General features: G+C 71.4%; 107 protein-coding genes and 5 pseudogenes (1 of these 112 running past the window's edge). 75 read left to right on the forward strand and 37 right to left on the reverse strand.

Annotated features, from left to right (window positions below; genetic code table 11):
* The first annotated feature begins 186 nt into the window (after nucleotides 1-186).
* The 11 genes from IEY73_RS09495 (at nucleotide 187) to IEY73_RS09545 (ending at nucleotide 15519) form a co-directional block, all read left to right on the forward strand.
* Complete coding sequence (locus tag IEY73_RS09495; protein WP_229715718.1) at nucleotides 187-879, forward strand: EcsC family protein; 693 nt, start codon at nucleotides 187-189, stop codon at nucleotides 877-879.
* A gap of 96 nt (nucleotides 880-975) precedes the next feature.
* Entirely contained in the window at nucleotides 976-1608 is a 633-nt protein-coding gene (locus IEY73_RS09500; RefSeq protein ID WP_189078750.1) for a hypothetical protein, read from the forward strand.
* A gap of 85 nt (nucleotides 1609-1693) precedes the next feature.
* Entirely contained in the window at nucleotides 1694-3265 is a 1572-nt protein-coding gene (locus IEY73_RS09505; RefSeq protein WP_189078751.1) for a Na+/H+ antiporter, read from the forward strand.
* Complete coding sequence (locus IEY73_RS09510) at nucleotides 3262-3525, forward strand: UBP-type zinc finger domain-containing protein (RefSeq protein ID WP_189078752.1); 264 nt, start codon at nucleotides 3262-3264, stop codon at nucleotides 3523-3525. Before IEY73_RS09505 ends, IEY73_RS09510 begins: the two co-directional genes overlap by 4 nt.
* A gap of 217 nt (nucleotides 3526-3742) precedes the next feature.
* Complete coding sequence (glgX, locus tag IEY73_RS09515) at nucleotides 3743-5854, forward strand: glycogen debranching protein GlgX (protein WP_189078753.1); 2112 nt, start codon at nucleotides 3743-3745, stop codon at nucleotides 5852-5854.
* Nucleotides 5854-8145 carry a malto-oligosyltrehalose synthase gene (gene treY / locus IEY73_RS09520; RefSeq protein WP_189078754.1) on the forward strand — a complete coding sequence of 764 codons (2292 nt, stop codon included), beginning with the start codon at nucleotides 5854-5856 and terminating at the stop codon, nucleotides 8143-8145. The genes glgX and treY overlap by 1 nt, the downstream gene beginning before the upstream one ends.
* On the forward strand, nucleotides 8142-9872 hold the full coding sequence (gene treZ, locus IEY73_RS09525; RefSeq protein WP_189078755.1) for a malto-oligosyltrehalose trehalohydrolase: 1731 nt from the start codon (nucleotides 8142-8144) through the stop codon (nucleotides 9870-9872). Before treY ends, treZ begins: the two co-directional genes overlap by 4 nt.
* Before the next feature lie 191 nt (nucleotides 9873-10063).
* A complete protein-coding gene (locus IEY73_RS09530; RefSeq protein ID WP_189078756.1) occupies nucleotides 10064-11254 on the forward strand; it encodes a transporter substrate-binding domain-containing protein in 1191 nt (396 codons plus the stop codon).
* The gene (locus IEY73_RS09535) at nucleotides 11251-12273 is read left to right on the forward strand and encodes a hypothetical protein (protein ID WP_189078757.1); all 1023 of its coding nucleotides are present in this window, start codon (nucleotides 11251-11253) and stop codon (nucleotides 12271-12273) included. Before IEY73_RS09530 ends, IEY73_RS09535 begins: the two co-directional genes overlap by 4 nt.
* A gap of 103 nt (nucleotides 12274-12376) precedes the next feature.
* The gene (locus IEY73_RS09540; protein ID WP_189078758.1) at nucleotides 12377-13096 is read left to right on the forward strand and encodes a PP2C family protein-serine/threonine phosphatase; all 720 of its coding nucleotides are present in this window, start codon (nucleotides 12377-12379) and stop codon (nucleotides 13094-13096) included.
* 104 nt (nucleotides 13097-13200) lie between these two features.
* The gene (locus tag IEY73_RS09545) at nucleotides 13201-15519 is read left to right on the forward strand and encodes a putative bifunctional diguanylate cyclase/phosphodiesterase (RefSeq protein ID WP_229715700.1); all 2319 of its coding nucleotides are present in this window, start codon (nucleotides 13201-13203) and stop codon (nucleotides 15517-15519) included.
* Nucleotides 15520-15565: 46 nt separating this feature from the next.
* On the opposite strand, the gene hrpB is transcribed toward IEY73_RS09545, so the two are convergent.
* Nucleotides 15566-18058, reverse strand: coding sequence for an ATP-dependent helicase HrpB (hrpB, locus tag IEY73_RS09550; RefSeq protein WP_189078760.1), 2493 nt, complete (start codon nucleotides 18056-18058; stop codon nucleotides 15566-15568).
* Nucleotides 18059-18212: 154 nt separating this feature from the next.
* Here hrpB and uraD point away from each other — a divergent pair, with 154 nt between their 5' ends.
* The 4 genes from uraD to IEY73_RS09570 are packed head-to-tail and all read left to right on the forward strand — an operon-like array spanning nucleotide 18213 to nucleotide 21282.
* Nucleotides 18213-18719, forward strand: a complete 507-nt coding sequence (uraD, locus tag IEY73_RS09555; protein ID WP_189078854.1) for a 2-oxo-4-hydroxy-4-carboxy-5-ureidoimidazoline decarboxylase — start codon at nucleotides 18213-18215, stop codon at nucleotides 18717-18719.
* Complete coding sequence (uraH, locus tag IEY73_RS09560; RefSeq protein ID WP_189078761.1) at nucleotides 18706-19068, forward strand: hydroxyisourate hydrolase; 363 nt, start codon at nucleotides 18706-18708, stop codon at nucleotides 19066-19068. Before uraD ends, uraH begins: the two co-directional genes overlap by 14 nt.
* 1 nt (nucleotide 19069) lies before the next feature.
* Nucleotides 19070-19930: a factor-independent urate hydroxylase gene (pucL, locus tag IEY73_RS09565; protein ID WP_189078762.1), complete on the forward strand. Its 861-nt coding sequence runs from the start codon at nucleotides 19070-19072 to the stop codon at nucleotides 19928-19930.
* Complete coding sequence (locus IEY73_RS09570; protein ID WP_189078763.1) at nucleotides 19927-21282, forward strand: 8-oxoguanine deaminase; 1356 nt, start codon at nucleotides 19927-19929, stop codon at nucleotides 21280-21282. The genes pucL and IEY73_RS09570 overlap by 4 nt, the downstream gene beginning before the upstream one ends.
* A 329-nt stretch (nucleotides 21283-21611) precedes the next feature.
* Here the strand turns inward: IEY73_RS09570 and fabG are convergent, their stop codons facing one another.
* Nucleotides 21612-22355: a 3-oxoacyl-ACP reductase FabG gene (gene fabG, locus IEY73_RS09575; protein ID WP_189078764.1), complete on the reverse strand. Its 744-nt coding sequence runs from the start codon at nucleotides 22353-22355 to the stop codon at nucleotides 21612-21614.
* A gap of 354 nt (nucleotides 22356-22709) precedes the next feature.
* On the opposite strand from fabG, the gene IEY73_RS09580 reads away from it, so the two are divergent.
* From IEY73_RS09580 to IEY73_RS09640, 13 genes are all read left to right on the forward strand, one after another.
* Entirely contained in the window at nucleotides 22710-24122 is a 1413-nt protein-coding gene (locus IEY73_RS09580; RefSeq protein WP_189078765.1) for an NAD(P)/FAD-dependent oxidoreductase, read from the forward strand.
* A gap of 32 nt (nucleotides 24123-24154) precedes the next feature.
* A complete protein-coding gene (locus tag IEY73_RS09585) occupies nucleotides 24155-24433 on the forward strand; it encodes an acyl carrier protein (protein WP_189078766.1) in 279 nt (92 codons plus the stop codon).
* Complete coding sequence (locus tag IEY73_RS09590) at nucleotides 24420-25247, forward strand: alpha/beta fold hydrolase (protein WP_189078767.1); 828 nt, start codon at nucleotides 24420-24422, stop codon at nucleotides 25245-25247. The genes IEY73_RS09585 and IEY73_RS09590 overlap by 14 nt, the downstream gene beginning before the upstream one ends.
* Entirely contained in the window at nucleotides 25244-26227 is a 984-nt protein-coding gene (locus IEY73_RS09595) for a zinc-binding dehydrogenase (RefSeq protein WP_189078768.1), read from the forward strand. Before IEY73_RS09590 ends, IEY73_RS09595 begins: the two co-directional genes overlap by 4 nt.
* Before the next feature lie 75 nt (nucleotides 26228-26302).
* Nucleotides 26303-26776, forward strand: a complete 474-nt coding sequence (locus tag IEY73_RS09600; protein WP_189078769.1) for a MaoC family dehydratase — start codon at nucleotides 26303-26305, stop codon at nucleotides 26774-26776.
* 25 nt (nucleotides 26777-26801) lie between these two features.
* Entirely contained in the window at nucleotides 26802-27809 is a 1008-nt protein-coding gene (locus IEY73_RS09605) for a 3-oxoacyl-ACP synthase III family protein (protein WP_189078770.1), read from the forward strand.
* Nucleotides 27810-27813: 4 nt separating this feature from the next.
* Nucleotides 27814-29112, forward strand: coding sequence for a cation:proton antiporter domain-containing protein (locus tag IEY73_RS09610; RefSeq protein ID WP_189078771.1), 1299 nt, complete (start codon nucleotides 27814-27816; stop codon nucleotides 29110-29112).
* Between the two features lie 203 nt (nucleotides 29113-29315).
* On the forward strand, nucleotides 29316-30863 hold the full coding sequence (aceB, locus tag IEY73_RS09615; protein ID WP_189078772.1) for a malate synthase A: 1548 nt from the start codon (nucleotides 29316-29318) through the stop codon (nucleotides 30861-30863).
* Nucleotides 30863-32020 carry a DUF6986 family protein gene (locus IEY73_RS09620; protein ID WP_189078773.1) on the forward strand — a complete coding sequence of 386 codons (1158 nt, stop codon included), beginning with the start codon at nucleotides 30863-30865 and terminating at the stop codon, nucleotides 32018-32020. The genes aceB and IEY73_RS09620 overlap by 1 nt, the downstream gene beginning before the upstream one ends.
* 73 nt (nucleotides 32021-32093) lie before the next feature.
* Nucleotides 32094-33416 carry an allantoinase AllB gene (gene allB, locus IEY73_RS09625; protein ID WP_189078774.1) on the forward strand — a complete coding sequence of 441 codons (1323 nt, stop codon included), beginning with the start codon at nucleotides 32094-32096 and terminating at the stop codon, nucleotides 33414-33416.
* A 41-nt stretch (nucleotides 33417-33457) separates the two neighbouring features.
* On the forward strand, nucleotides 33458-34480 hold the full coding sequence (alc, locus tag IEY73_RS09630; protein ID WP_189078775.1) for an allantoicase: 1023 nt from the start codon (nucleotides 33458-33460) through the stop codon (nucleotides 34478-34480).
* Nucleotides 34481-34501: 21 nt separating this feature from the next.
* Nucleotides 34502-35578: a protein-L-isoaspartate O-methyltransferase family protein gene (locus IEY73_RS09635; protein ID WP_189078776.1), complete on the forward strand. Its 1077-nt coding sequence runs from the start codon at nucleotides 34502-34504 to the stop codon at nucleotides 35576-35578.
* 71 nt (nucleotides 35579-35649) lie between these two features.
* Nucleotides 35650-36213, forward strand: a complete 564-nt coding sequence (locus tag IEY73_RS09640; RefSeq protein WP_229715701.1) for a DUF6817 domain-containing protein — start codon at nucleotides 35650-35652, stop codon at nucleotides 36211-36213.
* Nucleotides 36214-36246: 33 nt separating this feature from the next.
* On the opposite strand, the gene IEY73_RS09645 is transcribed toward IEY73_RS09640, so the two are convergent.
* Nucleotides 36247-37827: a phospholipase D family protein gene (locus IEY73_RS09645; RefSeq protein WP_189078777.1), complete on the reverse strand. Its 1581-nt coding sequence runs from the start codon at nucleotides 37825-37827 to the stop codon at nucleotides 36247-36249.
* 101 nt (nucleotides 37828-37928) lie between these two features.
* On the opposite strand from IEY73_RS09645, the gene IEY73_RS34080 reads away from it, so the two are divergent.
* Nucleotides 37929-38057, forward strand: a complete 129-nt coding sequence (locus tag IEY73_RS34080; protein ID WP_268240431.1) for a hypothetical protein — start codon at nucleotides 37929-37931, stop codon at nucleotides 38055-38057.
* Nucleotides 38058-38070: 13 nt separating this feature from the next.
* On the opposite strand, the pseudogene IEY73_RS09650 reads toward IEY73_RS34080, so the two are convergent.
* Together IEY73_RS09650 and IEY73_RS09655 are read right to left on the reverse strand one after the other, a co-directional pair.
* Nucleotides 38071-38901, reverse strand: a pseudogene (locus IEY73_RS09650) (pirin family protein).
* A 1-nt stretch (nucleotide 38902) separates the two neighbouring features.
* Nucleotides 38903-39343 (reverse strand): MarR family winged helix-turn-helix transcriptional regulator, encoded by a 441-nt coding sequence (locus IEY73_RS09655; protein ID WP_189078779.1) that lies wholly within the window; start codon nucleotides 39341-39343, stop codon nucleotides 38903-38905.
* A 70-nt stretch (nucleotides 39344-39413) separates the two neighbouring features.
* Between IEY73_RS09655 and IEY73_RS09660 the strand changes: the two genes are divergently transcribed.
* Nucleotides 39414-39974, forward strand: coding sequence for a GNAT family N-acetyltransferase (locus tag IEY73_RS09660; protein WP_189078780.1), 561 nt, complete (start codon nucleotides 39414-39416; stop codon nucleotides 39972-39974).
* On the forward strand, nucleotides 39971-40831 hold the full coding sequence (locus tag IEY73_RS09665; protein ID WP_229715702.1) for an NAD-dependent epimerase/dehydratase family protein: 861 nt from the start codon (nucleotides 39971-39973) through the stop codon (nucleotides 40829-40831). Before IEY73_RS09660 ends, IEY73_RS09665 begins: the two co-directional genes overlap by 4 nt.
* A 13-nt stretch (nucleotides 40832-40844) precedes the next feature.
* Here IEY73_RS09665 and IEY73_RS34510 read toward each other — a convergent pair.
* From IEY73_RS34510 to IEY73_RS09700, 8 genes and pseudogenes are all read right to left on the reverse strand, one after another.
* Nucleotides 40845-41066: pseudogene (locus IEY73_RS34510) on the reverse strand (Clp protease N-terminal domain-containing protein); the annotation flags it as partial.
* 207 nt (nucleotides 41067-41273) lie between these two features.
* Nucleotides 41274-41453, reverse strand: a pseudogene (locus IEY73_RS34515) (Clp protease N-terminal domain-containing protein); the annotation flags it as partial.
* 1 nt (nucleotide 41454) lies between these two features.
* Nucleotides 41455-41691, reverse strand: a complete 237-nt coding sequence (locus IEY73_RS09675) for a helix-turn-helix domain-containing protein (protein ID WP_189078782.1) — start codon at nucleotides 41689-41691, stop codon at nucleotides 41455-41457.
* A 114-nt stretch (nucleotides 41692-41805) separates the two neighbouring features.
* Entirely contained in the window at nucleotides 41806-42027 is a 222-nt protein-coding gene (locus IEY73_RS09680) for a DUF3072 domain-containing protein (RefSeq protein WP_189078783.1), read from the reverse strand.
* A 62-nt stretch (nucleotides 42028-42089) separates the two neighbouring features.
* On the reverse strand, nucleotides 42090-42872 hold the full coding sequence (locus IEY73_RS09685) for a VOC family protein (RefSeq protein WP_229715703.1): 783 nt from the start codon (nucleotides 42870-42872) through the stop codon (nucleotides 42090-42092).
* A gap of 89 nt (nucleotides 42873-42961) precedes the next feature.
* Nucleotides 42962-44242 carry a cation:proton antiporter gene (locus tag IEY73_RS09690; RefSeq protein ID WP_229715704.1) on the reverse strand — a complete coding sequence of 427 codons (1281 nt, stop codon included), beginning with the start codon at nucleotides 44240-44242 and terminating at the stop codon, nucleotides 42962-42964.
* Between the two features lie 34 nt (nucleotides 44243-44276).
* The gene (locus tag IEY73_RS09695) at nucleotides 44277-44951 is read right to left on the reverse strand and encodes an HAD family hydrolase (RefSeq protein WP_189078785.1); all 675 of its coding nucleotides are present in this window, start codon (nucleotides 44949-44951) and stop codon (nucleotides 44277-44279) included.
* Nucleotides 44948-47104 (reverse strand): ATP-binding SpoIIE family protein phosphatase, encoded by a 2157-nt coding sequence (locus tag IEY73_RS09700; RefSeq protein WP_189078786.1) that lies wholly within the window; start codon nucleotides 47102-47104, stop codon nucleotides 44948-44950. Before IEY73_RS09700 ends, IEY73_RS09695 begins: the two co-directional genes overlap by 4 nt.
* A gap of 225 nt (nucleotides 47105-47329) precedes the next feature.
* On the opposite strand from IEY73_RS09700, the gene IEY73_RS09705 reads away from it, so the two are divergent.
* The gene (locus tag IEY73_RS09705; protein ID WP_189078787.1) at nucleotides 47330-48925 is read left to right on the forward strand and encodes a mechanosensitive ion channel family protein; all 1596 of its coding nucleotides are present in this window, start codon (nucleotides 47330-47332) and stop codon (nucleotides 48923-48925) included.
* A 21-nt stretch (nucleotides 48926-48946) separates the two neighbouring features.
* On the opposite strand, the gene IEY73_RS09710 is transcribed toward IEY73_RS09705, so the two are convergent.
* Complete coding sequence (locus IEY73_RS09710; protein ID WP_189078788.1) at nucleotides 48947-49288, reverse strand: DUF6401 family natural product biosynthesis protein; 342 nt, start codon at nucleotides 49286-49288, stop codon at nucleotides 48947-48949.
* Nucleotides 49289-49353: 65 nt separating this feature from the next.
* Nucleotides 49354-49569, reverse strand: a complete 216-nt coding sequence (locus tag IEY73_RS09715; protein ID WP_229715705.1) for a hypothetical protein — start codon at nucleotides 49567-49569, stop codon at nucleotides 49354-49356.
* A gap of 97 nt (nucleotides 49570-49666) precedes the next feature.
* On the opposite strand from IEY73_RS09715, the gene IEY73_RS09720 reads away from it, so the two are divergent.
* Nucleotides 49667-50344, forward strand: a complete 678-nt coding sequence (locus IEY73_RS09720; RefSeq protein WP_229715706.1) for a hypothetical protein — start codon at nucleotides 49667-49669, stop codon at nucleotides 50342-50344.
* Nucleotides 50345-50419: 75 nt separating this feature from the next.
* On the opposite strand, the gene IEY73_RS09725 is transcribed toward IEY73_RS09720, so the two are convergent.
* Nucleotides 50420-50884 (reverse strand): SRPBCC family protein, encoded by a 465-nt coding sequence (locus tag IEY73_RS09725; protein WP_189078789.1) that lies wholly within the window; start codon nucleotides 50882-50884, stop codon nucleotides 50420-50422.
* Nucleotides 50885-50939: 55 nt separating this feature from the next.
* On the reverse strand, nucleotides 50940-51950 hold the full coding sequence (locus IEY73_RS09730; RefSeq protein WP_306661480.1) for a YihY/virulence factor BrkB family protein: 1011 nt from the start codon (nucleotides 51948-51950) through the stop codon (nucleotides 50940-50942).
* Nucleotides 51951-52025: 75 nt separating this feature from the next.
* Between IEY73_RS09730 and IEY73_RS09735 the strand changes: the two genes are divergently transcribed.
* Nucleotides 52026-53618 carry a phytoene desaturase family protein gene (locus tag IEY73_RS09735; protein ID WP_189078790.1) on the forward strand — a complete coding sequence of 531 codons (1593 nt, stop codon included), beginning with the start codon at nucleotides 52026-52028 and terminating at the stop codon, nucleotides 53616-53618.
* Here the strand turns inward: IEY73_RS09735 and IEY73_RS09740 are convergent.
* Nucleotides 53606-53992: a hypothetical protein gene (locus IEY73_RS09740; protein ID WP_189078791.1), complete on the reverse strand. Its 387-nt coding sequence runs from the start codon at nucleotides 53990-53992 to the stop codon at nucleotides 53606-53608. The genes IEY73_RS09735 and IEY73_RS09740 overlap by 13 nt on opposite strands.
* A gap of 542 nt (nucleotides 53993-54534) precedes the next feature.
* On the opposite strand from IEY73_RS09740, the gene IEY73_RS09745 reads away from it, so the two are divergent.
* The 3 genes from IEY73_RS09745 (at nucleotide 54535) to IEY73_RS09755 (ending at nucleotide 57210) form a co-directional block, all read left to right on the forward strand.
* Entirely contained in the window at nucleotides 54535-54777 is a 243-nt protein-coding gene (locus tag IEY73_RS09745) for a hypothetical protein (RefSeq protein WP_229715719.1), read from the forward strand.
* A gap of 77 nt (nucleotides 54778-54854) precedes the next feature.
* Nucleotides 54855-55766 carry a helix-turn-helix domain-containing protein gene (locus IEY73_RS09750; RefSeq protein ID WP_189078792.1) on the forward strand — a complete coding sequence of 304 codons (912 nt, stop codon included), beginning with the start codon at nucleotides 54855-54857 and terminating at the stop codon, nucleotides 55764-55766.
* Between the two features lie 232 nt (nucleotides 55767-55998).
* Nucleotides 55999-57210, forward strand: a complete 1212-nt coding sequence (locus tag IEY73_RS09755) for a glycosyltransferase (RefSeq protein ID WP_189078793.1) — start codon at nucleotides 55999-56001, stop codon at nucleotides 57208-57210.
* A 14-nt stretch (nucleotides 57211-57224) separates the two neighbouring features.
* On the opposite strand, the gene IEY73_RS09760 is transcribed toward IEY73_RS09755, so the two are convergent.
* From IEY73_RS09760 to IEY73_RS34085, 5 genes are read right to left on the reverse strand one after another with little or no spacing between them, the layout of a single operon-like run.
* Entirely contained in the window at nucleotides 57225-57656 is a 432-nt protein-coding gene (locus tag IEY73_RS09760; protein WP_189078794.1) for a VOC family protein, read from the reverse strand.
* Nucleotide 57657: 1 nt separating this feature from the next.
* Complete coding sequence (locus IEY73_RS09765) at nucleotides 57658-58497, reverse strand: AraC family transcriptional regulator (protein WP_189078795.1); 840 nt, start codon at nucleotides 58495-58497, stop codon at nucleotides 57658-57660.
* A gap of 20 nt (nucleotides 58498-58517) precedes the next feature.
* Entirely contained in the window at nucleotides 58518-59018 is a 501-nt protein-coding gene (locus IEY73_RS09770) for a hypothetical protein (protein WP_189078796.1), read from the reverse strand.
* Nucleotides 59015-60673 (reverse strand): RecQ family ATP-dependent DNA helicase, encoded by a 1659-nt coding sequence (locus tag IEY73_RS09775; RefSeq protein ID WP_189078797.1) that lies wholly within the window; start codon nucleotides 60671-60673, stop codon nucleotides 59015-59017. Before IEY73_RS09775 ends, IEY73_RS09770 begins: the two co-directional genes overlap by 4 nt.
* Nucleotides 60674-60730: 57 nt before the next feature.
* Nucleotides 60731-60862 (reverse strand): hypothetical protein, encoded by a 132-nt coding sequence (locus IEY73_RS34085; protein ID WP_268240432.1) that lies wholly within the window; start codon nucleotides 60860-60862, stop codon nucleotides 60731-60733.
* A 145-nt stretch (nucleotides 60863-61007) separates the two neighbouring features.
* On the opposite strand from IEY73_RS34085, the gene IEY73_RS09780 reads away from it, so the two are divergent.
* The 7 genes from IEY73_RS09780 (at nucleotide 61008) to IEY73_RS09810 (ending at nucleotide 66601) form a co-directional block, all read left to right on the forward strand.
* A complete protein-coding gene (locus IEY73_RS09780) occupies nucleotides 61008-62585 on the forward strand; it encodes a glycoside hydrolase family 3 protein (protein WP_189078798.1) in 1578 nt (525 codons plus the stop codon).
* Nucleotides 62586-62635: 50 nt separating this feature from the next.
* Entirely contained in the window at nucleotides 62636-63457 is an 822-nt protein-coding gene (locus tag IEY73_RS09785) for a DUF1206 domain-containing protein (RefSeq protein WP_189078799.1), read from the forward strand.
* A gap of 129 nt (nucleotides 63458-63586) precedes the next feature.
* Nucleotides 63587-64873 carry a mechanosensitive ion channel family protein gene (locus tag IEY73_RS09790; protein ID WP_189078800.1) on the forward strand — a complete coding sequence of 429 codons (1287 nt, stop codon included), beginning with the start codon at nucleotides 63587-63589 and terminating at the stop codon, nucleotides 64871-64873.
* 82 nt (nucleotides 64874-64955) lie between these two features.
* Entirely contained in the window at nucleotides 64956-65390 is a 435-nt protein-coding gene (locus IEY73_RS09795) for a phage holin family protein (RefSeq protein ID WP_189078801.1), read from the forward strand.
* Nucleotides 65387-65809 (forward strand): DUF3618 domain-containing protein, encoded by a 423-nt coding sequence (locus tag IEY73_RS34380; protein ID WP_189078802.1) that lies wholly within the window; start codon nucleotides 65387-65389, stop codon nucleotides 65807-65809. The genes IEY73_RS09795 and IEY73_RS34380 overlap by 4 nt, the downstream gene beginning before the upstream one ends.
* Nucleotides 65806-66078 carry a DUF4235 domain-containing protein gene (locus IEY73_RS09805; RefSeq protein ID WP_189078803.1) on the forward strand — a complete coding sequence of 91 codons (273 nt, stop codon included), beginning with the start codon at nucleotides 65806-65808 and terminating at the stop codon, nucleotides 66076-66078. The genes IEY73_RS34380 and IEY73_RS09805 overlap by 4 nt, the downstream gene beginning before the upstream one ends.
* Nucleotides 66079-66397: 319 nt before the next feature.
* Nucleotides 66398-66601, forward strand: a complete 204-nt coding sequence (locus IEY73_RS09810) for a cold-shock protein (protein WP_011905669.1) — start codon at nucleotides 66398-66400, stop codon at nucleotides 66599-66601.
* Nucleotides 66602-66770: 169 nt separating this feature from the next.
* Here the strand turns inward: IEY73_RS09810 and IEY73_RS09815 are convergent, their stop codons facing one another.
* The gene (locus IEY73_RS09815) at nucleotides 66771-66998 is read right to left on the reverse strand and encodes a hypothetical protein (protein ID WP_189078804.1); all 228 of its coding nucleotides are present in this window, start codon (nucleotides 66996-66998) and stop codon (nucleotides 66771-66773) included.
* Nucleotides 66985-67962 (reverse strand): aldo/keto reductase, encoded by a 978-nt coding sequence (locus IEY73_RS09820; RefSeq protein ID WP_189078805.1) that lies wholly within the window; start codon nucleotides 67960-67962, stop codon nucleotides 66985-66987. Before IEY73_RS09820 ends, IEY73_RS09815 begins: the two co-directional genes overlap by 14 nt.
* A gap of 79 nt (nucleotides 67963-68041) precedes the next feature.
* Between IEY73_RS09820 and IEY73_RS09825 the strand changes: the two genes are divergently transcribed.
* Together IEY73_RS09825 and IEY73_RS09830 are read left to right on the forward strand one after the other, a co-directional pair.
* Nucleotides 68042-68848, forward strand: coding sequence for a trans-aconitate 2-methyltransferase (locus IEY73_RS09825; protein ID WP_189078806.1), 807 nt, complete (start codon nucleotides 68042-68044; stop codon nucleotides 68846-68848).
* Entirely contained in the window at nucleotides 68845-69861 is a 1017-nt protein-coding gene (locus IEY73_RS09830) for an adenosine deaminase (protein WP_189078807.1), read from the forward strand. Before IEY73_RS09825 ends, IEY73_RS09830 begins: the two co-directional genes overlap by 4 nt.
* On the opposite strand, the gene IEY73_RS09835 is transcribed toward IEY73_RS09830, so the two are convergent.
* From IEY73_RS09835 to IEY73_RS09850, 4 genes are all read right to left on the reverse strand, one after another.
* On the reverse strand, nucleotides 69846-70001 hold the full coding sequence (locus IEY73_RS09835; RefSeq protein ID WP_189078808.1) for a hypothetical protein: 156 nt from the start codon (nucleotides 69999-70001) through the stop codon (nucleotides 69846-69848). The genes IEY73_RS09830 and IEY73_RS09835 overlap by 16 nt on opposite strands.
* A 38-nt stretch (nucleotides 70002-70039) precedes the next feature.
* Nucleotides 70040-72244, reverse strand: coding sequence for an RICIN domain-containing protein (locus IEY73_RS09840; RefSeq protein WP_229715707.1), 2205 nt, complete (start codon nucleotides 72242-72244; stop codon nucleotides 70040-70042).
* 330 nt (nucleotides 72245-72574) lie between these two features.
* A complete protein-coding gene (locus tag IEY73_RS09845) occupies nucleotides 72575-73915 on the reverse strand; it encodes an ATP-binding protein (RefSeq protein WP_189078810.1) in 1341 nt (446 codons plus the stop codon).
* A 77-nt stretch (nucleotides 73916-73992) separates the two neighbouring features.
* On the reverse strand, nucleotides 73993-74682 hold the full coding sequence (locus IEY73_RS09850; RefSeq protein WP_189078811.1) for a response regulator transcription factor: 690 nt from the start codon (nucleotides 74680-74682) through the stop codon (nucleotides 73993-73995).
* A 211-nt stretch (nucleotides 74683-74893) separates the two neighbouring features.
* On the opposite strand from IEY73_RS09850, the gene thrS reads away from it, so the two are divergent.
* Nucleotides 74894-76894, forward strand: coding sequence for a threonine--tRNA ligase (gene thrS, locus IEY73_RS09855; protein ID WP_189078812.1), 2001 nt, complete (start codon nucleotides 74894-74896; stop codon nucleotides 76892-76894).
* 33 nt (nucleotides 76895-76927) lie between these two features.
* Here thrS and IEY73_RS09860 read toward each other — a convergent pair whose 3' ends face one another.
* Nucleotides 76928-78202 carry an ABC transporter substrate-binding protein gene (locus tag IEY73_RS09860; RefSeq protein WP_229715720.1) on the reverse strand — a complete coding sequence of 425 codons (1275 nt, stop codon included), beginning with the start codon at nucleotides 78200-78202 and terminating at the stop codon, nucleotides 76928-76930.
* A 2-nt stretch (nucleotides 78203-78204) separates the two neighbouring features.
* The gene (locus tag IEY73_RS09865) at nucleotides 78205-79374 is read right to left on the reverse strand and encodes a GGDEF domain-containing protein (RefSeq protein ID WP_189078814.1); all 1170 of its coding nucleotides are present in this window, start codon (nucleotides 79372-79374) and stop codon (nucleotides 78205-78207) included.
* Nucleotides 79375-79537: 163 nt separating this feature from the next.
* On the opposite strand from IEY73_RS09865, the gene IEY73_RS09870 reads away from it, so the two are divergent.
* On the forward strand, nucleotides 79538-79996 hold the full coding sequence (locus IEY73_RS09870; protein WP_189078862.1) for an HIT family protein: 459 nt from the start codon (nucleotides 79538-79540) through the stop codon (nucleotides 79994-79996).
* Nucleotides 79997-80017: 21 nt separating this feature from the next.
* On the opposite strand, the gene IEY73_RS09875 is transcribed toward IEY73_RS09870, so the two are convergent.
* Nucleotides 80018-82189 (reverse strand): elongation factor G-like protein EF-G2, encoded by a 2172-nt coding sequence (locus IEY73_RS09875; protein ID WP_189078815.1) that lies wholly within the window; start codon nucleotides 82187-82189, stop codon nucleotides 80018-80020.
* 175 nt (nucleotides 82190-82364) lie between these two features.
* Between IEY73_RS09875 and pgsA the strand changes: the two genes are divergently transcribed.
* The 7 genes and pseudogenes from pgsA to IEY73_RS09910 all read left to right on the forward strand — a co-directional run bounded on the left by pgsA (nucleotide 82365) and on the right by IEY73_RS09910 (nucleotide 88071).
* Nucleotides 82365-82985: a phosphatidylinositol phosphate synthase gene (gene pgsA / locus IEY73_RS09880; RefSeq protein WP_189078816.1), complete on the forward strand. Its 621-nt coding sequence runs from the start codon at nucleotides 82365-82367 to the stop codon at nucleotides 82983-82985.
* The gene (locus tag IEY73_RS09885; RefSeq protein ID WP_189078817.1) at nucleotides 82982-83857 is read left to right on the forward strand and encodes a phosphatidylinositol mannoside acyltransferase; all 876 of its coding nucleotides are present in this window, start codon (nucleotides 82982-82984) and stop codon (nucleotides 83855-83857) included. The genes pgsA and IEY73_RS09885 overlap by 4 nt, the downstream gene beginning before the upstream one ends.
* Before the next feature lie 10 nt (nucleotides 83858-83867).
* The gene (locus IEY73_RS09890) at nucleotides 83868-85022 is read left to right on the forward strand and encodes a glycosyltransferase family 4 protein (protein WP_189078818.1); all 1155 of its coding nucleotides are present in this window, start codon (nucleotides 83868-83870) and stop codon (nucleotides 85020-85022) included.
* Nucleotides 85023-85047: 25 nt separating this feature from the next.
* A pseudogene (locus IEY73_RS09895) lies at nucleotides 85048-85539 on the forward strand (hypothetical protein); the annotation flags it as partial.
* 216 nt (nucleotides 85540-85755) lie between these two features.
* Complete coding sequence (pdxS, locus tag IEY73_RS09900) at nucleotides 85756-86661, forward strand: pyridoxal 5'-phosphate synthase lyase subunit PdxS (RefSeq protein WP_189078819.1); 906 nt, start codon at nucleotides 85756-85758, stop codon at nucleotides 86659-86661.
* Between the two features lie 33 nt (nucleotides 86662-86694).
* Nucleotides 86695-87300, forward strand: coding sequence for a pyridoxal 5'-phosphate synthase glutaminase subunit PdxT (gene pdxT, locus IEY73_RS09905; RefSeq protein ID WP_189078820.1), 606 nt, complete (start codon nucleotides 86695-86697; stop codon nucleotides 87298-87300).
* Between the two features lie 18 nt (nucleotides 87301-87318).
* Nucleotides 87319-88071 carry a YebC/PmpR family DNA-binding transcriptional regulator gene (locus IEY73_RS09910; RefSeq protein WP_189078821.1) on the forward strand — a complete coding sequence of 251 codons (753 nt, stop codon included), beginning with the start codon at nucleotides 87319-87321 and terminating at the stop codon, nucleotides 88069-88071.
* 33 nt (nucleotides 88072-88104) lie between these two features.
* On the opposite strand, the gene IEY73_RS09915 is transcribed toward IEY73_RS09910, so the two are convergent.
* Nucleotides 88105-88665: a hypothetical protein gene (locus IEY73_RS09915; RefSeq protein WP_189078822.1), complete on the reverse strand. Its 561-nt coding sequence runs from the start codon at nucleotides 88663-88665 to the stop codon at nucleotides 88105-88107.
* Between the two features lie 99 nt (nucleotides 88666-88764).
* Here IEY73_RS09915 and ruvC point away from each other — a divergent pair.
* The 8 genes and pseudogenes from ruvC to IEY73_RS09955 form a co-directional block, all read left to right on the forward strand.
* Nucleotides 88765-89289, forward strand: a pseudogene (gene ruvC, locus IEY73_RS09920) (crossover junction endodeoxyribonuclease RuvC); the annotation flags it as partial.
* A 125-nt stretch (nucleotides 89290-89414) separates the two neighbouring features.
* On the forward strand, nucleotides 89415-90020 hold the full coding sequence (gene ruvA / locus IEY73_RS09925; protein ID WP_189078824.1) for a Holliday junction branch migration protein RuvA: 606 nt from the start codon (nucleotides 89415-89417) through the stop codon (nucleotides 90018-90020).
* Nucleotides 90017-91063, forward strand: coding sequence for a Holliday junction branch migration DNA helicase RuvB (gene ruvB / locus IEY73_RS09930; RefSeq protein WP_189078825.1), 1047 nt, complete (start codon nucleotides 90017-90019; stop codon nucleotides 91061-91063). Before ruvA ends, ruvB begins: the two co-directional genes overlap by 4 nt.
* 172 nt (nucleotides 91064-91235) lie before the next feature.
* On the forward strand, nucleotides 91236-91622 hold the full coding sequence (gene yajC / locus IEY73_RS09935; protein WP_189078826.1) for a preprotein translocase subunit YajC: 387 nt from the start codon (nucleotides 91236-91238) through the stop codon (nucleotides 91620-91622).
* Between the two features lie 213 nt (nucleotides 91623-91835).
* On the forward strand, nucleotides 91836-93758 hold the full coding sequence (secD, locus tag IEY73_RS09940; protein WP_189078863.1) for a protein translocase subunit SecD: 1923 nt from the start codon (nucleotides 91836-91838) through the stop codon (nucleotides 93756-93758).
* Between the two features lies 1 nt (nucleotide 93759).
* Complete coding sequence (gene secF, locus IEY73_RS09945; RefSeq protein WP_189078827.1) at nucleotides 93760-94965, forward strand: protein translocase subunit SecF; 1206 nt, start codon at nucleotides 93760-93762, stop codon at nucleotides 94963-94965.
* A gap of 130 nt (nucleotides 94966-95095) precedes the next feature.
* Nucleotides 95096-95614 carry an adenine phosphoribosyltransferase gene (locus IEY73_RS09950; protein ID WP_189078864.1) on the forward strand — a complete coding sequence of 173 codons (519 nt, stop codon included), beginning with the start codon at nucleotides 95096-95098 and terminating at the stop codon, nucleotides 95612-95614.
* A 212-nt stretch (nucleotides 95615-95826) separates the two neighbouring features.
* Nucleotides 95827-98253: a RelA/SpoT family protein gene (locus IEY73_RS09955; protein ID WP_189078828.1), complete on the forward strand. Its 2427-nt coding sequence runs from the start codon at nucleotides 95827-95829 to the stop codon at nucleotides 98251-98253.
* 428 nt (nucleotides 98254-98681) lie between these two features.
* On the opposite strand, the gene IEY73_RS09960 is transcribed toward IEY73_RS09955, so the two are convergent.
* Both IEY73_RS09960 and IEY73_RS09965 read right to left on the reverse strand, forming a co-directional pair.
* The gene (locus tag IEY73_RS09960; RefSeq protein ID WP_229715708.1) at nucleotides 98682-99509 is read right to left on the reverse strand and encodes a peptidylprolyl isomerase; all 828 of its coding nucleotides are present in this window, start codon (nucleotides 99507-99509) and stop codon (nucleotides 98682-98684) included.
* A 31-nt stretch (nucleotides 99510-99540) separates the two neighbouring features.
* A complete protein-coding gene (locus tag IEY73_RS09965) occupies nucleotides 99541-100380 on the reverse strand; it encodes a peptidylprolyl isomerase (RefSeq protein WP_189078829.1) in 840 nt (279 codons plus the stop codon).
* Nucleotides 100381-100546: 166 nt separating this feature from the next.
* Here IEY73_RS09965 and IEY73_RS09970 point away from each other — a divergent pair, with 166 nt between their 5' ends.
* Both IEY73_RS09970 and hisS read left to right on the forward strand, forming a co-directional pair.
* Complete coding sequence (locus IEY73_RS09970) at nucleotides 100547-101230, forward strand: MBL fold metallo-hydrolase (RefSeq protein WP_189078830.1); 684 nt, start codon at nucleotides 100547-100549, stop codon at nucleotides 101228-101230.
* A gap of 56 nt (nucleotides 101231-101286) precedes the next feature.
* Nucleotides 101287-102600 carry a histidine--tRNA ligase gene (gene hisS, locus IEY73_RS09975; protein ID WP_189078831.1) on the forward strand — a complete coding sequence of 438 codons (1314 nt, stop codon included), beginning with the start codon at nucleotides 101287-101289 and terminating at the stop codon, nucleotides 102598-102600.
* 34 nt (nucleotides 102601-102634) lie between these two features.
* On the opposite strand, the gene IEY73_RS09980 is transcribed toward hisS, so the two are convergent.
* A complete protein-coding gene (locus IEY73_RS09980) occupies nucleotides 102635-103882 on the reverse strand; it encodes a serine hydrolase domain-containing protein (RefSeq protein WP_373292765.1) in 1248 nt (415 codons plus the stop codon).
* 287 nt (nucleotides 103883-104169) lie between these two features.
* Between IEY73_RS09980 and urtA the strand changes: the two genes are divergently transcribed.
* Genes urtA through urtE form a run of 5 tightly spaced genes read left to right on the forward strand, consistent with a single transcriptional unit; the run spans nucleotide 104170 to nucleotide 108755 of the window.
* Complete coding sequence (urtA, locus tag IEY73_RS09985) at nucleotides 104170-105351, forward strand: urea ABC transporter substrate-binding protein (protein ID WP_229715710.1); 1182 nt, start codon at nucleotides 104170-104172, stop codon at nucleotides 105349-105351.
* Nucleotides 105330-106232, forward strand: coding sequence for an urea ABC transporter permease subunit UrtB (urtB, locus tag IEY73_RS09990; protein ID WP_229715711.1), 903 nt, complete (start codon nucleotides 105330-105332; stop codon nucleotides 106230-106232). Before urtA ends, urtB begins: the two co-directional genes overlap by 22 nt.
* Nucleotides 106229-107320, forward strand: a complete 1092-nt coding sequence (urtC, locus tag IEY73_RS09995) for an urea ABC transporter permease subunit UrtC (protein ID WP_189078833.1) — start codon at nucleotides 106229-106231, stop codon at nucleotides 107318-107320. Before urtB ends, urtC begins: the two co-directional genes overlap by 4 nt.
* Nucleotides 107317-108063: an urea ABC transporter ATP-binding protein UrtD gene (gene urtD / locus IEY73_RS10000; RefSeq protein WP_189078834.1), complete on the forward strand. Its 747-nt coding sequence runs from the start codon at nucleotides 107317-107319 to the stop codon at nucleotides 108061-108063. The genes urtC and urtD overlap by 4 nt, the downstream gene beginning before the upstream one ends.
* Nucleotides 108063-108755, forward strand: coding sequence for an urea ABC transporter ATP-binding subunit UrtE (urtE, locus tag IEY73_RS10005; RefSeq protein ID WP_189078835.1), 693 nt, complete (start codon nucleotides 108063-108065; stop codon nucleotides 108753-108755). The genes urtD and urtE overlap by 1 nt, the downstream gene beginning before the upstream one ends.
* A 13-nt stretch (nucleotides 108756-108768) precedes the next feature.
* On the opposite strand, the gene IEY73_RS10010 is transcribed toward urtE, so the two are convergent.
* Nucleotides 108769-109287 carry a PaaI family thioesterase gene (locus tag IEY73_RS10010; protein WP_189078836.1) on the reverse strand — a complete coding sequence of 173 codons (519 nt, stop codon included), beginning with the start codon at nucleotides 109285-109287 and terminating at the stop codon, nucleotides 108769-108771.
* 56 nt (nucleotides 109288-109343) lie between these two features.
* On the opposite strand from IEY73_RS10010, the gene IEY73_RS10015 reads away from it, so the two are divergent.
* The 5 genes from IEY73_RS10015 to IEY73_RS10035 form a co-directional block, all read left to right on the forward strand.
* Nucleotides 109344-109856: a winged helix-turn-helix transcriptional regulator gene (locus IEY73_RS10015; protein ID WP_189078837.1), complete on the forward strand. Its 513-nt coding sequence runs from the start codon at nucleotides 109344-109346 to the stop codon at nucleotides 109854-109856.
* Nucleotides 109857-109923: 67 nt separating this feature from the next.
* Entirely contained in the window at nucleotides 109924-110715 is a 792-nt protein-coding gene (locus tag IEY73_RS10020) for a cyanophycinase (protein ID WP_189078838.1), read from the forward strand.
* A complete protein-coding gene (cphA, locus tag IEY73_RS10025) occupies nucleotides 110697-113405 on the forward strand; it encodes a cyanophycin synthetase (RefSeq protein WP_229715712.1) in 2709 nt (902 codons plus the stop codon). The genes IEY73_RS10020 and cphA overlap by 19 nt, the downstream gene beginning before the upstream one ends.
* A 90-nt stretch (nucleotides 113406-113495) precedes the next feature.
* Nucleotides 113496-113705 (forward strand): hypothetical protein, encoded by a 210-nt coding sequence (locus tag IEY73_RS10030; protein WP_189078839.1) that lies wholly within the window; start codon nucleotides 113496-113498, stop codon nucleotides 113703-113705.
* 200 nt (nucleotides 113706-113905) lie between these two features.
* Nucleotides 113906-114162, forward strand: the 5' end (the start) of a protein-coding gene (locus tag IEY73_RS10035; RefSeq protein ID WP_229715713.1) for a serine/threonine-protein kinase. Its footprint extends 2116 nt past the window's final position; 257 of the gene's 2373 nt are visible here — the first part of the coding sequence; it begins with the start codon at nucleotides 113906-113908; its stop codon lies beyond the right edge, outside the window.

The raw sequence follows: 114162 nt of genomic DNA on the forward strand, positions 1-114162 counted from the left end.
GCCGCCGGAGGCCCGGCCGCCGCGGCGCGGCACGCCGGGCGGCACGTGCATGTGCGTTCGGTTCGCCTGCACGTGCATCGGCACGGCACAATGGTGTGAAGATCCGCTTGATGCTTTCGGGGTGATCGCGTGAACGAACCCGTCGACCCGGCTGCCGGGGACGCGGCCGCGGGGGACCGGGCCGCCGTGGGACCGGCAGCTCCGGCCGCCGACGAGCCGGGCACCGAGGCCACCGGCCCGCCGGGCTCGCTGTGGGCCAGGATGAAGGCCGACCCGCAGTACGCACCGGAGCATCTCGCGCTGGAGGCCGCGCGCCGTCTCGGCCCCGAGGCGCACCAGTGGGCGGAGCGGATGCGGTCCGCGCAGCCCGGCGCGGACCCCGAGGCGCTGGCCCAGATGGCGGTCCGCCGCTTCACCAACCTGGCCCGGCTGTCCGGCGCCGTCTCCGGTGCTACCGGCCTGCCCGGAGCGGTGGCCGACGTCGGCGTGCTGGCCTGGACCCAGTCCCGGATGGTGCTGCACATCGCCGCGGCGTACGGGCGCGATCCGTCCGCCCCGGAACGCGCCACCGAGCTGCTCGTGCTGATGAGGGTGCACAAGGGCGCCGAGACGGCGCGCGTGGCGCTGGGCGTGGCCGCCGGCCGCGAGCGAGCCGCGCGGCTGTTCGACGGTGCGGCCGGGCGCCCGCTCAGCGGTGTGGTGATGCGACTGGGCGTCAAGCTGGCACAGATGGCCGGTGTCCGCGCGGCGAAACGGGTGTTCGCCAAGATCATTCCGGGTGCCGCGGTGATCCTCGGCACCTGGGTCAACTCGGCGGCCACCAAGGACCTCGCCCGCCGGGCCCGGGAGACCTATCGCACCGCGGCGCCGGAAGGCTAGCCGTGCCGGCCGGGGCTCCGGCCGATTCCGCTCAGATGCGCCGCCCGGCTACCGATGTGGTCCCGGTGGCGACACGACCGGCGGGAGGTGAGGCGGGTGCGGCGCGGAAACTGGGTGATGCTGCTGGCGGCGCCGCTCCTGCTGAGCGGCTGCAACGTGGTCGACACGCTCACCGGCACACCCGCCGCCGGCCCCGTGAGCAGCGGTTCCGCGGCCGGTGACGCCGCGCCGACCGGCAACAGCGGCGACAACTGGCTGGTGTACGCCGAGGGCAGCCCCACGCCGTCGCCGCGCCCCAGCTACCCGGCCGTCGAGCCGGATCCCGTGGAGACCGGGTTCCTGCCGCTGGAGACGGCGTCGCCCACCCCGGAGACCACCCCGACCGCCACCTGTTCGCCGAACATGTTCGCGTTCGACAAGATCCAGACGGCGTACGTCGATCCGGGCCCGACCAGTGCCGTGGTCACCTGGTACAACGTCGGTGGCGCCAACCTGATCGAGTTCCGGCTGACCGCGATCAGCCAGGACCTGACCGGCGGGCGGCAGCGCGACGTCGGCTGGGTGACGGTGCAGCCGAGCACGTCGTGCGGCTGGATGAGCGCCACGGTGCCCGGCCTGGACCGGCAGACCCGCTACGTGTTCTCGGTGGACGCGGTGGCGACCCGGCACAGCGGGGCCGGCACCCGCGCCTCGACGGTGGCGCGTTCCCTGGTGACGAGCACCACCTGAGGAACCTCCCCGTCCGGTTCGGTCGCGCCGGGACGGGAGGTTTCGCCCGGCCGGGGCCCGTGGAGCAGGCTCTAAGCTTCCGGTCATGGAAGGCATCGTCGACACGGTCGTGCTGGTGGCGATCGCCGTGCTCGGGGCGGCGCTGGCGCGCCGGCTCGGCTTCATCGCGCCGCTCGTGCTGCTGGTCGCCGGACTCGCGTTGTCCGTGCTGCCGGGCATGCCGGACGTGCACGTCGAACCGGACCTGGTGCTGGTCGGCATCCTGCCGCCGTTGCTCTACGTGGCCGCGCTGCAGACCTCGGTGCCGGCCTTCCGGCGGGCGCTGCGGCCGATTCTGCTGCTGGCGGTCGGGCTGGTGGTGTTCACCGCGCTGGTGGTGGGCTTCGTGGTGCACGCGGTGCTGCCGCAGGTGCCGCTCTCCGGCTGCATCGCGCTCGGCGCGGTGGTGGCCCCGCCGGATGCGGTGTCGGCCACCGCGATCGCCCGGCGCATCGGCCTGCCCCGCCGCGTGGTGACCATTCTGGAGGGGGAGAGCCTGCTCAACGACGCGACCGCCCTGGTGCTGCTGCGCGTCTCGGCGGGCGCGTTGACCGGCCTCGCGGTGGGCTTCTGGGACATCACCGGCCGGGTGGTGCTCACCGCCGGCGGCGGCCTGCTGATCGGCATGGCCGCCGCGGTGGGCGCCGCCTGGCTGCACCGCCGGATCTCGGATGCCTTGCTGGACGACGCCGTATCGCTGCTCACGCCGTTCGTGGTGGTGATCGTCGCGGAGGAGGCCCAGGCGTCCAGCGTGGTGGCGGTGGTGGTGGCCGGGTTGTACCTGGGGCACCGCATCCCGTACCTGCTGTCGCCGACCTCCCGGCTGCAGATGGAAGCGGTCTGGCGGCTGATCATCTTCTTGCTGGAGGGCGTGGTCTTCCTGCTGGTCGGCCTGCAACTGCGGGAACTCGTGGGCGACCTGGAGACCGGTGCGGTGACCACCGTGGCGGTCACCGGCCTGGTGTTCGCGACGGTGGTGGCGGCCCGGTTCGCCTGGATGTACCCGGCCACGTACCTGGCCCGCCTGATCCCGCGGATCCGGGCCCGCGAGGACCGCCCGCCACCGTCGGTGCCCACCGTCATCGCCTGGGCCGGCATGCGCGGCGTGGTGACGCTGGCCGCGGTGCTGTCGCTGCCGGCCGGCACGCAGGTGGCCGGCGGCTACCCGCGAGACCTGTTCGTGTTCGTCGCCTTCGCGATCATCGTGCTCACCCTGCTGGTGCAGGGCACCACGTTGCCGATTCTGGCCCGCCGGACGGGGGTGCGCGAGGACTCCAGCGCCGAGGACGCCCTCGCCGAGGCGAGCGTGCAGTACGCGGCGACCCAGGCGGCGCTGCGGCGGCTGGAGGAGCACGCGGACGGCGCGCCGGCCTCGGTCGTGGAGCGGCTGCGCGGGCTGGCGGACAACCGGGCCAACGGCGCCTGGGAACGGCTCGGCAGCCAGGAACGGGAAACGCCGTCCGCGGCGTACGGTCGGTTGCGCCGAGAGATGATCAAAGCGGAGCGTCACGTGTTCAAACTCGCGCGCAACGAGGGCCGGATCCCGGAGGAGGTGCTGACCCGCGCCCAACGCGATCTCGACCTGGAAGAATCCCAGTTGCAACGGAGCGAAGATTGACCTGCGAGCACCTCAAGGACGCCGCCGAGCCGGCTCCGCAGACCCCGTACGGGCAGGGCTGCCCGGCCTGCGAACGCGACGGCCACACCGACTGGGTGCACCTGCGCCTGTGCCTGACCTGCGGCCTGGTCGCCTGCTGCGATTCCTCCCCGCGCCGGCACATGTCCGGGCACCACGCGGACACCGGGCATCCGGTGATGCGTTCCTTCGAACCCGGCGAGGACTGGCGCTGGTGTTTCGACGACCACCTGCTCGGATGACACCGGCCCGGGGCGTCCGCACCGGCCCCTCATCGAGGGAAGTATCTGCGGGTAACCGGACAGTCGCGCAGACGGCCGTCGGGGCCATCGGTGACAATGACCGCTGACGCGGCCACGCGGGATTGAACCGGCCGCAGGTGGGGCAGTGATGCCCCCACTGCGCTACGGCCCCGGGCGTGGACGCGGCGAGGATCTGTCGAGGGAGTGGGAGCACAACATGCAGGTGTGGCCTGGCCATCGGTATCCGCTGGGCGCCACGTACGACGGGACGGGCACGAATTTCGCGATCTTCTCCGAGGTGGCGGAGGCCGTCGAGCTTTGTCTCTTCGATCCCTCGGGCAACGAGCGCAAGGTTCAGCTGCACGAGCAGGACGCCTTCGTGTGGCATGCCTACCTGCCGGGCGTGGAGCCGGGCCAGCGGTACGGGTACCGGGTCTACGGCCCGTACGACCCCTCACGCGGCCTGCGGTGCAATCCGCACAAGCTGCTGCTGGACCCGTACGCTCGCGCGGTCGACGCGGACATCGACTGGCATCCGTCGCTGTACTCGTACCATTTCGACAATCCGGATGAGATGTCGGACCTGGACTCCGCGCCGCACATGGCCAAGGGTGTGGTGATCAACCCGTACTTCGATTGGGGCAACGACCGCCGCCCGGACATCCCGTACCACCATTCGGTGATCTACGAGGCGCACGTCAAGGGGCTCACCGAACAGCACCCGGACGTGCCGCGGGACATGCGGGGGACGTACGCGGCCATCGGTCACCCGGCGATCATCGAGCACCTCAAGAGCCTCGGTGTGACCGCTCTGGAGCTCATGCCGGTGCACCAGTTCGTGCACGACAACCGGCTGGCCGACCTGGGTCTGCACAACTACTGGGGGTACAACACCCTGGGCTTCTTCGCGCCGTACCACGGCTACTCGGCTACCGGCTCGCTGGGCCAGCAGACCCAGGAGTTCCGCGGCATGGTCAAGGCGCTGCACGCCGCGGGCATGGAAGTCATCCTCGACGTGGTCTACAACCACACCGCGGAGGGCAACCACCTCGGGCCCACGATGAGCCTCAAGGGCATCGACAACCGCACCTACTACCGCCTGGTGGACGACCAGCCGCAGTTCTACATGGACTACACCGGCACGGGTAACAGCCTGAACGTGCGCAGCCCGCACAGCCTTCAGTTGATCATGGACTCGTTGCGGTACTGGGTGTCCGAGATGCACGTCGACGGCTTCCGCTTCGACCTGGCCTCCACCCTGGCCCGCGAGTTCTACGACGTGGACCGGCTGTCCACGTTCTTCGAGGTGGTGCAGCAGGACCCGGTGGTCGGGCAGGTCAAGCTCATCGCCGAGCCGTGGGACGTGGGACCGGGCGGATACCAGGTGGGCAACTTCCCGCCGAACTGGACCGAGTGGAACGGCAAGTACCGGGACACGGTCCGTGACTTCTGGCGTGGCGAGCCGGCCACCCTGGCCGAGTTCGCCAGCCGGATCACCGGCTCCGCCGACCTCTATCAGGACGACGGGCGCAAGCCGTTCCACTCGATCAACTTCGTCACCGCGCACGACGGCTTCACGCTGCACGACCTGGTGTCGTACAACGACAAGCACAACGAGGCCAACGGCGAGGAGAACCGGGACGGGGAGAGCCACAACCGCTCCTGGAACTGCGGCGTCGAGGGCCCCACCGACGACCGCAGCGTGCAGGCGTTGCGCTCCCGGCAGCGGCGCAACTTCCTGGCCACGCTGCTGCTCAGCCAGGGCGTCCCGATGATCTCCCACGGCGACGAGATGGCCCGCACCCAGCGCGGCAACAACAACGCGTACTGCCAGGACAACGAGATCGCGTGGGTCGACTGGGAGCACGCCGACGAAGATCTGCTGGAGTTCACCCGCAAGCTGACCGCGTTCCGGCACCGGCACCAGGTGTTCCAGCGCCGGCGTTTCTTCACCGGTCTGCCGGTGACCGCCCGTGGTGGCGGCGACCCGCTACCCGACCTGGAATGGTTCACCCCGGACGGGCGTCAGATGACCGGCGACGACTGGGGCAACGACTTCGGCCGGGCGGTCGCCTTGTTCGTCAACGGCGAGGGCATCCGGGAACGCGGCCGGTACGGCCAGCGTCACGTGGACAGCTCCTTCTTCCTGTGTTTCAACGCGCACGACGCGCCCATCGAGTTCGCCACGCCCCCGGCCGAGTACGGGGAGAAGTGGGAGAAGGTCATCGAGACCGCCGAACCGTCGCCGGACCGTCCGTCGGTGGTCGAGGCGAACTCGATGATCATCGTTCCGGATCGCTCGCTCATCGTCTTGGACAGGACGGTCTAATGCCCCATCCCCCTGCCCTGCCCGCTCCACCGTCGGCGACCTATCGCATCCAGGTCCGCCCCGATTTCGCCCTCAGAGCCACCGCGGAGATCGCCGACTACCTGGCCGAACTGGGGGTGTCGCACCTCTACACCGCCCCGCTGCTCACCGCCGCGCCCGGCTCGCAGCACGGCTACGACGTTGCCGACCACGGCGCGGTCGGCGAAGCGCTCGGCGGTGAGCAGGCCCGGCAGGAGCTGGTCGCCGCCCTGCGGGCGTGCGATCTCGGCCTGGTGGTGGACATCGTGCCCAACCATGCCGGGATCGCCGCGCCGACCGCCAACCCGACCTGGTGGGACGTGCTCAAGCACGGCGAGCAGTCGCGGTTCGCCGCGTTCTACGACATCGACTGGTCCCGCGGCCGGGTGCTGCTGCCGGTGCTGGCCGACGACCCGGACGCGCTCGACGAACTGCGCATCGACGGCGACGAACTGCGCTATTACGACAAGCGCTACCCGATCGCCGACGGCACACTGGGCGGCACGCCGCGCGAGGTGCACGACCGCCAGCATTACGAACTGGTGAACTGGACGCGCGGCGACGCCGAACTGAACTACCGGCGTTTCTTCGCCATCACCGACCTGGCCGGGCTGCGGGTCGAGGACCCCGAGGTGTTCGACGCCACGCACGCGGAGATCCTGCGCTGGTACGCCGAGGGCACCGTGCAGGGCATCCGGGTGGACCATCCGGACGGCCTGCGCGACCCCGGCGGATACCTGCGCCGGTTGCACAAGGCCGCGCCGGACGCGTGGCTGGTGGTGGAGAAGGTCCTGGAGCCGGGGGAGGAACTGCCCGACTGGCCGGTCGCCGGCACCACCGGATACGACGCCATGTCGGAGATCTGCGGCGCGTTCGTCGACCCCGGTACCGAGGCGTTCTTCGACACGCTGGACCACCACCTCACCGGCCGTGAGACCTCGTGGCAGGACCTGGTGCACGAGACCAAGTTGATGGTCGCGACGACCATGCTCGCGGCCGAACTGGACCGGATGGCCCGGCTGGTCCCGGACGTGGAGCGGGCACCGCGCGCGCTGGCCGAGCTGGCCGCCTGCTTCCCGGTCTACCGGTCCTACCTGCCGCACGGGCTGCGGAACCTGGCCCAGGCACGCGCCGAGGCGGGCCGGCGCCGACCCTCGCTGATCCCGGTACTGGATCGGCTGCTGATCCGGCTGCGCGACCCGGGAGACGAGCTGGCGCAGCGGTTCCAGCAGTTCACCGGCGCGGTGATGGCCAAGGGCGTGGAGGACACCGCGTTCTATCGCTGGACCCGGTTCACCGCCCGCAACGAAGTGGGCAACGATCCGGGCAAGTTCGGCGTGACACCGGACGAGTTCCACGAGGCCGCCGCGCATCAGCAGCGCCACTGGCCGAACGGGATGACGTCGCTGTCCACCCATGACACCAAGCGCAGCGAGGACGTGCGGGCCCGGCTCGCCGTGCTGTCCGAGCTGCCCGGCGACTGGACCGAGGTGGTGCGCCGCTGGGTGCGTACCGATCCGCTGGCCGACCCGTCGCTGGCCCACCTGGTGTGGCAGGCGGCGGTCGGCGCCTGGCCGATCGAACGGGAGCGTCTGCAGGCGTACGCCCTGAAGGCGGCCAAGGAGGCCGGCGTCTCGACCTCGTGGACCAAGCCGGACGAGGACTTCGAGGCCGCGCTGCGGCAGATGGTCGACCGGATCTACGACGATCCGGCGCTGAACGCGGAACTGGCCGGGTTCGCCGCGTCGATCACCTCACCCGGGTGGTCCAACGCGCTGGGGCAGAAGCTCGTGCAGTTGACCATGCCCGGCGTGCCGGACACCTATCAGGGCACCGAGCTGTGGGACTTCTCGCTGGTGGACCCGGACAACCGGCGGCCGGTCGACTTCCCGGCGCGCCGCGAGATGCTCTGCCGCATCGACGACGGATGGCTGCCGCCGGTGGACGACACCGGCGCGGTCAAGTTGCTGGTGACCAGCCGTTGCCTGCGGTTGCGCCGGCAGCGGCCGGATCTGTTCCGGTCGTACACGCCGGCGTACGCGGACGGTCGCCTCGGCCCGCATGTGCTCGCGTACGACCGCGGTGGCGTGGTCGCGGTCGCCACCCGGCTGCCGGTGGGATTGTCACGCCACGGAGGCTGGCACGACACCACCCTGTCGCTCGACGGCCATAGCTGGACGGAAGTCTTCACGAACACCAGCTACGGCGGGAGTCGTCTCGCGGTCGCCGATCTGCTCCGTACGTACCCTGTCGCGCTGCTGGTGAAGGAATGACGCTCTTCGAAGTGTGGGCGCCGGAGAAGACCGTCCGGTTGCGCATCGACGGTCAGGACCGGGACATGGAACGTGGCACGGACGGATGGTGGCGCCTCGACGTGCCGCAGGCCGCCGCCGGCACGGACTACGCCTATCTGCTGTCCGGGCACGACACTGCGCTGCCCGACCCGCGCTCGCCCCGGCAGCCGGACGGGGTGCACGGGCCGAGCCGGGTCTACGACCACGGCGCCTTCGCCTGGAGCGACGGTGACTGGACCGGGCGGCAACTGCCCGGCGCGGTGCTGTACGAGATGCACATCGGCACGTTCACCCCGCAGGGCACCTTCGACGCCGCCATCGAACGGCTCGACCACCTCGTCGACCTGGGCGTGGACATGGTCGAACTGCTGCCGGTCAACGCGTTCAACGGGCGCTGGAACTGGGGGTACGACGGCGTCTGCTGGTACGCGCCGCATGAGCCGTACGGCGGACCCGACGGCCTCAAGCGGTTCGTCGACGCGGCGCACGGCAAGGGCCTCGGGGTGCTGCTGGACGTGGTCTACAACCACTTCGGGCCGTCCGGGGCGTACGCCCCGATGTTCGCGCCGTACCTGAGCGCCTCCGGCAGCAACCCGTGGGGGGCGTCGGTCAACCTGGACGGTCCGGGCGCCGACCAGGTGCGCCGCTACATCATCGACAGCATGCTGTCGTGGCTACGCGACTACCACGTCGACGGGCTGCGCCTGGACGCCGTGCACGCCCTGGTCGACCACACCGCGATCCATCTGCTGGAGCAGGCGGCCGTCGAGGTGGAGAGCCTGTCCACCCATCTGGGCCGGCCGCTGTCGCTGATCGCCGAGTCGGACCTCAACGACCCGCGGCTGATCACCTCGCGGGAGGCCGGCGGCTACGGGCTGCACGGGCAGTGGGACGACGACGTGCACCACGTGCTGCACGCCATGCTCACCGGCGAACGGCAGGGTTACTACGGCGACTTCGGCTCGCTGGAGAGCCTGGAGCAGGTGCTCACCGGCGCGTTCTTCCACGCCGGCACGTGGTCCAGCTTCCGCGCTCGGCGGCACGGGCGCCCCATCGACCGGCACACCATGCCGGGGTACCGGTTCGTCGCGTACCTGCAGAACCACGACCAGATCGGCAACCGAGCGGTGGGTGACCGGCTCGCCGCGACCTGTTCGCCGGGGCGGCTGCGGGTGGGTGCCACCCTGCTGCTCACCGCGCCGTTCACGCCCATGCTGTTCATGGGGGAGGAGTGGGCGGCCGGCACACCGTGGCAGTTCTTCACCAGCCATCCGGAGCCGGAACTGGCCGACGCGGTCCGCACCGGGCGGCGGCGGGAGTTCGCCTCGCACGGGTGGGCCGAGGCGGAGGTGCCGGACCCGCAGGACCCGGACACCTTCGAACGATCCAAGCTGGACTGGTCCGAGAGGGGCAAGCCGGGACATGCCGAGATGCTGGAGCTGTACAAGCGGCTGATCGCGTTGCGCCGCGCGCACCCGGACCTGTCCGATCCGCGGATGGACCGGGTCGAGGTGTGGCACGGCGACGGTCACGTGGTGGTGCGGCGCGGCGACTGCTTGGTGGCCGCCAATCTGTCCGCCACCACGCAGACGATCAACCTGCGTGCGGTGCCGCGCTCGGTGCTGCTGGCGACCGAGCCCGGCGCGGTGCTGCACCGCGACCGGGTGGAGTTGCCCGCGGAGTCGGCGGTGGTCGTCACCCGCTAGGGGGCGTCCGGCGAGGCGGGCCCGGCAGGTGCCGGGCCCGCCTTCGCGTGTCTGCGGCACCGCGCCCCCCGGTCGGCGGAGACTGTCCTGACTCGTCGGACACGGCCGGTTGGTCGGTCATCGGACACCACATTCGCCGATTGCCGGGCACCATGGGGGCCGTACGCGCAAGGGGAGGGATGTTGTCCGGCATGAACCCGAACGCGGGCTCGGACGGTTTGACGCGGCGCCGGCCCTGGCCGGTGCGCCGCCGCTCGGCGTCGTCGCCCGAGGACATCGCTGACCGGGACATCCATGACCGGGACATCCGGGAGCGGGAGGTCGCCGATCGGGAGACCGCGGACACCACACCGTCGCGCCCGGAACCGCCCCGTCTGGAACCGCCCCGTCTGGAGCCGTCGCATCTGGAGCCGTCGCGTCTGGACCCGGAACCGCCGCGTCGGCTGGACATCGCCGCGGTGCGCCTCGGCGCGCTGGGCCTGGCACTGGTGCTCGCGCTGTCCCTGGCGACGGTCCGGCTGCTGGTCGGCGGTCCGCCCTCGGTGGCCGAGCTGCGCGCCCAGTCCGGCGTGGACACCTGGCCGGTGCTCCCCATCGGAGTGAAGGACGACCAGCCGGGCGTCGCCTATCGCTACCCCGACGGCCACTGGGCCGGTTTCGACATTCAGATCGCCTACATGATCGCCGAGGATCTCGGCTTCCGGCGGGACGAGATCCGCTTCTACGGCATGGAGAGCGAGGACCGCGCCCGGATGCAGGCCACCGACGCGGACGGCAACCGGGTGCCGGTGAAACTGGTGATCGCCAGCTACAGCATCACCACCGACCGGGAGGACATGGCCGGCGTGACGTTCTCCGCGCCGTACCTCTACACCGAGCAGTCGGTGCTGACCCGCCCGGACCACACGGCGGTGTCCGCCCTGGAGGACCTGCGCGGCCAGGACGTGTGCACGCTGTCCACGGCGACCAGCGAGACGGCCCCGATGCGGGCCGGCGCCATCGTGCACCGCCGGAACCTGATGCACGAGTGCATCGACGACCTGCGGGCGAAGCGGGTCGACGCGGTGTCCACCGACGCCGCCATCCTGGCCGGATACAAGGCGCGGGATCCGGACGCCTTCGCGCACTGGGATCTGGGCCTGGACACCACCGAGGCGTGGGGGGTGAACGTGGGCGAGAACGAGGCGCTGAAGACGCTCGTCGACCTCACCCTGTACCGCTCGTTGGTGGACCCCGCGGACGACCGGTGGGAGCAGGCGTACCAGGAGAACCTGCAGTCCGAGGCGCCGGCCAACAAGGGCACCCCGATCGCGGTCGCGCAGCAGCCGGACGTGGCCAAGCCGAAGGTGCGCGAGCAGCCCTGGGAGGACAACCTCCCGTGACCGAGCTGATCATCAAGGGCGGTGGCATCGCGCCGCGGCGCCGCCGGGCGCAGTTGAACTGGCTGCTGACCGTGCTGCCGGCCTTCCCGCTGGCGCTGCTGGTGCTGCGGCTGTGGTACCTGAGCCGGCAGGATCTGCCGACCATGCTGTTGCTGGTGCGCTACATCAGCCCGCTCGGCATGATCAGCGCGTTGTTCATCACCCTGCTGTCCGCCGCCCCGGCCTTCATCCTGGTGCTGCGGGTGCTCGGCGGCATCCTGCTGGTCAGCGCGCCGGAGCAGGCGGGCCGGTCGATGCTGGCGGTGACCGCGCTGCGGATGCCGGACTGGGTGGTGCTGCTGGCCGTCATGCTGGCCGGCTTCACCTGGCAGTTGCGGCTGCTGCCGACCCTGATGATGCTGCTCGTGTCGATCATGGGATTGACCGCGGTGCAGCGCTTCCACACCGCCCGTTGGCTGATGCTCTGGATCACCGTGGTGGTGCCGGTGCTGGTCGGCCTGCTTGTGCTGATCTTCGTCGGGCCGGGCATCGTGGCGGCGGTGTCCGCCGGTGAGACGAGCACCGCGCTGCTGCTGGGGGTGCCGCCGCTGCTGGGCCCGCTGCTCACCGGCCCGGTTCCGGCCTGGGCGGCCCGGTTCGCCACCCATTGGCCGGCCGTGGGCGCGGCGTTCATCGCGCCGTTCGCCATCGGCGTGGTCTTCCTGCGTGCGCCGGTGCTGCCGGACAGCGCCATCGAGACCGGGCCGCCGGACGGTCCGGTCGAGGTGGTCCGCGGGCAGTTGATCGCCGTGGACGACACCGCGACCACGGTGCTGCTGGCCGGCGGCGAGGTCACGTTCCTGGACAACGACGACGTCCGGTCCAAGACACTGTGCCCGGAGCCGGAACCCCCGCTGGAGAGCATGGTGTCCGTGCGAGGTTGGCACGTTGAGGAATCCGCCCTCGGCTGGGTGGCCCCGACGCGGCACGCGGGTCCGGTGGATCCGCGCTGCTTGGGGCGGCCTTTGCGGCCCGAATGAGCGCCCGGCGCGGCGGGCGCGGGCCGTCGATACCACCGCGCATTTGCGGCGCGCCGCCCACCGCGTGCAGACATGCTGGACGCGACCTGGCAGGCTGCACGCCATGACCTTGCATCTTCGGTGGGCGGCCGTCACCGACACCGGACACGTCCGCAGCAACAATCAGGACGCCTACTATGCGGGTGAGCGGCTGCTCGTCGTCGCCGACGGGATGGGCGGAATGGCGGCCGGGGACGTGGCGAGCCGCCTCGCCGTCGACGCCATCACCTCGCTGGACATGGCGATCGACAACGAGCACCAGATGGACGCCCTGCACAAGGCTCTCGAAGCGGCCAACGGGCGGATCGCCGAGACGGTGGCCGGCGACGCGGCGCTGCAGGGCATGGGCACCACGCTGACCGCGGTGATCTTCTCCGCCGACCGTGCGGCGCTGGCCCACGTGGGTGACTCCCGGGCCTATCTGCTGCGGGCCGGCCGGCTGAACCAGTTGACCAAGGACGACACGTATGTGCAGATGCTGGTGGATCAGGGACTGATCCGGCCGGAGGAGGCGGGCAACCACCCCCGCCGCGCGGTGGTGACCCAGGCATTGCAGGGTGAGCCGGTCAGCCCGGCGTACGTGATCGTGGAGCCCGAGCCGGGGGACCGCTGGCTGCTGTGCAGCGACGGCCTGACCACGGTGGTGCCGACCGAGACCATCGAGGCGGAGATGCTCGCCGTCCAGGATCCGCAGGCGTGCGCCGAGCGGTTGCTGGAACTGGCGCTGCAAGCGGGCGGCCCGGACAACGTCACGGTCATCGTCGCGGATCTGACAACGGACTGAGCAACCACGTGCCGTGACCGACGGCTGCGGTACGTTACTCCGGTTCGCGGCTGGCGGGCCGCGCTCGGTTGCAGGTGGTGATGACGACGGCACGACTGTTCACAGTGCGTTTACCGGTCGTGGCGGTGCTCACCGTCGCGACGGTGTCGATCCTGCAGACCGCGGTGCCGGCGGGTGCGGCTCGGCAGACCGCCGCCGACGCGGCACAGGCCGTGTGCGGGCTGGCCGCCGCGGGTGTCTGCGCGGCCCGGGCCCGGCGGCGCACCGGGCCGCCCCGGCGCTGGCGACTGGCGCTGGCCGTCGGCCTGGCTGGCTGGTCGCTGATCCGCGTCTGGTGGCTCGTGCGGGACGCCGTCGATCCGGGTCGTCCGGCCGCGGCGGCGGTCCCCGACGTCGGGTTTCTGGTGCTGCCGGCCTGCGTGCTGTTCGCGCTGCTGATCACGGCTGCGGCGGTGCCCCGGCACGGCGTCCTCGCCACCCGTCGCGATGATGTGGTGCTGCCGATCGACAGTGTGCTGGTGGCCGGTTCGCTGCTGGCCGTGGCCTGGACGGCGTTGCCGCGTGGATGGTTCGACCGCATCGGCGCCGACCCGGTGGCATCGGTGATCGTGGCCGTGTACCCGCTTGCCGACCTGTTCCTGGCCACCATGGCCGCGCTGCTGCTGGCCACCCGGCCGGCCGTGCGCCACGGCGGTGCGCCGGTGTGGCTGGCCGCCGCCGGGATGATCGCGTTCGGGGTGTCCGACGTGTTGCGGGCGGTGCACTCCGGCGGGCAGGTCCTGCCCCCGGCGGCCGTCGCCGGCTGGTTGCTCGGCCCCCTGCTGCTGGCCCTGGCAGCCCTGCAACCGCCGCCGGACTCCGACGCGACGCACATCGTGCGGGAGGGCCCGGCGTGGCCGCATCTGCTCCTGCCGTACGTGCCGGTGATCGCCTCGGGTGTGGTGATCGCCGCGCGTACCGCCACCGGCGGTCAGCTCACCCCGTTCGAGGTCTATCTGGGCTGGCTGGGCCTGGGCCTGGTGGTGGCCCGGCAGATGTTCACCATTGTGGACAACACGATGCTGCTCGGTCGGGTCTCGGAGGGGCAGCGGCGACTGCAGCATCAGGCGTACCACGACCCGCTCACCGGGCTGGCCAACCGCACGCTGTTCCGGGAACGGCTGATCCGCGCGCTGGACGCTCCGGCGCCCCGGCCGACGGCGCTGCTGTTCGCCGATCTGGACGACTTCAAGCTGATCAACGACAGCTTCGGGCATGCCACCGGCGACCGGCTGCTGCGGGAGGTGGCGCGGCGGCTGCTGGACTGCGTGCCGCCGGAGGATCTGGTCGCCCGGCTCAGCGGCGACGAGTTCGCGGTGCTGATCGAGGACCGGACCGCGGACGCCGAGCGGATCGGGCGGTGCATCCTGGCCGCGCTGCGCGAACCGGTCCAGTTGGACGGGCACGCCGTCGCGGCCGGTGCCAGCATCGGGATGGTCACCACCGGTTCGGCCGGCGCGCCCGCGACCACCGATGCGGTCGCGGCGGCGGACGCGCTGCTGCGCCGGGCGGACGCGGCGATGTATGCCGGCAAGCGCCGCGGCAAGGGGACCCTCGTCGCGTACGCCGGTGGCGCGGACGGCGGTCCGCATGCGGACCTTCCGCATCTGCTGGCACGGGCGCTGTCCGGTGCGCCGGCCGACGCCGGATTCGAGGTGGTCTACCAGCCGATCGTGCGGTTCTCCGACGGTGGCACGGTGGCGGTGGAGGCGCTGGCGCGCTGGACCGATCCGGTGCACGGGCCGATCGATCCGGATGTGTTCGTGACGGTGGCCGAACGCATCGGGCTGGTCACCGCGATCGACGACTTCGTGCTGGACCGTGCGTGCGCCGACGCGGCCACGCTGGCCGACGCGTACGGGCGGCCGATCGACGTGCACGTCAACGTGTCGGCCTCCCGGCTCGGCCCGCAGGGGCTGGAGGGGTCGATCAGCCGGGCGCTGCACCGGCACGGGGTCCGGCCGTCCCGGCTGGTCATCGAGATCACCGAGACGCGGCGCATCCCCGACCTGGCACGCGCGGCGCAGGCGGCGAACCGGTTGCGCGCGTCCGGCGTGCGGATGGCGCTGGACGACTTCGGCAGCGGCTTCAACGCGCTGGCCCAGTTGCATTCGCTGCCGGTGGACATCGTGAAGCTGGACGCGACGCTGACCGACGTGGACGTGGCGCCGCATCAGGCCGCCGCGCTGTGCCGTTCGGTGCTGGCGATCTGCCGGGATCTGAACGTGGCGGTGGTGGCCGAGGGGATCGAGACGCCGGAACGCGCGGATGCGCTGGCCGATCTGGGGTGCCGGCTGGGACAGGGATATCTCTTCGGGCCGCCGATGCGGCTGGCGGCGCTGCCGGTGACCCCGGCGCAACGCCGTCGCCGGGTGTCCACCTAGCCCGCTGTCCACCTAGCCTCCTAGGAGGCTGAGGGGGCGTGCCCGATCACCGCGCCCGGGGATTGGCCCGCCGGGTGGGCGCCGCAGCCGTCGGATCCTCCGGCCAGGGATGCCGCGGATAGCGCCCCCGCATCTCGGCGCGGACCTGCGCGTACCCGCCGGACCAGAAGGACGCCAGATCCCGGGTGACCGCCACCGGCCGCCCGGCCGGAGACAGCAGGTGCAGCAGCACCGGCACCGTGCCGTCCGCCACCCGGGGCGCATCCGTCCAGCCGAACACCTCCTGCAGCTTCACGGCCAGCACGGGCGCCTGCGGATCGGCGTACGACACGCGGATCCGGGAACCGCTGGGCACCCGCATGCGCTCCGGCGCCACCTCGTCCAGCCGGGCTGCGGCCTGCCACGGGAGCAGGCCGCGCAGGGCCGCCGCCATGTCGATGCGGGCCAGGTCGGCGCGTCGCCGTGCCCGGCCGAGCCACTGGTCGGCGGCGGCCAGCAGGGCCGCGTCGTCGACGGGCGGCCAGGGATCGCCGAGCGCGGCGTGCGCGAACGCCAGCCGCTCACGCAGCTCGGACGCCTCCCGCGACCACGCCAGCAGGCCGAGCCCGGCACGCCGCAGCCCGTCCTGCAACGCCGCGGTCACCGCGGCCGGATCCGGATCGTCCAGCCGCTGCTGCGCGAGGTCGAGGGCGCCGAGGCGCTGCACCGTGCGGGCCACCACGTCACCGTCGATCCAGCCGACCTGAGTCTCGCTGGTCAGCAACGCTCCGGCGGCCTCGCGCGCGGTGCCCTCGTCCAGCGGGGCGGCCCAGCGGATCCGGGCGGTACGCGCTCCGGGCGCCCGGTCGGCGTCGGCGATGGCCAGCCACGCGGACCCGGTCAGCGCGCTGCCACCGGACAGCTCGGCGGCGGTCCCGCCGGCCATCAGGTAGGTGCGTCCGCCGCCGTCGCGCACCCGGGCGACCCGTTCCGGGTACGCGAGAGCCACCACCAGCCCGGTGACCCGGTCGTCGCTCAAGTCCGGTGCGGCTCCATCCGGCTGGTGCGTCGCGGCGTCCGCGGCGTGACCGGTCAGCCGGCGCACCTCGGCGCGCCAGGCCGGCGGGTTCTCCCGGCGGGCCGCCCGCAACGCCGCCACCAGGTCGTCGCCGCCCCCGCCCGGGTCGTCGAGCAGGGCGACGATCTCGGCGGCACGCCGGGCGCCCACCACCCCTGCCGCGTCGGAGAGCGCGCGTGCCAGGCGGGGGTGCAGGCCGGCGCCGGCCAGCGCGCGCCCCCGCGCGGTCACCGCACCGTCGGCCCGCAACGCGCCCAGATCGCGCAGGATCTCCCGGGCGGCGCGCAACGGCCCCTCGGGCGGCGCGTCCGGCAGCCGCAGACCGGCGCCGTCCGGGTGCCCCCACAACGCCAGGTCCAGCGCGAAGCCGGTCAGATCGGCCACCGCGATCTCCGGTTCCGGCTGTGCGGGCAGGCGGGCGTGCTGCGCCGCGGACCAGCACCGGTACACCCGGCCGGGTGCCTCCCGGCCCGCCCGGCCGGCGCGCTGGCGTGCGGCGGCCCGCGACACCGGCACGGTGACCAGGGCGCCGAGGCCGCGGGCATGGTCGCGGCGGGGGACCCGGCTCAGCCCGGCGTCCACCACCGCGCGGACGCCGGGCACGGTCAGGCTGCTCTCGGCCACCGCGGTCGCCAGCACCACCCGTCGTCGCGGGCCGGCTCGCAGCGCCGCGTCCTGAGCGGAGGCGGACTGACGGCCGTGCAGGCGCACCACGTCCGCGTCCGCGTCCCGCAGCCGCCCGGCCACGGTCTCGATCTCCCGGGCGCCGGGCAGGAACGCCAGCACGTCGCCGGGACCGTCGGCCAACGCCCGCCGGATGGTGACCGCCACATGATCGAGGAGCCGGGGATCCACCCGCAGGCCGTGCGGCGGCGCGACGGCTCCGGCCGGTGGCGTCCACCGTACGTCGATCGGGTACGTCTCGGCCTCCGCTCGCAGCACCGGGGCGGCCTTGCCGTCCTCGCCGAGCACCTGCGCGAGCCGGGGTGTGTCCGCGGTGGCCGACGTGGCCAGCACCCGCAGATCCGGTCGCAGCGTGGCGCGCACCTCGACCAGGAAGGCGAGCGTCAGGTCCGAGTCCAGATGACGTTCGTGACATTCGTCGAGAATCACCGCGGACGTACCGGCGAGTTCCGGGTCTCGTTGCAGCCGCCGCACGAGCACGCCGGTGGTCACCACCTCGACGAGCGTGTCCCGCCCGACCCGGCGGTCGCCGCGCACGGTGTACCCGATCCGGCCGCCGACCGCCTCGCCGAGCAGATCGGCCATCCGGCGGGCGGCGGCCCGCGCCGCGACCCGGCGTGGCTCGGCGACCACCACGCGGGTGCCGTCGGCGGCCAGAGCGAGCGGCACGAGGGTGGTCTTGCCCGTGCCGGGCGGTGCCACGAGCACGGCGGCGCCGGCGTCGCGCAGGGCGGCGTCCACGTCGGCGAGCGCGGCGCGCACGGGCAGCCTGGGCAGGTCGTCGGGCGCGAGCAACATGCGCACAGTGTGGCGCAACACCCGGATGCGTCATCCGGGGCGGGCCGGTGATGATCGGGGTGTTAATTCCCCGCCGGGGGACTGCACGGTGCGGCCGTCGCCTGCTTGACTGATCACGACCCGACGACCGATCGCGCGGGAGGTGGTGGTGACCATGAGTGCGGTGGAGGCGTTCAACGCTCTGCCCGCCGACCGGCTCGCGGCCGATCTGCGGGCCTGCTGCGCCGCGCCCGCGTGGGGCGCCGCCGTGGCCGCCCGCCGCCCGTACCCGGACGTGGCCGCCGTGCTGTCCGCCGGCGATGCCGCCTCGGCCGCCTTGAACTGGGACGACGTGCGCACCGCGATGTCCGCGCATCCGCGCATCGGGGAGCGACCCGGCGGCGCGGGCGCCGAGGCCGCCTGGTCGCGGCGGGAGCAGGAGGCCGCCCGCACCGGGGACGAGGCGCTGACCACCGCGCTGGTGCGGGCCAACTGGGCGTACGAGGAACGCTTCGGGCACGTCTTTCTGATCTTCGCCACCGGAAAGGGGCCCGAGGAGATTCTGGGCGAGGCCCGGCGCCGGCTGGGCAACGACGAGCAGACCGAGCGCGCGGAAGTCGCGGAGGAGCTCCGCAAGATCGCGCGGCTGCGGTTGGAGAGGCTGCTGGATGCCCTCGGATGACGGCACCGATCCGGACTTCTACACCCGGATCTCCACACACATCCTGGACACCGCGCTCGGCGAGCCCGCCCGGGACGTGTATGTGCGGCTGGAGCGGCACGACACCGACGGCTGGCGGACGCTCGCGGAGGGGCACACGGACGCCGACGGCCGGTTGCGGCACCGGGTGCCGGTCCGCGATTGGCAGGCGGGCGGATACCGGCTGGTGTTCTACGTGGAGCCCTATCTGGGCGGTGACGCGTTCTTCCCGGAGATCACCATCGCCTTCCATGTGCACGACGCGGAGCGGCACTATCACGTGCCGTTGTTGTTGAGCCGGTACGGCTACACCACCTATCGAGGGAGCTGACGTGGCGATCGTGCTCGGGCCGAACCGGTACGGCAAGGCGGAGACCCGCCTGGTGCGTGTGGTGCGCGACGGCGACACGCACACGCTGGCCGACCTGAACGTCAGCGTGGCGCTCTCCGGTGACCTGGCGGCCACGCACCTGACCGGGGACAACGCGGGTGTGCTGCCGACCGACACGATGAAGAACACGGTCTACGCGTTCGCCAAGGAGCACGGCGTGGCGGAGCCGGAGGAGTTCGGGCTGCTGCTGGCGCGCCACTTCGTGACCACGCAGCCGCAGGTGTCCGCCGCGCGGGTGGCCCTGGAGTCGTACGGGTGGAGCCGCCTGGGCCCGCACTCGTTCCGGCGGGACGGGGCGTGCACGCGTACCGCGACGGTGACGGTGACCGCGAACGCGGCGCAGGTGGTCTCCGGGGTGTCCGGCCTGGTGCTGTTGAACACCACGGCGTCGGAGTTTCACGGCTTCCCGCGCGACAGGTACACGACGCTGCCGGAGACCACCGACCGGATCCTGGCCACCGCGGTGGACGCCCGCTGGCGGCACCGATCCGCGGACGCCGGCTGGGCGGCGTCGTTCGCCGGCGCGGTGGAGGCCATGACGACGGCGTTCGTGCGTACGTACAGCCACTCGCTGCAGCAGACGCTGTTCTCCATGGGCAGCCGGGTGCTGGAGACCCGCCCGGAGATCGCGGAGATCCGGCTGGCGTTGCCGAACAAGCATCACTACCTGGTGGACCTGAGCCCGTTCGGGCTGGCCAACGACAACGAGGTGTTCATCGCCGGTGATCGCCCGTACGGGCTGATCGAAGGAACCGTGACCCGCGACGACGTGCCGCCGGCGGACGCGGAGTGGTACCGGTGATCGTCGTCGAGAACGTCGCGATCGCCTGCGTGGACGCGGCCGGCACCGAACACGCCGACGGGCACGTGGTGGTCGGCGACGACGGCCGGATTGTCTCGGTCGGGGCGGGCCGCGCCGACGAGCCCGCGGGCGAGGTGCGCCGCGTCGACGGCACCGGTTGCCTGGTCACGCCGGGGCTGGTGAACACTCATCACCATCTCTATCAGTGGGCCACCCGGGGGTTGGCGCTGGACGAGACGCTGTTCGGCTGGCTCACCACGCTGTACCCGATCTGGGCCCGGCTGGATGCCGAGACGGTCGGGGCGGCGGCCGGTGCCGGGCTGGGCTGGCTGGCGCTGTCCGGGTGCACCACCACGATGGACCATCACTACGTGTTCCCGCGCGACGGCGGTGACGTGCTGGAGGCGGAGATCGCCGCGGCCCGGCGGCTGGGCCTGCGTTTCCATCCGACCCGCGGGTCGATGGACCTGGGCCAGGCGGACGGTGGCCTGCCGCCGGACAGCGTGGTGGAGGACACCGACGCGGCGCTGGCCGCCACCGAGGCGGCCATCGACCGCTGGCACGACCCGTCGCCGGAGTCGATGCTGCAGATCGCGGTGGCGCCCTGCTCGCCGTTCTCGGTGACCGGCCGGCTGATGAGCGAGGCGGCCGAGCTGGCCCGCCGCAAGGGCGTGCGGCTGCACACGCACCTGGCGGAGACCGACGACGAGGACGATTTCTGCGCGCAGCGCTTCGGGTGCACTCCGGTCGAGTACGCCGAACGGCTCGGCTGGCTCGGCGCGGACGTGTGGCTGGCGCACGGCGTGCACCTGGACGACGCGGCCATCGCGCGGCTGGGCGCCACCGGTACGGGCGTGGCGCACTGCCCGAGCTCGAACGCCCGCCTGGGCGCGGGCGCGGCCCGGGTGCCGGAACTGTTGCGCGCGGGCGTGCCGGTGGGGCTGGGCGTGGACGGCGCCGCCTCGCAGGAGGCGTCGCACCTGGGCGCGGAGTTGCGGCAGGCGCTCTACACCGCGCGCACCCGCGGTGGCCCCGGCGCGATGGACGCCCGGACCGCGCTGCGGCTGGGCACCATGGGCGGGGCGCGCTGCCTGGGCCGCGCGGACCACATCGGTTCCCTGGAACCGGGCAAACTGGCGGACCTGGTGATGTGGCGGCTCGACGGGCTGGGCCACGACGGGATCGACGATCCGGTGGCGGCGTTGGTGTTCGGCCCGCCGGCGCCGGTGGAGCTGGCGCTGGTCGGCGGCCGGCCGGTGGTCGAGGGCGGGGCGCTGGTGCATGCGGACGCGGCGGAACTGACGCGGGCGGCGGGGCGCGCACACCGCCGGCTGATGGCGGCGACACGCTGAGGACCCGCCGTCATCCGCCGAGCCGGCCGACGGTGGGTGACGCTGAGCGTGTGTGGCGGTACGGTCCGCAGTCTTTTGGCCTCTCTATTCCGGCCATGACGTCAACGGGCTCGGCGATGTGCCTCGCCACGGTGAAAAGGTTCAGCGATCCGGACCGTTGAAGGCCGCGAACTGACATCCCGAAAATTCCTGATAACCGGCTCTATTTCGGCGGAGGAGGATCCGGGGACGGCGACCATCCGACCGCGTCCGTGAGATCGAAAAAGGCCGGCGGCGATCTCGCCGATACGGTGACCGGGCGGCGGCACCCAGCGCCTCGGCGTAGAGGTTCAGAGCGTGCCTCCGCCGTCGACCCTCAGCACCTGGCCGGTGATCCAGCCGGCACGGTCGGACAGGAGGAAGGCCGCCGCCTCTGCGATGTCCTCCGGGGTGCCGAATCGTCCCAAGGGGATGCGGGTCAGGCGCTCCGCCCGCTTGGAAGCCGGAATTTCCTCCATCATGTTCGTTGAAGTAATACCGGGTGCGACGACGTTCACGCGAATTCCGTATCGGGCTAATTCGATGGCCAGCGACCTGCTCATTCCGATGATTCCGGCTTTGCTGGCCGCGTAGTTACTCATCGTCAAAAAGCCGTCGATGCCGACGATTGACGAGATGTTGACGATGGCACCGCGGCGGCGCCGCATCATTGCGAATGTAGCGGATTGGCAAACGTTGAAGGATCCCGTGAGGTTTGTTTCGATAACCGCCGACCAGGATTCGGGGGACATCATCGCGGCCGGTCCGTTACGGGTGAGGGCGGCGTTGTTGACCACTGCGATGATCGGCCCGAGTTCGTCTTCGGTGCGCTGAACCCACTGCTCGACGGCCGTTCGATCGCGTACGTCGCATTGGCTGAGCTGGTACTTTACGCCCTGGTCGGCTAGCCTGCTCGCGAGTTCGTCGGCTTCCGCCGAGTCGCTGCGAGAGCAGCCGGCGATCGAGTATCCCTCGCGGGCCAGGCGGAGTGCCAACGCACGGCCAATGCCGCGAGAAGCTCCTGTGACGAGCGCAACTCCGGGTTCATCTGGCATTCTCGTACACCCCCATGGTTGATCTTCCTGCTTACTCGTCGACCCTGATCACCATCGATTTATACCGGCGTCGAGGTCAAATTCCAACAGCGCGGCACAAATTCGCAGGTCATGACAGAAATTGATGATCATGATTTTTGAGGCTAGACATTGCGGACAGCTCGGAGCTAGCATTACCGTCGTCACGAAGATCCGTAGTCATTGTTGATCTCGGATTCTCCCACGGTGATCCGCCTCTCTTGCGGTGCACCGTTTCCCATTTGCCGCGCCGCCCGAAGGCGGTTTTCCGTGCTGCCTTGAGGGCGGCGCGCATCGTGCCCGCAGAGTCGGAGATCGCAAGAGACGGAGGCTTACATGGCCAAACGAGTGCTGGTGATCGGCGGGGGCCCGGGGGGTTCCACCGCGGCGGCGTTGCTCGCGAAACACGGGCAACAGGTGCAACTTCTCGAGCGGGAGACCTTCCCCCGGTACAAGGTCGGAGAGTCGCTCGCCTCGGCTTGCCGCGTAGTGCTGGAGTTGAGCGGAGCGGTAGCCAAGGTCGACGCCCAGGGCTTCCCGGACAAGACCGGCGCGCTGCTGCGCTGGGGCCAGGAAGAGGACTGGGCCATCGACTGGCAGGCCCTGTTCGGGTCCAATGTGGCCTCGTGGCAGGTGGAAAGGGAGGACTTCGACGCCATCCTGCTCGACCATGCCGCGGAGACCGGTGTCGACGTCCGCCAGAACGCGACGGTCCGCGAGGTGCATTTCGGCGACGACGGGCGGCCGTACGCCGCGACATGGGTCGACGGCGCCAGCGGCGAGACCCATCGCAGCGAGTTCGACGTCGTCATCGACGCGTCCGGGCGGGCCGGCGTGCTTTCGCAGCAGCACTTCGGTCTGCGCCGACATCACGAGATCTTCCGGAACGTGGCTTTGTGGGGCTACTGGCAGGGCGGTTCTCTGTTGCCGGGCACACCGTCGGGTGGTCTCGACGTCATCTCGCATCCCGACGGGTGGTACTGGGTCATTCCCCTGCGCAAGGACCGCTACAGCGTCGGTTTCGTCACCCATAAGACAAACCTCGTCGAGCGCCGTCCGGCGCACTCCTCCCTGGAGGAGATGTTGCTGTCGATCGTGAACGAGTCGGAGTCGGTCCGCGGCCTGCTGTCGGAGGGCAGCTTCTGCGGGAAGGCCCGCGTCGACCAGGACTACTCGTACGTCGCGGACCGGTTCTGCGGTGACGGCTACTACTTCGTCGGTGACGCGGCCTGCTTCCTCGACCCGTTGCTGGCCACCGGGGTACACCTGGCTTTGTACAGCGGAATGTTGGCCGCCACCGCCATCCTGGCCGAGGACCGCGGCGAGGTGGAACCGGCCGAAGCGACCGCGTTCTACGAGACGCTCTACCGCAACGCCTACGCCCGGCTACTCGTCCTGGTCTCCGGTGTCTACGAGCAATACAAGGGCAAGGACAGCTACTTCTGGCTGGCGCAGCGGATGGTTCGCGAACAGTCCGACTCGGCGGATCCGTCGAAGGCCGCGTTCGTCGAGATCGTGGCCGGCTTCAGCGATCTGAGGGATGCGTCCAGTCCCGGTGGTACCACGCCGATGACCGGGCTGCTCGCCGAGGCGCAGCGCGCGGTCGACCGGGTCAACGCCACCGCTCCGCGCGGGGCGTCGAGCCTGGCCTCCCTGCGCATCGATCCGAGCGATCTGCACGACAAGGCGACCGGTCTCTATCTCGTCACCAAACCCGAACTCGGCATCAGGCGCGGACGTCCGGCGTGACTTCCCGTACAACAACCGGAAAGGAGAACCCCATGAGTGGCGGAGTTCAAGAGATCGCGGACTGGCTTCTGGTGCAGAGCGGCGCTCCGAAAGGCGCCGCGCCGATCGACCGCGACCAGGACCTGTTCGAAAGCGGCGTGCTGAGCTCATTGCAGGTGATGGAACTCATCGTCATGATCGAGCAGGCCAGCGGCAAGCGGGTCGATCGGTTGAGCATCGGTCCCGGCGATCTGAACACCATCGACCAGATCGAGCAGCGGTTCTTCGACCCGGCGCCCACGGAGAGCGAACAGGCGCGTGCCGCGGGCTGAGTTCGGGTCCACTCGGGTCGAGAGCAACGGAGCGCGGCTCGCCTACAAACGCAACGGTAGCGGGCCGCCCGTCCTGCTCATCGCGCCCGCGGGTTCCCGGGCGACGATCTGGTACCGCTACCAGGTGCCGGCTCTGGTCGGTGCCGGCTACCAGGTAGTGACGTACGACCAGCGCGGCATGCCACCAACGACGGGTTCCGGTGAGCCCTGCGACGTGGCCACGCTGAGCGCCGACGCGGCCGTGCTCATCGAGACCCTGGACCTGCGGGGGTGCCGGGTTGTCGGTGCGTCGCTGGGTGCACTGGTGGCCCAGGAACTCGCCGCCACCCGGCCGGAACTGGTGGCCACGCTGGCGTTGCTCGGCACGCGGGGGGCGCCGGACGCCTTCCGTACCGCTCTCGCACGGGGCCAAGCCGAGGACCTACGGCACGGCCCGGGTGGCCGGCTCTTCCCGGCCGTGATGTCGCTGCCGCTGCTGTTCGCTCCGGGAAGCCTTACCGACGCCACCTTTGTGGAGGAGTGGCTCATGGGATTGCGACACCTCGCGCCACAGGGAGAGGGCCCGGCCGCTCAGTTCGAGGCCACTGCCGACTACGGCGGTCTCAAGGATCCGAGCGCCGTGGTCTGCCCGACGCTGGTCGTCTCCTTCGCCCATGACGTGATCATGCCGCCGGACGGTGGTGCGGACGTCGCCGCCGCGGTGCGGCACGGGGTCCATCACGTGATCGCCGATCGCGGGCACTTCGGATTCGTCGAGCCACCCGATCTGGTCAGCCCACTGCTGATCGGCTTCTTCGCGGGCGGCGCTCGGTGAACCCCGGCACCGCTCTTCAGGTCGGCACCCCCGGGGAGCTGCGCACCCTCGGCCTGGTTCCGCAGGTCCGACGCGATCCGGGTGCCGGCGAGGTCGAGGTACGCGTGGCCGCCGCAGGCCTCAATTTTGCCGACGTGCTGGTGGCGTTTGGCCTCTACCCGGTCGAGTCGGGTGCGCCGCCTGCCCTCGGGATGGACTGCGCCGGCGTTGTCGAACGGGTCGGTGAGGCGGTGGACGGACTGCGGCCCGGCGACCGGGTCGCCGTGGTCGGCGACGGCTGCCTCGCCGGGCACGTCACGGTCGCGGCGGAGCTGACGATGCGGATCCCCGACGCGATGGGGTTCACCGAGGCAGCGACGCTGCCGGTCGCGTTTCTCACCGCCTGGTATTCCCTGGTCCGCTGCGCCCACCTGTCGCCCGGCGAGAGTGTATTGATCCATTCAGCGACCGGTGGCGTCGGCGGCGCGGCGGTGCAGGTAGCACGCCTTCGCGGGGCCCGCGTTTTCGCCACCGCCGGCACCGAGGAGAAGCGGCGGCATCTGCACGAGCAGGGCGTCGCCGCGGTGTGGAACTCTCGCGCACTGGACTTCGGCGACGGGGTCCGAACGGCGACCGACGGCCACGGCGTGGACGTCGTGCTCAACTCGCTGCCTGGCCAGGCGTGGCGTGCCGGGCTGGAGGCGCTGGCCATACAGGGGCGGTTCCTGGAGCTGGGCAAGCGCGACATCTACGCGGATGCCGCGCTCGGGCTGTTCCCCTTCCGCCGGAACATCAGCCTGCACAGCATCGACATGATGCTGCTCGTACGGGTCTGCCGTTCCATGATCCGGGACCTCAACGACGAACTCGCGGTTCTGCTGGCCGATGGGAAGCTGGTGCCGCTGCCGTTCGTAACCATTCCGGTAAACCAAGCACAGGCCGCCTTCCGTTCGATGGCGAGCGGACGCCTCATGGGAAAGGTCGTTTTGACGCCAGAATAGACATGACGTGCGATTTTTTGTCATCGTGTACCATCCCTACCGTTTGCGGTATCCGATGGCAAAAGGAGTAGTGCGGTGACGTTCAACCACCCCATCGACGATCGGTATTTCGAGGATTACCAGGTCGGCGACGTGCACGATTTCGGCATTGCCGAGGTGACCGAGGAACGCATCGTCTCCTTCGCTCAGGAATTCGACCCGCAACCATTTCACGTCGACCCCGGCGCCGCGGCCGACGGTCCTTTCGGAGGCATTGTCGCGAGTGGCTGGCACACCTGCGGCCTGATGATGCGTATGTACGCCGATCACTACCTGTCCCGGGTGGCGAGCCTGGGCGGCCCCGGAATCGATGAGCTGCGCTGGCTCGCTCCGGTCCGTCCCGGCGACAAGCTCTCCGTGCGAGCCACGGTGGAACAGGCCCGGCCCTCCCGGTCCAAACCCGACCGCGGCTTGGTGCACACGCGCGTCGAGGTTCTCAACCAGCACGGCGACGTCGTCATGCGCGCCGTCATCCTCAACTTCCTGCGTATACGTCACGCCGCCGGTTGATCAGCCGGCAGATCGGAGTGCTCTGGTGGGAATTGGCGTCCTCGGTATCGGCAGCTACCTGCCGTCCCGCGTGGTCAGCAACGACGAGATAGCCGGACACACCAGCGTCTCCCCGGAGTGGATCGTCGACCGCACCGGGATACGGGAACGCAGGTACGGCGAACCCCACCAGAGCACCTCCGACCTTGCCGTGGCCGCATCCCGGGAGAGCCTACGGGCCGTAGCAGGCGATCCCGCCGTCATCGTGGTCGCCACCTCCACCCCGGACCAGCCGCAGCCGGCGACCGCGGCCGTCCTGCAGGCCAAGCTGGGTCTCAGCGGAATCCCGGCGTTCGACATCAACGCCGTGTGCTCAGGCTTCCTCTACGCTCTCAGCGTCGGCGACGCCCTGTTGCGGACCTCGATGGCCGGCCAGATCGCCCTCGTCGTCGGCGCCGACAAATACTCCACCATCATCGATCCAACCGAGCGGCGTACGGCCAGTCTGTTCGGCGACGGCGCGGGAGCCGTCGTCCTGGGGTCCGTCCCCGACGGTTACGGCATCGTCGGCAGCCGTCTGGTTACCGACGGCGAATACGCCCACCTCATTGAGGTCGTGGCCGGCGGCACCCGACGACCGCTCGACGACCGTGCCCGGGCAGACGGGGACCATTACTTCAGGATGAACGGGTTCGCGGTGCGCGAATACGCGATGCAGGTCCTGCCCGATATCGTCGAACCGTTGCTCAAGGAGAACGGCATCACCGTGGCCGACCTCGAACGCGTGGTCTTCCACCAGGCCAATGATCGCATGATCGAAGGCTGCGCCGCCCGGCTCGCCATTCCCATGGATAAGGTTCCGCTGTCCTCAACTCATTTCGGCAATACCGCGTCCGCCTCCATTCCGATCACCCTCGCGGAGACGGCCGAAAACCGCCCGCTCCGGCGAGGCGATTGGGTTCTACTGGTGAGCGTCGGAGGCGGGATGACCGCCGGCGCGGTGCTTATGCGCTGGTTCGACAATGAGGCCGTGGCCGAGCCGGTGGGGGAGTAGCGCCGTGACCGCCAATGTCGACCTCGCGGTCAAGGTGATGCTCGCCCTCGTGGTGATCGTCGTCGCCACCACCGTCTGCGGGCGCCTGGCCCGGCGCGTGGGCCAACCCCGGGTCGTCGGCGAGATGGTCGCCGGCGTCCTGCTCGGGCCGTCGCTGCTCGGCGCGTTCGCACCCGGCGTGCAGACCTATCTGTTCGCGCCATCGGTCAAGAGCGTGCTCTACGTGCTCAGCACGATCGGCCTGACGTTTTACATGTTCCTGGTCGGTGTGGCCCTCGACCACGGGTTCTTCACGCGTGGCGCGATGCGCCGCGCGGGCCTGCTGGCCACGTCCGGGATAGTGCCGACGCTGCTGCTCGGCGGGGCGGTCGCGGCCCTGGTGTACGACCGCCTGGCCGTTCCCGGGACCGGCCGCTGGCTGTTCCTGCTGTTCGTGGGCGGTGCCCTGTCGATCACCGCATTCCCGATGCTGGCCCGGATCCTGCAGGAGCGCGGCATCGAGAACACCTCGCTAGGCCTGCTGACGTTGGTGGCCGCGTCCATCGATGACGCTGCGGCGTGGATCCTGCTCGCACTGATCGGGGCGTTCGCGACCGGCGCGGGCTCCGGGCACGCGCTGCTCACGATGGCGGGCACGGTCGTGTTCGCGGTTCTCATGCTGACAGTGGGGCGGCGGTTGCTGCGGGTGCTGGGTGACCGGGCCGACCGGGAGGGGGCGGTCGGGCGGGACGGCATCGCGCTGGTCATCGGGCTGGTGACCGCGGCGGGCTGCTTCACCGACGCGATCGGCATCTATTCGGTGTTCGGCGGGTTCATCGCGGGGCTGGCGATTCCGCAGTCGCCGGTGCTGCGGCGGGTGCTGACCGAGAAGCTGATGGACTTCAACGCGATCCTGCTGCTGCCGGTGTTCTTCGCCTACTCGGGGCTGAACACCAAGCTGGGCGGGATCGGCCACTGGGCGCTGGTGCCACCGCTGGTCCTGATCCTTCTCGCGGGCACCGGGGGCAAGTACCTCGGCTGTGCCCTGACCGCCCGCGTCCAGGGGCTGTCCTGGCGGTACGCGTCGGCGGCGGGCGGGCTCATGAACGCCCGCGGCCTGATGATCCTGATCTTCATCAACGTCGGGCTCGGCTACGGGATCGTCTCCGAGGAACTGTTCTCGATGCTGGTGATCGTCGCGATCGTGACCACGGCCGCCGCCATGCCGATCTACCGGATGTCGATCTCCCCGGCGATCGAGGAGGCGGAACGGGCGATCGCCGCGGCCGGATCGGTGCCAGACGCGACCGTTTCCACGCGTTGAACATCTTATGACCGATTCCGTGGTGTTCCATTTGACACCGGCGCGGGCACCAGCTTCCACCTCCCCGCCCCTGGTGAGAAGGCGGCCGTGGCCCGCCGCATCCCCCGCATGGCGGCGGCCACGGCCGTCTGACGTCCCGTGCGCGCGCGCCGGATCGCGCCGGTCGATACGGTGAGGGCAGTGCCCGCGTGGAGGGAGCCGCCGTGACCGAGATCCTGTCCGAGCAAGCCGTCGCCTTCGTCACCGACCTGAACCGCCGGTTCCGGCCGCGACGCAATGAGTTGCTCGCGCAGCGTGCCGCCCGGCGTGCCGAGATCGCCGCCGGTGCGTCGCTGGGCTTCCGGCCGGAGACCGCACACATCCGCGACGGGGACTGGACGGTGCCGCCCGCGCCCGCCGACCTGACCGACCGCCGGGTCGAGATCACCGGTCCCACCGAGCGGAAGATGACCATCAACGCGCTGAACTCCGGCGCCAAGGTGTGGCTGGCCGACCTGGAGGACGCGAACACCCCGCACTGGGCGAACGTGGTGGACGGGCAGCAGAACCTGCACGACGCGATCCGGCGTACGGTGCGCCTGGAAACCCCGGCCAAGACGTACGAGCTGGGCGGCGGCCCCTATCCGACGATCGTGATGCGGCCCCGCGGCTGGCACCTGGACGAGCGGCACCTGCCGGTGGACGGCGAACCGGCCGTCGGCGCGCTCGTCGACTTCGGACTGTATTTCTTCCACAACGCCGCCGAGTTGCTGGCCCGCGGCAGCGGCCCGTACTTCTACCTGCCGAAGATGGAGTCGTACCGGGAAGCGGAGTTGTGGAACGACGTCTTCACGTACGCGCAGGAGACGCTGGGCATCCCGGTCGGCACGATCCGGGCCACCGTGCTCATCGAGACCATCCCGGCCGCGTTCGAGATGGACGAGATCCTGTACGCGCTGCGCCCGCACATGTCCGGGCTGAACGCCGGGCGGTGGGACTACCTGTTCAGCATCATCAAGTACTTCCGCGACAACCCGGGCATGGTGCTGCCCGACCGTGCCGCGGTGACGATGACCGCGCCGTTCATGCGGGCCTACACCGAACTGCTGGTGTCCACCTGCCACCGCCGCGGCGCCTTCGCCATGGGCGGCATGGCCGCGTTCATCCCTAGCCGACGGGATCCGCAGGTCAACGAGGTGGCGCTGGCCAAGGTGCGGGAGGACAAGGAACGCGAGGCCGGCGACGGCTTCGACGGCTCCTGGGTGGCTCACCCCGACCTGGTGCCGGTCTGCCGGGAGATCTTCGACCGGGTGCTCGGTGAGCGGCCCAACCAGGTGGACGTGACCCGCGACGAGGTGTCGGTCACCGCCGAGCAGTTGCTGGACGTGGCGGCCACCGGCGGCGCGGTCACCGAGGCCGGGCTGCGGTCCAACGTCTCGGTGGGACTGCAGTACCTGGAGGCGTGGCTGCGCGGCAACGGCGCGGTGGCCATCTTCAACCTGATGGAGGACGCGGCCACCGCGGAGATCTCCCGTTCCCAGGTGTGGCAGTGGCTGCACAACGACGTGCGCCTGGACGACGGCACGCCGATCACCGCCGACCTGGTGACCCGCATCGAGGACGAGGAACTGGCCAAGATCCGGGAGACCGCCGGCGAGCAGGCCTGGGCGGAGGCGCGGTTCGACGACGCACGCAAACTCTTCGAGCGGGTGGCGCTCGCCGACGACTTTGCCGACTTCCTCACCACGGCCGCGTACGACGCGATCGACTGATGCGTCTCACCCCGGACGACTACGACCGGCTGGACGGCCTGCTGGCCGGGCACGACGCGTTCCTGGCCGCCCGGTACCCGGGCGAACGCCCCGGCCGGCAGCCGGTGCACACCGTCTATGTGCCGGCGGACCGGATCGGTGGCTTTCGCGCGTACGGGGAGGAGGCGCTGGCGGCGATGGACGCCCGGCCGTGGCCGTTCGGGCATGAGCAGCGGGTGCGCGACAAGCTGGCCCGCGAGCCGATCGAGGATCTGCGCATCGACCTGGAGGACGGGTACGGCGTGCGTGACGACGCCGAGGAGGACCGTGCGGTCCGGGCCGCCGCGGCCACGCTCGCCGAGGGACCGCGCCCGCCGTTCGCCGGGCTGCGGATCAAGTCGCTGGAGCGGGCCACCCGCCGCCGTGCGCTGCGCACCCTGGACCTGTTCCTGTCGGCCTACCAGGACCCCTTCCTGATCACCCTGCCCAAGGTCAGCGGCGCCGACCAGGTCACCGCGATGGTCACGCTGTGCGAGCGGCTGGAGAGCGGGTACGGGCTGGCGGCCGGCACGCTGCGCTTCGAGATCCAGGTGGAGCTGCCCGCGGCGGTGCTCGGCGCGGACGGCGCGGCCACCCCGGCCCGGCTGATCACCGCCGCGCAGGGACGATGCGCCGGCCTGCATTACGGCACCTACGACTACAGCGCCGCGGCCGGCATCGCGGCGGCGTACCAGTCGATGGAGCACCCGGTGGCCGACTACGCCAAGGCGGTGATGCAGGCCGCCGCGGCGCAGACCGGCGTGCGGCTGTCCGACGGCTCCACCAACGTGCTGCCGGTCGGCGACGACGAGCAGGTCGCCGGCGCCTGGCGGCTGCACCACCGGCTGGTCCGCCGCTCCCTGGAACGCGGCTTCTACCAGGGCTGGGATCTGCACCCGGCGCAGTTGCCGACCCGGTACGCCGCGACGTACGGGTTCTTCACCGACGGTTGCCCGGCGGCGCTCACCCGGCTGCGGGCCTACCTGGACCGGAGTTCCGGCGGGGTGCTGGACGAGCCGGCGACCGCCCGCGCCCTGGCCGGATTCCTGCTGCGCGGCCTGGACTGCGGCGCGCTGGACGCGGCGGACCTGGCCGGGGCGGGCTTCCCCCGGGACACGTTGGTGTCGCTGACGCTCTGACGCCCCCTCGGCCGTGGCACCGGCGGGCGGCGACGTAGCCGGACGGCAACCCGCGCCGGATAGGCTCGCCGTCATGGTGGATCTCGTGGTGCGGTCCCGTCGCGCCGTCACCCCGGACGGGGAGCAGCCCGCGGCGGTCTCGGTGCGGGGCGAGGTGATCGTCGCGGTGGACGCCTACGACGCCCCGGTGAACGCCGCCGAGGACGTCGACCTGGGCGACGTGGCCCTGCTGCCCGGCCTGGTCGACACACACGTGCACGTCAACGAGCCGGGCCGCACCCAGTGGGAGGGCTTCGCCACCGCCACCCGCGCCGCCGCGGCCGGTGGCGTCACCGCCATCATCGACATGCCGCTGAACAGCCTGCCGCCCACCACCAGCGCGGAGGCGCTGCGGATCAAGCAGCACGCCGCGGCCGGGCAGTGCCACGTCGACGTGGGTTTCTGGGGCGGGGCCGTGCCCGGCAACGCCGCCGACCTGTCCGCCCTGCACCACGCCGGGGTGTTCGGCTTCAAGGCGTTCCTGGCCGACTCGGGCGTGCCGGAGTTCCCGCCGGTCGACGCCGAGCAACTGGCCGGCGCGCTGGCCGCGGTCGAGGCGCTGTTCGTGGTGCACGCCGAGGACCCGTACCACCTGCACGAGGCGGCGCACTCCCCGGCGTACGCGGATTTCCTCGCCTCCCGCCCGGCGGACGCCGAGCACGCCGCGGTGGCCACCGCGATCGGCGCGGCACGCTCGGCCGGGGCGCGGGTGCACATCCTGCACCTGTCCGCGGCGAGCGCGCTGCCGCTGATCGCCGCGGCGCGCGCGGACGGGTTGCGCATCACCGCGGAGACCTGCCCGCACTACCTCACCCTGGACGCGGAGCAGATCCCGTCCGGGGCCACCGAATTCAAGTGCTGCCCGCCGATCCGCGACGCGGCCAACGCCGACCGGCTGTGGGCGGCCCTGGCCGACGGGCTGATCACCTGCGTGGTCAGCGACCACTCGCCGTGCACGCCGGAGCTCAAACGTGCCGACACCGGGGACTTCGCGGCGGCCTGGGGCGGGATCGCGTCGGTGCAGTTGGGCCTGCCGGTGATCTGGAGCGCGGCGCGGGCTCGCGGCCACACCCTGGCCGACGTGGTGACCTGGATGGCCCGCCGGCCCGCCGACCTGGTCGGGCTGACCGGCAAGGGACGCCTCGCGGTGGGCGCGGACGCGGACCTGGTGGCCTTCGCCCCGGACGCCCGGTTCGTCGTCGACCCGGGCCGGTTGCACCATCGGCACCCGGTCACCCCGTACGCCGGGCGGGAACTCGCCGGGGTGGTGCGTACGACCTGGCTGCGCGGCCGGACGGTGACCGGTGACCGGCCCGGCGGGGTGTTCCTGAGCCGGGACGGCGCGGCACCGTCGTGACGGTCCACCCGCACCACACGGCCACGGCGAGAGGAACCCCGATGGAGGAATTCACCAGCCTGCCCGACCTGGCGTCGCGCACCTTCGGTGGCGGCATCGTGCACGCCAACGACGAGTTCTTCGCCGCCGCCGACCACCTGCTCGCGCCGGACCCGCCGGTGTTCAGCCCGCGCACCTTCGACCACCGCGGTCAGGTGTACGACGGCTGGGAGACCCGCCGCCGCCGCGGCGAGCCCGGCCACGACCACGTGATCGTCCGGCTGGGCGCGCCCGGCGTGATCCGCGGGGTGGACGTCGACACCTCGTTCTTCACCGGCAACTACCCGCCGCACGCGGCGGTGGACGGTCTGGTGGTCACCGGGTACCCGGACGCCGCGGCGCTGCGTGCGGCGACGTGGACGCCGCTGGTGCCCCGGTCACCGCTGTCCGGTGACAGTCGCAACCTGTTCACTGTGGACAGTCCGCACCGGTTCACCCACGTACGGCTGAGCATCTTCCCGGACGGCGGCGTCGCCCGCCTGCGGGTGCACGGTGAGGTGGTGCCCGACCCGGACCTGCTGCCCGCGGTGTTCGACGTGGCCGCGGCCGAGCACGGCGCCCGGATCACCGGATGCAGCGACATGTTCTACGGGCATCCGCAGAACATGCTGATGCCCGGACTGGCGGGGTGCATGGGTGACGGCTGGGAGACGTCGCGGCGCCGCGACGACGGCAACGACTGGGTGCTGGTGAAGCTGGCCGCGCCGGCCGTGATCGACCTGGCCGACCTGGACACCCGGCACTTCAAGGGCAACGCCCCCGGACGCGCCGGTCTGCGGGGCGTGGACGCGCGCACCGGCTCGCCGGACGACCCCGCCGGCTGGGTCACCCTGCTGCCGCCCACCCCGCTCACCGCGGACACGCCGCATCGGTTCCCGCTCGCGTCCACGCCGGCCGTCACGCACGTACGGCTGGACATCTACCCGGACGGCGGGATGGCCCGGCTGCGGCTGCACGGCCGCCCCGACGAGGCCGGCGCGGCGGCGCTGCGCGCCCGCTTCGCGGAGGTATCCCGGCCGGGCTGACCGCGACCTACCGTGGAGGGCATGACTGATCTGCGCGCACGCTACGTCGAGCAGATCCGCCCGGACGGCGCTCCGCTGACCGGCGCGCTGGCCGACGCGTTCGCTGCCGTGCCGCGGGAGGTCTTCGTCCCCGACGGTTTCCGGCGCCGCGACGGCGGCTGGGCGGTCCCCGGCGACGCCGACTTCCTGGACCTGGTCTATCGCGATGACGTGCTGGTCACCAAGGTGGACGGCCGGGTGCCGATCAGCTCCTCCAGCCAGCCGTCGCTGATGGCGGCGATGTTGCAGGCACTGGACGTGCGCCCGGGTGTGCGGATCCTGGAGATCGGTGCCGGCACCGGATACAACGCCGCGTTGATGTCCGCCCTCGGCGCCACCGTGACAAGCGTGGACGTGCAGCCCGACGTGGCCGCGCGGGCGGATGCCGCGGTGCAGGCGGCGGGCTGCTCCGGCGTACGGGTGCAGACCGGTGACGGCTACCGGGGGGCTCCGGGGCAGTTCGACCGGGTGATCGTCACCGTCGGCGTGTCCGGGGTGTCCCCGTTCTGGTTCGCGCGGCTGACCGGGGCCGGCCCGGTGGTCGCGCCGGTGGCGCACGCCGGCACCCATCCGGTGCTGGCCCTGCCCGACATGACCACGGCCTCGGTGGTCTGTGCCGCGGCGTTCATGAGCGCGGCCGGGCCGCTGATGGCGTCGCACCCGCTCGGCCATCCCGCACCGGCTCCGCCCGGCGCGCTGCGCGGCTTCACCCCGGCCGCGCCCGCACGATGGAACCCACCGCTGGACGCGGTGGCCTATCACGACCTCTGGTACGCCGCGGGTGTCTGGCACCGGCGCGCCACTCAGGCCGCGTTGCCCGACTACGGCGACGGCGTGCTGGCGCTGCTGGGCCGCGGCGGCGCGGGTGCCGCGGTGCTGACCGACGGTGCGGTCCTCGCCGGTGGCCGGCAGGCGGCGGACCTCACCGCGGACGCCGTGCAGGTGATGGACCGGTGGGAGACGGCGGGCCGCCCGGCGATGCGTGCGTGGCAGATCGAGCTGGCCCGCGCCGGCTTTCCGAAGGCCCCGATCTGGGTGCCCACGCGCTGGCGGCTGTAGCCCCGCCCACCGGAGGCTCGTCGCACCGGGTGCCGTCTGGTGCGCCCCGGGCGGGACTAGGCTCATGTGGCATGAGCGAGCCCGGCAGGAGCGAGCCCGGCATGGACGTGGCGGAGGCGGCGCGGCAGTGGCTGCGTGACCGCGGCGCGCAGGAGATCCCGCACGCCGGCGGCAGCCTGTACGACCACCTCGGCCGGGTGCACGACCGGCTGCGCGACCTGGGCGCCGGGCCCGATCTGCGGCTCGCCGGCCTGACCCACGCGGCCTACGGCACCGACGGCTTCGCCACCGCGCTGCTCGACGTGGCGCACCGCGACCGGTTGCGCCGGCTCGTGGGCGAACCCGCGGAGGCCATCGTCTATCGCTACGGCGGCTGCGACCGGGGGCACACGTGGCGGGCGCTGTCGCGCACCGGGCAGATCCGCAGCCGGTTCACTCAGACGGTGGAAGCGCCGACCGCGGCCCAACTGCGTGCCTTCGTCGACCTCAGCATCGTCAACGAACTGGATGTGGCCCTGCACGACCCCGCCATCGCGCGAGAACACGGCGACTATTTCCGGTCGGTGTTCGGGAGCTGGGCGGTGTTGGCCAGCCCCGCCGTGATCATGGACGCCCGCCGGGTGCTGACCTTCTGAACGGCCCGGCCGTCCGAACCGGCCCGCCGCCGGTCACCAGCGGTCGGCGCGCCGATCCCGCCACGGCCGGCCATCCGGGTCATACATCAGCCGGTACGCCGGTGCGGCCCACCATCGCTGATACCACGGCAACTGCCGGGTCTCATGCGGCACCAGACGCCCGGGTGGTCGGGGGCCGGTGCGCCCGCCGCGGTGCCAGTCGCGCAGCGCCTCGGCGCTGCGCGTGACCGCCTCGATCGCGGTGCCCGGATCGACCAGGTCCTTGTCGTCGTCGCCGCGGTCCAGGTGCTCGCGCATCAGCGACAGGCGCAGGTCGCGGGCGAAGACGCGGGCGCCGTCGCCCAGCCCGGCCGGGTCGGCCGGTGCCCGCTCGTCGCGGGTGTCGTCGAGGATCGCGCACGCCAGTTCGCTGTCGTGGGTCCACGACCGGCGGTTGAAGTTGTCACTGCCCACGCAGCACCACACGTCGTCGATCACGCACACCTTGGCGTGCACATAGACCGGGGTGCCCTCGTGGTTCTCCACGTCGAACACGTGCACCCGACCCGGGGCGGCCATCGTGCACAGGTCGATCGCCTTCTGGCGGCCGATCTGGTTGGGCGGCAGCGCGAACCGTCCGTCCACGTCCGGGTGGCGCGGCACCACCGCGATCAGGTGCAGGTCGTCCTGGGCGCGCAGGGCGTCGGCGAACAGCCGGGCCACCTCGGCCGACCACAAGTATTGGTCCTCCAGGTAGATCAGCCGCCGGGCACGCCGGATGGTCTTGGTGTAGCCACGGGCGATGGTCTGCTCGCCGAGCGGGGCGAACTGGTACGGCGGACGCATCGCCGGGTAGGTGCGCAGCACCTGGACGTTCAGCGGACCGCATGCGGGCGGGTCGGCCGGCCGCTCGGGCAACGTGTCGGCGCTCATGTCGGCGCCCTTGAGCTTGTCCTCGACGGTGGCGATCGGCCCGTGCTGCACCAGGTCGGTCGGGTCGCGCCAGCGTTCCCGGAACGTCAGGTCCAGCAGGCCGACGACCGGACCGCGCAAGGCGAGCTGCACGTCGTGCCACGGCGGGTTCGGCCCGTACGCCTCGGCCATCCGGATCGGCTGCGGGTCGCCGTGGTGGTCGGCGTCGTCGCGGCGGCTGTGGCACAGGTCGATACCGCCGGCGAACGCCACGTCCAGCTCGGGCCGGCCGGGGTGGCGCAGCACGACCAGCTTCTGGTGGTGTGAGCCGCCACGCCGTACGCGCTGGTCCAGCAGCACCTCGCCGCCCGCGTCGCGCACTTTCTCGCTGAGATTGCGGTTCTCTTCCTCGCTGTATTCCAGCTTGTCCAGGTGTGAGCGCCAGAGCAGGCCCTTCACCACGACGCCGCGCTCGGCCGCGTCGGCGAACAACTCGGACACGGTCGGACCGTCGTCGCGCATCCGTTCGTCCGGGTCGCCCCGCCAGTCGGTGAAGAACAGGTGGTCGCCGGCCCGCAGCCGATGCACTTCGTTCACCAGGCAGTCGAAGTACGTTTTTCCGTGAATAAGCGGTTGGGCGGTGTTTCCGGAGGACCATATGGGTAACCCGGAGTCAGCGTTGTCCCGCTCCTGCTCGATCAGGAACCAATCCTGCAGGTGCACGGGCAACCTCCCTGGTCGGCGACGGTCTCACGGTAGGCCCGCCGGCCGGAGTCCGCACCCCGACGCCGTCCCGCTGTCGCACCCCTCACGGAGGACCCCCGATGAGCTCCGAGCCGCTGACCCCCGCCGTTGCCGCCGCCGACACCGCCGCCTCCGCCGAGAAGGGCTTGCTCATCGCCATGCTCGTGATGGTGCTGGCCGGCGTCGGAGCCATGCTGTTCCTGTTCTGAGGGCCGTTGACGCTCAGCCGGTGTGCGGGATGCGGCCCGCCGGGATCACGCCCAGCCGGCCCTTCTGGTAGTCCTCGAACGCCTGCACCAGTTCCGCCCGGGTGTTCATCACGAACGGACCGTAGTGCGCCACCGGCTCCCGGATCGGTTGCCCTCCCATGACGAACAACTCCATTGCGGGCACGTTGGCGTCTTGGGAGGCGTCCGCCTCCACCCGGATGGCGTCCCCGGAGCCGTGCACCACGAGCTGGCCGACGTGCACCGGCTGCTGCCGCGGCCCCACCGTGCCGCGCCCGGCCAGCACGTAGACCAGCGCGTTGTGGTCGCGTGGCCAGGGCAGGTCCAGGCGTGCCCCGGGTTGCAGGCTCACGTGCGCCAGGTTGATCGGGGTGTGCGTGGACCCCGGCCCGCTCCGCCCGCCGACCTCACCGGCGATCACCCGGATCAGGCCGCCGCCGTCCGGCGTGGTGAGCAGCGCCGCCGCGCGGCCCCGGATGTCCTGGTATTTCGGGGCGATCATCTTGGCCGCGCGCGGCAGGTTCACCCAGAGCTGCAGTCCGTGGAACAGCCCGCCGCTGGCGACCAGGTGCTCCGGCGGCGTCTCGATGTGCAGGATGCCCTCGCCGGCGGTCATCCACTGGGTGTCGCCGTCGGTGATGGTGCCGCCGCCGCCCTGCGAGTCCTGGTGGTCCATGATCCCGTCGATCGGTGGATGAACGGGTCCAACTCGGTCAGCGGCACACCCGCGAATGAGCCGGTGCACCGGCCGGACGGTGGTGGTGGCGGGGTCCAGCCGCGGCAACCGCGGCAGGACCAGGACGTCGTCGACGGTGATGGCAGGCATGTCAGGCCTTCCTGATCTTGGTGAACGCGCGGGCGATCACGGCAAGTTCCTCGGGGTCGAGGTGATCGATGAAGCTCTCCCGGACGGTGGTCAGGTGCAGCGGCGCGGCCCGGACCAGCTCGGCCATGCCCGCGTCGGTGAGCATCGCCTCCTGGCCGCGGCCGTCCTGCGGGCAGGACTGCTTGCGGACCAGGCCGCGCTTGACCATCGAGGCGATCTGGTAGGTGATCCGGCTGGGGGAGAAGACGAGCCGGCCGGCCAGCTCGCCCATGCGGAGGCGGCGGTCCGGCGCCTCGGAGAGCACCACCATCACGTGGTAGTCGGCCATGCTGAGCCCGGTCGCCGCGCGCAGTTCGTCCTCCAGGCGGGTGTGCAGCGCCCAACTGCTCTCCACGTAGGCCCGCCAGCAGGTCTGCTCCACGTCGGTCAACGGTCGGCTCACCACGCCAGAATAGTTCCTTCAAATCTGAAATACCAGTGACGGCCGTCTCCGATCGACTACGGTGCGGGACGTGGAGCCGCTGACGACATCCCGGTTGGTGCTGCGCGAGTTCGTCCACGACGACCACGCCGCGGTGCACGCGTACGCCTCCGATCCCGACGTTGCCAAGTTCATTGATTGGGGACCCAACACCCCGGCCGAGACCACCTTCTTCCTCGACATGGTCATCGCCGCGGCGTCCGCGTCGCCACGCATCCGGTACGCGCTGGCGGCCGAGCATGCCGGCGCCGTGATCGGCGCCGTGGAACTGCGCGTCGAGGAGGCGGCCCACCGGCGCGGCTCGATGGGGTACGTGTTCGCCCGGCCCACGTGGGGGCAGGGGCTGGCCACCGAGGCCGCCGGGGCCGTGCTGGGCTTCGCCTTCGACCACCTCGGTCTGCACAAGGTCAGTGCCACCTGCGACCCGCACAATTCCGGGTCTGTCCGGGTGCTGGAGAAGATCGGCATGTCCCGGGAGGGCCATCTGCGCGACCACTTCCTCGTCCATGGCCGGTGGCGTGATCGGTTGCTGTGGGCCGCGGTGCGGCCGGCGGACGGGAGCGAACGCCTGCAGAGGGTCGAGCAGCGGTGAACCGGGTACTGGTCACCGGGGCCGCCGGGTTGATCGGCGGTGCCGTGCTGGACCTGCTCGCGCACCGGGGTGTCGCGGCCACCGCGCTGGTGCTCGACGATCCCGGCCGGAAGTTGCGCGCCGACCGGGTCGTGGTGGGCGACGCCGGCGATCCCGAGGTGGTGGACCGGGCGCTGCGCGACGCCGACGCGGTGATCCATCTGGCCGCCATTGCGACGCCCACCCGCGACCCGGGCGAGCGGGTGTTCGGCGGCAACACGCTGGCCACGTTCACCGTGCTCGACCACGCCGGGCGAGCCGGGATCCGGCGCGCGGCGATCGCCAGCAGCTACGCCATCTGCGGGCTGCCGTTCGCGCGCGTCCCGCTGACCATGCCGTACCTGCCGGTGGACACCGCGCTGCCACTGCAGATCACCGACCCGTACGCGCTGTCCAAGAGCGCCGACGAAGGCACCGCCGCGATGGCCGTCCGGTGTTACGGCATGTCGGTGGTGGCGCTGCGGCTGCCGTTCGTCGGCACGCCCGAGGGGCGGCTGTGCGAGATGGTGCGGCGCTTCACCGACGACCCGGGCCGGGGTGCCGCCGAGGTGTGGAGTTATCTGGACGCCCGGGACGCCGCGCGGGCGCTGCTCGCCGCCCTCGACCCGGCCGAGCGCGGCTGTCACGTGGTCTACGTCGCGGCCCGCGAGACGCTCTCCCCGTACCCGACGCAGGCGCTGCTGGACCGGTACCACCCGGACGTGCCCCGGCCGGTGTTCACCGGCCGGACCGTGCCGATCGACCTGGACCCGGCGCTGCGCCTGCTCGGCTTCACCGCCGAGCACGTCCTGCCGATCGAGGAGAGGGAACTGCCGTGACGAGCCCGGCCGGTCATGCCGCGCGGTCGCGCAGCGAGGCGGTGAGGTCGGCGCGGAGCCGGTCGAAGTCCACGCCCGCGTCCGCCAGGATGGCCGCGGCCATGCCGTCGCCCTCACGCAGGACGCCCAGCAGGATGTGCTCGGCGGCGATGTACTTGTGCTTCAGCCGGATCGCCTCGCGCAGCGAGAGCTCAAGCACCTTCTTGGCGCGGGGCGAGAACGGTATGTGTCCTGCGGAGAAGAGCCGGGCCATCGGGCCGCGCCGGGGCGGCTCGGCGTCGCGGGGCAGCCGCAGGGCGCCGGGCCCGAAGTTCTCCTCGATAGCGCTGCGCACCGCGTCCAGGTCGATGCCGATCGACCGCAGCGCGGCGGCGTCCTCGGCGTCGGTGTCCGCGGGCGGCGGGGTCTGCTGATCCGGTGTGGCCCGGCGGATGATTTCGGCGCGCACGCTGCGCGCGTCCACCCCGGCGTCGCGCACCAGCGCGGCGATCGGCCCGGTCTCGTCGGCGAGCATGGCGAGCAGCACGTGCTGCGTGCCGATGGGGGACTGGCCCAGGTCCCGTGCCTCGGCCTGGGCGCGGATCACCGCGTCGCGGGCCGGTTGGGTGAAACGCTCGAACATGTCAGTCCTCCCGTGGATCTTTCATCGGCATCCGGCTCGCGTGCTTCTTGTGAACGCCCTGGCGGGTCACCTCGAGTGCGTCGGCGATCTCCTGCCAGGACCAGCCGTTGCGGCGGGCGTTGGCCACCTGCAGGTGCTCAAGGCCCTCCAGCAGGCGGCGCAGGGCGACCACCGCGCGCAGGCCCACCCGGGGGTCGGCGCTGCCGGCGGCGGCGGCCAGGTCGGTGGCTTCGGTCATGACGTCAACCTACGTTGACAGGGAGGGGATGTCAACTCCAGTTGACGGATGGGTGGAAAAGAAGGGGGCCGGCCCCAGCGGGCCGGCCCCCTTCTTGTCAGGCGGTGGGTGTCGTCAGTTGCCGCGGCCGGTCTTCTCCTGCAACTCGTCGATCATGCGGGAGGCGTCCGCCTTGCTCAGGTCGTCCGGCACGTCCTCGTGGGCCTCCTCGGCCAGCGTGTGCAGGTATGACTCCTGGGCGCCGGTGGCCGGCTGCGCACCGGTCGTCCAGTCCTCCGGGTCCTTGATCGTGTTCGAGCCGGGGTTGCCGGAGACCTTCGGATTGGGGCTGCTCATGGCTCTGGCCTTTCGCTCCGTCGGGGATGCCGACACCGGTGTCGTTTCGTACACCCGTTCTGCTACCCCGGGAAGGTCAGTTCCATTCCGGCGATGTCGCTGAAGGCTAGGGTCAGTTCCACCGGCTGGGTGGACGGGGCGGTCACCGCGAACGCCGCGCCGAACGGGTCGCGCAACTCGGCATAGCTGCCGATGCCCATGTCGGTCGGCTCGACGACGACCCGGCCGCCCAGGCGCATCGCGTTCTCCACCGCGGCGTCGCAGTCGGCCACCTGGAACGAGCACCGCCACCAGGCGGTGCGCCCGCCCGGCGCGATCCCGGCCATGGCGTTGTGTGCCGCGGTCAGCCACTCGCCGCGCCCGCCGTGGCTGCCCACCTCGTCGCGCAGCGTCCAGCCGCACGCGCGGCCGTAGAACTCCGCCGCCGCCTGCGGGTCCGCGGTCAGCAGCTCGGGCCAGGCCATGGTGCCCGGCTCGCCGCCCACCTGGGTGCCCGCGAAGTCGCCGGGCTGCCACAGCCCCAGCACCGCACCGGACGGATCGGACACGATCGCGCCCTGGCCGCCGTGCCCGTCGGTGGGGCCGCTCAGGCATCGCCCACCGGCGGCCGCGAACTGGTGTACCGAGGCGCCCAGGTCCTCGACGGACAGATAGGTCACCCATCCGGCCGGACGACCCGGCCGCGCCCGGGTCAGGCCCGCCGCCGCGCGCCCGTCCAGCTTGAATCGGTCGCCGGCCGGTTCCCAGCCGAACAGGGACGCATAGAAATCCTGCGCCCGGCCGGGGTCTGCGCTCGCCAGCTCGACCCAGCAGGGTGTCGAGGGCGCGAAGCCTCTGATCCGCATGTGCCGCTCCATGGTGGACGTAGCTGATTGCCGAACACCTTACGCGAATAAATACGCTCCGCCACCACCACGGGGTTCAATGTCGCAAATTAGCGAGTTTCCGCTACGGAGCGTGTTCTTGTGTTCGACCGATCCAGTAGCTGCATCACCGGAGTGCCCGCCACGCCGTGCACCACGACCGACACCAGGACGACGAACCCGATGGTCGCCCACAGCAGTCCGATGTCGAGGAAGTATGCGTGCGCCGTCGCATAGGCGAGGTAATAGAACGACCCGATGCCGCGGATGCCGAACGCCGCGATGACCCAATGCTGCGCGGCGGTCCCGGGTGCTCCGCGCAGCGAGAGGAACCCGGCCAGCGGCCGGATCACCAGGATCAACGCCAGCCCGGTCAGCGCCGCGGGCCAGGTCAGCGGGGCGAGCAGGCCGCTCACCACGGCGCCGCCGAACAGCAGGAGCAGCAGCACCGTCATCAGCCGCTCGATCTGCTCGGCGAAGTCGTGCAACACCTGGTGGTACTCGTGGGTGCGTTCGGCCGACCGGATGCCCCGGCCGGCGAGGAACACCGCCAGGAAGCCGTACCCGCCGACCAGCTCCACCAGCCCGTACGCGAGGAAGGTGGCGGCCAGCACGAGGAAACCCTCGGAGTGGCGGGACAGCCGCAGCGACTCCCACCGGGCGCGGAAGAACAGGCGGCCGAGCAGGCGGCCCACCACCACGCCGCCAGCCGCGCCGACCGCGGTGCGGTAGAGCACGTCCATCAGTGCCCAGCGGCCCAGCCAGTCGTCGTCGGTGCGGGCGGCCACCGCGATCGCGATCGCCGCGTAGACGAACGGGAACGCCAGCCCGTCGTTGAGCCCGGCCTCCGAGGTGAGCGTGAACCGCACCTCGTCCTCGGAATCCTGGTCGTCGCTGGGCTCGCCGACCTGGACCTCGGCGGCCAGCACCGGATCGGTGGGCGCCAGCGACGCGCCCAGCAGCACCGCGGCGGCCGGTACCAGGCCGGCCCACCACCAGCCCAGCAGCGCCACCCCGGCGATGCTCACCGGCATGGCCACGATCAGCATGCGCCGGGTCGACGACCAGCGCCGACCGCCGAACGGGCGGTCGATCTTCAAGCCGGCGCCCATCAGGGCGACCACCACGCCGATCTCGGTCAGGTGCTGCGCCACGTTCTTGTGATCCAGCGGGTTGATCTCCGGCAGGCCCAGCGGCAACGCGAAGACGATCATGCCCAGGGCGAGGAAGGCGATCGGCATGGACAGCGGCCGCCGTTCCACCACGCGGGGCAGGATGCCGGCCAGCAGGGCGCCCACGCCGAGCAGGGCGAAGATCAGGTCGGACGTCTGCACGCCGAAGCGAATGCCCACGCCACGCCGCGGATAACCGCGGCGGCTTTCACCGTCACTTCAGGTCGGCGATGGGGGTGTCGGCCAGATGCTCCCGTAGCTGCGCCGGATTCGCGTACGTGCACACCGCGCCGGCGTCGGTCAGCTCGGCCGCGCTGGTGCCACCGCAGGTCAGCCCGATGCACGGAATGTCCAGCTTGGCGGCGGCGGCCACGTCCCAGACCGCGTCGCCGACGAACACCGCCCGGCGCGGGTCGACCTGCGACTGGTCCAGCGCCGCGGCCAGGATGTCCGGCTCGGGCTTGCTCTGCTCCGCATCGGCCGAGGAGGTCGCCGCGGTGATCACCTCGTCGGAGTCCAGCACCCGGCACAGGTGCTGGAGCTCGGCGCCGCTCGCCGAGGACGCCAGCACCACGGCGAGGCCGCCGTCGGCGCACGCCCGCAGCAGATCGCCGGCGCCGGGCAGCGGACGCAGGCGTTCCCACCAGGCGCCGTACAGCACGTCGTGCGCGGTCGCCATCTCGGCGTCGTGATCGCGGTCGCGGTCGGTGCCCAGCAGATGGTCGAGGATCTTGTCCGAGCCCATGCCGATCGCTCGGTGGATCTCGGCCATCGACACGTCCAGCGAATGCTGACGGATCGCCTCCCACCAGGAGACGGTGTGCAGGTAGGTGCTGTCGACGAGGGTGCCGTCGACGTCGAAGAGGACTCCCGGGCGGCGCTGTGTCATGGTCCGGCATTGCCCGGAATCAGCATTTCGAACCACACCGTCGACCCGCGCACCGTCGGATCGGTCCCCCAGGCGTCACTGAGTTCCTCGATCAGTCCCAGGCCGCGCCCGCGGCTGCTGAGCGCGTCGGTGCGGGCCCGGGTCACGCTGCCCCGGGTGCCGGTGTCGGCCACCGAGACCAGCAGCCGTTCGGCGCTCAGATCGATGTGCACCTGCGCGGGGGTGCCGGCGTGCAGCAGCGCGTTGGTGGTCAGCTCGCTGGTGCACAGGATGGCCGCGCCGATCACCGCCTCGGGCACCGACCACTCGCGCAGGCGGTTGGTCATCCACTGCCGCACCCGGCTCGGGCCGGTGGGCTCGGCGGCCACCTGCATGGTCGCCGAGCGGCTGAGGGCCACCGCGTGCTCCACCGCGAGCACCGCCACGTCGTCGTCGGTGGTGCCCTCCACCGCTCCCGTTGCGAGCGAGCACAGGTTGCGCGGGTCGCCGCTGCCGGCCGAGGCCGCCGCCGCCACCAGCGCGTCCAGCCCGTCGTTGAGCGCGCGGCCCCGCCGTTCCACCACGCCGTCGCTGAACATCAGGATGGTGTCGCCCGGCTCGATCGTGATCACTCCGGTCTGCCAGCGTCCGCCCAGGCCCAGCGGGGCGCCCGGTGGCACCTTGACGAGCTCGGCGGTGGCCGGCTCGCCCCGGAAACCGGCCCGGCGCAGCACCGGCGGCGGATGGCCCGCGCTGGCCAGCGTGATCGTCCCGTCGGCCGGGTCCAGCAGGCCGAAGACCACGGTCACGAAGATTTCTTCGTTGCGGGACTCGGCGCCCAGCGACCCGACCAGCCGGTCCAGTCCGGCCAGCACGCTGGGCGGGGCCGGATCGGTCAGCGCGAGCGCGCGCAGCGCCGCCCGGACCTGGCCCATCACGGCGGCCGCGCGCACGTCGTGCCCGGCCACGTCGCCGAGCACCATCGCCAGCCGCCCGTCGGGCAGTTCGAACGCGTCGTAGAAGTCGCCGCCCGCGGCGTTGCCGTCCACCCCGACGTCGTAGCGTGCCGCGATGCGGAAGGTGTCCAGCTCCGGCAGATGCTCCGGCAGCATGCTGCGCTGCAGTAGCTGGGCGGTGCCGTGTTGGGCCTCGAACCGGCGGGCCCGCTCGGCGGCCTGCGCCACCAGTTCCCCGGCCGCGTCCAGCAACGCACGCTCGGCCGGCAGCCACGGGTGCGGCGAGCGATATCCCACGGTCAGCGCGCCCCGCAGGGACGGCGCGCGCAGCGGGATGGCGGCCAGTGCCCGGATCCGCCGCTCGTGCCGGTCGCTGGCGATCTTCATGAGGGGGGAGCCGTCCGGTTCGAACGAGGCTCGTCCCGACTGCGCCACGGCGACCAGCGGATAGCCCTCATCCGCGACGATCCGCTTCCACAACGGCGGCAGCCGTTCATCGGCCTCGTCGAGCATCTCGCCGCGGATGCGGCGCACGTACCGGTATCCGGCGCCGTCGTCGACCGCGAACACGCAGTGGTCGACGTCGAACGACGACATGGCGTAGGAGAGCACCACCCGTGCCACGTCGTCGATGGTCAGGGCGCCCGCGAGACGCGACGTGAGCTCGCCCAGGCTCTGCAGGTGACGGGTCACCTGCGTGGTCTCCGCCGCCACGGTCAGCACGCCGACGGCCCGGTCGTGGCTGTCCCGCACCACGGAGTGGCCCCGGGTGAAGAACGCGTGTTCGGGCCGCCCGGCGTCGCCGCGCGGCAAGGTCATCTGGGTCTCCGGTTCGAGCTGCGCCCGGCCGCTGCGATAGACCTCCTGCACCACGCCGCCCACGTCCGAGGAATGCCACAGCTCCCCGAAGGTCTCCGCGGCGGGTCGGCCCATCGCCACCGGATGCCACGCCGAGATCACCTGGGCGTACGCGTCGTTGTAGAGCAGCAAGTAGTCGTCGCCGCAGGTCAGCGCCATCGGCACCGGGGAGGCGAGCATGAGATCGACGGTCGCCCGCACCACCGGGTCCCACTCCGGCACCGGGCCGAGCGTGGTCTGCTCCCAGGCCACCGACCGGATCAGCGCCGCGCACCCGGGGACGTCGCCGGCGGGCGTGCTCGCCGTTTGGGGCGCCGCACCCGTCTGCGACGGCAGCGTGGATCCTCCCGTGCCGACCATGAGCTCAGCGTAGCCCGCATCGTCCGTTTGGACGATGCGGGCAGGGCCCAACGTCGGATTCATGGCAGTACGTCGGGGGCTTCTCTGCCCTATACCCGCGATGCGGCGGGATACGCGTGTGGTTGGTGGGGTTCGGTGAGCGGAAACCTTTCCGGCGTCCTAAGGTCGTCAAGGCCGGTCGCCGACCGGCGCGAAACGATCGGAACTGTGACGCGAGGAGAACTGATGACCGGGGACGGGCTGGGCCGAGGACTCAGCGACATGTGGCGTTCGGTGTTGTTGTTCCTGCCGACCGCGCTGGCGTTCGTCGCCATCCTGGTCATCGGTTATCTGCTGGCCAGGCTGGCGCGCACACTGGTGTCCAAGGCGTTGCACCGGGTCGGCTTCGACCGGGCGGTCGAGCGCGGTCCGGTGGGCCGGGCACTGCGCGGCGCCCGCATCGACGCCAGCGACCTCTGCGCGAAGATCGCCTTCTACGCGGTCATGCTCATCGCCCTGCAGCTCGCCTTCGGCATCTGGGGCCCGAACGCGGTCAGTGACCTGCTCACCTCGGTGATCGCGTGGCTCCCGCGGGCGTTCGTGGCCATCGTGATCATCGTGGTGGCGGCGGCCATCGCCGGCGCGGCGCACGACCTGATCGTCAGCGCCCTGGGCGGGCTGAGCTACGGCAGGCTGCTCGCCCGCGTCGCATCCGGCCTGATCATCGCGCTGGGCGTGATCGCCGCGCTGGACCAGGTGCGGATCGCCACCTCGGTGACGCAGCCGTTGCTGATCGCGGTGCTGGCCATCATCGTCGGCGTGCTGGTGGTGGGCGTCGGCGGCGGCCTGATCCGGCCCATGCAGAGCCGGTGGGAGGTGTGGCTGGACCGGGCCGGTGCCGAGTCGGTCGCCATCCGGGAGCAGGCACGCACGTATGCGGAGGAGCGGGCCCGGCTGGCGGAGGAGGCGCGCAAGGCTGAGGAGGCGCGCAAGGCCGAGGAGGCGCGCAAGGCCGAGGAGGCGCGCAGGGCGGAGGAGGCTCGCAAGGCTGAGGAGGCGCGCAAGGCGGAGGAGGCGCGCAGGGCGGAGGAAGCGCGCAAGGCCGAAGAGGCCCGCAAGGCCGAGGAGGCCCGCAAGGCGGAAGAGGCGCGCAGGGCGGAGGAAGCGCGCAAGGCCGAAGAGGCCCGCAAGGCGGAAGAGGCCCGCAAGGCGGAAGAGGCGCGCAGGGCGGAAGAGGCGCGCAAGGCAGAGGAGGAGCGGCAGGCCGCGGCCGACCGGGCGGCCCTGGAAGCGGCGTCGTCCGAGGAGACGCAGGTCATCGATGTGTCGAACCCTGCGCGACCGCGACGCGCGACAGACACCGCCGTCGACCTCGAAGCGGTCGATGATCGTCCGCACATGATTCCTGGTTTCGATCGCGACGAGCTGCCCGAGCACCACGAGGACGAGGCGAGCCAGACCCAGGTGCTGCCGCCGCGCAGCGAAGCGCCCGCCGAACGAACTCAGGTGATTCCGCCCAGTTCAGACGACGACACGGCGGAGTCCCGGGCGGTTCCGGACGCGCCAGGCCCGGATGACGACACGGCGGAGTCCCGGGCGGTTCCGGACGCGCCAGGCCCGGATGACGACACCGCGGAGTCCCGGGCGGTCGGCGTCGACTCGACCGCGCCGGCCGACGATGACGCGGCGGAATCCGGCACCGGCACCGGCACCGGCACCGGATCGACCGGATCGACCGGATCGACCGGATCGACCGGGTCGGACGCGGCGGACGACACGGCGGAGTCCCCGGCGGCCGGCGACGAACCGACCAGCGGCCGTCCGGGCACCGACGAACGCTGACCGCCGCGAGCCCGCGACCGGTCAGAGGCCGCGGGCGAGCACGCAGACCGCCAGCAGGCGGTGGATCACCCAATCGGCGTGGCGCCAGTCGATCTCACCGGTCGGCGGGCGCCAGCCGTGCTTGTGTGCCGCGTCGCGGATGCCCTCCGCGTACGCGGCCAGGATCACCGGGTTGAGCGGTTCGAGGTCGCCTTCCAGGCTGTCGCGCACCGCGGCCGCGTGCTGATCCACGGCCGCGAGCAGCCGGAGATCGGAAGACATCGCGTCGAAGCCGGTGCCGACCGCGGCTGTCAACTCGTCGAGCGCGGCGAGGGCGGAGCGCAGAGCTGCGCGAGCGGCAGGGCCGCTGAACAGGCCATTCATGCTTTGAGACGGTAGGAACGCCGGGGTGACCGTCGGTTCTCGTGACCGGTGCAGGTCGGTTGACGTCAGTCGGCCTCCGCCTCGGCCTCGGTCATCGGACGCCGCCGCTGGGCGTCGTCGGCGAGAATCACCGTGGCCACGAGCAGCGCCACAACCACGGCGAACAACCACGACGCGTCGTCGGCGAGCTTGGCGGCCAGAGGCGCCTGGAACGCGGTGATCAGAAAGGCTGTCCAGGCGACACGGCGCTGGCGGGGGGAGAGGAAACCGGCAGATCGCACCCGGACAGTTTTGCTCGAAGGGGACGCATCGCCGTCACCCGTTCGGCCGAACATCCGTTGTCCGATAGTGCGATCACTGCTGAGTCTGACCGGCTCAATGATCACCGCCGTGGCGGTGGTGGCGCTGGCCGGTTGCGCCGTCGGAACCCCTGATGACCTGCGGTCCGGCACCGGTCATCTGGTCGAAGGTGGCCCGGCCGGACAGGGCGACCTGCGCCTCACCGTGCGGGACGCGGCGTCGCGGATCGTGGTCCGCACGGCCGACCTGCCGGGCTTGCTGTACCGGGTCAGCAGCCCGCCCGGTGCGGGCCTGGCCCCGGCGGTCACCGCGGATCCGGACGGGCTGCGGCTGCGGCTGCGCCCCACCGGCACGAACGGTCCGGACACGGTGACGATCCTGCTCAGCTCCGCCGTCCGGTGGGATCTGCGCCTGCCCGCCGGGGCGGGGGAGCAGGAACTGGACCTGGCCGGCGGCCGGTTGCGCCGCATCGCCATCGGCGCCGGCGGACTGATCACCCTGCGGCTGCCCCCGCCGCGTGGCACCGTGCCGGTGGTCCTGCCCGACGGTGCCGGGGACGTCGCGGTGACCGTGCCGCCGGCGACCAAGACGTTGATCAGGTTGCGGGGCGGCGCCGCGGGTGACGTGTCCACACCCTGGTGGTCCGGCGACGGGCGACCGGCCGGCGCGGTGCTGGCCGCCCGCGGATGGACCGGAGCCGACGACCGGTACGCGGTGGACGCGCGCGCCGGGCTGGGCAGCCTGTCGGTGCGGTAGACCCCGGTCGGCACCACCCACGAAGCGGCCGCCGGGGGTCACCCCGGCGGCCGCTGTCCCGGCAGGGATGGCACGTTATGAGCCGGGCCGGTCCACCTGGCCCCGCCACCCGCCGGACTCCACCCCGCCGCGGCCTTCGATGTACTCCTTGAACCGCTTCAAGTCGCCCTTGACCTGCCGGTCAAGGAAGCCCAGCCGGGCGCCGGCCTGCTCGGTGACGCCCTGCGGTTCGAAGTCCATCTGGCAGGTGACCCGCGTGTGCGTGTCGTCGAGCCGATGGAAGGTCACCACACCGGCCTGCTTGCTGCCCTCCGTGGAAGTCCAGGCAACCCGCTCGTCGGGCATCTGCTCGGTGATCTCGGCGGCGAATTCGCGCTTCACACCGTCTATCTCGGTCTTCCAATGGGTCATGGTGGCGTCCGTCTGGCGGATCTCGGTGACGCCGCTCATGAATCGAGGAAACTCCTCGAACTGGGTCCATTGGTTGTACGCGGTGCGCACCGGTACGTCGACGTCGACGGATTCGGTCACGGTAGTCACGGCAAATTCCTCCTTCGTGTACTCCCCGGCTCAGCCGGGCTCCCACCGTCCACGACTAACGGGTGCCCTGGTCCGCCTCGGCCAAACCCTCCCGCGGCGCCAGCGGCGTCCGCGTCGGCACGTCACCGGCCTGGGCCAGCCGGGCGCGCTGCACCTCGGCGTTGACCTCGACACCGAGCAGCACCGCCGTGTTGGACAGGTAAAGCCAGACCAGGAACGCCATCACCGCGCCGAGGCTGCCGTACGTGCGGTCGTAGGATCCGAAGTTGGCCACGTACAGGCCGAACCCGAAGGACACCGCCGTCCACACCACCAGGGCGACCGCGCCGCCCACGGTGAGCCACCGGAACCTCGGCTGTTTGACGTTCGGCGCGATCCAGAACAGCAGGGAGATCAGCAGAATCGCGATCACCACGAGCACCGGCCAGCGGCCGACCGAATAGAGCAGGCGCGCGGTGTCGCCCGCGCCGAGACGGTCGCCCACCGCGTCCACCAGCGGACCGCTGATCACCAGCCCGGTCGCCGCCACGGCGAGCAGCACCAGCGCGACCGCGGCCAGGGCGAGCTCCAGCAGTTGCAGCTTCCACCACGCGCGACCCTCGCGGACGCCGTAGATGCGGTTGGACGCGCGGGTGAACGCCGCGACGTATCCCGAGGAGGACCACACGGCGATCAGCAGGCCGAAACCGAGCAGCACCCGGGCCGAACTCTGCTCCACCAGCAGCGAGTTGAGCAGGGAGGTGACGGTGTCGTTGGCGACCACCGAGCTGAGGCCCAGTTCGCGCAGGATGCCGAGCACCGCCTCGACCGCGGCCGGACCGTCGGCCACCAGGTTGACCAGCGCCACCACGACCAGCAGGGCAGGGATCAACGCGGTGACCGCGCTGTAGGTCATCGCGCCGGCGAAATCCGCGCAGTCGTCGTCGAGGTAGCCGGTAATGCTGCGCCACAGCACCCGGCGCCAGGCCGGCCAGGGCATCTGGCGGAGGCGGAACGGCAATTCGTGCGGACTCGCCGCGGCGGTGCGGTCTTCGGCTTCCTTGTCCACCGTCGGCTGCATCGTCATGTGCCGGGCTCCCTCGCTCCCCGTCACCGCTACCCTGCGGTTGTTTGCGGCAAACGCGAAGGGTGGGGCTGGGCCGTGGAGGCAGTGGACGCCGTGGTCATCGGCGCGGGGCACAACGGCCTGGTCGCGGCTAATCTGCTGGCCGACGCCGGCTGGGACGTGGAGGTGCTGGAGGCGACCGCCCAGCCCGGCGGCGCGGTGCGTTCCGGGCACATCACCGCCCCCGGATATCTGAGCGACCTGTTCAGCTCGTTTTATCCGCTCGGGTACGCCTCACCGGTGCTGCGTTCGCTGCGGCTGGACGAGCAGGGGCTGACCTGGACGCACGCCCCGGACGTGTTCACCCATCTGCTGCCCGACGGGCGCGCCGCGACCGTCAACCGCGACCTCACCACCACCATGGCCTCGATGGAACAGTTCGCCGCCGGGGACGGCGAACGCTGGCGACGCGCGTACGAGGAATGGTGTGCCGCCTCGCCGCACCTGCTCGACGCGGTGCTGGGCCCGTTCCCGCCGGTACGGGCCGGGCTGCGTCTGGCCCGGCGGCTGCGTGCCGCCGGCCTGCTGCGACTGGCGCGGCGTGTGGTGCTGCCCGCCCGCGAGATGGGCCGCGAGCTCTTCGCCGGCCAGGGCGGCGCGCTGGCCCTCGCCGGATGCGGCCTGCACACCGATCTGTCGCCGGACCAGCCCGGCAGCGGCGTGTACGGCTGGCTGCTGGCCATGCTGGGCCAGGAACACGGTTGGCCGGTCCCGGTCGGCGGATCGCAACGGATCACCGATGCGCTCGTCGACCGGTTGCGCGCACGGGGCGGCCGGATCACGTACGGCGCCCGGGTGACGCGCGTGCTCACCGCCCGGGGGCGGGCCATGGGCGTACGGACCGCGGACGGGTCCGACCGGCGTGCCCGCCGCGCCGTGCTGGCCGACGTGCCAGCGCCCGCGCTCTACCTGGACCTGGTCGGCGCGTCCCGGCTACCGCCGCGGCTCGCCGAGGACCTGGCGCATTTCCGGTGGGACGGCGCTACGGTCAAGGTCGACTGGGCGGTGTCGTCGCGCATCCCGTGGCGCAACCCGGCCGTCGCGGGTGCCGGGACCGTGCATCTGGGCGCCGACCTCGACGGCCTGTCCCGGTACGCCACACAGCTCGCGGCTTCAGAGGTGCCGCGCCGTCCCTTTCTGCTGCTCGGCCAGATGACCACGGCGGATCCGTCACACTCGCCGGAGGGCACCGAATCGGCCTGGGCCTATACGCATCTGCCGCACCGGGAATCCTGGTCGGCGGACGAGATCTCCGCGCACGTGGAACGCATCGAGGCGGTGATCGAGGACCACGCGCCGGGCTTCGCCCGGAACGTCGTCGGGCGTCACGTCTTCTCGCCCGCGGATCTGGAGGAGGCCGACCCGAGCCTGGTCGGCGGCGCGCTGGCCGGCGGAACCGCGGCGGTCTATCAGCAATTGTTCCTGCGGCCGGTGCCGGGCCTGGGGAGGGCGGACACCCCGGTGGACCGGCTCTACCTGGCGAGCGCATCGGCACACCCTGGCGGAGGTGTGCACGGTGCACCCGGTGCGAACGCGGCACGGGCGGCGCTGGCCCGGGATCGCCGCGTCACCGGCGGGTGGTATCACGCGATGATCGATGCGGCGCATCGATCGGTTTACTCGCCCTGACCCGCCGGGCTGTGCGGCTCGCTCCGCACGGTTCGATAGGGCGGGGGCGGATCGACGGGCCGGGGTGGGTTGATCGGAGCGTCGTGCCGCGGTGCCCGATCGAACGTGGCGTTGAGATAGGGGGTGGCGTTGCGTTGCGGATCCTTGCGGGCCAGGGCGGCCCGCCGTTCCTTGACGGCGACCCGCAGCGCGCGCCACAGGCGCGGCTTTCGGGAACTGTCGCTCGCGGCGAGCACGCGGGCGAGGCCGTCACGCTCGTCCGGTGGCACCAGGGTCATAACGATGATCAGCGGCAGTACCGCCCCGGCGATCTCGGCCAGGACGAACAGCATCACCAAGACGGCGACGGCCGCCAACACGGCGATTCCCTCCATGACGGTCTCCTTCCGCGCCGTATCGTCGCCGGCCGCAACCGGCATGGCGGCGCTGAGAGCGATCGCTCTCGGTCGGATGAGTGACAGACGAATTCGTCGAACGCAGAAGACGGTCGGCCAGTCGTCCGCGGGCGGGGCGCGGAGACCATGGGTGGCGTGACCGGATCGCCGGCGTCGGGCGAGCGGCACGCGCTGCTCGGGTCGGACGTCCGGCCGCGTTGCCGTCGTGTGGGTGAACCTTGAGTAACTATCCATGACCACCGGCCCAGGGCTGTCGATCAATGGGACTCTCACTCAGTGTGAGGTCGCCCATGCACTCTGTCCAACGATATTCATCATTCGTGAATGCAACCCCGGGTGATGCATAGCGTGCCATGTGGCAGCATGCTAGGCTGCAGAAAGCCTGACATGCCTATGCATGGAGGATGCATTTCCGGATAGTCGCTCCCGGGGTGCAGGCGGCGATACGCACCCAAATCGTTAGCATGAAGTCCGGCCGCGTCACTTGTGTATGCGCCAGTGATGAATGAGGCTTGAGCGCCGTGACGATGAACCATGACGCTGCGCGCGACGGTGCGCCCGTGCAGCGAGAACTACAGATGATCGTGACGAAGCTGTGTGGTTCACAGTCGTGTCCCACGGTCTATCGCAGTGACCGCGGCACCGTGGTGGTGCAGGGTTACTCGGTGTCGCCCGCGCAGGCCGGCGTCACTGTTCCCGACGGTGAAAACCTCGTCGAGATCCCCATCGAGCTCCTTGCCGAGGCTGCCAGGTCCGTCGGCTGATCCCGGGCCGCGGGCGATCCGGCCTCTCGGTTCGCCTCGCGGCGCACACGTTCGATATTGGCGAGGGGGTGTCGCATGTGAGCACCGCATCCGGCATCCCCCTGGACCCGGACGAGCCTGTCGGATCGGTGCTGGCTCGTCTGCGCAAGGCCGCCGGCTTGACCGGGGGGCAACTCGGTCATCGGGTCGGCATGAGTCAGCCGAAGATTTCCCGCATCGAGAATGGAAAGGGGCTCCCGGACCCGGACGATGTGGGAATCCTGGCGCGCGCCCTCGGCGCCGAGGAGGAGATCGTGCTCCTGCTCATGGATCGAGCCACCGGCTCACGGGAGCGGATGACCGACTGGACCACGGGTCCGATGGGGTTGGCGGGGCGCCAGAACACCATCGGCCACTGGGAGAACGCGACCCGAAGTCTGCGGGTCTTTCAGCCCGCGGTCGTTCCGGGACTCCTGCAAAGTAGCGGCTACGCGAAGGCGATCCTGGAGGATTTCCAGCTCCTCGTCTTCACCGATCTCCGCGACCGCGCGGTGGCGGTGGCGGAGGCGGTGTCGGCCCGCATCAGACGCCAAGAGGTGCTGAACGACCACGATCGTTCTTTTCATTTCGTCATGACGGAAGCAGTCCTCAGCAACCGGGTCTGCCCCCCGCAGGAGATGCTGGCTCAACTCCTACGCCTGCGCGAGGCCGCAGCCCAGGAGAACGTGACGATCGGCATCGTCGCTGCTGACGCGCCGCTCAGCACGCCGCCGTTTCACGGCTTCGAACTCCTCGACGATCGCCTGGTCAACGTCGACCTGTTCACCAGCGGCCTGATATCGCAAGGGCGTACTCAAGCGCACCTGTACCGCCAGGTCTTCGACAGCCTCGCCGCCGCGGCGACCACGGAGATAGAGCCGGTGCTGGACAGATATGAAGCGCTGTATCTTCGGCTCGCGCAGCAAGAGCGTCACATCATCACGGAGCCCGGCGGCCGGGCGTCCGCATAGGGCGCTCCTCGATCGTCCTGCGTGTCGGCCCGCACGAAAGCGGCCACCACCCGGAGAGCACACGCTCGTGGGGGGCGTTCACGGTACGCTTCACAACAGCCACGAAGTGTGGGTACCCCGTTCAGCAGACGCCCATGTTTACGGATTTGCGACACGGGCAACCACCACCGCGTACTTCGGCAATCACTCCGGTCTTCTCTCCCGGAATCAAGTGCGTTGGAGGAGGGCCTCGATGCGTATCGCGATGATCTCCGAGCACGCCAGTCCGCTGGCTGCGGGCGAGGACGCCACCGGCGACGTGCAGGGCCGGCATGTCGCCGACCTGTCCGCCGCCCTCGCCGAGCTGGGACACGACGTGCGCGTGTACACCCGGCGCGACGATCCGGAGCTGCCCGACATGGTGCCGCTGTCGGATCATGTCGAGGTGGTGCACGTGCCCGCCGGTCCGGCCGAACGCGTCGAGCCGGAGCTTCTGCTGCCGCACATGGGCGGATTCGCGCAGTGGCTGCGCGACGCGTGGAGCGACGAGGCGTGGACGCCGGAGGTGGCGCACGCCCACTACTGGACGAGCGGCCTCGCCGCCGTCACTGCGGCGCGCCAGGTCGGCATCCCGGTGGTGCAGAGCTTCCACGAGCTGGGTGTGTCCTCTTCCGCCGACGGCGGGCCGTCGCGGGCGAGTTACGAGCGTGCCCTGGGCCGCGCGGTGGACCGGGTGGTGGCGCAGAGTCAGAACGAGCTCAGCGGCCTGGTGCGGATCGGCGTGCCGCGCACCCAGATGAGCCTGGTGCCGGCGGGCGTGGACAGCGACCGCTTCAGCCCGGAGGGGCCGGCCGCCGAGCGTGACCCGCAACGACCGCGGATCCTGTCCGTCGGCCGGCTCGTCGAGCGCAAAGGGTTCGGCGATGTCATCCAGGCCATGCAGTATGTGCCGGGGGCGGAGTGCGTCGTGGTCGGTGGTCCGCCCGCCGGTCAGCTTGCGGCGGATCCGCAGGCCAACCGGCTGCGCGCGCTCGCCGAGCAGTTCAAGGTGGCCGACCGGGTGCGCCTCGTCGGCGCCGTGCCGGCCCGGGACATGCCGGGCTGGTACCGGTCCGCCGACCTGTTCGTGGCGGCGCCCTGGCAGGAGCAGTTCGAGCTGACTCCGCTGGAGGCGATGGCCTGCGGCGTACCGGTGATCGGCACCATCGCGGGCGGTCTCGGCGAGACGGTCGTCGATGGGCTCACCGGTGACCTGGTCCCGGCCCGGGACCCGCGAGCGCTGGGCGGTGCGCTGCGGCGCTTGGTGAACGACAAGGTGCGGCGTTTCGCGTACGCGACGGCGGCGCTGGACCGGGCCCGGCAGGCCTACTCGTGGAAGCGCGTGGCCTCCCAGATCGGCTCGGTGTACTCCGCGGTGACCGGCCTGCGCCGGTCCACCGGAAGCAGCAACAGCGCCGTCGCCTGACGCACGCGGCCAGCTCAGTCGGCGCGCGGCTGGCCCCGGTAGGTGCCGAACTGCCACAGGTTGCCCTCCGGATCGCGCGCGGTGAAGTCGCGGGACCCGTAATCGGTATCGAAGGGTTCCCGCAGGATCTCCGCGCCGGCCTTGCGCGCGCGAGCGTGCAGATCGTCGATGTCGGTGGCGACCACATAGCAGCCGCACGTGCCGGGCGTCAGCGCCCACGGATCGTCCGGTCCGCCGCGCGTCGAGCCGAGCATGATGCCGCCGCCGGCCGGCCAGCTCAGCTCGGCGTGGTCGACGCGGTCGCCTTCGCCGAGCACGAGAACCTCGTGGAATCCGAACGCCTCGGTCAGGAAGCGGATGAGGCCACGTGCGTCGTGCGCGCGCAGGGTCGGCCACACCTGGGGGGCCGGTTCCGGCACGGCGGGTGTCGAGTTCGTCGTCGTCATGTCAGCGATCCTCGTCGCCCGGAAGCCCGGAATCTTGAAGAAAACCGACCTCCTCGGACCACCACCGGGTCGGCGTGCAACCGGCGAAGTCACGGAATTCGCGGGTGAGGTGCGCCTGGTCGCTGTAGCCCGCGTCGGCGGCGGCCCGACCGATGCCGGAGCCGGTGGCGAGGAGCCGGCGAGCGGTGTCGAACCGTGCCGTGCGCGCCGTTTCCTTGAGACGCATGCCGGTCTCCGCCCGGAATCTGTTGTTCAGGTGGCGGGCGCTCCATCCGGTCTCGGCGGCGAGCGAGCCGATGCGCACCCGGCCTCCGGTGGCCAGGATCCGCCGGTACGCGTGGGTGACGCCGGTGTCCACGCCCGGCCGCTGGTCGTCCCGCCGCTGGCAGAGGTGCCTGTCCAGGACGGCGAACCGCTGCGGCCAGCCGCGCGCCGCGACCAGCTCGTCGCGCATGGTCGCGACCTCCCGTTCCCCGGCGACCGCGGCGAAGTCCAGGTCGAGGTCGACCAACTCGGCGGCGGGCAGGCCGAACAGGTGCCGGCAGCCGAGCGGATGCACGGCGACCTGGATGCCCGACTGACGGCCCTGGTGGGCGATCAGCGCCGGACGCCGGTGCAACCCGCCGATCAGGGTGGGGTATCGCCCGGGCGGCTGACTGGCGTCCGGGTGCGCGGCGATCACCACCGGATCGTCCAGGGTGATGATGAGTGTCAGATAGGGCGAGGGCAGCCCACGGTGGATGCGCGGCGGTACACCGGCTTCCCGGTAGCCGGTGTACCAGCCCACGAGGGGGCGCAGCGCCGGCGACGGCCGGGACCGCACGAACTCGCGCACCGCCATCTCGCCAGCTTAGTAAGGGCTCAGGTGAGCGCCTCGGCCAGCGAGTCCCGGAAGGCCCGTTCCGACTCGGTGACGGTCTCCGCGCCGATGCCCAGCACCCCGCCGGTCGACGCGGCGGCCACCACGGTGTCCGCGATCTCCACCAGCCAGTGCTTGTAGGTCTCCGCATCGGAGTCGCCAGCCTTGCCCGCCAGCAGTGCGGACGCCTGCGCCGCGCGCTGCACCACGTCCTGGGCGTACGCGGCCGGGTCGCCGGGCTCGATGGCGGGCAGTTCCTCGCCCAGCTCCGGGTCGCCCACCTGGCCGATGATCTCGCCGGCGATCGCCGCGACCAGTGGACTCGCCGACGCGCGCGCGTCGGCGATCTCGCTCATTCCGGCGGCGTTCTCGGCGCGGGTCTTGCGGGCGCTGTCCGGGGTGGCGGCGCTCGCCGCGGTGAGCACCGACTGGGGCAGGCCGACGAGCAGCCCCCATTCATCGTCGGTGTAACCCATCATGGCGTACAACGGTTCGTCGCTCACGCGCGGTCCTTTCCGTTCTTGGTCTCCGCGACCAGCAAGGCGTTCTCCTCGACGACGGGCACCGACAGGGTCTTGTAGCCGACCTCGTCGAACAGCACCGTCATCCGGTCTTCCTCATAACCCATCACCATGCCGCCGCCCCATTCCGCGTGCCGCACGCGGCTGTGTACCCGGAACAATTCGTCGGTCGGCTGCGGAGCCTGCTCGACCGTGCCTTCGGCGCAGTTGTCGCAGTGCCCGCACGGATTCTTCAGGCGTTCCCCGAAATAGGCCAGCAAGGTCTGGGTGCGACACGATCGTGTCTCGGCCAGGGCGCGCATCATGTCGGTCCGGGAGCTCTGCACCGCTTGGCGGCGCTCGTGGATGGCCACCGCGGCATCGGCCGCGGCAGCAGGCAGCGGCGCGAACACCGGAACGGTGACCTTGTTGCCGCCGCCAGTGGTGGCCGCGCCGACCTGCTCCAGCAGTCCGAGTAGCTGACCGAGTTTGCGCTGGCCGAATCCGGTGCGCGTGCGCAGGGCAGTCCGGGTCTGCGGCTTCTCGCGCAGGGCGGCGGCCAGATCCCGCAGCTCGGCGGCCTCGGGTGCGCCACCGCTGAAGTACCGCTGTATCGCCTCGTCCTCGGCGCGCCACAGCAGCAGGGCGCGTGCCGGTTCCCCGTCGCGGCCGCACCGGCCGATCTCCTGGAAGTAGCTGTCCGGCGAGTCGGGCAACGCGACGTGCGCCACCCAGCGGATGTTCGGCTTGTCGATGCCCATCCCGAACGCCGAGGTGGCCACCATGATTTCGATCTTGTCGTGGCTGAAGTCCTCGTGCCGTTGCCGGCGTTCTCCGGCCGCCATGCCGCCGTGGTAGTGCTCCGCCGCGTACCCGGCCGCGCTCAGCTTGGCGGCCAGTTCCTCCGCCGCCCGCCGGGTGGCGACGTAGACGATGCCCGGCCGGGCCGCCTCGTCCAGCAGGGCGGTCAGCCGTCGCCACCGGTAATCCTCGTTCGCGCAGTACGCCACTTCCAGGAAGAGGTTGCGCCGGTCCAGTCCGGACACGTGGATCTCCGGCCGCTTGAGCCGCAGCCGCTCGATGATGTCGTCGCGCACTGGCGGGGACGCGGTTGCGGTGAGCGCCAGCACCGGCGGTCGGCCGAGGTGTTTGATCATTTCGCCGAGGGCCAGGTAGTCCGGGCGGAAGTCGTGGCCCCACGCGGAGATGCAGTGTGCCTCGTCCACCGCCACCAGCCCGGGACGCAGATCGCGGACCTCGGCGAGCCGTTCCGGGTCGCTGAGCTGCTCGGGCGTGATGAACAGGAACTCCGCCCGGCCGGCGCGCAGCTCGTCGATCGCCGCACGCTGCTGCTTCGGGGTTTCCGCCGAGCTGACCCGCACGGCCCGCACGAGCGGGTCGTTGCGGGAGTTCAGCGCGGCGATCTGGTCCTGTTGCAGGGCGAGCAGCGGAGAGATCACCACGGTGGGGCCGGGCAGCAGCACGGCGGGAATCTGGTAGATGGCCGACTTGCCGGCGCCGGTCGGCAGCACCACCAGCGCGTCGCGGCGGCGCAGCACCGCGCGCATGGGCTTGAACTGACCCGGGCGCAGCGAGGGCCAGCCGAAGTGGCGGCGAGCCACCTTGCGCAGGCGTGGTCCATAGACGGGAAGCTTCATCGAGCGGCCATGGTGCCCTCGGTGGCAGGTGCGCAAACCCGCCGACGGGGCGTCGGCTCAGCGCTTGCCGCCGAACATGCGGCGGATGGCCCAGATCAGGATGATCGCCGCGAGCGCGACTCCGAGCAGCCGGACGGCGTGCACCTGCGACCAGTCGACGCCGGAAGCGGCGAGGGACGGGGAATTCACCCCTGCATGGTAGCGACTGAACCGTTTAAGGCCGTTAATAGAAAGGTTTGTTGACTAAACGTGCGGAGGGGTGTGACCATAGGTCCGCCACGCCCACGGCGGCCGTCGGCGTCTATTGATCGATCGCCATCTCTGCGGGGGGCCCATGCCGAACCACGACGAACTGCCGGAACTCGCCGCGACGGTGCTGCAGCCCGGGTTCGTCGGCGTCACGGCGCCCGACTGGGTGCGCCGGTGGCTGGGCGAGGGTCTCGGAGGCGTCGCGCTGTTCGCCCGCAACGTCGAGTCACCCGCACAGGTCGCGGCGCTGACCGCGCAACTGCGTGCGGAGCGGCCGGAGGTCATCGTGGCGATCGACGAGGAGGCCGGGGACGTCACCCGCTTCGAATCGCGGCACGGCAGCTCGCGGCCCGGCAACATGGCGCTCGGCGTGGTCGACGATGTGGAACTGACCGCCGCGGTCGCCCGCGACCTCGGTCTGGAACTGGCGCAGGCGGGCATCACACTGAACTACGCCCCGGACACCGACGTCAACAGTAACCCGGACAACCCGATCATCGGGGTGCGCTCGTTCGGCGCCGCGCCCGATCTGGTGGCCCGGCACAGCGAGGCGTTCGTCCGGGGGTTGCAGGAGTCGGGCGTCGCGGCATGCGCCAAGCACTTCCCGGGGCACGGCGACACGGCGGTCGACTCGCACCACGCCCTGCCGCTGATCGATCGCAGCCGGGAGGCGCTCGCGCTCTGCGAGCTGGTGCCGTTCCGCGCCGCGGTGGCCGCCGGTGTGCAGTCGGTGATGACGGGCCATTTGCTGGTGCCGGCCTACGACTCCGCCCTCCCGGCCACGCTGAGCCGGCGCATCCTGACCGGCCTGCTGCGCGAGGAGCTGGGCTTCGACGGGTTGATCGTCACCGACGGCATCGAGATGCAGGGCGTGCAGCGCAGGTACGGGCTCGCCGGTGCCACCGTGCGGGCGCTGGCGGCCGGTGCCGACGCGATCTGTGTCGGCGGGGACCATGCCGACGAGCACACGGCGGTCGAGTTGCGGGACGCCATCGTGTCCGCGGTGCGCGCCGGTGACCTGCCGGAGGCGCGGCTGCAGGACGCCGCCGCCCGGGTGCGCAGGTTGGCCGGCTGGACACTGCGGACGCAGACGGAATCCGGTGCTCGCGCGGTGGCCGACGCGGCCGGGAGCAGCGAGCGTGACGTCGCGGTGCTCGGCTCGACCGTCGGTCTGGCCGCCGCGCGCCGCGCGATCAAGGTGACCGTGGCCGTCGAGGCCGCGCAGGCGCTGCCGGTGACCGCGGCGCCGCACGTGGTGGAGTTCGCGCCGCCGCGCAACATCGCGATCGGCGCCGAGACGCCCTGGGGGGTCGGCGCGCCGCTGGACAACCTGCTCCCGGGCACCACGTCCGTCCGTCTCGAAGCGGGCGACCTGGCCGGACTCGCGGATCCGGTGGGCGCGGTGCTCGCCGGTGCGCAGGGGCGACCACTGGTGCTGGTGGTCCGCGACGTGCACCGGCACGACTGGGCCGCCCAGGCGCTGTCCGGTGCGCTGGCGCACCGGCCGGACGCCATCGTGGTGGAGATGGGCCTGCCGCAGACCGTGCTGGGGGCGGTGCACGTGGCCACGTACGGGGCGACCCGCGCCTGCGGTCAGGCCGCCGCCGAGGTCATCGCGGGGATCGGCGTACCGGCGCCGGCTCCGCAGCCACTCGCGGCCTGACCGGCCGGCTGATGGTTTGAGGCGAGTTGCCGCCGGTCACATACGTCGGCATGTCAGCCACTTCGCAAGCCCGGAGCACGGCGTCGCGGGCCGCCAACAGCAAACCCCTCGAATATCTGGCCCGCGCCGGTTTCGTCGCGTACGGCGTGATCCATCTGCTCCTCGCCTGGCTTGTCCTGCAGGTGGCGTTCGGCAGTTCGTCGTCCGAAGGCGACCAGTCCGGCGCGTTGCGCACCCTCGCGCAGCAGCCCGCCGGCGGATTCCTCCTCGTCCTCATCGCCATCGGCATGATCGCTCTGGCGCTGTGGCAGGCGTTCGAGGCCGTGGTGGGGGAGAGCGGTCCGCGGGGCAAGGCCGCCGCGGCCGAGCGCTTCATCTCGGTCTGCCGCACGGTGATGTACGGCTACTTCGCCTACCTGGCGATCAAGGTGCTCTCCGGTTCGAGCACCTCGCAGGCGAGCAAGTCGGAGCAGACCACCTCCACCATCATGGACAACACCGGCGGCCGGTGGCTGATCGGCGTGGTCGGGCTGGTCGTGGCCGGCGTCGGCATCGGCCTGGTGGTGTACGGCCTGAAGAAGAAGTTCGAGGAGCACCTGAACATCGGCCAGATGAGCGCCTCGGTGCGCCGGACCGTCCGCCGGCTGGGCATGACCGGGTACAGCGCCAAGGGTGTCGCGTACGGCATCGCGGGTGTGCTCGTCGTGTCGGCGGCCGTGACGTATGACCCGGACAAGGCCCGGGGCCTGGACGCCGCGTTGAAGACGCTTGCCGGAAACGACTGGGGTCCGTGGCTGCTGGCATTGATCGCGCTGGGTTTTCTCGCGCACGGCGTTTACTGTTTCTTTCAGGTGCGTTACCGCAAGGTGTGATATGCGTCAGATGTCACAGGGTGTGAGATAACTCCAAGGGTGGACTCCGCGCGCATGGGTTGATTGCACGGACTCAAGGGGCAAGCTTGAGCGCTGGCAACCGATGTATGCGTACGGAGGAGATGAAAGGTGCCCGGCATTGTGACCGTGCTGTTGGCCGTGCTCGGCGCGGCCACCGCCGCCGTCGTCGTCGTCGAGGCGACGCACAGGGTGCTGCGCCGCGTCGGCCGACGATCCGAGATCGCCGCCGACCTGGCCCGGACCGCGCACAAGCCGTTCCTGGCCACCGCCACCGTGTTCGCCGTGCAGCAGGCGGTGCGCGGCTTCGGCGGCGAGTTCCCGGCTCGCGGCGGCGTGCTGCACGCCCTGGTCCTGGTGTTCATCGCCTCCTTCGCCTGGCTCATCGGCGCGTTGCTGCTGGTGCTGGAGGACATGGCGCTGTCGCGCTGGCGCACCGACGTCGCCGACAACCTGCGCGCCCGGCGGCTCAAGACGCAGGTGGTGATGCTGCGCCGGGTGACCGTCGCGACCATCGTGGTGATCACCCTCGGCGTGATGCTGATGACCTTCCCGAACATCCGGGCGCTCGGCGCCAGCCTGCTGGCCTCCGCCGGCCTGGTCTCGGTGATCGCCGCGCTGGCCGCGCAGAGCACCCTCGGCAACCTGTTCGCCGGTCTGCAACTCGCCTTCAGCGACGCGATCCGGGTCGACGACGTGGTGGTCGTCGAGGAGGAGTGGGGCCGCATCGAGGAGATCACCCTCAGCTATGTGGTGGTGCAGATCTGGGATGAGCGCCGGCTGATCCTGCCCACGTCGTACTTCACCAGCAAGCCGTTCCAGAACTGGACCCGGACCAGCTCTGCGGTGCTCGGCACGGCGGAGATCGACATGGACTGGTCGGTGCCGGTCGACGAGCTGCGCGCCGAGATGCGCCGGGTCTGCGAGGCCACCGAGCTGTGGGACGAGCGGGTGTGCGTGCTCCAGGTGACCGACGCCGTCGGCGGGATGATCCGGGTGCGGGCCCTGGTCAGCGCGCACGACGCGCCGACCCTGTGGGATCTGCGATGCCTGGTGCGGGAGAAGCTGGTCGGCTTCGTCTGGGAGAACCAGAAACTGGCACTGCCGCGGTTGCGCGCGGATGTCGGCGGCCCCGCCCCCCGGGTGTCCGAGGAACCGGCCACCGAGCCGATCGGCGCCGCCACGCCGCAGCAGCCCACCATCACCACCCGCACCGGCAGGTCCTCCTACACCGACACGGGTGAGGGCTCCCACGTGTTCAGCGGCGACCGGGAGGGCGTCGCCCGCGGCGCCGCCTTCGTCGGGCCGGACGGCGACGACCGGGGCGGCCAGGCGAAGGGCCACGACGGTGTCCGACCGATCGGCCCGGAAGAGGTGTTGTCGGCCCCGCCGCGCTGAATGTGCCGCCCTCCGGCCCGGTGAGGATTGATGATGAACCCTGTCGGGCATACAGCGGTTCACACACGGAAAGGAGGGCACCATGGCCGATGTCCTGAACGGTGGTCCGGCCCGTCCGGTCACCGACCAGTCCACCTCCGAACTGGTGCAGCGCGCGAGTGAACAGATCACTCGACTCGTTCGCGACGAGATCGCGTTGGCCAAGGCGGAACTGACGGAAAAAGGCAAGCACGCCGGGATCGGTGCGGGCTTGTTCGGTGGTGGCGGTGTCCTCGCCCTGTACGGCGTGGGTGCGTTGATCGCAACGCTGATCATCGTGTTCAACCTGTTTCTGCCACTGTGGCTGGCCGCGCTCATCATCACGGTCGCCCTGTTCGTGGTCGCGGGCATCCTCGCGTTGCTCGGCAAGCAGCAGGTGACCCGCGCGGTGCCGCCGGAGCCGGTGGAGGCCGTGGCAAGCGTCAAGGCCGACGTCGACGAGGTGAAGCACGCGGTGAAGGGCAGGAGCCGGGAATGAGCGACAAGAACGGGTCGGGCGGCAAGCCGGACGTGGAGGCACTCCGCGCGGAGATCAAGCAGACCCGGGCCGAATTGGGCGAGACGGTGCAGGCGCTGGCCGCCAAGGCGGATGTGAAGGCGCGGGCGAAGGACGAGTTCGAGCAGACCAAGGCGCGGGTCCGGGCGCAGGCGGCGGAGGCCGCCGAGCGGGCCAAGGGGGCCGCCCGGCAGGCGGCCGGCAAGGTCCGGGGCGCCTCGGCGGAGGCCCACGGCCTGGCCGAGCAGGCCGGGGACAAGGTGCGGGAGAGCGGCGCGTTGGAGCGGGCTCATGAGGCCAGGTCCGGCGTGCAGCGCAATCCGGTCCCTTACGCGGCCACGCTGGCCGGTCTCATGGCCGTGGTCGGCATCATTCTGATCATCCGGGGGCGACGCGCATGAGCACGAAGCTGGAGAAGATCGCCATGAAGCCGGTGAACATCGCGCTGGGGTTCGGCGCGGGGGCCATCGCCGGAATGGTGTTCAAGAAGGTGTGGAAGCTGACCTCCGGTCAGGACGACGCGCCGGACGCACACGACGAAGAGCGCGGCTGGGGCGAAATCATCGCGGCGGCGGCGATCCAGGGCCTGATCTTCTCGGTGGTCCGGACCGCGGTGGCCCGTAGCGGCGCCATCGCCACCAAGCGGCTCACCGGGACCTGGCCGGACTGAGCCGCCACCTGGGCATAGACGCCGGTCGAGGCCCCCTGCATCGCGATCGCGATGTGGGGGGCCTTTTCCATATCTGCCAGGGTTTATTCGATTCTTCGGCAGGGGAGCTTTCGGGCCCGATTTTCGGGTACAGTGTGCCCAGTTTTTGCGTACGTGGTGTGCTGCTTCCGCCGGGCACACGGTGCCGACGGGTGCCGGGGCACGACGGATGGGACGTCCTCTGGAAAGGCCGCCTCAAAGGGCGCCGCTGCTCGAAAACGGTCATCGGCCCCGCCCTCCGCGGTCGGCTGGGCCGGCATTTTCAGAAGGAGAGTTCAGCATGGCGCAAGGAACCGTGAAGTGGTTCAACGCAGACAAGGGCTTTGGCTTCATCACCGTCGACGGCGGGGGTGCTGACGTGTTCGTCCACTTCTCGGCCATCCAGACGAGCGGTTACCGCACTCTGGAAGAAAACCAGCGGGTCGAGTTCGAGATCGCCCAGGGCCAGAAGGGCCCGCAGGCGGAGCAGGTTCGCCCGCTCTGAGACCATCTCGCCGGTCGTGAGGCCGGCGCTGGCGTCCCTCCGTGGGCGTCGGCTCAGCACGCACCGAGAGGCCCCGCATCCGCCCGGCGGATGCGGGGCCTCTCGCGTCGGTGCGCTCCGTGTGATCCGGGCGCGTCTCACGCCCGGATCGGTGACCGGAGGATGCCCGTTATCGCTTGGCGCGTGCCCGCAGGCGGGCACCGACGACGACCAGGACCATCCCGGCCACCCCGACCACCGGACCGGCGATCGCCCACGCGGTCACGCCGCTCATCACGCTGCCGCCGATCTCGCCCAGTCCCTGCAGGGTCCACAGCGTGCCCAGCACCACGGCGAACACACCCAGCGACATCGTCAGCCATCCCGTCAGCACGGGCGTGCCCTCACCAGCGGTCATGGACCTGGGGGCGGATCAGCTCGTCGTAGACCTGGCGCACGGCGTCCTGGGCATCCGCCCCCAGCGGCGGCAGACCGGCCGTGGCCGCGTTGCCACGGGCCTGCTCCGGGTTGCGGGCGCCGGGGATGACGACTGTCACGCCGGGCTGGTCGATCACCCAGCGCAAGGCGAACTGAGCCATGGTGAATCCGTCCGGCACGTGCGGGCGCAGGCGCCGCACCGCCTCCAGGCCGGTCGTGAAGTCCACGCCGGAGAACGTCTCGCCCACGTCGAACGCCTCACCACGCCGGTTGAACGTGCGGTGGTCGTCGGCGGCGAACGTGGTGTGCTCGTCGTAACGTCCGGACAGCAGGCCGCTGGCCAACGGCACGCGGGCGATGATGCCCACGCCGGCCGCGCTCGCGGCGGGCAGCACCCGATCCAGCGGCTTGCGTCGGAAGGCGTTCAGGATGATCTGCACGCTGGCCGTGCCGGGACGCGCGATCGCGGCGAGCGCTTCGTCGGTGCGTTCCACGCTCACGCCGTACGCCGCGATCCGCTTCTCCTGCACGAGGGTGTCGAGCGCGTCGAAGGTGGCATCCGTCGCATACACGGCGCTCGGCGGGCAGTGCAACTGGACCAGGTCGAGCGTGTCCACGCCCAGGTTGGCCCGGGACCGGTCGGTCCAGGCCCGGAAGTTGTCCAGCGTGTAGTTGCCCGGCTCCTGCGCCACACGGCGGCCCATCTTGGTCGCCACGGTGATGCCCGGCCGGTTCGCGACGAACCGCCCGATCACCTGCTCGCTGCGGCCGTCGCCGTAGACGTCGGCGGTGTCGAAGAACGTCACGCCGGCATCGGCCGCGGCGGCCAGGGTCGCGTGCGCGTCGTCCTCGGTCACCGTGCCCCAGTCGGCGCCCAGTTGCCAGGCGCCGAGACCGACCACACCGACGTCCCGGCCCATCCTCGGGAAGCTGCGATTTTCCACGGCCCGACCTTACCCCGGCATGCGATCACCTTTCACAAGACGTACGTACGGTTTAGGGTCTGGTGGGGGAGGTGATCCGATGTGGGATCCCGACGTGTACCGCCGGTTCGGCGCCGAGCGCTCCCGGCCGTTCGACGACCTGGTCGGGCGGATCGGCGCGCGGACACCGCGCGCCGTGGTCGACCTCGGCTGCGGCTCCGGTGAGCTGACCGCCGGGCTGGGCCGCCGATGGCCCGGCTCCCGGATCGTCGGCGTCGACTCCTCCGCGGAGATGATCCGCGCCGCGCGGGCACGGCCCGGCCGCTGCGCGTACGAGGTCGGCGACCTGCGCGACTTCGTGCCCGCACCGGACGTGGACGTGCTGATCAGCAACGCCGCGCTGCAATGGGTGCCGGAACATCGGGAGTTGCTGCTGCGCTGGATCGCCGGTCTGCCACCCGGCGGGTGGCTGGCGATGCAGGTGCCGGGCAACTTCGACGCCCCTTCGCACCGGGCATTGCGCGAGGTGGCCGGGCGGGCGCCGTACGCGCCGAGGCTGGCCGGCGTGGTCCGCGCCGACCCGGTCGACGACCCGTCCGGATACGCCGCGATGCTGAGCGCCGCGGGTGCGGCGGTGGACGCGTGGGAGACGACCTACGTGCACCTGCTGCCCGACGACGACGGCGATCCGCCGGTGCTGCGCTGGATGGAGGGCACCGCGTTGCGCCCGATCCGGGCCGCATTGGATGATGCGGCCTGGTCGTCCTTCCGGGCCCACCTGGCCGCCGAACTGGCGGTCGCCTACCCGCCCCGCGACGGCCTGGTGGCGTTCCCGTTCCGGCGGGTCTTCGTCGTCGCCCGCACGCCGTCCGCGCCGAACCGCACCACGGACAAGGAGCCCTCGTGACCGACCTCACCGCGTTCATCGCCGGCCTGCCCAAGGCGGAACTGCACGTGCACCACGTGGGCTCGGCCTCGCCGCGGATCGTCGCCGAGCTGGCCGCCCGGCACGAGGGCTCATCGCCGGTGCCGGCCGACCCGGCGGCGCTCGCGGACTACTTCGCGTTCCGCGACTTCCACCACTTCATCGAGGTGTACCTCACCGTGGTGGACCTGATCCGCGACGCCCAGGACGTGCGCGTGCTGACTTATGAGGTGGCCCGCGAGCTCGGCCGGCAGCAGGTCAGATATGCGGAGCTGACCGTCACGCCCTACTCGCACGTGCGCCGGGGGATCCCGGCGCCGGAATTCTGCGCGGCGATCGAGGACGCCCGTGTCGCCGCCTCCGCCGACTTCGGCGTCGACCTGCGCTGGATCTTCGACATCCCGGGCGAAGCGGGCCTGCCCGCCGCCGAGGAGACGCTGCGCGTCGCGCTCGGGGAACGGCCCGACGGGTTGGTCGGGTTCGGCCTCGGCGGCCCGGAGGAAGGCGTGTCCCGGGGGCAGTTCAAGCCGTACTTCGACAAGGCGCGGGCGGCCGGGTTGCGCAGCGTGCCGCACGCCGGGGAGTCGACCGGGCCGGAGAGCGTCTGGGAAGCGCTGCGCGAGCTGGGCGCGGAGCGGATCGGACACGGCATCGCCGCGGCGCGTGACCCGCGCCTGATGGCCCACTTGGCGGAGAACGGCATTCCGTTGGAGGTATGCCCCACCTCCAACGTCCGCACCCGCGTGGTGCCGTCGATCGCCGAGCATCCGCTCCCGGCGCTGGTCCGGGCGGGCGTGACGGTGACCGTCAACTCCGACGACCCGCCGATGTTCGGCACCACGCTGGAAGAGGAGTACGCGGTGGCGGCCCGGCTCCTCGACCTGGACGCCGACGGCGTCGCGGGGCTGGCGCGAGCCGCCGTCCGCGCGTCGTTCCTGCCGCCGAGCGGCAAGGATGCGCTGCTGGCCGAGATCGACGCCTACGGCCAGGCGTAAAGCGGCTCCTGCCAGATCGCCAGCACCGCCAGGATGCCGATGGTCAGGATCGCCACCCATCGCACCAGACGGCGAGTGTTGAACCGAGGCGCCTCGTCCTCGGAGATGTCCGGCTCCACCCGGATGTCCGTCTTCACCATGTCCATTCCCCCCTCGCCAACCGGCGATGGGCGGGCCCCTAGTTGGGCACCGCCGTCCAACTCTGCTGCCGGGATCCGTTGCCGGGCTGCAACGTCAGCAGGCGGTGCGCGCCGTATCGCTGGGACCCGACGCCCAGGACCAGGTCGCTGCCCGCCGCGTGCAAGGTGAATCCGTGGTCCGAGGCCTGCAACGACCAGCGCTGCTGATCGTCGGAGGAGCAATCGCCCTGCACCAGCGGGGTGCCCGCGACCGGATTGCCGTCCAGCGGCTGCACGCACTTGCGCGTCGCCTGCGATTGCAGGGTGAACGTCTGCTTCCCGGCCGGAACCAGGCGCCACTGCTGTTGCGCGTTGCCGTCGGCGCCGTTGAGCACCACCGGCGTGCCGTTGGTGGTCCGCGCCGCGTACAGGTCCGCCGCGTCCCCGGTCAACGAGTTCGTCAGCACGAACCAGGAGTTCTGTGTCGGCCGCGCGGCCGGCGCGCTGCGCGCCGTGGCCGTCGCCGCGTACCCGGAGGCGGCGTGCCGGATGACCACCCGGTAGGACGCGTCCGGCCGCAGACCGATGAGCTGGGCCTGGGTCGCCACGGTGGTCGCCACCGGTTCACCGTCGACCGACACGTCGTATCGGGCGTCCGGGGCGGCGGCGCTCCAGCGCAGCCGGACCGCCGTGCTGGTCGGGTCGCGCACCTCCAGCACCGCCTCGACCTTCGCGGCGGCCACCGGCGCGACCGCCGTCTCGGCACGGTGCGCCGACGCGTCGCGGGTGGCCGGCGACGCCGCACGCGTGCCGGCCTCCGCGGGCTGCTCTCCGCCCGGCCCTGACTCACCCGGCCCTGACTCACCGGGCCCCGACTCACCGGGCCCGGAGTCGCCCGGCCCCGACTGGCCCGGCCCCGACTGGCCCGGCTTCTGACCGGCGGACGGCGTCGGGCCGGCCGGGGAGGAGTCGGCTTCAACGGTCTCGGCCTCCGGCTCCGCGCCGGGTTCGGCGTCGCTCGTCGCGGAGGCGGTGGGCGTGGCGCTGGTCGCCGCGGACGGTGCCGGCGCGGCACCGGTGGTGGCCGGCACGCCGGGCAGATCCTCACCGCCGTCGCTCTTGAGCAGGAACTCGCTCGCCGCCACGTTCCAGTGGGTGGCCAGGTAGCTGCCCGGCGGCGGCGCGGTGCTGAAGTAGTCGTCGTGGCCGCAGTCCAGCCGGACCTGGTGCTTCTTCGGGCACACCGACCGCGCCGCGGTCTGTGACCGGTCCGGGCCGCACAGCAGGTCGTAGGCGTCCGTGCAACTGCCCGCCCCGGTGGAGTTGGGCGAGTCACGCAGCACCGCACCCAGGGTGTGCGTCAGCTCGTGCGCCGCCATCGCCGAACTCCAGCATCCGGCGTCCACCCGCCCGTAGGAGGGACCGCCGTTGTTGCGGTTGCCCAGTCCCGGCCGGTTGTCGGCGACGAAGGTGCCGATGCCGCAGTAGACGTTGGTGTCGGCGAAGATCAGGTACTTGCGGTCGGTGCGGTTGTACCCGAGGGTCTGCAGCGCGTCGATGTTCCTCCGGAACGTGCTCAGCGCGTCCTCGGGCACCTGCACCTCGGCGACGTCCACCCGGCACTGCGGCGTGGTGACGAAACGCAGATGACGGGAACCGCCGGTCTCCGCCGCGCTGGCGTCGAAGATCCGGTCGGCGCCGGCCGCCCACACCCGCATCGAGCCGAGGAAGTCGCTGTACCGGCTGGGGGTGCCGAATTCGTGCAGGTAGAGCACCTGGACGCGCTTGCCGTTGCGGCCGTCGCCCTCGCACGCCACGTCATGGTTGCCCATCACGAAGTCGGCCTCGCCGGGTGCCATGTCGGGGACCAGGGCGGGCGCGTCCGGGGTCAGCGCGCTGCCGCCCTCGTCACGCACGATCTCGGCGTCGGTCGGCACGTCGCCGGTGTCGCGGCGCGGCGCGGCGGGCTCGGGCGACTTGCCGGCCACCGGCGCGACGTCCCGGCGGGCCTTCAGCCCGGCCGGCACCGCGTCCGGGCCGTGCGTGCAGGTCTGCTCGTCCAGCTCGTAGGTGCCGGCGCAGAGAGAGTCCGCCGCGGCCGGCTTGAGTCCCTCGTAGACCAGGCCCTTCTCCGGGGCGTCGTCGGGCAGCGCGGCAAGCGTCACGCGTTCGTGGTCGGCCCCACCGCCGTCCGGGCTCCAGCCGCCGCCCACCACACTGGGACCGGCCATCGCCGCGATTCCCAGCAGCGTGACGCCGAGCACAACAGGCAGCAGACGGTACGCCTGGCTGCGCGTGGGCGCCCGGCGGCGTCCCCGCGCGGGCGTCGCACGGGGACGTGGGGGCGTCCCCCCGCGCGGCGCAGGCCGTCGATGCGCGGACAAGACGTCTCCTCGTTGAGCGGGGGCGCGGTGGGAGGGGGCTATGGGGTGGCCTCCTCCCACCGCATGATGGTTCCACCGGGCCGGATGGTGGGGACTTGCGGACACCGAACCGGGAAACCGGATGGGATCGGAGGAAAGCGTGCCATCGGGCGCGGTCGCGCGGAATGGCCTTAATAGAGATCTAAGCAAGTGTTGTACCGATCGGGGCGATCACGGTGCGTCGTCCGGGTGGTGCGGCCACTTGCGCCCCGCGTCACGTTCGCGGGCCAGACGACCCACGAGCCCGAACCGGTTGTTCGCCGGCTTGGCCGGGGCCTCCGCGTCGGCAAGCATCATCACCACGCTGGCGCCGCCCATCGAGGAGCGTGCCAGGCTCACCGAGCCGCCCGCGGCCTGGGCCGCGCGCCGCGCGATGTCCAGTCCCAGGCCGGTGGAGCCCTTGGCGCTCTCGCCGCGGCGCACCGCCTTCTGCGGGTCCGCGATGCCCGGCCCGGCGTCGTCCACGCGGACCGCCACCCACCCGTCGCGGCGGGAGATGCCGACTTCGAAGGCGGTGCCCTGCGCGGTGTACCGGAACACGTTGCCCAGCACCGCGTCCAGGGCCGCGGCCAGCTCCGCCCGAGCGACCGGCACCGGGATGCGCAGGTGCGCGCCGACCACGCGGTGCGGCCGGTTCTGGTCCCCGGCCAGCGCGGACCAGAACACCATCCGGTTGCGCACCACCTCGCTGGCGTCGCACACACCCTCCTCGGGCGCGGACGCGACCTGGGCCGCGACCGCCTTGCGCGTGGTGTTGATGAGCTGGTCGACCTCACCCTCCAGGGTGACGATCGCCTGGCGGATGCGCCGGATGCCGCGGCGCCGGTCCAGCTCCTGCGCCGGCAGCCCGATCATCGTGTCGTCCGGGTCCAGCGCCTCGGCGTCCAGCCGGAGCACGGTGAGCGGGGTGCGCAGGCGGTGTGACAGGTCGGCCACCATCTCGCGTTCGCTGGTGCGCGACGTGACCAGGCGGTCGGCCATCCGATTGAAGGCGAACCCCGCCTCGGCCAGTTCCCGCGGACCGCTGGGCTGAATGCGCACGCCGAGGTCGCCGCCGCCGACGGCCAGCGCCGCGTGCACCAGGTTGCGCGCCGAGGAGACCGCGCCGCGGGCCAGCCGGTCCACCACGATCACCGATCCGGCGACCACGGCGAGGGCGACGCCCAGCAGGATCCACCAGTCCCGGCCGGTGTCCCGGTGCAGTTCACCGTCCGGGACGAAGACCTCCACCACCGACGTCTTTTCGCCGGTCGTCACCGGCCGTAACCGCACCACACCACCGTCCACCGCGACGGTGGCCGGCTCGGCGGAGGTGGCCGTGGCGGTGATCCGGTCGGCGGGTGCGCGACCGCCGTCGGTCTCGCCCGGGGCGTGCACCACCGTGTCACCGCCGGCCGCCGCGCGGGCCGCCTCCACCCCTTTCGTGTTCGCGCCCGCGGCGATCGCGCCGGCCACCGTGGCGGCGCGCTCGTCGGCCGCGGACAGGGCGGCCTCGCGGTGGTCGTTGCGCATCTCCCAGCCGAGCGGGACGAGGAAGGTCAGGGCGGCGATCGCGGTGGTGGCGGCGCTGACATAGGCCAGCCGCCCTCTCAGTCCGGCGCCACCAACCGGAATCCGACTCCCCGCACGGTGCGCAGGTAGCGCGGCTTCGCCGCGGATTCGCCCAGTTTCCGACGGAGCCAGTACAGATGGACGTCGATCGTCTGGTCCTCGCCGACTGACGGCTGTCGCCATACCTCCTCCAACAGCTCACGGCGTGAGACAACCCGGCCCGGTCGAGCGGCGAGGTATGCCAGCAGGTCGAATTCCTTGCGGGTGAGCGCCAGCGCGGTCTCGCCCAGGCTGGCGCTGCGTTCCCCGACGTCCACCCGCAGCTCGCCGACCTCGTGCACCGCGGGCTGCGCGGTGCGGCTGGCCCGGCCAACCCGGCGCAGCACCGTGGTGATGCGCGCGTCCAGATGCGCTCCGGTGAACGGCTTGACCATGTAGTCGTCGGCGCCGGCGCGCAGCAGGCGCACGACGGTCTGCTCGTCGTCGCGGGCGGTCGCGATGATGATGGGCACGTCCGTGATGCCGCGCAACATCCGCAGCGCATCGGAGCCGTCGAGATCCGGCAGACCCAGGTCGAGCACGACCAGGTCCGGGGTCTCGGCAGCGACCCGGCGCAACGCGTCGAGCGCGGTGCCGACGGCGTGCACGGCGTGCCCGCGGTCGGAGAGGGACCGCAGCATGGCGCCGCGCACGACGTGATCGTCTTCGACGAGCAACACCGTGGCCATGCGAAGAAGGTACTGCCACTGGCAAGCATCGCCTAAACGGTGATGCAGTGGCATCCCTTGATGACGGAAAGTCACGATGATCAGTGCGCCTCGCGGGCCGGAAAATGGGCTGACAAGGCGCGCACGAGCGGCGCAAATGGACCTACTAGCATCGTGACGAACGGTCCGCCCGCCGCGTCGGCGGGCCCGCATCGCAACCCGAGGAGAAAACGTGTCTGCACGCCCTGATCCCGTCGTGGCCGACTCCGTCGTCGTCCCGGCCGGGACGACGGCGGCCGACGCGGTCGCCGCCGCGGGGTTGCCCCGCATCGGACCGCGTGCCGTGGTGGTGGTGCGCGACCCGTCCGGTCGGCTGCGCGACCTGGACTGGGCGCCCGAGCTGGACACCGAGGTGGCGCCGGTCACCATCGACTCGCCGGAGGGTCTGGCCGTGCTGCGGCACTCCACCGCCCACGTGCTGGCGCAGGCGGTGCAGGATCTCTTCCCGGAGGCCAAACTCGGCATCGGCCCGCCGATCGAGAACGGGTTCTACTACGACTTCGACGTGGAGAAGCCGTTCCAGCCGGACGACCTGTCCAAGATCGAGAAGCGGATGCAGCAGATCGTCAAGGCCGGTCAGACCTTCCGCCGCCGGGAGTACGCGTCGGCGGAGCAGGCCAAGATGGAGCTGGCGCACGAGCCGTACAAACTGGAGCTGGTCGACATCAAGGGCGACGTCGACGCGGCCGAGGTGATGGAGGTCGGCCACGGGGAGCTGACCCATTACGACAACCTCGACTCCGGCGGCGAGCGGGTCTGGGGCGACCTGTGCCGCGGCCCGCACCTGCCCAGCACCCGGATGATCCCGGCGTTCAAGCTGATGCGCTCGGCCGCCGCCTACTGGCGGGGCAGCGAGAAGAACCCGCAGCTCCAGCGGATCTACGGCACCGCCTGGCCGAGCCGGGACGAGCTGAAGGCGTACCTGACCCGGCTCGCCGAGGCCGAGCGGCGCGACCACCGCAAGCTCGGCAGCGAGCTGGACCTGTTCTCGTTCCCCGACGAGCTCGGCAGCGGGCTGCCGGTGTTCCACCCCAAGGGTGGCGTGATCAAGCGGGAGATGGAGGACTACGTCCGCGCCCGGCACATCGAGGAGGGCTTCCAGTACGTCGGCACCCCGCACATCAGCAAGGAGGGACTGTTCCACACCTCCGGGCACCTGCCGTACTACGCGGAGACCATGTTCCCGCCGATGAGCATGGAGGGCAGCGACTACTACCTCAAGGCCATGAACTGCCCGATGCACAACCTGATCTTCCGGTCGCGCGGGCGCTCGTACCGGGAACTGCCGCTGCGGCTGTTCGAGTTCGGGTCGGTCTACCGCTACGAGAAGTCCGGCGTGATCCACGGCCTGACCCGGGTGCGCGGGTTCGCCCAGGACGACTCGCACTCGTACGTGACCCGCGAGGACGCGCCGCACGAGATCGAGCACCTGCTGACCTTCATCCTGTCGCTGCTGCGCGACTTCGGCCTGGACGACTTCTATCTGGAGCTGTCCACCCGGGACCCCAAGAGCGACAAGTTCATCGGCAGCGACGAGCAGTGGGAGACCGGCACCCGGGTGCTTGAGGAGGTCGCCGTGGCGTCCGGCCTGGAGCTGGTGCCCGACCCGGGCGGCGCGGCCTACTACGGGCCGAAGATCAGCGTGCAGGCCCGCGACGCGATCGGGCGCACCTGGCAGATGTCGACCATTCAGTACGACTTCAACCAGCCCGCCCGGTTCGGGCTGGAATACCAGGCCGCCGACGGCTCGCGGCAGGAGCCGGTGATGATCCACGCGGCGAAGTTCGGCTCCATCGAGCGGTTCCTCGGCGTGCTGGTGGAGCACTACGCGGGCGCCTTCCCGGCATGGCTCGCGCCGGTTCAGGTGGTCGGCATCCCGATCCGTGACGACCACGGCGGCTACCTGGAGGAGTTCGCCGCCCGGCTGCGCCGCGAGGGGATCCGGATCGAGGTGGACCACTCCACCGACCGGATGCAGAAGAAGATCCGCACCGCGCAGCAGCAGAAGATCCCGTTCATGGCGATCGCCGGGGACGACGACGTGACCGGCGGCACGGTCTCCTTCCGCTACCGCGACGGTTCGCAGCGCAACGGCGTGCCGCTGGACGAGGCGATCGCGCACGTGGTGGAGGTCGTGCGGTCGCGGGTGAACACCGGCCCGTCGGCCGCCTGAGCGCCGCTCGACGGTTCCGCGCGCAGCCCGGCCTCAGGGCAGCGCGCGGACCTGCGCGGTGGCTTGTTTCCAGGCCCGGTACGGGGTCAGCTCGCCGGTCTCCACCTTGGACAACATGCCGGTGACGATGTCCCGCGCCGCCGCGTTGCGCAGACCCAGATACTGCGCGGGCTTGCGGTTCGCCGCCGCGGTATAGATCTTGCCGACCGGTGCGTCGCGGAAGAACGCGCTGCGGTAACCGGTCACCGCGGGATCGTCGTAAAGCTGCGGCGTGGACGGCAGGTTGCCGGTCTCCCGGAAGACGCGCAACTGCTGCTCGGGTGCGGTCAACCAGGCGGCGAGCCGGTAGGCCTCCCGGGGGTGGGCGCTCTGCCGGGGCACGGTGAGCCAGGATCCGCCCCAGTTGCCGGCGCCGCCGGGCACCGTCGTCACGTCCCACTGCGCCCGGCTGGCCGGTGCGTTCTCCTGGATCCAGCCGAGGAACCACGCCGGGCAGGTCAGCGTGGCGAACCGGGCGCCCTGCAGCGCGGCCACCCACTGCGCGCTGAACGGCTTGTACTTCGCGGACTGGTTGGCGTCCACCATCTGAATCGCGGTGTTCCAGGCGGTCCGCACGCCCGGGTCGCGCTCCATGATCAGATTTTCGTCGCGGTCGTAGTAGCCGTACGTCTGCTGGGCGAGGATCTGGTTGTAGAGGTTGTCGGCGGAGTCGGTCCAGGCCGCCGGTAGCTGGGCCACGTTGAAACGCTTGCCCGCCTCGATGTAGTCCGCCCAGGTGGGCCACAGCTCGGCCACGGCGTCGCGGTCGGTGGGCAGCCCGGCCTGAGCGAACAGGTCCGGCCGGTAACACATGGCCAGCCCGCCGACGTCGGTGCCCAGCCCGATCTGCGCGCTGCCGTCGGCGGTGAGCGTGGCGTCCCACTTCCACCGCAGCCAGTTGTCCTTCTTCTTGCCCGCGCCCAGGTCCAGCAGGTTGACGAAGTCGTCCGCCCGGGTGCGGAACTGGACCACGTAGTTCTCCTCCACGGCGACCACGTCGCCGGCCCCGGTGCCGGTGTCCAGCGCCTCGGTGAGCGCGCTGTGGTGCTCGTCGAACGCCCGCACCCGCTCGACCACGTGCACCTCGGGGTGGGCCTTCTCGTATTCGCGGATCAGCGACCGGTATCCGAAGGTGCCGAAGGTGTCCACGGTCAGCGTGATCCGTCCGTCCGCGGCTTCCTCGCCGGTCCCCGCGCACGCGGCGAGGCCGGCCAGCAGGGGCACGCAGAGCAGCGCCGCGGCGCGGCGCCGGGCGGGGCACAGAGACATCGTCACGGGGCGACCACCTTGGTGTCTGATGCGGGCTCGGAGGTTTCCGGCTGGTACGCCAGCACCCCGGAATCGGTTCGTTTTGCCTGGTACATCGCGATGTCGGCGCAGTGCAGCAGGGCGCTGAGCTCGGTGGCGTGGTGGGGGGCCACGGCCGCGCCGGCGCTGACGCCGACCCGGACCCGGCCGCCGTCGATGGGCACCGGCTCGCACACCGCCGCGGCGAGCCTGCGGGCGACGGCCAGCGCGCCGTCCAGCCCGGTGGCCGGCAACAGGACCGCGAACTCGTCGCCGCCCAGCCGGATCACCGAGGCGGGCGCCGGGCAGATCAGGTCCATCCGCTCGGCGACCGTGCACAGCAACTGGTCGCCGGCGCTGTGCCCGAAGCCGTCGTTGACGCTCTTGAAACCGTTGAGGTCCAGGAGCAGCAGCGCGGCCGGATCCTCCGCCGTCGCCGCGGGCAACGCCGTCCCGGCGGCGCGCCGCAGCAGTTCCCGGTTGCCCAGGCCGGTGAGCACGTCGTGCATCGCGGCGTGGTCCTGGTCGAGTTGCCGCCGCCGCACCTGCCACACCGCGCCCAGGGCGACCAGCAGGACGAACAGGCCGCCGGCGTAGAGCATCCACAGGCTGCGCCCGATGGAGGCGTCCACGTCACCGCTGGGCACCCGGATCACGGCCAGGGCGTCCGGGTCGTCGTCCCCGTTGACGTCGTACGGGTGGGTCACCTCCAGCAGGTCCGCGCCGCTGTCCGGGTCGGTGACCGGCGTCGCCGTGGTCCGGCCGGTATCGGTGAAGGCGGCGTCCGGCGGCCGGTTCGGGGCTTCGCCGTACGCGTGGTAGGGGTCGACGTAGACGAGCTGGCCGTCGGACAGCGCCCAGATGGTCAGCCCGGTGAGACGGCCGTGCTGGGACAGCAGCACCACGTCGGTGTCCAACTGTGCCCGGTTGGCCGGATGCAGCGAGGCGGTGATGTCGTTGAGGGTCAGGTTGCGGTCGATGACCAGTGCGGTCAGCACGGCCGCGGACTGGGCGGCGCTGTCGAGGCTGCGGTCCCGGACCTGCCGCTGCAACGCCGCCACGCCGCCGACCACGGTGGCCACGATCAACGCCAGCACGGCGAGCAGCGTGCGCCACGATGTTGGCGCGGCCGTACCGGCCCGGCGGAGGGTCACGCAGGTGGAGATCGACCGTCGGGCGGGATAGTTGAGCGGGACGGTCCGCCGGATCGGCGTGACATAGTCTCGGGCGGTGAGCGACGCTGAGATCGGGGACTCGAATGTGCCGGCCGTCACGGGCGAGCCGGACGGCTGGGACCGGCTCTGGACCCCGCACCGGATGGGTTACGTCGCCGGCACGGACAAGCCGGCCGGCTGCCCGTTCTGTCGGGCTCCGTCGCTTCCTGCGGAGCGGAACCTGGTGGTGGCCCGTGGTGACCTGGTCTACGCGGTGCTCAACCTCTACCCGTACAACCCCGGGCATCTGCTGATCTGTCCGTACCGGCATGTCGCCGACTACACCGAGCTGGATGACGCGGAGACCGTCGAACTGGCCGCCTTCACCCGTCGCGCCATGCGGGTGATCCGGCACGCCAGCCGGCCGCACGGCTTCAACATCGGCATGAACCAGGGCGGGGTGGCGGGCGCCGGCGTGGCCGAGCACCTGCACCAGCACGTCGTGCCGCGATGGGGCGGCGACGCCAACTTCATGCCGGTGATCGGCCGCACCAAGGTGCTGCCGCAGGTGCTCGGCGACACCCGGGAACTGCTGGAGAAGTCCTGGACCGAGGCCGGCTGAGCACGGCCGGCCTCGACCGGGTCAGCGCGCGGCGTGCTCCTTGCGGACCGCTTCGGCCACGTGCGTGGGCATCGGCTCGTGCCGGGCGTACGTGCGGGTGAAGGTGCCCGAGCCGGAGGACAGTGCGCGCAGCTCCACCGCGTACCGGACCAGTTCGGTGGCCGGCACCTCGGCCCGGATCAGGCTGTAATCGCCGGCCGGATCGGTCTCGGTGCCCAGCGGCCGCCCGCGGCGACCGGACAGGTCGCTCATCACCGGGCCGACATATCCGTCCGGCACCCGCACCACGATCTCGTCCACCGGTTCCAGCAGCACCATCTGACCGGCCTCGGCGGCCTCCCGCAGCGCCAGAGCGCCGGCGGTCTGGAACGCGGCGTCCGAGGAGTCCACGCTGTGCGCCTTGCCGTCGGTCAGGGTCACCTTGACGTCCACCACCGGGAAGCCGGCCACCAGCCCGCGTTCCAGTTGCGTGCGCACGCCCTTCTCCACCGACGGGATGTAGTTGTGCGGCACCGCGCCGCCGACCACCCGGTCGTGGAATGCGAAGCCCGTGCCGCGCGGCAACGGTTCCACCTCGATGTCGCAGACCGCGTACTGGCCGTGGCCGCCGGACTGCTTCACGTGCCGGCCGTGCCCCTTCGCCGGGGCGCCGAACGTCTCCCGCAGCGCCACCTTGACCGGTTCGGTGTCCAGTTCCACCCCGCCCGCCCGGAGCCGGTCCAGCACCACCTCGGCGTGTGACTCGCCCATGCACCACAGCACGAGCTGGTGGGTGTCCGGGTTGCGTTCCAGGCGCAGGGTGGGGTCGCCGGCCACCAGGCGGGCGAGGTTCTTGGCCAGCGCGTCCTCGTCGGAGCGGGACTTGGCCACCACGGCCACCGGCAGCAACGGTTCGGGCATCCGCCACGGCGCCATGAGCATCGGGTCGTCCCGGGCCGACAGCGTGTCGCCGGTCTCGGCGCTGCCGGACTTGGTGATCGCGCAGATGTCACCCGCCACGCAGGCGGTGACCTCGCGCAACTGTGCGCCCAGCGGGGTGTAGAGGTGCGCCACCCGCTCGTCCGCGTCGTGGTCCGGGTGCCCACGCTCGGCCATGCCGTGGCCGGACACGTGCAGCACCGACTCGGGGTGCAGCGTGCCGGAGAAGACCCGGACCAGCGACACCCGCCCGACGTGCCGGTCGATGGTCGTCTTGACCACCTCGGCCACCAGCGGGCCGTCCGGGTCGCAGACCAGCGGCGGGCGTGGCGTGCCGTCCACGCCGGTGACCACCGGCGGTTCGTGCTCAAGCGGCGACGGCGCGGCCGACACCAGCCCGTCGAGCAGCGCGTCCAGGCCCACGCCGGTCTCCGCGCACACCGGGATCACCGGGTGGAAGTGGCCGCCGGCCACCGCCTTCTCCAGGTCGGGCACGAGCGTCTCCGGGCCGATCTGCTCGCCGCCCAGATAGCGGTCCATCAGGGTCTCGTCCTCGGACTCCGCGATGATGCCCTCGATCAGGTCGTTGCGGTCCTGCTCGACGGGTGTCAGATGTTGCGCCTCGGCCAGGCCCTCCCGGGGCGGGTAGCCGTCCGAGTAGTCCAGCACCCGCAGGGTGAGCAGGCCGAGCAGGCCGACGACCGCGTGGCCGTCGTCGCCGAGCATGGGCCGGTAGATCGGCATCACGTTGTCGCCGAAGGCGTCCTGGCACTCCTGCACGGTCCGGTCGAAGTCGGCACGCGGATGGTCCAATCGGGTGACCACGACGGCGCGTGGCATGCCGACGGCGGCGCACTCCTCCCACAGCGCGGTGGTGGCCGGCTCGATGCCGCCCTCGTCGCTGCCGGCGTCCGCGGAGACCACGAAGACCGCCGCGTCCGCGGCCCGCAGGCCGGCGCGCAGTTCTCCGACGAAGTCGGCGTAGCCGGGGGTGTCCAGCAGGTTGACCTTCACGTCCCGGTGCGTGAGTGGTGCGCAGCTCAACGTCACCGAGCGCTGCTGCCGCACCGCGGCCGGATCATGGTCGGAGACCGTGGTGCCGTCGGCCACCGTTCCCGCGCGGGAGATCGCCTGCGTCGCGGCGAGCAGCGCCTCGACCAGCGTCGTCTTCCCCGCGCCGGAGTGGCCCACCAACACCACGTTGCGCACCCTGCCGGGTTCACTCACCGCCGGCGCGCCGCCGGCTGGCCCCTTCTCCGAAGTCTTCTGCGCCATGGCGACGCTCCCTCGTTCGTTTCGCGGCGGTTACGTCCCCGTTGATGAATCCCACACCCACCGCTGTCGAGGTCGCAACCCCCGGTAGTCGCGCACGGGTGCGACGATGACGATACGGCGACGCCTGGGGCGCGTCGTACCGCGTCCGTCCGCCCGCCGTTATGGTGAGACGGCCATGGCAAAGATCGTCAGCGTGCCCGCACGCGCCGTCGTCGCGTACGGCGTCAATCCGACCGCTCGTTTCCTGCTGCGCATCGGCGTGTCCGCCAACGCGGTGACCATCGCCGGCACCGTCGGTGTGCTCATCGGCGCCTATCTGGGCGCGAAAGGTCACCTGTTCTGGGGCACCTGGGTGGTCACCGCGTCCGCGCTCACCGACGTGCTGGACGGCACGATGGCCCGGATGCGCGGCAGCTCGGCCAAGTTCGGCGGGCTGCTCGACTCCTCGATGGACCGGATCGCCGACGGTGCGGTGTTCGCCGCGGTGGTCTGGTACCTGGTGACCGAGGGAAATCCGTACGGTGGCGCCGTCGCCGCGCTGATCAGCCTGGTCGGCGCGCAGGTGATCTCGTACGTGAAGGCGCGTGCCCAGAGCCTCGGGCTGGACGCCGACGTGGGCCTGGCCGAACGGCTGGAGCGCCTGGTCATCCTCGGTGTGGGTGGCCTGCTCGGCAGTGCCGGCCTGGACTGGGGCCTGCCCGCGGCGTTGTGGGTGCTGGCCGCGCTCTGCGTGGTCACCGTCTGCCAGCGGCTGATCCATGCGGCCCGCTCCGAGCCGCAGGTGCCCGCCGCGTGAGGGACCGACTGACCGGGGCCGGGTACGCGGCGCTGTGGCGGCTGGTGCGCGCGCTGCCGCTGCCGGTGGCGCGTGTGATCTTCGACCGGGCGGCGGACCGGGCCTACCGCGGCAACGGTCCCGGCACCCAGCGGTTGCGGCGCAACCTGCGGCAGGTGGTCGGGCCGGACGTCGGCGACGCGGACCTGGAGGATCTGGTCCGGCGCGGGCTGCGGTCGTACGCGCGGTACTGGCGCGAGGCCTTCCGGTTGCCGTCGCAGTCTGGTGATCAGGTGCTGGCCAACTTCCGGGTGGAGCAACTGGCGGAGTTCACGAAGGTGATGGACGAGGGGCGCGGCGCGATCCTGGCGTTGCCGCATCTGGCCAACTGGGACGCGGCAGCGGCCTGGGTGGTCGTCTCCGGATGGCGGCTGATCACGGTCGCCGAGCGGCTCAAGCCCGAGTCGGTGTTCCGGCAGTTCGTCGCGTACCGGGAGAAGCTCGGCATGGAGGTGCTGCCGCTGACCGGCGGGCGCGCCCCGCTGGACCTGCTCGCCGACAAGGCCCGGGCGGGCTACGTGGTGGCGTTGCTGGCCGACCGGGACCTGTCCGCACGCGGCATGGAGGTGCAATTCTTCGGCGGGCGGACCCGGATGCCGCCCGGACCGGCCCTGTTGGCCCTGCGCACCGGCGCGCCGCTGTTCGCGGTCGACCTGGCGTTCACGGACACCGGGACGGTGGCCCAGTTGCGCCGCATCGAGCTGCCCGAGCCGCACGAGGGCAATCTGGAGGTACGCACCCGGCTGATCACGCAGCGCCTGGCGGACGCCTTCGCGATCGGCATCGCGGAGCACCCCCAGGACTGGCACATGTTGCAGAAGATGTGGCTGTGAGGGGCGGGCCGTGCGGATCGGGATCGTCTCGCCGTACTCGTTCGACGTGCCGGGCGGTGTGCAGAACCACATCGTCGACCTCGCCGAGGCGCTGATCGGGCTCGGGCATCACGTGAGCGTGCTGGCGCCCGCGGACGAGGACTCCGACCTTCCGGCGTACGTGGTGCCGGCCGGCCGGGCCCTTCCGTTTCCCTACAACGGCTCGGTGGCGCGCATCGCGTTCGGCCCGGTCTCCACCGCCCGGGTGCGCCGCTGGCTGGCCCGCGGCAAGTTCGACGTGTTGCATGTGCACGAGCCGATGGCGCTGAGCCTGTCGATGCTGGCGGTGTTGTCCGCCCGGGGTCCGGTGGTGGCCACCTTCCACACCGCGATGACCCGCTCCCGCGCGCTGTCCGCCGCTCAGGGCCTGCTGCAACTGGTCATCGAGAAGATCACCGCGCGTATCGCGGTGAGCGAACTGGCCCGCAAGGTGCAGGTGGAGCATCTCGGCGGCGGCGCGGTGGAGATCCCCAACGGGGTGGCGGTGGCCCGGTACGCCGCGGCCGAACCGCTGCCCGGCTGGCCCGGCGCCGGGGGCGCGCTGGGATTCCTCGGCCGGTTCACCGAGCCCCGCAAGGGTTTCCCGGTCCTGCGGTCGGCGTTCGTCACGCTCGCCCGCGAACGTCCCGGCCTGCGCCTGCTGGTCGCCGGTCCGGGCGACCGGGCCGAGCTGTACCGCGATTTTCCGGCCGACGTGCGTGAGAGGGTCGAGTTCCTGGGCCTGGTGTCGGAGGCCACCAAGGCGAGCATGCTGCGCAGCGTGGACGTGTACGTGGCGCCGAACACCGGCGGCGAGTCCTTCGGCATGATCCTGACCGAGGCGATGGCGGCCGGCGCCGCCATCGCGGCCAGCGACCTGGACGCGTTCCGCCGGGTGCTGGACGACGGGCGGGCGGGCGCGCTGTTCCCGGTTGGCGACGCCGACGCGCTGACCGCGCTGCTGGCCGAGCTGCTTGACGACGCGCCGCGCCGGGCCGCGATGTCCTCCTGCGCCGCGGCGACGGTCGCCGCGTTCGACTGGCCGAGCGTCGCGCAGCGTGTTCTGGAGGTCTACGCAACGGCGATCGAGGCGATCGAGGGGCGCGTGGTCGACCAGGAGTGGGCGGAACCACGGCCCGGAGGCTGAGCCGGAGGTGCCCGCGGGCACTACGATGCCCCGCATGTGGTGGGGAGCCGGTGCGGTCGCCGTGGTGGTCGTGCTTTCGGCCTACCTGGCCTGGACCGCGCATCGGGTGGAGCGGGTGCACCGGCGGGCGCGGTCGGCCGGCCAGGCCCTGGACGCGCACCTGCTGCGGCGCGCGGCGGCGGCTGCGGTGGTCGCCGAGAAGGCCGAGGCGGTGGAGATGTACGCGGCCGCCCGGCTGGCCCTGGACGCGGGGACGGGGGAGCGCGAGGCGGCGGAGAACGACCTGACCCGTCACCTGGCCGCGGTGCGGCTGGACGAGGCCGAGCCCGCAATGCGCGCGCTGTGGGCCGCGAACCGCCGGGTGGTGCTGGCCCGCCAGGTGCACACCGATCTGGTGCGCGACGCGCTGACCGCCCGCCGCCGCCCGGTGGTGCGGCTGCTGCGGATGGCGCGGCGCTATCCGGCCCCGGCCTACTTCGACATCGTGGAGCCGGCGCTGCCGGTGCCCGCACCCGCGGTGTCGCCTGAGGCGGCGAACAGCGGGACGGCGGACAGCAGGACGGCGGACAGCACGGCGGCGCCCGAGGGCACGGTGCCGGCCGAGGGCACGGTGCCGGCCGAGGCGATCTGATCGAGTGCGCGGGCAGTCCACCGGGGGGTGGATTGGCCATCGGTGCGGCAACCGGATCTGCGTAGGGTTGACACCGTCGATCCGTACGTCGAGGAGCCGAGGATGTCCGACGCAGCACAGAACGTGCCCGCCACCGGGACCGCGCAGGTCAAGCGGGGAATGGCGGAGATGCTCAAGGGTGGCGTGATCATGGATGTGGTCACGCCGGAGCAGGCCAAGATCGCCGAAGACGCGGGCGCGGTCGCGGTGATGGCGCTGGAGCGGGTGCCCGCGGACATCCGCGCGCAAGGCGGGGTGTCCCGGATGTCCGACCCGGACATGATCGACGGCATCATCGGCGCGGTCTCCATCCCGGTGATGGCCAAGGCGCGCATCGGGCACTTCGTCGAGGCCCAGGTGCTGCAGTTGCTGGGCGTCGACTACGTGGACGAGTCCGAGGTGCTGACCCCCGCGGACTATGCCAATCACATCGACAAGTGGGCCTTCACGGTGCCGTTCGTGTGCGGCGCGACAAACCTCGGCGAGGCGCTGCGCCGGATCACCGAGGGCGCCGCGATGATCCGCTCCAAGGGCGAGGCGGGCACCGGTGACGTCTCCAACGCGACCACGCACATGCGGACGATCCGGGCCGAAATCCGTCGGCTGACCTCCCTGCCGCTGGATGAGCTGTTCGTCGCGGCCAAGGAGCTGCAGGCCCCGTACGAGCTGGTCAAGGAGGTGGCCGCGACGGGCAAGCTGCCGGTCGTGATGTTCACCGCGGGGGGCATCGCCACCCCGGCCGACGCGGCCATGATGATGCAGCTCGGTGCCGAGGGTGTCTTCGTCGGCTCGGGCATCTTCAAGTCCGGCAACCCGGCCCAGCGCGCGTCCGCGATCGTCAAGGCGACCACCTTCCACGACGACCCGGACGTGATCGCCAAGGTGTCCCGCGGGCTCGGCGAGGCGATGGTCGGCATCAACGTCGAGGACGTGCCGCAGCCGCACCGGCTCGCCGAGCGCGGCTGGTAGCGGCCCGGACCACCGGCGGGGGAGGGGACCACGATGAACATCGGCGTGCTGGCGTTGCAGGGTGACGTGCGGGAGCACGTGCGCGCGCTGACCGACTGCGGCGCCCAGGCGTGCGCGGTCCGGCGACCGGACGAGCTGGAGGCGCTGGACGGCCTGGTGGTGCCGGGCGGCGAGTCCACCACGATGAGCAATCTCGCGGTCTCCTTCGGCCTGCTGGAGCCGATCCGCAAGCGGATCGCCGGCGGCCTTCCGGTCTACGGCTCCTGTGCCGGGATGATCATGCTGGCGGACACGATCCTGGACGGCCGTCCCGACCAGGAGGCGTTCGGCGGGATCGACATGGTGGTCCGGCGCAACGCGTTCGGCCGGCAGGTCGACTCGTTCGAAGGCGCGGTGGCGATCGATGCGCTTTCCGGTCCGCCGCTGCATGCCGTGTTCATCCGTGCGCCCTGGGTCGAGCGGACCGGTCCGGACGTGCAGGTCATGGGTCGCGTCGAGGGCGGGCCCGCCGCCGGTAGGATTGTGGCGGTCCGACAGGGAAACCTGCTTGCCACGGCCTTCCACCCCGAGCTGACCGGCGACTTGCGCGTCCATCGGCACTTCGTGGAGATGGTCCACAGATCCGCCGCACACCGGTAGGGAACACGGAGGTTTCGCATGTCCGGCCACTCCAAGTGGGCGACGACCAAGCACAAGAAAGCCGCCATCGACGCCAAGCGCGGCAAGATGTTCGCCAAGCTGATCAAGAACGTCGAGGTGGCCGCGCGGTCCGGCGGTGGAGACCCGGCCGGAAACCCGACGCTCTACGACGCGATCCAGAAGGCGAAGAAGAGCTCCGTCCCCAACGACAACATCGATCGGGCGGTCAAGCGCGGTTCCGGCCTGGAAGCGGGCGGCGCCGACTGGCAGACGATCATGTATGAGGGGTACGGCCCGAGCGGCGTCGCGATGCTGATCGAGTGCCTGACCGACAACCGCAATCGCGCGGCCACCGAGGTGCGCACCGCGCTCACCCGCAACGGCGGCACGTTCGCCGACGCCGGTTCGGTGTCCTACCTGTTCAACCGCAAGGGCGTGGTGATCGTTCCGAAGGGGTCGCTCTCCGAGGACGACCTGATGCTCGCGGTGCTGGACGCCGGCGCGGAGGAGATCAACGACCTCGGCGACAGCTTCGAGGTGGTCAGCGAGCCGACCGACCTGATCGCGGTCCGCACCGCGCTGCAGTCCGCCGAGATCGAGTACGACTCGGCGGAGTCCTCCCTGGTGCCGACCATGACGGTGCCGGTGGACGAGGAGGCGGCGCGCAAGGTCTTCAAGCTCATCGACGTCCTCGACGACTGCGACGACGTGCAGAACATCTATGCCAACTTCGACGTGTCCGACGAGGTCATGGCGGCCATCGACGCGTGACCGGCGCCGGCGTGGCCGGCCCGCCGCTCGGCGTCAGTCCGGCAGGGCGGCGACCAGGTGGCCCGCGGCGACAAGCATGAGCACCACGGTGGCGGTGACCCGGGCATAGACGTGGTGGCGGTGCCGGCGATAGGCGTCCGCCCAGGCGATCGCGGCCTCCGCGTCGCAGCGGCGTTGTGCGCGCATCGTCGGCGGCAGCAGGGCGGTCTTGCGCAACGCGACGCTGGACCGCGGCCGGGGCGGTGGCGTCCGCGTCGGCTCCGGGGCGTGCGGCCGGGCCGGGCCGCCGTTTGCGGCCGGTCCGACCTGCACCTCGACCGGATAGATCTGGTCGGCGCGCCAGTGCCTGGCCCGGATCGCCAGGCGCCGGTCCAGGTAATGCGGGCGCCCGTCGCGCCGGGACAGCCGGTTCCACCAGGCCAGCCGGCGCCAGTGCAGGCCGACGTCGGCCAGCGCCTGCCCGGAGATCTCGTGCGCGTGTTGCGGGCCGCCGGTGAGCCGGGCGGCCTCGCGCTGGGCGGCACGCAGATGGACCGCGACGAAGGCCACGAACTCCCGCGGTGGCTCCTCGTCCATCGGGGGCACGAGATGCACGTCATCCATGGTGGCCCCGCGGACGGGCGCGTGTCGCTGCCCGGTGCACCATGTGCCCGTACTAGGGTGTCGAACACACGTACGTGGGGAGGCTGTCTGGTGCGCGTGCTCGGCATCGACCCGGGACTGACCCGGTGCGGCGTCGGCGTGGTCGAGGGCGTGCCGGGCCGTCCCTGCAAGCTGATCGGCTACTACGTGGTCTACACGGACCCGGACGACGACATCGCGTTGCGCCTGCTGCACCTGGACTCATCGCTGGCCGGCCTGGTCGCCGAGCACCGCCCGGAAGCCGTCGCGGTGGAGCGGGTGTTCAGTCAGCACAACGTGCGGACGGTGATGGGCACCGCGCAGGCCAGTGCGGTCGCGATGCTGTCCGGAGCGCGGGCCCGGCTGCCCGTCCAGACGTACACGCCGAGCGAGGTGAAGGCGGCCGTCACCGGTTCCGGAACGGCCGGCAAGGCCCAGGTCACCGGGATGGTCACCCGCCTGCTGGGACTGGACGAGCCGCCCCGCCCGGCGGACGCGGCGGACGCGTTGGCGCTGGCCATCTGCCATGTGTGGCGGGGCGGCACCCGGGCCCGGCTGCAGGCCGCCGCGGTGTCCGCGGCCGGCGGCGCACAGCGGGCCGCCGCGCGGCAGGCGGTGGCCCGGCAGACCCGCAAGTTCCGGGAGGCGCAGCAGGCCGCGGCGGCCCGGCAGCGGCGTACCGCACCCGGCAACCGTCCCGGCGACAACGAGGGAGCCCGACGATGATCGCCAGTGTGCGCGGCCAGGTGGCCGCGATATCCCCGGACAGCGTCGTGATCGAGGTGGGCGGCGTCGGCCTGCAGGTGCAGTGCGCGCCGGGCACACTGGCCCGGCTCGCCGCCGGTGCCGAGGCCAGGCTGGCCACCAGCATGGTCGTCCGGGAGGATTCGCTGACCCTGTACGGCTTCGCGGACGACGACGAGCGGCAGTTGTTCGAGCTGCTGCAGACGGCCAGCGGGGTGGGACCACGGCTGGCTCAGGCGGTGCTCGCCGTGCACCAGCCGGACGCGGTGCGCCGGGCGATCTCCGCGGGCGACATCGGCGCCCTGACCCGGGTGCCGGGCATCGGCAAGAAGGGTGCCGAGCGCCTGGTGCTGGAACTGCGCGACCGGATCGGCCCGGTGGCCGTGGCGACCGCGACCGGGGGTGCGGGCGTGCTCGCCGGCGAGTGGCCCGACCAGGTGCGCCAGGGACTGCTCGCGCTGGGCTGGACGGCCTCCCAAGCGGACCAGGCGGTGGCGGCGGTGGCCGACTCCCTCGACGGTGAGGTGCCCCCGGTCCCGCAACTGCTGCGCCAGGCGATCCGGCTGCTCGGGAAGACGCGATGAGCGACGAGGACCTGGTCTCCCCGTTCGCCGGTGACGAGGAGCTGGATGCCGAGGCGAGCGTGCGGCCTCGGCGGCTGAGCGACTTCATCGCCCAGCATCGCGTCCGCGACCAGCTCGAACTGTTGCTCAAGGGCGCGATGGGCCGGGGGGCGCCGCCCGACCACATCCTGCTGTCCGGTCCGCCCGGACTGGGCAAGACCACCCTGGCCAACATCGTCGCCGCGGAACTGGGGACCGGCATCCGCACCACCAGCGGTCCGGTGATCGAGCGCTCCGGCGACCTGGCCGCGATCCTCACCGGGCTCGGGCCCGGCGACGTGCTGTTCATCGACGAGATCCACCGGATCGCGAAGCCGGCCGAGGAATTGCTCTACAGCGCGATGGAGGACTTCCGGGTCGACGTGGTGGTCGGCAAGGGTCCCGGTGCCACCGCCATCCCGCTGGAGGTGGAGCCGTTCACGCTGGTCGGCGCCACCACGCGGGCGGGCCTGCTGTCCGGGCCGATGCGCGACCGGTTCGGTTTCGTGGCCCACCTCGACTTCTATTCACCGGCCGACCTGGACGCGTTGCTGCACCGGTCGGCGCGCATCCTCGGGGTGCCGATCACAGCGGACGGCGCGGCGGAGATCGCCGGCCGTTCCCGGGGCACCCCACGCATCGCGAACCGGCTGCTGCGCCGGGTGCGCGACTACGCCGAGGTCCGGGCGGACGGCGTGGTGGACCACGACTGCGCGCGGGAGGCGTTGCGGGTGTACGACGTCGACGCGCTCGGCCTGGACCGGCTGGACCGCGCGGTGCTGCGTGCCTTGATCGAGTCGTTTCGTGGCGGTCCGGTGGGCCTGTCCACGCTCGCCGTGGCGGTGGGGGAGCAGGCCGACACGGTGGAGGAGGTGTGCGAGCCGTTCCTGGTCCGGGCCGGCCTGCTGGCCCGCACGCCGCGGGGCCGGGTGGCGACCGATGCCGGATGGCACCATCTCGGCAAGTCCCCGCCCTCCGACGGCCGGGGTGCGGTCCAGGCCGACCTGTTCACCCGAGACGGCTGAAATCTCCTCGTAATGTGAACGAGACCCGAGTCGCTTGGGAAGTTCCCAGGTAGAGGGATTAGACTCGCCGCCGTTCGAACGCTGATTGTCTCTATCGCCCCGTCGTGTGCCGTTGCGGTGCGCTCATCCGCCGCAGCGTGCCGCGCCGGAGGCCCCACGGAAGGTCTTCTTGGTGTCTTTCGCAGCTCAAGCGCAGGGCGGCGGCAGCTTCGTGCCTCTTCTTGTGATCATCCTGCTCTTCGGCGTCATGTACTTCATGATGATCCGCCCGCAGCAGAAGCGGCGCCGGGAGGCTCAGGCGATGCAGGCGTCGCTTGGCCCCGGCGACGACATCGTCACCATCGGCGGCCTGCACGCCACCGTCACCTCGGTGGACGACGACGTGGTCACGGTCGAGATCGCGCCCGGTGTGCCGGCGCGGTTCGCCCGTCCCGCGATTGCCCGGGTGGTCAGCAAGCCGGAGTCCGCCGTCGAGGAGGAGCCGGTGGCCGACGAGCCGGTCGTCGCCGACGAGCCGGTGGCGGAGAGCCCGGTCGTCGAGACCCGCAAGAACGACTGACGCAGCGCTGGCGGCCGGCCCGCGGGTCCGCCCGGGGCCGGTTCGATCGTCCCCGGCCGATCCGGCCCCGGGCGGTCTCCATCGGCGTGGATAATTGCGTCCGCACCTCACCACCCGGAGCGTCGCCGCTCACCACCGCAGCCCCGCCGCCGTGCGCCGGGGCGGAGAATGCACGAGGAGACACCAGCCGTGGCACGACCACCACAGGGACGGATGCATCCCGGACGGCAACTCGCCGTGCTCGGCCTGATCTTCGTCGTCCTGTACCTGCTCGTCTTCTTCGCCGGGGGCGCGAAGGGCAGCTTCACCGACCGGCTGCATCCCAAGCTGGGTCTCGACCTGATCGGCGGCACCCAGGCGACGTACCAGGCCTCGCTGACCGCGAACGGCCAGGTGCCGCCGCAGTCGAGCATGCAGGAGGCGCGGAAGATCATCGAGAGCCGCGTCAACGCGCTCGGCGTGTCCGAGGCCGAGGTGGTCATCGAGGGCGACCGCAACATCGTGGTGTCCCTCGCCGGCAAGGCCGACGACCAGCTCAAGAACGTCGGGCAGGCGGCGCAGATGCGCTTCCGCAAGGTGCTCAAGGCGACCGGTGACGTCTCCGCGACGGCGCTCAATCCGCCGTCCGCGGTGCCCAGCGCGGCGCCCAGCGGCAGCGCGCCGGCCGCGTCCAGCGCGCCGGCCCCGGCCGGCTCCGACGCCCAGGGCGGCTCCGGTGGCCAGGGTGGCTCCGGTGGCCAGGGCGGCTCCGGCGGCCAGGGTGGCGGCGAGCCGGCGCTGGCACCGGCGCCCAGCGGCGGCCCGTCGGCGCCGGCCGCCGAACCGTCGGCGTCGGCGTCCGCGCCGGTGCCCGCCGACGTCGAGTCGCGCCGGGCCGCGGTGGAGAAGAAGGTCGGCGCGGCCGCGTGGCAGGCGGCCAGCGCGCTCAAGGACCCGGTGGACCTCAGCCAGGACCCGACCGCGGGCAAGGTGTTCGCCCCGTTCGCCAAGCTCACCGGTCCCGAGGTGGACGCGCTGACCCCGGAGATGCAGTTCAACGTGCCGACCATCAGTTGCAAGCAGTTGAACGAGCGGCGCAACGGCGCGATCGACAACAAGGACGCCAAGGTCACCACCTGCCAGTCGGGCGCGAAGATGTACCTGGACGTGGCCAAGGTGGTGGGCACCGACATCGCCAGCGCCTCGCCGCAGCTCGACCAGCAACAGGGTCAGTGGGTCGTCTCGCTCAACTTCACCTCCGAGGGGCAGAAGAAGTGGGCGGCGCTGACCCGCGAGGCGTTCACCCCCGCACCGGACGACACATGCCTGCAGGCCGCGCAGGCGGTCTCGCCGAGCGCGACCCACTGCCTGGTCGCCGTGGTGCTGGACAAGGAGATCATCTCGGCCCCGGAGATCCAGGGCGTGCTGACCGGCCAGTCGCAGATCACCGGCCAGTTCACTCCCGAGTCGGCCCGTGAGCTGGCGAACCAGATCAAGTACGGCGCGCTGCCGGTGACGTTCGAGCCGACCACCACCCAGACGGTCTCCGCCACGCTGGGCACCCAGCAGCTCAAGGCGGGTCTGCTGGCGGCTGGCATCGGCATGGCGCTCGTGGTGGTGTACGCGTTCTTCTACTACCGCCTGCTGGGCACGGTGATCTTCCTCAGCCTGGTGCTGTCCGGCCTGCTCACCTTCGGTGCGTTGGTCTTCCTGGGCCGCACTACCGGCTTCACGCTCACGCTGCCGGGCATCGCCGGCTTCATCGTGTCGCTCGGTGTCGCCGCGGACTCGTTCGTCATCTACTTCGAGCGGCTCAAGGACGAAATCCACGAGGGGCGAAGTCCGCGTAGCGCCGTCCCCCGCGCTTGGGCCCGTGCGCGGCGTACCATCATCTCCGCCAACACCATCACCGTGATGGCCGCGGTGGTGCTCTACATCGTGTCCATCGGCGCGGTGAAGGGCTTCGCGTTCGCGCTGGGCCTGGCCACCGTCCTCGACCTCGTGGTCGTCTTCCTGTTCCGGCATCCGATCATGACGATGTTCGCGAACACCAAGGCGTTCATGTCGCCCCGGGTCAGCGGGCTCGGACGCGCCCTCAAACGCGCCGCGGCCGAGGAACCGGCCGGCACCCGCCCGTCCCGCGTGAAGGAGGCCTGACGTGGCCAGCAAGGGATTTGCCGACCGCCTTTACCGCGGCGAGGCGGACCTCAACATCATCGGCCGGCGCCGCACCTGGTTCCTGACCGCGGCCCTGCTGGTGGTGGTCGCGATCGTCAGCTTCGGGGTGCGTAACTTCGAGTTGGGCATCGAGTTCTCCGGCGGCACCCAGTTCATCATGCCGGCCAGCGTCGGCACGCAGGACGAGGCACAGACCGCGGTGCAGCGGGCCATCGACTCCGCCGATGTGCCGCCCGAGACCAAGGTCGGCATCGCGCAGCGGGTGGGTAACGGCGGCGACGCCACCTACTCGGTGCGCACGACGTCGCTGTCCCAGCCCGAGGCGACCGCGGTCAAGCAGGCGCTCGTCGCCGACCTCGGCGTGCGGCAGGGGGAGATCAGCGACAACCGCGTCTCGGCGGCGTGGGGCGCGCAGGTGACCCGGCAGGCGCTCCTGGGCCTGGGCATCTTCCTGGTGCTGGTGCTGGGCTACCTGGTGATCCGGTTCGAGTGGCGGATGGCGGTCGCCGCGGTGTCCTCGCTGCTGCTCGACCTGGTGCTCACCGCGGGCGTCTATTCACTCGTCGGCTTCGAGGTCACGCCGTCCACCGTGATCGGCTTCCTGACCATCCTGGGTTTCGCGCTCTACGACGTGGTGGTGGTGTTCGACAAGGTGCAGGAGAACACCCGGGGGATCACCGCGGGCAGCCTGCGCACGTACGCGGAAGCCACCAACCTGGCGGTGAACCAGACGCTGATGCGGTCGATCAACACCAGCCTGGTGGCGTTGCTGCCGGTCGGTGGTCTGCTCTTCATCGGCGCCGGCCTGCTCGGCGCGGGCACGCTGAAGGACTTGGGCCTGGTGCTGTTCGTCGGCATGGCGCTCGCCGTGATCTCGTCGATCATGTTCGCGTCGCCGCTGCTCACCGTTCTCAAGGACGCCGAGCCGCGGATCCGGTCGCACAACGCACGGGTGACGGCCCGGCGGACCGGGCAGCGCTCCTCGGACGTCGCGCGTGGCGAGCGCAAGCGCGCCGCAGCATCGTCGGCCGGGTCGTCCTCGTCGGAGGCGGACGACAACGACGAGACGCCGGTGCCGTCGATGGCCGGTACCACGCCGCGGCCCGGCGCCCGGCCCACCGGCAAGCGCAACACCAATCGCGGTGGCCGTCCCGGGGGGAACCGTCCCGGCGGCAAACGCCGCTGATCGAGGACCAGCATCGACGAGCCCGCCGGACGCACCAAGCGGCCCGGCCGGCTCGTCGGGTCCGGCCGCGTGGTGGCGGCGCGAGTGTCCGGCGCGGGCTGAGTAGGGTGTGCACGTGACCGATCAGGACATGGCCGCGCTCGTCGCCGGACGGGTGCTCGACGTTCCCGACTTTCCCCAGCCAGGCATCGTCTTCAAGGACCTGATGCCGCTGTTCGCCGACGGGCCTGCGTTCCGTCAGGTGGTCGACGGCATTGTGGCCCACCACGGGCCGGACTCGTTCGACGTGGTGGCGGGCATCGAGGCGCGCGGGTTCGTGGTCGCCGCCGCCATCGCCTATGCGACCGGGGCCGGTGTGGTGCCGATCCGCAAGGCGGGCAAGCTGCCGCGGGCGGCCTACTCCGCCTCGTACTCGTTGGAGTACGGCGAGGCCACGCTGGAAGTGCACCAGGATGCCTTCATGACCGGCCAGCGGGTGCTGCTGGTGGACGACGTGCTCGCAACCGGGGGCACCGCGGGCGCGGCGCTGGACCTGATCGTGCAGGCGAACGGGAGCGTGGCGGGGTTCAGCGTGCTGCTGGAGCTCGGATTCCTGGAGGGGCGCAAACGGGTGGCGCCGCGCGAGGTTCATGCCGTTCTGACGGTTTGACGGCGGCGGACCGCCGCCGTGCCCGGCCCGGTCGAGGGTTCGGCTCCGGCCACCGGGGAACAACAGGCGGGTAGGATGGCGGGCACGTCCCAGGCCAGGACGCTGCGCATGGTCGCGGGCCACCAGGTCCGGCCGCGCGTGTGAACCGGGCGGTTCCGGCCGTGCAGCGCCTGACTGGGCAGGTTTCTACTTGGGGCAGGGTGAGGAGGCCGGTGTCCAACGACGTCGCTCCTTCGACGGAGGACACGGTGCAGCCGGGTGATGCGAACGGCGCGCCCGGCGATGACGCACGAGCCGCGCCGGCCGACGACGCGACTCATGATCTTGAAGTCACGCAGCCCCTGGCCCCCGGTGATGAGCCGGGCGGCGGGTTCGGCCTGGCCAGCGCGCCGACCGGTCGCCGGGTGCGTGCCCGTCTCGCCCGTTTCAACGCGCCGTGGCAGAGCGCCCAGGTCAGCGAGGTGCTCGAACCGCTGATCGCCACGCACCGCGCCAGCCACCCCAAGGCGGACGGGCGTGCGCTGCAACGCGCGTTCGATGTGGCCGCCCGGTGGCACTCGGGGCAGTACCGCAAGTCCGGCGACCCGTACATCACGCATCCGCTGGCCGTGGCGACGATCCTGGCGAACCTCGGCATGGACACCACCACGCTGGTGGCCGCGCTGCTGCACGACACGATCGAAGACACCGACTATTCACTGGACGCCATGCGTGCCGACTTCGGCGGCGAGGTGGCCCTGCTGGTCGACGGCGTGACCAAGCTCGATCGGGTGAAACTGGGCGACGCGGCGAAGGCGGAGACGATCCGCAAGATGGTCGTGGCGATGGCCAAGGACCCGCGCGTGCTGGTGATCAAGCTGGCGGACCGGCTGCACAACATGCGTACCCTGACGTTCCTGCCGCGTCCGAAGCAGGAGCAGAAGGCCAAGGAGACCCTGGAGATCCTCGCTCCGCTGGCGCACCGGCTGGGCATGAACACCATCAAGTGGGAGCTGGAGGATCTCGCCTTCGGCACCCTGTTCCCGAAGCGGTTCGAGGAGATCAACCGGCTGATCGGGGAACACCAGCCGCAGCGCGAGGCGCTGCTGCGCCAGGTGACCAACAAGGTCCAGCTCGACCTGAAGGCCGCCAAGATCAAGGCGGAGGTCACCGGCCGGCCGAAGCATCTGTACTCGATCTATCAGAAGATGATCGTGCGGGGGCGGGACTTCAACGACATCTACGACCTCGTCGGCGTGCGCGTCCTGGTCGACACGGTCCGCGACTGTTACGCCGCGCTGGGCGTGATCCACGCGAACTGGCAGCCGGTGCCCGGCCGGTTCAAGGACTACATCGCGATGCCGAAGTTCAACATGTACCAGTCGTTGCACACGACGGTCATCGGACCCAGCGGCAAGCCGGTCGAGATGCAGATCCGCACATTCGCGATGCACCGCACGGCGGAATTCGGCATCGCGGCGCACTGGAAATACAAGGAGCAGAAGGGCGCGACGATCGTCGGCCCGCCGGCGCACATCGACGAGATGACCTGGCTGCGGCAACTGCTCGACTGGCAGCGTGAGGCGAGCGACCCGTCCGAGTTCCTGGACGCGCTCCGGTTCGACCTCTCCAGCCAGGAGGTCTACGTCTTCACGCCGAAGGGCGACGTCATCCCGCTGCCCACCGGGTCGACGCCGGTGGACTTCGCCTACGCGGTGCACACCGAGGTCGGGCACAAGTGCATCGGTGCCCGGGTGAACGGCAAGCTGGTCCCGCTGGAGTCGCCGCTGTCCAACGGCGACGTCATCGAGATCTTCACGTCGAAGTCCGCGACGGCCGGCCCGACTCAGGACTGGCTGGGCTTCGTCAAGAGCCCGCGGGCCCGCACGAAGATCCGGCAGTTCTTCAACAAGGAACGCCGCGAGGAAGCGATCGAGGTCGGCAAGGAGTCGATCGTCAAGGCGATGCGTAAGCAGGGCCTGCCTCTGCAACGCATGCTGACCAGCGAAAACCTCACCACGATCGCGCGCGATCTGCACCTGGGCGATGTCGCTTCGCTGTACGCGGCGGTGGGTGAGAACACCGTGTCCGCCCAGTCCGTGGTGCAGAAACTGGTCGCCGGCTTCGGCGGCGAGGAAGGCGCGGTCGAGGACATCGCGGAGACCGCCGTCGCGACCCGGCCGCCGCGCAACCGCAGCGCGGCTCAGGACCCGGGCGTGGTGGTCAAGGGCGTCACGGACGTGTGGGTGAAGCTGGCGCGATGCTGCACGCCGGTGCCCGGCGACTCGGTCTTCGGTTTCGTGACCCGCTCCGGCGGGGTGAGCGTGCACCGCGACGACTGCGCGAACGCGGATGACCTGCGTGCGCAGCAGGAGCGGGTCGTCGAGGTGAACTGGAAGCCGACCAGCGCGTCGACGTTCCTGGTGGCGATCCAGGTGGAGGCGCTGGACCGGCAGAAGTTGCTGGCGGACGTGACCCGCGTGCTGAGCGAGGAGCGGGTGAACATCCTGTCCGCCACGGTGACCACGACGCGGGACCGCGTGGCGGTCAGCCGGTTCACCTTCGAGATGGCAGACCCGAAACACCTCGGGCATCTGGTGGCCGCGGTGCGCAAGGTGGACGGCGTGTTCGACGCCTACCGCGTCACGTCGGGCGCCTGACCTGCCGCGTTCCACCGGAGTGAGGGCAGTGGCGACGTCCGGCAGCCGACAGCCCGTTGCCGCGGCTCGACGTGCCCGCCCGCGCGTACTGCCGTGGTCGCTTGTCTGATGTTCGGCCCGTCCACGGCCGTCGATCTTGAACTTAAGGTGCCCGACTAAGCGCGGAATTACCGACTTGTCCGACCGCTAAGTCCAAGATCGACTCGGCAGCGCGTCCCTGGGCGGCCGATCTTGGACTTCCTGGTCGGACAAGTCGGGAATGCCGTGTGGGAACCGGCCCGAAAAGTCCAAGATCGACGGGGTGGGGGGGGTGGGCGCGGCGGGGCGACGGGGCGGCGTGGGGTGGCGGCGGGGCGGGGTGGCGGCGTGGGGTGGCGGGGTGGTGGGGTGGCGGGGTGGGGAGTAACCCCACCCCGCCCACGCCTTGGTCAGGCTGCGGCCATGGTCAGATCCTTGATGACGACCTCTTTCTTGGGGTGGCCGTCGCCCGGCTGGTTCGCGTCGTCGCTGCCCGCCTTCGCCACGTCCTTGACGATCTCCATGCCCTTGGTGACCTTGCCGAGCACGGTGTAGTCCGGCGGCAGCTCGGTGTCGCCGTAGACGATGAAGAACTGACTGCCGGTGCTGCTCGCCGCCTGCGTCTTCGCCATCGCGAGGGTGCCCTCGGGGTAGGCCGGGGTCGCCGACGTGGGCAGGTTCTCCTCGGCGTACCGGAAGCTCGGGCCGCCCGTGCCGTCGGTGTCCCGGTATCCCTTGCCGGTTGCGGTCGGGTCGCCACACTGCAGCACCTTGATGCCCTCGGTAACCAGGCGGTGGCACTTCGTGTTGTCCCAGAAGTTCTTGCTCGCCAGGTACTCGAACGCAGCGGCGGTGCACGGCACCTTGGAGCGGTCCACGGTGGCCGTGATGGCGCCCAGGTTGGTGCTCATGGTCAGCGTGTCGGTGCCGGTGTTCGGCGCGTTCGGCGGGGGAGTGCCGACGTCCTTGACCTTGGCCCCGGTGTCCCCGCTCTCCGGGATCCACTTGCAGGCCACCGTGCCCGCGGGCGGGGCCGCAGCATTGGTCTTCGTGTCGTCGTCCGAGCCGAGGCTGCTGACCAGCCACACGGCCACGCCGGCGATCACGACGACGGCGATGGCCGAGCCGATGATGGCTTGCTTCTGGCGGCGCTTGCGTGCGGCCTCGGCGCGCTCGGCCATCTCCTTCTCAAGCCGGGCCCGCGCCGCCGCGCGCTGCCGGTCCTTTATCGACGACACGGTCTTCCTCCTGTGGTGTCTGCCTCGCGTGTCAGGATGCGGTGCTCGCGGACGGAGCGGGAGCGGCGCCGACGGTCAGCGACTGCACGACGACCTTCTCCTTCGGCTTGACCTCGGCGCCGGATCCATTGTCCACCGTCGGGATCTTGCCGATCTTCGTGACGGTGTCCATGCCACTGGAAACCGTGCCGACGATCGGGTATTGCGGATCCTTCGGGTCGTAGTCCTTGAGGAAAATCAGGAACTGGCTGCCGTTCGTGCCCGGTGGGACGCCGGTCAGCGCCACGGTGCCCGTGGGGTAGAGCGGCGCCGCGTCCGGAGTGGCCGAGGCGGAGGGCGCCGGGGCGGGCGGCACGTTCTCGTCATAGAAGCTGTACGTGGGTCCACCCTGTCCGGTGCCGCTGGGGTCGCCGCAGTGCAGCGCGCCCTCGGTGGTGATCTCGTAGCACTCGGTGTTGTCGTAGAAGTTCTTGCTCGCCAGGTAGCGCAGGCTTGCCGCACTGCACGGCGCCGACGTGAGGTCGAGATCCACCACGATGGGGTCGCCCTGGTTGGTAGTGACGGTCATCGCCTCGGTCCCGGACGTTGGCAGGCCGCTGGTCGGCGGCGTGCCCACGTCCTTGAGGTCCGGGTTGCTCTCGGCGCTCTGCGGTGTCCACGCGCACACGTCCGCCGCGGTGGGATCATCGGGTTTGGAGTCGAAGACGCCGCCCAGCCAGGCCACACCGACCGCGATCAGCACGACCGCCACGCCAGCGCCCACGCCGGCCTGGATGCGCCGGCGCCGACGCTCCCGTGCGGCACGGCGTGCCATCTGCCGGTCGTATTTCGCGCGCGCCATTTTGCGCTGCCGGTCCTTGCTGGGTGCCACCGAGTGCTGCCTTCCTCGTCGCTGTCGGCGCGAGCGTCACCGCCGGCGCGGGTGTGCCACGCCTCACGCCCGCAAGAGTGTACGGCTACGGCCTGAGAATGTGGTGTGCGGCCGTCCGGCTAGGCTCGGTAGGATCTACATCGCTTTTTCGCGAAGGGGGTACGCCGTGCTCGTGACCGGCTTCCCGGCCGCGGCGTTCGGTACCAACTGCTACGTCGTCGCCCCTGGTCCCGGCGAGCAGTGCCTGATCGTCGACCCGGGCATCGGCGTGCTCGACCGGCTCGACGAGGTGCTCGCCGAGCACCGGCTGCAACCGGCGGCGGTGCTGCTCACCCATGGCCACCTCGACCACACGTTCTCCGTCGCGCCGGTCTGCGGGGCGCGCGGCGTCACGGCGTACGTGCATCCGGGCGACCGGGAGATGCTGGCCGACCCGGCCAAGGGCCTGAGCATGGACCTAGCCCAACTGGGTGCCAGCTTGCCGTACGCGGAACCGGAGGATGTGGCCGAGCTGACCGACGGCGCGACGCTGGCGCTGGCCGGCCTGGAGATCACCGTCGACCATGCGCCGGGCCATACCGGCGGGTCGGTGATGTTCCGGCTGCCCGGCGCCGCCGCGTCGTTCGACGCGGAACAGCTCTGCCTCTCCGGCGACGTGCTGTTCGCGGGCTCCATCGGGCGCACCGACCTGCCCGGCGGCGACGGCGAGACGATGCGGGTCAGCCTGCGGGACAAGGTCTTGCCGCTGCCCGACGACACGGTCGTGCTTCCCGGCCACGGTCCGGCCACCACCATCGGCCGGGAGCGCGCGACCAATCCGTTCCTGCGGGATCTGGCCGCCGCCCGGTAGGTCCCGCAGTCAAGACCCCAGTTTCCAGCACGACCTGACGGAAGACGGAGTACCCAGTGCCCATTTCCGGCTTCCCCGAGTGGATGCCGCCGCAGCGGATCATCGAGCAGAACGTCGTCGACACCATCCGGCGGACCTTCGAGCTGTACGGCTTCGCGCCGCTGGAGACGCGCGCGGTGGAGCCGCTGGACCAGTTGCTGCGCAAGGGGGAGACCTCCAAGGAGGTCTACCTGCTGCGGCGTCTGCAAGAGGATCCGGCGTCCGGCGGCGGGGACGACGCGCTCGGCCTGCACTTCGACCTGACCGTGCCGTTCGCCCGGTTCGTCACCGAGAACGCCGGCCGGCTGCACTTCCCGTTCCGCCGCTATCAGATCCAGAAGGTGTGGCGGGGTGAGCGGCCGCAGGAGGGGCGCTACCGGGAGTTCCTGCAGGCCGACATCGACGTGGTGGACCGCGACACGCTGCCGTTCCATTACGACGCCGAGATGCCGCTGGTGCTGGCGGACGTGTTCCGCTCGTTGCCGGTGCCCGAGCCGCGCATCCAGGTGAACAACCGCAAGGTGTGCGAGGGTTTCTACCGTGGCCTCGGCCTGTCCGACACCGATCAGGTGCTGCGCACCGTGGACAAGCTCGACAAGATCGGCCCGGAGAAGGTGTCCGCGCTGCTGGTGGAGACGGCCGGGGCGAGTGACGCGCAGGCGGCGGCGTGTCTCGCGCTTGCCGGGATCTCCGCCGCGGACGGCTCGTTCGCCGACCGGGTGCGCGCGCTGGGCGTGTCCGACCCGCTGCTCGACGAGGGCCTGGAGGAGCTGGTGCGGGTGGTGGAGGCGTCCGCGGAGCACGCGCCGGGGCTGGTGGTCGCGGACCTGAGGATCGCCCGCGGCCTCGACTACTACACCGGCACGGTGTATGAGACGCAACTGCGCGGCTACGAGCGCTTCGGGTCGGTGTGCTCGGGCGGCCGGTACGAGAACCTGGCGTCTTCCGGCTCCGAGCGCTTCCCGGGCGTGGGCATCTCGGTCGGCGTCTCTCGGCTGCTGGGCCTGCTGTTCGGCCAGGACGCGCTGTCGGTGTCGCGTCAGGTGCCGACGTGCGTGGTGGTGGCGCTGCCGAGCGAGGAGCGCCGCCGCGACTGCGACCGGATCGCGTCGGCGCTGCGCAGCCGCGGCATCGCGACGGAGGTGGCGCCGAGCGCGGCGAAGTTCGGCAAGCAGATCCGGTTCGCGGAACGCCGCGGCATCCCGTTCGTGTGGTTCCCCGGCGAGCCGGACACGGTGAAGGACATCCGGTCCGGCGACCAGGTGGAAGCGGACGCCTCCACCTGGCTGCCGCCGGACGGCGATCTGGCCCCGGCCGTCGCGGCCCGCTGACCCGGACCGGGCCGGATCGGCGCGCCGGCCCGGATCAGCGCACCGCGGTGGTGGCCGCGGCGGCGCGTCGCAGGTCGGGCAGGGAGCGTTGCAGGTCCGGCGGTGCGGTCCGGGTGGCGGAGCCGGCCGGGGTGGACCCACAGAGTGCGGTGGTCAGGAACTGGACGAGGGCCGCGTCGATGGGATGCAGCTCGTTCGGTGAGTTCTGGTAGTAGGCCATGTTGTGCGCGTACGTCACCTGGACGCGGCCGTCCTCGCTGTGCAGGGAGATGGTCTGGTGGCCGATGGTGCCGCCGTCGTGTCCCCAGAAGATGCCGCAGGGCAGCGTGGCGGTCGCGAGGCCCAGGCCGTACCCGCCGGCGCCGGTCTGCCCCGGGTCCACCGGCACGGTGACCTTCATCTCGGCCAGCCAGTGTGTGCTCAGCAGCCGTCCGCCCAGCAGCGCTCGGAAGAACGTGTTCACGTCGGCCGCCGTGGACACCATCTCCCCGGCTCCGTAGGCCCAGCTCATGTTGTAGCGGGTGAAGTCGCGCAGCGCGCCGTCCGGCGGCCAGGGCACGTACGCGTGCATGTGCGGGCCGTGGATGTCCGGGTCGGCGCCTTCGAACGTGGTGTGGCGCAGATGCAGCGGGCGCAGGATGCGCCGGTAGATCTCCCACCGGTAGCTGTGCCCGGTGAGGTGTTCGATGATCAGGGCGGCGAGCACATAGTTGGTGTTCGAATAGGACCATGCCGCCCCGGGCGCGTTCGTCGATCCGGCGCCGGCGCCGATGCGCACCAGCTCCTCCGGACGGTACGTGGTGCGGCCCAGGTCGATCAGGTCCTGCGGGGAGGTGAGTAGTTCGGTGTCGTAGTCGCCGATGCCGCTGGTGTGGTTCAGCAGCATCCGGACGGTGACCTCGCGGGCCAGGTCGGCCGGGAGCAGGCCGTGGCGCAGGTAGCGCCCGATCGGCGCGTCCAGCGCCACCCGGTGTTCCGCGGCGAGCTGGACCATGGTGGTGGCCACGAAGGTCTTGGAGATGCTGCCGATCCGATGCCGCATGCCGGGCCGGACCGGCGCGCCGGTCTCGATGTCGGCCACGCCGGTGGCCAGCCGGACGGTGCGGCGGCCGTCGCGGACCTCGGCGAAGGCGCCGGGCATCCCGGCGGCGTGCACCGCGTCGAGCTGTCGCTGCAGCAGGGCGCGGTTGGGCCGGCCAATGGTGGCGGTCGCGCCGGCGGTCGCCGCGGTGGTCGCCGCGTTCGCACCGGCGGGTGCGGCCAGGGCCGTGGAGGCGGCCAGGGCTGTGGAGGCGGTGAGTGCGGTCGAGGCGATGAGGACGGTCAGGGTGCGTCGCATCATGCCTCGCAGTGTGGCGCGGCGGCGCCAAGGGTGTCGTCCCGCGAGCGGCGGGTGTCATGGGTCCGTCGCGCGGAGGATGACGCGCGGAGATGGACGAGTTAACTCATTCGACATGTTTCGATACTCGGAGTGAAACTCGCCGTTCCTAGCTTTCGGATCAACTCCACGGGCGAAGGGACAGCCGCATGTCACTCCACCAACGAGCCCGCATTCTCCTCTCCCTCCTGATGGTGTCGTCCGTTGTGGTCTCGATGTCCGCCTGCGTGGACGATCCGGATTCCGGCCGCGCCGACGGAGACACCATCAAGGTCGGTGTGTTGCATTCGCTGAGCGGCACCATGGCGATTAGCGAGGTGACCGTGCGCGACTCCGAGCTGCTCGCCATCGAGCAGGTCAACGCCGCGGGCGGGGTCCTGGGCAAGAAGCTCGAACCGGTGGTCGAGGACGGTGCCTCCGACTGGCCGACGTTCGCCGAGAAGGCGCAGAAGCTGATCAGTGAGGACCGGGTGGCGACCACCTTCGGCGGCTGGACGTCGGCCAGCCGCAAGGCGATGCTGCCGGTGTTCGAGCGCAACAAGCAACTGCTCTGGTACCCGGTGCAGTACGAGGGGCTGGAGAGCTCGCCGTACATCTTCTACACCGGGGCGACCACCAACCAGCAGATCGTTCCGGCGCTGGACTATCTCAAGGAGAAGGGCAAGAAGACGATCTTCCTGGTGGGCAGCGACTACGTCTTCCCGCGCACCGCGAACAAGATCATCAAGGCGTACGCGGGTGCGAACGGCATGCGGGTGATCGGCGAGGAGTACACCCCGCTGGGCAACACCGAGTACTCCACCATCGTCAACAAGCTGGGCCAGGCCAAGCCGGACATCGTCTTCAACACCCTCAACGGCGACAGCAACGTGGCGTTCTTCAAGCAGTTGCGCAGCGCCGGGTTCACCGCGGACACCATGCCGACGGTGTCGGTCAGCGTGGCTGAGGAGGAGGTGGCCGGCATCGGACCGGCCAACGTGGCCGGTCACCTCGTGGCCTGGAACTACTACCAGACCACGCCGGGCGCCACCAACGACGCGTTCGTCACGGCGTACCGGGCGAAGTACGGCGCGGACAAGGTGACCTCCGACCCGATGGAGGCCGGGTACAACGCGGTCAAGCTGTGGGCCGCCGCGGCCAACAAGGCGGGCAGCGTCGAGGTGGACGCGGTCAAGAAGGCGGCGGCCGGGATCAGCCTGGACCTGCCCGAGGGCAAGGTCACCATCGACGGCGAGAACCAGCACGTCTACAAGACCGCGCGGATCGGCGTGATCCAGCCGGACGGCCAGATCAAGGAGGTGTGGAACTCCGGACAGCCGATCAAGCCGGACCCGTATCTCAAGAGTTACCCGTGGGCGGCGGGGCTCGCCTGATGGGCGCCCTCAACCAGTTGGTCATCGGGGCGAGCATCGGCGCGGTGCTGCTGCTCGCCGCGCTGGGCCTGACCTTCACGTTCGGACAGATGGGCGTGATCAACATGGCGCACGGGGAGTTCATCATGGCCGGCGCCTACACCGCGTACGTGCTGCAGCCGCTGGCCGGGGGACAGGCGGTGCTGGCCGCGCTGCCCGTCGCGTTCGTGGTGGCCGGACTGCTCGGGCTGGTCCTGGAACGAGTGCTGATCCGGCGCTTCTACGGCCGCCCGCTGGACACCCTGCTGCTGACGTTCGGTGTCAGCCTGATCCTGCAACAACTAGCCCGGGACATCTTCGGCGCGCCCAACGTGCAGGTACGCGCGCCCGGCTGGCTCACCGGTGGCGTCGATCTGGGCGGGCTGCGCATCCCGTACAACCGGATCTTCATCCTGGTGCTCGCGGTCGGCTGCGTGGTCGGCATCTCCTGGTACCTGGCCCGTCTCAAGCAGGGGCGGCGGATGCGGGCGGTGATGCAGAACCGGCAGCTTGCCGCGGTCAGCGGGGTGGCCACCGAGCGGGTGGACCAGCTCACCTTCTTCGTCGGTTCGGGCCTGGCCGGGCTGGCTGGCGTCGCGCTGACCCTGATCGGCCCGGTCGGGCCGACGCTGGGCAGCGCGTACATCGTGGACGCCTTCCTGGTGGTGGTCGCCGGCGGGCTGGGCCAGTTGCGCGGGGCGGTGATCGCGGCCTTCACGCTCGGCGTGTTGAACAGTTTCGTCGAGTTCTGGACCGCGAACGGGGCCAGCTTCGCCAAGGTGGTGGTCTTCGCGGTGGTCATCGGCTTCCTCCAGGTGCGACCGCAGGGCATGTTCGTGCTCCGGTCGCGGGCGCTGTCGTGAGGCGGCTCGTGGCCCCGGCGGGTCTAGCCGTCTCCGCGGTGCTGCTGCTCGTGGTGGCGCCGCTGGTGCTCAGCCCGTTCCGGCTGGATCTGCTGGCGAAATACCTGTGCTACGCGATTGTCGCGGTCGGCATCGCCCTGGCCTGGGGCCGCGGCGGCATGCTCACCCTCGGCCAGGGGGTCTTCTTCGGGCTCGGCGGCTACGCCATGGGCATGCATCTCAAGCTGGCCGAGGCGGGGCCGGGCAAGCTCCCGGACTTCATGTCCTGGAGCGGCGTGGAGTCGCTGCCGCTGCTCTGGAAGCCGTTCGCCAACCCGGTGTTCACGCTGGTCATGGTGGTGCTGCTGCCGGTGGTGGTGGCGGTGCTGCTGGGATCGCTGGTCTTCCGGCAGCGGGTGCGCGGCGCGTACTTCGCGGTGCTGTCCCAGGCGCTGGCCGCGGCCTTCGTGATCCTGCTGGTGGGTCAGCAGGGTCTCACCGGCGGCACCAACGGCCTGACGAACATCCAGCACTTCTTCGGGCTGGACCTTTACGACGACGCCGACCGGCGCCTCCTCTATCTGATCGTCGCGCTCGTGCTCGGCCTGGCCTATCTGGGCGTACGGCAACTGGCGGCCAGCCGGTACGGGCAGCTCCTCGTGGCGATCCGCGACGGGGAGGACCGGGTGCGCTTCCTGGGCTACGACCCGGCGCTGGTGAAGACGGTCGCGTTCGCCGTCTCGGCGGCGCTGGCCGGTGTCGCGGGCGCGCTGTTCGTGCCGGTGGTGGGCCTGCTCACGCCGGCCAACCTGGGCGTCGTCGCGTCGTTGGAACTGCTGATCGGCGTGGCCATCGGCGGGCGCTACTCGCTGGCCGGCGCGGTCGGCGGGGCGTTGTTGTTCAACTACGCCAAGACCGTGTTCAGCGAGGAACTCCCGGATAGCTGGCTGTACGTCCAGGGCGCGCTGTTCGTGGTGGTCATGGTGTGGGCGCCGCGGGGGATCGCGGGTCTGGCCGGGCAGCTCCGCGACCGGTGGGCCCGGCGTGGTCCTCTCCGCCCGGTGTCGTATCCGGCCGGGGCGGACCGGCCGCAGGAGGTGAGCACGTGAGTGAGGCGCTGCTGGAGGTGCGCGGGCTGAACGTGGTGTTCTCCGGCTTCCACGCCCTGACCGACCTGGACTTCACGCTGCGGCGGGGGGAGCTGCGGTTCCTCATCGGACCCAACGGCGCCGGCAAGACCACGCTGATCGACGTGATCACCGGTCTCACCCGGCCGGCTTCCGGGTCGGTGCGGTTCGACGGCCGGGAACTGGTCGGCCGCCGCGAGCACCGCATCGTCCGGGCCGGCGTGGGCCGTACCTTCCAGACGTCGGTGGTGTTCGAGGAACTGTCCGTGGTGGACAACCTGGACCTGGCGGCCGGATTCCGCCGACCGTTGCCGGCCCTGCTGCGTCGCCGGCGGGGCGTGTCCGACGCGGTGGCCGCCGCGCTGGACACCATCGGCCTGGGCGATCTCGCCGACCGGCCCGCCGGCGTGCTGTCCCACGGTCAGCGGCAATGGCTGGAGATCGGCATGCTGGTGGTGCAGCGGCCCCGGTTGCTGCTGCTGGACGAGCCGGTGGCCGGGATGAGCCGCGACGAGCGGGACCGCACCGGCGAGTTGCTGCGCACGGTGGCGCGCGACCACACGGTGCTGGTGGTCGAACACGACATGGACTTCCTGCGCCGGTTCGCGAGCACGGTGACGGTGCTGCACGAGGGCCGGCTGCTCTGCCAAGGCACGGTCGCGCAGGTGCAGGCCGACCCGCGGGTCCAGGAGGTCTATCTGGGACGGGCGAAGGAGGCAGCCTGATGCTTGAGGTCGGGGGACTGCACGTCTCGTACGGGCGTGCGCAGGTGCTGTTCGGGGTGGACCTGTCGGCGCCGAGCGGGTCGCTGGTGTGCCTGATGGGCCGCAACGGGGTCGGCAAGACCACGCTGCTCAAGGCGGTGACCGGGGTGCTGGCGCCGCGGTCCGGCACGGTCCGCTTCGACGGCCGGGACGTGACCCGGATGCGCACCCACGAACGGGTGCGTCGCGGGCTGGGTTACGTGCCCCAGGGGCACGAGACGTTCCCGCAGCTCACCGTCGCGGAGAACCTGCAGGTCGCGCGGGAGGCGGCACCCGGCGCACGCCGGTCGGCGACCGACGACGCGCTGGACCTGTTCCCCGCCCTGGGCGCGCTGATGAAGCGCCGGGCCGGGTTCCTCTCCGGCGGTCAGCAGCAGCAACTCGCCATCGCCCGCGCGCTGGTCACCGAGCCCCGGATGCTGCTGCTGGACGAGCCGACCGAGGGCATCCAGCCGTCCATCGTGCAGCAGATCGAGGAGGCGATCGGCCGGTTGCACGCCTCGGGGCTGACCATTCTCCTGGTGGAGCAGTATCTGGATCTGGCGCTGCGGCTGGCCGACCGGTTCGTGATCCTGGACGCGGGGGAAGTGGTGCGCTCCGGGGATGCCGAGCAGTTGCGCGACGAGTCGGTGCGCGCGCTGCTCGCGGTCTGATGGCGAGGTCGGCTCAGGCGGCGGGCGCGGCGGCGCCGGGCACCTCCAGGATCATGCAGCTAGAGGTGGCGTGCGCGACCAGCCGTCCGGCCGTGTCGACCATCCGGGCCTGCGCCAGCGCGGTGCGCCGGCCGCGCTGGATGACCTCGCCGGTGCAGGTCAGCCGCCCGGACTCGACGGTGACCGGGCGGAGGAACTTCACGTTCAGATCCAGGGTGGTGTAGGAGACCCCGGCGGGCAGCATGGAGTGCACCGCGCACGCCGCCGCGGTGTCCAGCATCGTGGAGATGACGCCGCCGTGCACCGTGCCCAAGGGGTTGTAGTGGAACTCCCGGGGCTCCAGGGCGAACGTGACCCGGCCGTGCTCGGCGTCCACGCCCTCGGCGTCCAGAAGCTCCATCACCGGCGGCCGGGGGAGGTCGCCCTTGGCCAGGGACCGCAGCATGTCGAGGCCGGACAGGCGGCCCAGCTCACCCACGTGCGCGGCCGGGTCGGTCCAGGTGAAGGTGCGGCTGCGCTGGGTCTCCGTCATGGACGCAGCGTTACACGGCTTGCTAGGTCTGTCAACGAGACCTAGCCTCGTGTGACATGACTCCTCCTCCACCGGTCGCGCTGGACTATTCGATCGAGACCTGCACCATCGGCCGGGCCATGGAGATCCTGGGGGAGCGGTGGACCGTCGTGGTGCTCCGGGAGATCTTCAACGGGATACGCCGATTCGACGACATGCGCCGGCGCACCGGCATCCCGCGACAGGTATTGACCAACCGGCTCGCCTCGCTGGTCGGCCACGGGCTGCTGCGCCGCGAGCCGTACCGGGAACCGGGTGCCCGGCTGCGTCACGAGTACCGCCTGACCGGCAAGGGTTTCGACCTGTACCCGGTGCTCATCGCGGTCGCCGAGTGGGGCAACCGCCACCTGGCCGAGCCGGAGGGGCCACCGCTGCTGTTCGCGCACCGCGGCTGCGAGGCGCGGGTGCGGGTGGAGGTGCGGTGCGAGCATGGCCACCAGCCGATCCCGCCGCGTGAGGTGGCGGCGCGACCGGGGCCGGGTGCCCGCCGCCGGCCGGAAGCCTGGCCGCCGGGCGATTCTCCGTATTAGCGCAATGTTTCCGTTTTGTTCTGTTTAACCTGGGTGGGACACGTCACACACCTGCCGAGGAGCTGACATGGCCGACGCCGCCGGGTCACGTCTGCTGATCATCGGCGGCGCCGAGCGGCGCGGCACGACAATCCTGGCCCGGTTCGTGGAGCTGGCCGGCGGCCCGGACGCGCACATCGTGGTGATCGCCGCGGCCAGCGCGGTGCCGGGGGAACTGGAAGCCGACTATGCCGCCGCGTTCACCGGCCTGGGCGCGGGCACCGTACGGGCCCTGCGGCTGACCACCCGCGAGGACGCCGGGCAGCCGAGCGCGCTGGCCGCGCTGGAGCAGGCCACCGCGGTCTTCTTCACCGGCGGTGACCAGTACCGCATCACCACGCTGCTGGGCGGGACCCCGGTGGACTCGCTGCTGCAGACGCTTGTCGCCGACGGCCGGCTGGTGCTGGCCGGCACCAGCGCGGGCGCCGCCATGATGTCCGGCACCATGATCCTGGGCGGCAACGCCCCCGGCGTCACGACGACGAGCGTGCGCACCGGCCCCGGCCTGGAGTTCCTGCCCGGCGTGCTGATCGACATGCACTTCGCCGAGCGCGGCCGGCTCAACCGGCTGCTCAGCGCGGTGGCCATGTACCCGCACGAGGTCGGCGTCGGCATCGACGAGGACACCGCGATCCTCGCCCGGCAGGGGGCGTTCCAGGTGCTCGGCAGCGGCTCGGTCACGGTGGTCGACGCCGGTGCCGCGTCGGACATCCGCGTGCCCGCCGACGGGCCGATCGCCATCGCGGGAGCACGCATCCACGTGCTGCCCGCGGGCTACACCTTTCACCTCAAGGACCGGGAATGGGGCCGAGCCGCATGAAGATCCTCAGCGTTCGCCGACTGCGCGGGCCCAACGTCTATCTTTCCCGGCCCGCCGTGATCGCCCGGCTGGACCTCGGCGACCTCGCCGGGGTGGAGACCTCCGACGTGGCCGGCTTCCCGGAACGCCTGTTGCGGGCGCTGCCCGGCCTGGCCGAGCACCACTGCGCCGCGGCCGCGCCGGGCGGATTCGTCAGCCGGATGCGCGGCGGCACCTACTTCGGGCACGTGACCGAACACGCCTGCATCGAGCTGTCCCAGCGCATCGGCCGGGACGTCAGCTTCGGCCGTACGCTGTCCGCCGGTGAGCCCGGGCGATACGACCTGATCATCGAGTGCCCGGTCGACGAGGCGCCGGACTCCACCATGCCGGCGTTGCTGCTGGAGGCCGCGGTCGACCTGGTCACCGCGGTGCTGACCGGCCCCGCCATGCCACTACCCGAGGAACTGCAGGAGATGCGGGCCCGCGCCGAGCGGGAGGCCACCGGGCCGAGCACCCGATCGATCATCGCGGCGGCTCGCCGCCGCGGCATCCCGGTCGAGCGGTTCGGCGATCTCAGCCTGCTGCGCCTGGGCTGGGGTACGCGTCGCCGGCTGGCCTGGGCCGCGATGACCGACCGCACCTCGGGCGTGGGCGTCGATCTGGCTTCGGACAAGGAACTCACCCGGCGTCTGCTGAACGACGCGGGCATCGCCGTGGTCCCGGGCGCCGCGGCGGACACCGCCGATGCGGCAGTGCGGCTGCTGCATGAGGTGGGCGCGCCGGTGGTGGTCAAGCCCCGGTACGGCCGGCAGGGCGAACACGTCGCGCTCGGCCTGACCACACCCGAGCAGGTGCGCCAGGCGTTTCATGAGGCCGGCGGCGACGTGGTGGTGGAGCGGCAGCTCGCGGGCCGCGACTACCGGGTGCTGGTGGTGGACGGTGCCGTGGTCGCGGCGGCGGAGCGAGTGCCGGCGCACGTGATCGGCGACGGTCGGCACACCGTCGCCGAACTGGTCGACATCGCCAACGCCGACCCGCGCCGGGGCGAGGGCCACGCGCGCTTCCTCACCCGGATGCGGATCGACGAGCGGGCCCGCGCGGTCCTGGACCGGCAGGCGTGCACCACCGCGACGGTGCCGGCCGCGGGCCAGGAGGTGTGGCTGCGGGACAACGCGAACCTGTCCAGCGGCGGCGTCAGCCGCGACGTGACCGACCGGATGCACCCGGACGTGGCCCGGCTGTGCCTGCGGGTGGCCGCACTGATCAGCCTGGACATCGCGGGCATCGACCTCCGGCTCGCCGACGTGTCCCGTCCGCTTGCGCCCACCGGCGAGCCGGCGGACGTCTGCGGCGGGGTCATCGAGGTGAACGCGGCACCCGGCCTGCGCATGCATCTGGCCCCGGTGCAGGGCCGCGCGCGTGACGTGGGCGATGCCATCGTGGCGGCGATGTTCCCGGACGGCTCCGACGGGCGGATCCCGAGCGTCGCGATCACCGGCACCAACGGCAAGACCAGCGTGGCCCGGCTCGCCGCGCACCTGCTGGCCGGCACCGGCCTGTGCGTCGGGCTGACCGACACCGACCGGGTCAGCATCGGCGGCCGAGTGGTGCACCGCGCAGACGCCACCGGCCCGCGATCGGCGCAGATGGTGCTCGGCGACCCCGCCGTGCAGGCCGCGGTGCTGGAGACCGCGCGTGGCGGTCTGGTGCGCCGGGGTCTGGGATACGACTGGACCGACGTCGGCGTGATCACCAACATCACCGCCGACCATCTCGGCCAGGACGGGCTGCAATCCATCGAGGACATCGCGCACGCCAAGGCGCTGGTCGCCGAGCGCGTCCGCGACGGTGGGACGCTGGTGCTCAACGCCGACGACCCCTGGGTGCGCAGCCTGGCCGACCGGCCCCGGGTGCGTGCGGACCGCAAGCGGATCGTCTGGTTCGCCGAGGATCCCGGCAACCCGGTGGTCGCCGCGCACCTGGCCGCCGGCGCCACCGCGTACGTGCTGCAGGACGAGTGGCTGGTGCAGGCCACCGGCGCCCGGCGCACACCGCTGATCCGGGTGGCGGAGCTGCCCGGCGCGTACGGCGGCGCGGCCCGGCACATGGCCGTCAATGCCCTGGCCGCGATCGCCGCCGCGCGGGCGTTGGGCGCGTCGCAGGATTCGGTGATCAAGCGGCTGACGGAGTTCCGGCCGCAGGTGCACAACCCGGGCCGGGGCACCCTGCTGCGCCGCGGCGACGTGTCGGTCTTCGTGGATTACGCGCACAACCCGGCGGCGCTGGCCGCGGTGCTGCGCACCCTGCACCGTCTGTACGGCCCCCGGCACTGCATCGCCGCGGTCACTCTTCCGGGTGACCGCCGCGACGATCTGCTCACCGCGTCGGCGCAGGTGCTTGCCGACGGGGTGGACCGGGTGGTGCTGTACGACGACGAGGACCCTCGTGGCCGCCGGCCCGGCGAGGTGTCCGCCCTGGTCGAACGGGAGATGCGGGGCCGGCGGCCGGAGCTGCGGGCGGTCCGCGCGACGGGTTACGCCGAGGCGGTGCCGCAGGCGTTGCGACTGGCTCGTCCGGGTGAGGTGGTGCTGGTGCTCTACGAGAAGCTGGACCCGGTCCTGGAGCTGTTGTCCCAGCTCGGGGCGCTTCCCGCGGACACCGGTCCGGCGGGTGCGGCGCGGGGGCTCGTGACGGCCGCGAAATCTTAAATGATCGGTTGTCGCGATCACCCGATCAGTGGGGGTCGCCCAGGTGAAACGATGTTTCGGCAACGTCGATCTTCATGCAACTCTCAGTAATTGCAGACAGTCAACCTTTTGACGGCGTCACGTTTCCGTCGCAAATCGTACCCCTGGGTAGTCATGCGGCGACTTTTGGTAAACGGATTTGCCGCACTGATTGGTTATCCGGCATTAGCCGCAACGATCGCTAAATGGGCAAAATACCTCTGGATGCTCGCCGGTATGCCCGTTGACCTGCTGTTTCGCGGCGTGTTTGGCGGTTACTGATGATCGTTCCGACTCTTTACAGAGAGTGATTCCCTCTCCTCGCGTCACGCTGTCGAGCAGTCGAAACGGCCTCCTGTGGTGGGCTAACATCTCGCCGTCGATGGGGAATGCCACGGTCCAGTGACGAACCGTGTGCGCCCCGACGCCGGGACGCATGGCGGTGCAGCTCGGCGTTTCTCGAATCGCGCATGTGGGGGCACATGAGCACGACGGACCTGCCGGGTTCGAGCCTGCTGGCCAATCGCTACCGATTGGTCGAACGGCTGGGTGCCGGCGGCATGTCAGTGGTTTGGCGAGGATTCGACGAGGTCCTCGGCCGTCAGGTGGCGGTCAAGGTGCTTCCCCCGTCGACCAGCGCCGATCCCTCGTTCCGGCGACGGCTGCGCGCCGAGGCGCAGGCAGCGGCCCGGCTGAGTCACCCGCACATCACCGGCGTCTACGACTACGGGGAGGCGAC

It is taken from the genome of Mangrovihabitans endophyticus (assembly GCF_014646155.1).
In the GTDB taxonomy this organism is placed as follows: domain Bacteria; phylum Actinomycetota; class Actinomycetes; order Mycobacteriales; family Micromonosporaceae; genus Actinoplanes; species Actinoplanes endophyticus.

What these genes read in the sequence shown, in the direction of transcription:
- IEY73_RS09505 (WP_189078751.1), top strand. Translation starts at nt 1,694, where the DNA reads ATGGAAGGCATCGTCGACACGGTCGTGCTGGTGGCGATCGCCGTGCTC.
- glgX (WP_189078753.1), top strand. Translation starts at nt 3,743, where the DNA reads ATGCAGGTGTGGCCTGGCCATCGGTATCCGCTGGGCGCCACGTACGAC.
- treY (WP_189078754.1), top strand. Translation starts at nt 5,854, where the DNA reads ATGCCCCATCCCCCTGCCCTGCCCGCTCCACCGTCGGCGACCTATCGC.
- treZ (WP_189078755.1), top strand. Translation starts at nt 8,142, where the DNA reads ATGACGCTCTTCGAAGTGTGGGCGCCGGAGAAGACCGTCCGGTTGCGC.
- IEY73_RS09530 (WP_189078756.1), top strand. Translation starts at nt 10,064, where the DNA reads ATGAACCCGAACGCGGGCTCGGACGGTTTGACGCGGCGCCGGCCCTGG.
- IEY73_RS09540 (WP_189078758.1), top strand. Translation starts at nt 12,377, where the DNA reads ATGACCTTGCATCTTCGGTGGGCGGCCGTCACCGACACCGGACACGTC.
- hrpB (WP_189078760.1), bottom strand. Translation starts at nt 18,058, where the DNA reads ATGTTGCTCGCGCCCGACGACCTGCCCAGGCTGCCCGTGCGCGCCGCG.
- uraD (WP_189078854.1), top strand. Translation starts at nt 18,213, where the DNA reads ATGAGTGCGGTGGAGGCGTTCAACGCTCTGCCCGCCGACCGGCTCGCG.
- uraH (WP_189078761.1), top strand. Translation starts at nt 18,706, where the DNA reads ATGCCCTCGGATGACGGCACCGATCCGGACTTCTACACCCGGATCTCC.
- fabG (WP_189078764.1), bottom strand. Translation starts at nt 22,355, where the DNA reads ATGCCAGATGAACCCGGAGTTGCGCTCGTCACAGGAGCTTCTCGCGGC.
- IEY73_RS09580 (WP_189078765.1), top strand. Translation starts at nt 22,710, where the DNA reads ATGGCCAAACGAGTGCTGGTGATCGGCGGGGGCCCGGGGGGTTCCACC.
- IEY73_RS09585 (WP_189078766.1), top strand. Translation starts at nt 24,155, where the DNA reads ATGAGTGGCGGAGTTCAAGAGATCGCGGACTGGCTTCTGGTGCAGAGC.
- IEY73_RS09620 (WP_189078773.1), top strand. Translation starts at nt 30,863, where the DNA reads ATGCGTCTCACCCCGGACGACTACGACCGGCTGGACGGCCTGCTGGCC.
- allB (WP_189078774.1), top strand. Translation starts at nt 32,094, where the DNA reads ATGGTGGATCTCGTGGTGCGGTCCCGTCGCGCCGTCACCCCGGACGGG.
- alc (WP_189078775.1), top strand. Translation starts at nt 33,458, where the DNA reads ATGGAGGAATTCACCAGCCTGCCCGACCTGGCGTCGCGCACCTTCGGT.
- IEY73_RS09635 (WP_189078776.1), top strand. Translation starts at nt 34,502, where the DNA reads ATGACTGATCTGCGCGCACGCTACGTCGAGCAGATCCGCCCGGACGGC.
- IEY73_RS09640 (WP_229715701.1), top strand. Translation starts at nt 35,650, where the DNA reads ATGAGCGAGCCCGGCAGGAGCGAGCCCGGCATGGACGTGGCGGAGGCG.
- IEY73_RS34080 (WP_268240431.1), top strand. Translation starts at nt 37,929, where the DNA reads ATGAGCTCCGAGCCGCTGACCCCCGCCGTTGCCGCCGCCGACACCGCC.
- IEY73_RS09675 (WP_189078782.1), bottom strand. Translation starts at nt 41,691, where the DNA reads ATGACCGAAGCCACCGACCTGGCCGCCGCCGCCGGCAGCGCCGACCCC.
- IEY73_RS09680 (WP_189078783.1), bottom strand. Translation starts at nt 42,027, where the DNA reads ATGAGCAGCCCCAATCCGAAGGTCTCCGGCAACCCCGGCTCGAACACG.
- IEY73_RS09685 (WP_229715703.1), bottom strand. Translation starts at nt 42,872, where the DNA reads ATGCGGATCAGAGGCTTCGCGCCCTCGACACCCTGCTGGGTCGAGCTG.
- IEY73_RS09695 (WP_189078785.1), bottom strand. Translation starts at nt 44,951, where the DNA reads ATGACACAGCGCCGCCCGGGAGTCCTCTTCGACGTCGACGGCACCCTC.
- IEY73_RS09700 (WP_189078786.1), bottom strand. Translation starts at nt 47,104, where the DNA reads ATGGTCGGCACGGGAGGATCCACGCTGCCGTCGCAGACGGGTGCGGCG.
- IEY73_RS09705 (WP_189078787.1), top strand. Translation starts at nt 47,330, where the DNA reads ATGACCGGGGACGGGCTGGGCCGAGGACTCAGCGACATGTGGCGTTCG.
- IEY73_RS09710 (WP_189078788.1), bottom strand. Translation starts at nt 49,288, where the DNA reads ATGAATGGCCTGTTCAGCGGCCCTGCCGCTCGCGCAGCTCTGCGCTCC.
- IEY73_RS09720 (WP_229715706.1), top strand. Translation starts at nt 49,667, where the DNA reads ATGATCACCGCCGTGGCGGTGGTGGCGCTGGCCGGTTGCGCCGTCGGA.
- IEY73_RS09730 (WP_306661480.1), bottom strand. Translation starts at nt 51,950, where the DNA reads ATGACGATGCAGCCGACGGTGGACAAGGAAGCCGAAGACCGCACCGCC.
- IEY73_RS09740 (WP_189078791.1), bottom strand. Translation starts at nt 53,992, where the DNA reads ATGGAGGGAATCGCCGTGTTGGCGGCCGTCGCCGTCTTGGTGATGCTG.
- IEY73_RS09755 (WP_189078793.1), top strand. Translation starts at nt 55,999, where the DNA reads ATGCGTATCGCGATGATCTCCGAGCACGCCAGTCCGCTGGCTGCGGGC.
- IEY73_RS09760 (WP_189078794.1), bottom strand. Translation starts at nt 57,656, where the DNA reads ATGACGACGACGAACTCGACACCCGCCGTGCCGGAACCGGCCCCCCAG.
- IEY73_RS09765 (WP_189078795.1), bottom strand. Translation starts at nt 58,497, where the DNA reads ATGGCGGTGCGCGAGTTCGTGCGGTCCCGGCCGTCGCCGGCGCTGCGC.
- IEY73_RS09775 (WP_189078797.1), bottom strand. Translation starts at nt 60,673, where the DNA reads ATGAAGCTTCCCGTCTATGGACCACGCCTGCGCAAGGTGGCTCGCCGC.
- IEY73_RS09780 (WP_189078798.1), top strand. Translation starts at nt 61,008, where the DNA reads ATGCCGAACCACGACGAACTGCCGGAACTCGCCGCGACGGTGCTGCAG.
- IEY73_RS09785 (WP_189078799.1), top strand. Translation starts at nt 62,636, where the DNA reads ATGTCAGCCACTTCGCAAGCCCGGAGCACGGCGTCGCGGGCCGCCAAC.
- IEY73_RS09795 (WP_189078801.1), top strand. Translation starts at nt 64,956, where the DNA reads ATGGCCGATGTCCTGAACGGTGGTCCGGCCCGTCCGGTCACCGACCAG.
- IEY73_RS34380 (WP_189078802.1), top strand. Translation starts at nt 65,387, where the DNA reads ATGAGCGACAAGAACGGGTCGGGCGGCAAGCCGGACGTGGAGGCACTC.
- IEY73_RS09805 (WP_189078803.1), top strand. Translation starts at nt 65,806, where the DNA reads ATGAGCACGAAGCTGGAGAAGATCGCCATGAAGCCGGTGAACATCGCG.
- IEY73_RS09810 (WP_011905669.1), top strand. Translation starts at nt 66,398, where the DNA reads ATGGCGCAAGGAACCGTGAAGTGGTTCAACGCAGACAAGGGCTTTGGC.
- IEY73_RS09815 (WP_189078804.1), bottom strand. Translation starts at nt 66,998, where the DNA reads ATGACCGCTGGTGAGGGCACGCCCGTGCTGACGGGATGGCTGACGATG.
- IEY73_RS09825 (WP_189078806.1), top strand. Translation starts at nt 68,042, where the DNA reads ATGTGGGATCCCGACGTGTACCGCCGGTTCGGCGCCGAGCGCTCCCGG.
- IEY73_RS09835 (WP_189078808.1), bottom strand. Translation starts at nt 70,001, where the DNA reads ATGGTGAAGACGGACATCCGGGTGGAGCCGGACATCTCCGAGGACGAG.
- IEY73_RS09845 (WP_189078810.1), bottom strand. Translation starts at nt 73,915, where the DNA reads ATGCGCAACGACCACCGCGAGGCCGCCCTGTCCGCGGCCGACGAGCGC.
- IEY73_RS09850 (WP_189078811.1), bottom strand. Translation starts at nt 74,682, where the DNA reads ATGGCCACGGTGTTGCTCGTCGAAGACGATCACGTCGTGCGCGGCGCC.
- IEY73_RS09860 (WP_229715720.1), bottom strand. Translation starts at nt 78,202, where the DNA reads ATGTCTCTGTGCCCCGCCCGGCGCCGCGCCGCGGCGCTGCTCTGCGTG.
- IEY73_RS09870 (WP_189078862.1), top strand. Translation starts at nt 79,538, where the DNA reads ATGGGTTACGTCGCCGGCACGGACAAGCCGGCCGGCTGCCCGTTCTGT.
- IEY73_RS09875 (WP_189078815.1), bottom strand. Translation starts at nt 82,189, where the DNA reads ATGGCGCAGAAGACTTCGGAGAAGGGGCCAGCCGGCGGCGCGCCGGCG.
- pgsA (WP_189078816.1), top strand. Translation starts at nt 82,365, where the DNA reads ATGGCAAAGATCGTCAGCGTGCCCGCACGCGCCGTCGTCGCGTACGGC.
- pdxS (WP_189078819.1), top strand. Translation starts at nt 85,756, where the DNA reads ATGTCCGACGCAGCACAGAACGTGCCCGCCACCGGGACCGCGCAGGTC.
- pdxT (WP_189078820.1), top strand. Translation starts at nt 86,695, where the DNA reads ATGAACATCGGCGTGCTGGCGTTGCAGGGTGACGTGCGGGAGCACGTG.
- IEY73_RS09910 (WP_189078821.1), top strand. Translation starts at nt 87,319, where the DNA reads ATGTCCGGCCACTCCAAGTGGGCGACGACCAAGCACAAGAAAGCCGCC.
- ruvA (WP_189078824.1), top strand. Translation starts at nt 89,415, where the DNA reads ATGATCGCCAGTGTGCGCGGCCAGGTGGCCGCGATATCCCCGGACAGC.
- ruvB (WP_189078825.1), top strand. Translation starts at nt 90,017, where the DNA reads ATGAGCGACGAGGACCTGGTCTCCCCGTTCGCCGGTGACGAGGAGCTG.
- secD (WP_189078863.1), top strand. Translation starts at nt 91,836, where the DNA reads ATGCATCCCGGACGGCAACTCGCCGTGCTCGGCCTGATCTTCGTCGTC.
- IEY73_RS09950 (WP_189078864.1), top strand. Translation starts at nt 95,096, where the DNA reads ATGGCCGCGCTCGTCGCCGGACGGGTGCTCGACGTTCCCGACTTTCCC.
- urtA (WP_229715710.1), top strand. Translation starts at nt 104,170, where the DNA reads ATGGTGTCGTCCGTTGTGGTCTCGATGTCCGCCTGCGTGGACGATCCG.
- urtE (WP_189078835.1), top strand. Translation starts at nt 108,063, where the DNA reads ATGCTTGAGGTCGGGGGACTGCACGTCTCGTACGGGCGTGCGCAGGTG.
- IEY73_RS10010 (WP_189078836.1), bottom strand. Translation starts at nt 109,287, where the DNA reads ATGACGGAGACCCAGCGCAGCCGCACCTTCACCTGGACCGACCCGGCC.
- IEY73_RS10015 (WP_189078837.1), top strand. Translation starts at nt 109,344, where the DNA reads ATGACTCCTCCTCCACCGGTCGCGCTGGACTATTCGATCGAGACCTGC.
- IEY73_RS10020 (WP_189078838.1), top strand. Translation starts at nt 109,924, where the DNA reads ATGGCCGACGCCGCCGGGTCACGTCTGCTGATCATCGGCGGCGCCGAG.
- cphA (WP_229715712.1), top strand. Translation starts at nt 110,697, where the DNA reads ATGGGGCCGAGCCGCATGAAGATCCTCAGCGTTCGCCGACTGCGCGGG.